This window comes from Rhizobium terrae (genome assembly GCF_003425685.1).
In the GTDB taxonomy this organism is placed as follows: Bacteria; Pseudomonadota; Alphaproteobacteria; order Rhizobiales; family Rhizobiaceae; genus Neorhizobium; species Neorhizobium terrae.
In genome coordinates this window covers 115,344-226,420 of the sequence record NZ_QJKM01000007.1, presented here as the reverse complement: position 1 = coordinate 226,420, position 111,077 = coordinate 115,344, and the positions used below count along the sequence as shown (strand labels likewise).

114 protein-coding genes, 1 tRNA gene and 1 other RNA gene (2 of these 116 cut by a window edge) are annotated in these 111,077 nt (G+C 63.5%); 69 read left to right on the top strand and 47 right to left on the bottom strand.

Annotation, left to right across the window (positions count from 1 at the left end; translation table 11 throughout):
- The 3 genes in view from DMO26_RS15040 to DMO26_RS15030 are tightly spaced (at most 41 nt apart) and all read left to right on the top strand, a layout consistent with a single transcriptional unit that may run on beyond the window.
- Positions 1 to 951 carry the 3' portion of an ABC transporter ATP-binding protein gene (locus DMO26_RS15040; protein WP_117192963.1) on the top strand. It extends 834 nt beyond the left edge of the window, so only the last 951 of its 1,785 coding nucleotides appear in the window; its start codon lies beyond the left edge, outside the window; the stop codon is at positions 949 to 951.
- Between the two features lie 17 nt (positions 952 to 968).
- Positions 969 to 1,787 (top strand): 4-hydroxy-tetrahydrodipicolinate reductase, encoded by an 819-nt coding sequence (dapB, locus tag DMO26_RS15035; RefSeq protein WP_117192962.1) that lies wholly within the window; start codon positions 969 to 971, stop codon positions 1,785 to 1,787.
- Positions 1,788 to 1,828: 41 nt separating this feature from the next.
- A complete protein-coding gene (locus DMO26_RS15030; RefSeq protein ID WP_117193109.1) occupies positions 1,829 to 2,464 on the top strand; it encodes a 2,3-bisphosphoglycerate-dependent phosphoglycerate mutase in 636 nt (211 codons plus the stop codon).
- 9 nt (positions 2,465 to 2,473) lie between these two features.
- Here DMO26_RS15030 and DMO26_RS35095 read toward each other — a convergent pair whose 3' ends face one another.
- Positions 2,474 to 3,031, bottom strand: coding sequence for a BrnA antitoxin family protein (locus DMO26_RS35095; RefSeq protein ID WP_264319362.1), 558 nt, complete (start codon positions 3,029 to 3,031; stop codon positions 2,474 to 2,476).
- 67 nt (positions 3,032 to 3,098) lie between these two features.
- Positions 3,099 to 3,839, bottom strand: a complete 741-nt coding sequence (gene phnF, locus DMO26_RS15020) for a phosphonate metabolism transcriptional regulator PhnF (protein ID WP_117192960.1) — start codon at positions 3,837 to 3,839, stop codon at positions 3,099 to 3,101.
- An 84-nt stretch (positions 3,840 to 3,923) separates the two neighbouring features.
- On the opposite strand from phnF, the gene phnG reads away from it, so the two are divergent.
- The 16 genes from phnG to DMO26_RS14940 all read left to right on the top strand — a co-directional run bounded on the left by phnG (position 3,924) and on the right by DMO26_RS14940 (position 16,863).
- Entirely contained in the window at positions 3,924 to 4,394 is a 471-nt protein-coding gene (phnG, locus tag DMO26_RS15015; RefSeq protein ID WP_117192959.1) for a phosphonate C-P lyase system protein PhnG, read from the top strand.
- Positions 4,394 to 5,020 (top strand): phosphonate C-P lyase system protein PhnH, encoded by a 627-nt coding sequence (gene phnH / locus DMO26_RS15010; RefSeq protein ID WP_117192958.1) that lies wholly within the window; start codon positions 4,394 to 4,396, stop codon positions 5,018 to 5,020. The genes phnG and phnH overlap by 1 nt, the downstream gene beginning before the upstream one ends.
- Before the next feature lie 55 nt (positions 5,021 to 5,075).
- A complete protein-coding gene (locus DMO26_RS15005; RefSeq protein WP_117192957.1) occupies positions 5,076 to 6,185 on the top strand; it encodes a carbon-phosphorus lyase complex subunit PhnI in 1,110 nt (369 codons plus the stop codon).
- Entirely contained in the window at positions 6,182 to 6,451 is a 270-nt protein-coding gene (locus tag DMO26_RS15000; protein ID WP_117192956.1) for a hypothetical protein, read from the top strand. Before DMO26_RS15005 ends, DMO26_RS15000 begins: the two co-directional genes overlap by 4 nt.
- 30 nt (positions 6,452 to 6,481) lie before the next feature.
- Complete coding sequence (locus DMO26_RS14995; RefSeq protein WP_117192955.1) at positions 6,482 to 7,363, top strand: alpha-D-ribose 1-methylphosphonate 5-phosphate C-P-lyase PhnJ; 882 nt, start codon at positions 6,482 to 6,484, stop codon at positions 7,361 to 7,363.
- Positions 7,360 to 8,136, top strand: coding sequence for a phosphonate C-P lyase system protein PhnK (gene phnK, locus DMO26_RS14990; protein ID WP_117192954.1), 777 nt, complete (start codon positions 7,360 to 7,362; stop codon positions 8,134 to 8,136). Before DMO26_RS14995 ends, phnK begins: the two co-directional genes overlap by 4 nt.
- 70 nt (positions 8,137 to 8,206) lie before the next feature.
- Positions 8,207 to 8,917: a phosphonate C-P lyase system protein PhnL gene (gene phnL, locus DMO26_RS14985; RefSeq protein ID WP_117192953.1), complete on the top strand. Its 711-nt coding sequence runs from the start codon at positions 8,207 to 8,209 to the stop codon at positions 8,915 to 8,917.
- On the top strand, positions 8,914 to 9,531 hold the full coding sequence (locus DMO26_RS14980; RefSeq protein ID WP_117192952.1) for a DapH/DapD/GlmU-related protein: 618 nt from the start codon (positions 8,914 to 8,916) through the stop codon (positions 9,529 to 9,531). Before phnL ends, DMO26_RS14980 begins: the two co-directional genes overlap by 4 nt.
- A 115-nt stretch (positions 9,532 to 9,646) precedes the next feature.
- Positions 9,647 to 10,492: a phosphonate ABC transporter ATP-binding protein gene (phnC, locus tag DMO26_RS14975; RefSeq protein ID WP_117192951.1), complete on the top strand. Its 846-nt coding sequence runs from the start codon at positions 9,647 to 9,649 to the stop codon at positions 10,490 to 10,492.
- A gap of 81 nt (positions 10,493 to 10,573) precedes the next feature.
- Positions 10,574 to 11,485 (top strand): phosphonate ABC transporter substrate-binding protein, encoded by a 912-nt coding sequence (gene phnD, locus DMO26_RS14970; protein ID WP_117192950.1) that lies wholly within the window; start codon positions 10,574 to 10,576, stop codon positions 11,483 to 11,485.
- A 68-nt stretch (positions 11,486 to 11,553) separates the two neighbouring features.
- A complete protein-coding gene (gene phnE, locus DMO26_RS14965; protein WP_117192949.1) occupies positions 11,554 to 12,534 on the top strand; it encodes a phosphonate ABC transporter, permease protein PhnE in 981 nt (326 codons plus the stop codon).
- The gene (phnE, locus tag DMO26_RS14960; protein ID WP_162894910.1) at positions 12,534 to 13,877 is read left to right on the top strand and encodes a phosphonate ABC transporter, permease protein PhnE; all 1,344 of its coding nucleotides are present in this window, start codon (positions 12,534 to 12,536) and stop codon (positions 13,875 to 13,877) included. The genes phnE (DMO26_RS14965) and phnE (DMO26_RS14960) overlap by 1 nt, the downstream gene beginning before the upstream one ends.
- Before the next feature lie 168 nt (positions 13,878 to 14,045).
- Positions 14,046 to 14,759: a DUF1045 domain-containing protein gene (locus tag DMO26_RS14955; RefSeq protein ID WP_117192947.1), complete on the top strand. Its 714-nt coding sequence runs from the start codon at positions 14,046 to 14,048 to the stop codon at positions 14,757 to 14,759.
- Positions 14,756 to 15,892 (top strand): alpha-D-ribose 1-methylphosphonate 5-triphosphate diphosphatase, encoded by a 1,137-nt coding sequence (locus tag DMO26_RS14950; protein WP_404947055.1) that lies wholly within the window; start codon positions 14,756 to 14,758, stop codon positions 15,890 to 15,892. Before DMO26_RS14955 ends, DMO26_RS14950 begins: the two co-directional genes overlap by 4 nt.
- 1 nt (position 15,893) lies before the next feature.
- Entirely contained in the window at positions 15,894 to 16,478 is a 585-nt protein-coding gene (phnN, locus tag DMO26_RS14945) for a phosphonate metabolism protein/1,5-bisphosphokinase (PRPP-forming) PhnN (protein ID WP_117192945.1), read from the top strand.
- 82 nt (positions 16,479 to 16,560) lie between these two features.
- The gene (locus DMO26_RS14940; protein ID WP_117192944.1) at positions 16,561 to 16,863 is read left to right on the top strand and encodes a hypothetical protein; all 303 of its coding nucleotides are present in this window, start codon (positions 16,561 to 16,563) and stop codon (positions 16,861 to 16,863) included.
- Positions 16,864 to 16,878: 15 nt separating this feature from the next.
- On the opposite strand, the gene polA is transcribed toward DMO26_RS14940, so the two are convergent.
- A complete protein-coding gene (polA, locus tag DMO26_RS14935) occupies positions 16,879 to 19,869 on the bottom strand; it encodes a DNA polymerase I (protein ID WP_117192943.1) in 2,991 nt (996 codons plus the stop codon).
- A 427-nt stretch (positions 19,870 to 20,296) separates the two neighbouring features.
- Between polA and DMO26_RS14930 the strand changes: the two genes are divergently transcribed.
- Positions 20,297 to 20,728, top strand: a complete 432-nt coding sequence (locus DMO26_RS14930) for a MarR family winged helix-turn-helix transcriptional regulator (protein WP_117193108.1) — start codon at positions 20,297 to 20,299, stop codon at positions 20,726 to 20,728.
- A 166-nt stretch (positions 20,729 to 20,894) separates the two neighbouring features.
- Positions 20,895 to 22,283, top strand: coding sequence for a M20/M25/M40 family metallo-hydrolase (locus tag DMO26_RS14925; RefSeq protein ID WP_117192942.1), 1,389 nt, complete (start codon positions 20,895 to 20,897; stop codon positions 22,281 to 22,283).
- 477 nt (positions 22,284 to 22,760) lie between these two features.
- Here DMO26_RS14925 and DMO26_RS14920 read toward each other — a convergent pair whose 3' ends face one another.
- Positions 22,761 to 22,970: a cold-shock protein gene (locus DMO26_RS14920; RefSeq protein WP_117192941.1), complete on the bottom strand. Its 210-nt coding sequence runs from the start codon at positions 22,968 to 22,970 to the stop codon at positions 22,761 to 22,763.
- Between the two features lie 470 nt (positions 22,971 to 23,440).
- Here DMO26_RS14920 and DMO26_RS14915 point away from each other — a divergent pair, with 470 nt between their 5' ends.
- A complete protein-coding gene (locus DMO26_RS14915; protein ID WP_117193107.1) occupies positions 23,441 to 23,920 on the top strand; it encodes a YbaK/EbsC family protein in 480 nt (159 codons plus the stop codon).
- A gap of 190 nt (positions 23,921 to 24,110) precedes the next feature.
- On the opposite strand, the gene DMO26_RS14910 is transcribed toward DMO26_RS14915, so the two are convergent.
- The 7 genes from DMO26_RS14910 to DMO26_RS33700 all read right to left on the bottom strand — a co-directional run bounded on the left by DMO26_RS14910 (position 24,111) and on the right by DMO26_RS33700 (position 26,731).
- Positions 24,111 to 24,482 (bottom strand): hypothetical protein, encoded by a 372-nt coding sequence (locus DMO26_RS14910; protein ID WP_117192940.1) that lies wholly within the window; start codon positions 24,480 to 24,482, stop codon positions 24,111 to 24,113.
- A 203-nt stretch (positions 24,483 to 24,685) separates the two neighbouring features.
- Complete coding sequence (locus tag DMO26_RS14905) at positions 24,686 to 24,898, bottom strand: hypothetical protein (RefSeq protein ID WP_117192939.1); 213 nt, start codon at positions 24,896 to 24,898, stop codon at positions 24,686 to 24,688.
- A 291-nt stretch (positions 24,899 to 25,189) separates the two neighbouring features.
- Complete coding sequence (locus DMO26_RS14900; protein ID WP_117192938.1) at positions 25,190 to 25,387, bottom strand: hypothetical protein; 198 nt, start codon at positions 25,385 to 25,387, stop codon at positions 25,190 to 25,192.
- Positions 25,388 to 25,545: 158 nt separating this feature from the next.
- Positions 25,546 to 25,785 (bottom strand): hypothetical protein, encoded by a 240-nt coding sequence (locus DMO26_RS14895; RefSeq protein ID WP_117192937.1) that lies wholly within the window; start codon positions 25,783 to 25,785, stop codon positions 25,546 to 25,548.
- Positions 25,786 to 25,910: 125 nt separating this feature from the next.
- A complete protein-coding gene (locus tag DMO26_RS14890) occupies positions 25,911 to 26,120 on the bottom strand; it encodes a hypothetical protein (protein ID WP_117192936.1) in 210 nt (69 codons plus the stop codon).
- 112 nt (positions 26,121 to 26,232) lie between these two features.
- Entirely contained in the window at positions 26,233 to 26,418 is a 186-nt protein-coding gene (locus tag DMO26_RS14885; RefSeq protein WP_117192935.1) for a hypothetical protein, read from the bottom strand.
- Between the two features lie 139 nt (positions 26,419 to 26,557).
- Positions 26,558 to 26,731, bottom strand: a complete 174-nt coding sequence (locus tag DMO26_RS33700; RefSeq protein WP_162894908.1) for a hypothetical protein — start codon at positions 26,729 to 26,731, stop codon at positions 26,558 to 26,560.
- A 198-nt stretch (positions 26,732 to 26,929) separates the two neighbouring features.
- On the opposite strand from DMO26_RS33700, the gene DMO26_RS14880 reads away from it, so the two are divergent.
- The 3 genes from DMO26_RS14880 (at position 26,930) to dnaJ (ending at position 32,753) form a co-directional block, all read left to right on the top strand.
- The gene (locus DMO26_RS14880) at positions 26,930 to 29,413 is read left to right on the top strand and encodes a transglycosylase domain-containing protein (protein WP_117192934.1); all 2,484 of its coding nucleotides are present in this window, start codon (positions 26,930 to 26,932) and stop codon (positions 29,411 to 29,413) included.
- A gap of 195 nt (positions 29,414 to 29,608) precedes the next feature.
- Positions 29,609 to 31,510 (top strand): molecular chaperone DnaK, encoded by a 1,902-nt coding sequence (dnaK, locus tag DMO26_RS14875; RefSeq protein ID WP_117192933.1) that lies wholly within the window; start codon positions 29,609 to 29,611, stop codon positions 31,508 to 31,510.
- Positions 31,511 to 31,607: 97 nt separating this feature from the next.
- Positions 31,608 to 32,753, top strand: a complete 1,146-nt coding sequence (gene dnaJ / locus DMO26_RS14870) for a molecular chaperone DnaJ (protein WP_117192932.1) — start codon at positions 31,608 to 31,610, stop codon at positions 32,751 to 32,753.
- Between the two features lie 182 nt (positions 32,754 to 32,935).
- On the opposite strand, the gene DMO26_RS14865 is transcribed toward dnaJ, so the two are convergent.
- From DMO26_RS14865 to DMO26_RS14845, 6 genes are all read right to left on the bottom strand, one after another.
- On the bottom strand, positions 32,936 to 33,931 hold the full coding sequence (locus DMO26_RS14865; RefSeq protein ID WP_117192931.1) for a carbon-nitrogen hydrolase family protein: 996 nt from the start codon (positions 33,929 to 33,931) through the stop codon (positions 32,936 to 32,938).
- Positions 33,932 to 34,134: 203 nt separating this feature from the next.
- Positions 34,135 to 34,716, bottom strand: a complete 582-nt coding sequence (locus DMO26_RS14860) for a LysE family translocator (RefSeq protein ID WP_117192930.1) — start codon at positions 34,714 to 34,716, stop codon at positions 34,135 to 34,137.
- A gap of 75 nt (positions 34,717 to 34,791) precedes the next feature.
- Positions 34,792 to 34,950, bottom strand: a complete 159-nt coding sequence (locus DMO26_RS33695) for a hypothetical protein (protein ID WP_162894906.1) — start codon at positions 34,948 to 34,950, stop codon at positions 34,792 to 34,794.
- A 103-nt stretch (positions 34,951 to 35,053) separates the two neighbouring features.
- Entirely contained in the window at positions 35,054 to 35,260 is a 207-nt protein-coding gene (locus DMO26_RS14855) for a SlyX family protein (protein ID WP_117193106.1), read from the bottom strand.
- Positions 35,261 to 35,264: 4 nt separating this feature from the next.
- Positions 35,265 to 35,819: a cupin domain-containing protein gene (locus DMO26_RS14850; RefSeq protein ID WP_117192929.1), complete on the bottom strand. Its 555-nt coding sequence runs from the start codon at positions 35,817 to 35,819 to the stop codon at positions 35,265 to 35,267.
- Positions 35,820 to 35,887: 68 nt separating this feature from the next.
- The gene (locus DMO26_RS14845) at positions 35,888 to 37,387 is read right to left on the bottom strand and encodes a globin-coupled sensor protein (RefSeq protein ID WP_117192928.1); all 1,500 of its coding nucleotides are present in this window, start codon (positions 37,385 to 37,387) and stop codon (positions 35,888 to 35,890) included.
- Between the two features lie 301 nt (positions 37,388 to 37,688).
- Between DMO26_RS14845 and recF the strand changes: the two genes are divergently transcribed.
- From recF to DMO26_RS14830, 3 genes are all read left to right on the top strand, one after another.
- Positions 37,689 to 38,813: a DNA replication/repair protein RecF gene (recF, locus tag DMO26_RS14840; RefSeq protein WP_117192927.1), complete on the top strand. Its 1,125-nt coding sequence runs from the start codon at positions 37,689 to 37,691 to the stop codon at positions 38,811 to 38,813.
- Positions 38,814 to 38,952: 139 nt separating this feature from the next.
- Positions 38,953 to 39,738, top strand: a complete 786-nt coding sequence (gene moeB / locus DMO26_RS14835; RefSeq protein ID WP_117192926.1) for a molybdopterin-synthase adenylyltransferase MoeB — start codon at positions 38,953 to 38,955, stop codon at positions 39,736 to 39,738.
- The gene (locus DMO26_RS14830) at positions 39,738 to 40,208 is read left to right on the top strand and encodes a GNAT family N-acetyltransferase (protein WP_117193105.1); all 471 of its coding nucleotides are present in this window, start codon (positions 39,738 to 39,740) and stop codon (positions 40,206 to 40,208) included. Before moeB ends, DMO26_RS14830 begins: the two co-directional genes overlap by 1 nt.
- A 2-nt stretch (positions 40,209 to 40,210) precedes the next feature.
- Here DMO26_RS14830 and DMO26_RS14825 read toward each other — a convergent pair whose 3' ends face one another.
- On the bottom strand, positions 40,211 to 41,215 hold the full coding sequence (locus tag DMO26_RS14825; protein WP_117192925.1) for a 2-hydroxyacid dehydrogenase: 1,005 nt from the start codon (positions 41,213 to 41,215) through the stop codon (positions 40,211 to 40,213).
- 153 nt (positions 41,216 to 41,368) lie between these two features.
- Between DMO26_RS14825 and DMO26_RS14820 the strand changes: the two genes are divergently transcribed.
- The gene (locus DMO26_RS14820; RefSeq protein ID WP_117192924.1) at positions 41,369 to 41,902 is read left to right on the top strand and encodes an SH3 domain-containing protein; all 534 of its coding nucleotides are present in this window, start codon (positions 41,369 to 41,371) and stop codon (positions 41,900 to 41,902) included.
- 160 nt (positions 41,903 to 42,062) lie between these two features.
- Here DMO26_RS14820 and DMO26_RS14815 read toward each other — a convergent pair whose 3' ends face one another.
- On the bottom strand, positions 42,063 to 43,055 hold the full coding sequence (locus tag DMO26_RS14815; protein WP_117192923.1) for an adenosine kinase: 993 nt from the start codon (positions 43,053 to 43,055) through the stop codon (positions 42,063 to 42,065).
- 365 nt (positions 43,056 to 43,420) lie between these two features.
- Here DMO26_RS14815 and DMO26_RS14810 point away from each other — a divergent pair, with 365 nt between their 5' ends.
- Positions 43,421 to 44,365, top strand: a complete 945-nt coding sequence (locus tag DMO26_RS14810; RefSeq protein ID WP_162894924.1) for an AEC family transporter — start codon at positions 43,421 to 43,423, stop codon at positions 44,363 to 44,365.
- Between the two features lie 84 nt (positions 44,366 to 44,449).
- Here the strand turns inward: DMO26_RS14810 and DMO26_RS14805 are convergent, their stop codons facing one another.
- Positions 44,450 to 45,028 carry a c-type cytochrome gene (locus DMO26_RS14805; RefSeq protein WP_117192921.1) on the bottom strand — a complete coding sequence of 193 codons (579 nt, stop codon included), beginning with the start codon at positions 45,026 to 45,028 and terminating at the stop codon, positions 44,450 to 44,452.
- A 152-nt stretch (positions 45,029 to 45,180) separates the two neighbouring features.
- Between DMO26_RS14805 and DMO26_RS14800 the strand changes: the two genes are divergently transcribed.
- Together DMO26_RS14800 and DMO26_RS14795 are read left to right on the top strand one after the other, a co-directional pair.
- Positions 45,181 to 45,942, top strand: a complete 762-nt coding sequence (locus tag DMO26_RS14800) for a 3-deoxy-manno-octulosonate cytidylyltransferase (protein WP_117192920.1) — start codon at positions 45,181 to 45,183, stop codon at positions 45,940 to 45,942.
- Between the two features lie 22 nt (positions 45,943 to 45,964).
- Positions 45,965 to 46,828 carry a prephenate dehydratase gene (locus tag DMO26_RS14795; RefSeq protein WP_117192919.1) on the top strand — a complete coding sequence of 288 codons (864 nt, stop codon included), beginning with the start codon at positions 45,965 to 45,967 and terminating at the stop codon, positions 46,826 to 46,828.
- A gap of 486 nt (positions 46,829 to 47,314) precedes the next feature.
- Here the strand turns inward: DMO26_RS14795 and DMO26_RS14790 are convergent, their stop codons facing one another.
- The 5 genes from DMO26_RS14790 to DMO26_RS14765 form a co-directional block, all read right to left on the bottom strand.
- Positions 47,315 to 47,845 carry an AAA family ATPase gene (locus DMO26_RS14790; RefSeq protein WP_117192918.1) on the bottom strand — a complete coding sequence of 177 codons (531 nt, stop codon included), beginning with the start codon at positions 47,843 to 47,845 and terminating at the stop codon, positions 47,315 to 47,317.
- A gap of 243 nt (positions 47,846 to 48,088) precedes the next feature.
- Positions 48,089 to 48,460 (bottom strand): VOC family protein, encoded by a 372-nt coding sequence (locus tag DMO26_RS14785; RefSeq protein WP_117192917.1) that lies wholly within the window; start codon positions 48,458 to 48,460, stop codon positions 48,089 to 48,091.
- Between the two features lie 69 nt (positions 48,461 to 48,529).
- Positions 48,530 to 49,225, bottom strand: a complete 696-nt coding sequence (locus DMO26_RS14780) for a helix-turn-helix transcriptional regulator (protein ID WP_117192916.1) — start codon at positions 49,223 to 49,225, stop codon at positions 48,530 to 48,532.
- 202 nt (positions 49,226 to 49,427) lie between these two features.
- Complete coding sequence (gene nudC / locus DMO26_RS14770) at positions 49,428 to 50,384, bottom strand: NAD(+) diphosphatase (RefSeq protein WP_117192914.1); 957 nt, start codon at positions 50,382 to 50,384, stop codon at positions 49,428 to 49,430.
- Positions 50,381 to 50,791: an HIT domain-containing protein gene (locus DMO26_RS14765; protein WP_117192913.1), complete on the bottom strand. Its 411-nt coding sequence runs from the start codon at positions 50,789 to 50,791 to the stop codon at positions 50,381 to 50,383. The genes nudC and DMO26_RS14765 overlap by 4 nt, the downstream gene beginning before the upstream one ends.
- A gap of 86 nt (positions 50,792 to 50,877) precedes the next feature.
- Between DMO26_RS14765 and ffs the strand changes: the two genes are divergently transcribed.
- The 3 genes from ffs (at position 50,878) to DMO26_RS14750 (ending at position 53,331) form a co-directional block, all read left to right on the top strand.
- An RNA gene (ffs, locus tag DMO26_RS14760) (signal recognition particle sRNA small type) lies at positions 50,878 to 50,974 on the top strand.
- A gap of 107 nt (positions 50,975 to 51,081) precedes the next feature.
- Positions 51,082 to 52,986 carry a DNA polymerase III subunit gamma/tau gene (locus DMO26_RS14755; RefSeq protein WP_117192912.1) on the top strand — a complete coding sequence of 635 codons (1,905 nt, stop codon included), beginning with the start codon at positions 51,082 to 51,084 and terminating at the stop codon, positions 52,984 to 52,986.
- A gap of 21 nt (positions 52,987 to 53,007) precedes the next feature.
- A complete protein-coding gene (locus DMO26_RS14750; RefSeq protein WP_117192911.1) occupies positions 53,008 to 53,331 on the top strand; it encodes a YbaB/EbfC family nucleoid-associated protein in 324 nt (107 codons plus the stop codon).
- Between the two features lie 3 nt (positions 53,332 to 53,334).
- Here DMO26_RS14750 and DMO26_RS14745 read toward each other — a convergent pair whose 3' ends face one another.
- Positions 53,335 to 54,225, bottom strand: coding sequence for an alpha/beta hydrolase family protein (locus DMO26_RS14745; RefSeq protein WP_117192910.1), 891 nt, complete (start codon positions 54,223 to 54,225; stop codon positions 53,335 to 53,337).
- 87 nt (positions 54,226 to 54,312) lie between these two features.
- Here DMO26_RS14745 and DMO26_RS14740 point away from each other — a divergent pair, with 87 nt between their 5' ends.
- Entirely contained in the window at positions 54,313 to 54,906 is a 594-nt protein-coding gene (locus tag DMO26_RS14740; RefSeq protein WP_117192909.1) for a TetR/AcrR family transcriptional regulator, read from the top strand.
- A gap of 45 nt (positions 54,907 to 54,951) precedes the next feature.
- Complete coding sequence (locus tag DMO26_RS14735; protein WP_117192908.1) at positions 54,952 to 55,563, top strand: LysE family translocator; 612 nt, start codon at positions 54,952 to 54,954, stop codon at positions 55,561 to 55,563.
- 95 nt (positions 55,564 to 55,658) lie between these two features.
- On the opposite strand, the gene DMO26_RS14730 is transcribed toward DMO26_RS14735, so the two are convergent.
- Positions 55,659 to 56,273: an MOSC domain-containing protein gene (locus tag DMO26_RS14730; protein WP_117192907.1), complete on the bottom strand. Its 615-nt coding sequence runs from the start codon at positions 56,271 to 56,273 to the stop codon at positions 55,659 to 55,661.
- Positions 56,274 to 56,327: 54 nt separating this feature from the next.
- On the opposite strand from DMO26_RS14730, the gene recR reads away from it, so the two are divergent.
- Together recR and DMO26_RS14720 are read left to right on the top strand one after the other, a co-directional pair.
- Positions 56,328 to 56,933, top strand: coding sequence for a recombination mediator RecR (gene recR, locus DMO26_RS14725; protein ID WP_117192906.1), 606 nt, complete (start codon positions 56,328 to 56,330; stop codon positions 56,931 to 56,933).
- A gap of 72 nt (positions 56,934 to 57,005) precedes the next feature.
- A complete protein-coding gene (locus DMO26_RS14720; RefSeq protein WP_117192905.1) occupies positions 57,006 to 58,268 on the top strand; it encodes a lytic murein transglycosylase in 1,263 nt (420 codons plus the stop codon).
- 7 nt (positions 58,269 to 58,275) lie between these two features.
- On the opposite strand, the gene DMO26_RS14715 is transcribed toward DMO26_RS14720, so the two are convergent.
- Together DMO26_RS14715 and DMO26_RS14710 are read right to left on the bottom strand one after the other, a co-directional pair.
- Entirely contained in the window at positions 58,276 to 58,731 is a 456-nt protein-coding gene (locus tag DMO26_RS14715; protein ID WP_117192904.1) for a GNAT family N-acetyltransferase, read from the bottom strand.
- A 15-nt stretch (positions 58,732 to 58,746) separates the two neighbouring features.
- Positions 58,747 to 60,378, bottom strand: a complete 1,632-nt coding sequence (locus DMO26_RS14710; RefSeq protein WP_117192903.1) for an MFS transporter — start codon at positions 60,376 to 60,378, stop codon at positions 58,747 to 58,749.
- Between the two features lie 311 nt (positions 60,379 to 60,689).
- Here DMO26_RS14710 and rimP point away from each other — a divergent pair, with 311 nt between their 5' ends.
- The 10 genes from rimP to DMO26_RS14660 all read left to right on the top strand — a co-directional run bounded on the left by rimP (position 60,690) and on the right by DMO26_RS14660 (position 72,102).
- Positions 60,690 to 61,283, top strand: coding sequence for a ribosome maturation factor RimP (rimP, locus tag DMO26_RS14705; RefSeq protein WP_117192902.1), 594 nt, complete (start codon positions 60,690 to 60,692; stop codon positions 61,281 to 61,283).
- A gap of 71 nt (positions 61,284 to 61,354) precedes the next feature.
- A complete protein-coding gene (gene nusA, locus DMO26_RS14700; RefSeq protein WP_117192901.1) occupies positions 61,355 to 62,965 on the top strand; it encodes a transcription termination factor NusA in 1,611 nt (536 codons plus the stop codon).
- Entirely contained in the window at positions 62,965 to 63,666 is a 702-nt protein-coding gene (locus tag DMO26_RS14695) for an RNA-binding protein (RefSeq protein ID WP_117193104.1), read from the top strand. Before nusA ends, DMO26_RS14695 begins: the two co-directional genes overlap by 1 nt.
- A 101-nt stretch (positions 63,667 to 63,767) precedes the next feature.
- Positions 63,768 to 66,524 carry a translation initiation factor IF-2 gene (gene infB / locus DMO26_RS14690; protein WP_117192900.1) on the top strand — a complete coding sequence of 919 codons (2,757 nt, stop codon included), beginning with the start codon at positions 63,768 to 63,770 and terminating at the stop codon, positions 66,522 to 66,524.
- A 38-nt stretch (positions 66,525 to 66,562) separates the two neighbouring features.
- Positions 66,563 to 67,204, top strand: coding sequence for a hypothetical protein (locus DMO26_RS14685; RefSeq protein ID WP_117192899.1), 642 nt, complete (start codon positions 66,563 to 66,565; stop codon positions 67,202 to 67,204).
- A gap of 130 nt (positions 67,205 to 67,334) precedes the next feature.
- Entirely contained in the window at positions 67,335 to 68,093 is a 759-nt protein-coding gene (gene kduD, locus DMO26_RS14680; RefSeq protein ID WP_117192898.1) for a 2-dehydro-3-deoxy-D-gluconate 5-dehydrogenase KduD, read from the top strand.
- A 286-nt stretch (positions 68,094 to 68,379) separates the two neighbouring features.
- Positions 68,380 to 69,501 carry a tonB-system energizer ExbB gene (gene exbB / locus DMO26_RS14675; RefSeq protein WP_117193103.1) on the top strand — a complete coding sequence of 374 codons (1,122 nt, stop codon included), beginning with the start codon at positions 68,380 to 68,382 and terminating at the stop codon, positions 69,499 to 69,501.
- Positions 69,502 to 69,507: 6 nt separating this feature from the next.
- On the top strand, positions 69,508 to 70,041 hold the full coding sequence (gene exbD / locus DMO26_RS14670; protein ID WP_117192897.1) for a TonB system transport protein ExbD: 534 nt from the start codon (positions 69,508 to 69,510) through the stop codon (positions 70,039 to 70,041).
- Complete coding sequence (locus DMO26_RS14665) at positions 70,038 to 71,066, top strand: cell envelope integrity protein TolA (RefSeq protein ID WP_117192896.1); 1,029 nt, start codon at positions 70,038 to 70,040, stop codon at positions 71,064 to 71,066. Before exbD ends, DMO26_RS14665 begins: the two co-directional genes overlap by 4 nt.
- A gap of 46 nt (positions 71,067 to 71,112) precedes the next feature.
- The gene (locus DMO26_RS14660; protein WP_117192895.1) at positions 71,113 to 72,102 is read left to right on the top strand and encodes an Ldh family oxidoreductase; all 990 of its coding nucleotides are present in this window, start codon (positions 71,113 to 71,115) and stop codon (positions 72,100 to 72,102) included.
- 62 nt (positions 72,103 to 72,164) lie between these two features.
- Here the strand turns inward: DMO26_RS14660 and DMO26_RS14655 are convergent, their stop codons facing one another.
- The gene (locus DMO26_RS14655; protein ID WP_162894902.1) at positions 72,165 to 72,524 is read right to left on the bottom strand and encodes a hypothetical protein; all 360 of its coding nucleotides are present in this window, start codon (positions 72,522 to 72,524) and stop codon (positions 72,165 to 72,167) included.
- Between the two features lie 184 nt (positions 72,525 to 72,708).
- On the opposite strand from DMO26_RS14655, the gene DMO26_RS14650 reads away from it, so the two are divergent.
- From DMO26_RS14650 to DMO26_RS14635, 4 genes are all read left to right on the top strand, one after another.
- Complete coding sequence (locus tag DMO26_RS14650) at positions 72,709 to 73,332, top strand: ribonuclease D (RefSeq protein ID WP_117193102.1); 624 nt, start codon at positions 72,709 to 72,711, stop codon at positions 73,330 to 73,332.
- 41 nt (positions 73,333 to 73,373) lie between these two features.
- A complete protein-coding gene (locus DMO26_RS14645) occupies positions 73,374 to 74,246 on the top strand; it encodes a DUF817 domain-containing protein (protein WP_117192893.1) in 873 nt (290 codons plus the stop codon).
- 85 nt (positions 74,247 to 74,331) lie between these two features.
- Positions 74,332 to 75,384 (top strand): hypothetical protein, encoded by a 1,053-nt coding sequence (locus tag DMO26_RS14640; protein ID WP_117192892.1) that lies wholly within the window; start codon positions 74,332 to 74,334, stop codon positions 75,382 to 75,384.
- 232 nt (positions 75,385 to 75,616) lie between these two features.
- Positions 75,617 to 77,263 (top strand): hypothetical protein, encoded by a 1,647-nt coding sequence (locus DMO26_RS14635; protein WP_117192891.1) that lies wholly within the window; start codon positions 75,617 to 75,619, stop codon positions 77,261 to 77,263.
- Positions 77,264 to 77,385: 122 nt separating this feature from the next.
- Here the strand turns inward: DMO26_RS14635 and rpsA are convergent, their stop codons facing one another.
- The 3 genes from rpsA to DMO26_RS14620 all read right to left on the bottom strand — a co-directional run bounded on the left by rpsA (position 77,386) and on the right by DMO26_RS14620 (position 80,574).
- A complete protein-coding gene (gene rpsA / locus DMO26_RS14630) occupies positions 77,386 to 79,092 on the bottom strand; it encodes a 30S ribosomal protein S1 (protein ID WP_117192890.1) in 1,707 nt (568 codons plus the stop codon).
- A gap of 175 nt (positions 79,093 to 79,267) precedes the next feature.
- The gene (gene cmk / locus DMO26_RS14625) at positions 79,268 to 79,897 is read right to left on the bottom strand and encodes a (d)CMP kinase (protein ID WP_117192889.1); all 630 of its coding nucleotides are present in this window, start codon (positions 79,895 to 79,897) and stop codon (positions 79,268 to 79,270) included.
- Positions 79,898 to 79,932: 35 nt separating this feature from the next.
- Positions 79,933 to 80,574 (bottom strand): FMN-binding negative transcriptional regulator, encoded by a 642-nt coding sequence (locus DMO26_RS14620; protein ID WP_117193101.1) that lies wholly within the window; start codon positions 80,572 to 80,574, stop codon positions 79,933 to 79,935.
- Between the two features lie 202 nt (positions 80,575 to 80,776).
- On the opposite strand from DMO26_RS14620, the gene DMO26_RS14615 reads away from it, so the two are divergent.
- On the top strand, positions 80,777 to 81,163 hold the full coding sequence (locus DMO26_RS14615) for a TIGR02300 family protein (RefSeq protein WP_117192888.1): 387 nt from the start codon (positions 80,777 to 80,779) through the stop codon (positions 81,161 to 81,163).
- Between the two features lie 161 nt (positions 81,164 to 81,324).
- A tRNA-Ala gene (locus DMO26_RS14610) sits at positions 81,325 to 81,400 on the top strand.
- 50 nt (positions 81,401 to 81,450) lie between these two features.
- Here the strand turns inward: DMO26_RS14610 and DMO26_RS14605 are convergent.
- From DMO26_RS14605 to DMO26_RS14590, 4 genes are all read right to left on the bottom strand, one after another.
- Complete coding sequence (locus tag DMO26_RS14605; RefSeq protein ID WP_117192887.1) at positions 81,451 to 81,711, bottom strand: hypothetical protein; 261 nt, start codon at positions 81,709 to 81,711, stop codon at positions 81,451 to 81,453.
- 91 nt (positions 81,712 to 81,802) lie between these two features.
- Entirely contained in the window at positions 81,803 to 82,699 is an 897-nt protein-coding gene (locus DMO26_RS14600) for a DMT family transporter (protein WP_117192886.1), read from the bottom strand.
- The gene (locus DMO26_RS14595; protein WP_117192885.1) at positions 82,696 to 85,086 is read right to left on the bottom strand and encodes a PIG-L family deacetylase; all 2,391 of its coding nucleotides are present in this window, start codon (positions 85,084 to 85,086) and stop codon (positions 82,696 to 82,698) included. The genes DMO26_RS14600 and DMO26_RS14595 overlap by 4 nt, the downstream gene beginning before the upstream one ends.
- 24 nt (positions 85,087 to 85,110) lie before the next feature.
- On the bottom strand, positions 85,111 to 86,349 hold the full coding sequence (locus DMO26_RS14590; RefSeq protein ID WP_117192884.1) for an ROK family protein: 1,239 nt from the start codon (positions 86,347 to 86,349) through the stop codon (positions 85,111 to 85,113).
- A gap of 271 nt (positions 86,350 to 86,620) precedes the next feature.
- On the opposite strand from DMO26_RS14590, the gene DMO26_RS14585 reads away from it, so the two are divergent.
- From DMO26_RS14585 to DMO26_RS14560, 6 genes are read left to right on the top strand one after another with little or no spacing between them, the layout of a single operon-like run.
- Entirely contained in the window at positions 86,621 to 87,886 is a 1,266-nt protein-coding gene (locus DMO26_RS14585) for an extracellular solute-binding protein (protein WP_117192883.1), read from the top strand.
- 44 nt (positions 87,887 to 87,930) lie between these two features.
- A complete protein-coding gene (locus DMO26_RS14580) occupies positions 87,931 to 88,866 on the top strand; it encodes a carbohydrate ABC transporter permease (protein ID WP_117192882.1) in 936 nt (311 codons plus the stop codon).
- Positions 88,863 to 89,714, top strand: coding sequence for a carbohydrate ABC transporter permease (locus DMO26_RS14575; protein WP_117192881.1), 852 nt, complete (start codon positions 88,863 to 88,865; stop codon positions 89,712 to 89,714). The genes DMO26_RS14580 and DMO26_RS14575 overlap by 4 nt, the downstream gene beginning before the upstream one ends.
- A 4-nt stretch (positions 89,715 to 89,718) precedes the next feature.
- Positions 89,719 to 91,233, top strand: a complete 1,515-nt coding sequence (gene argH / locus DMO26_RS14570) for an argininosuccinate lyase (protein ID WP_117192880.1) — start codon at positions 89,719 to 89,721, stop codon at positions 91,231 to 91,233.
- Complete coding sequence (locus DMO26_RS14565; protein ID WP_117192879.1) at positions 91,233 to 92,273, top strand: ABC transporter ATP-binding protein; 1,041 nt, start codon at positions 91,233 to 91,235, stop codon at positions 92,271 to 92,273. Before argH ends, DMO26_RS14565 begins: the two co-directional genes overlap by 1 nt.
- A complete protein-coding gene (locus DMO26_RS14560) occupies positions 92,270 to 93,169 on the top strand; it encodes a carbohydrate kinase family protein (RefSeq protein WP_117192878.1) in 900 nt (299 codons plus the stop codon). The genes DMO26_RS14565 and DMO26_RS14560 overlap by 4 nt, the downstream gene beginning before the upstream one ends.
- On the opposite strand, the gene DMO26_RS14555 is transcribed toward DMO26_RS14560, so the two are convergent.
- The 6 genes from DMO26_RS14555 to DMO26_RS14525 all read right to left on the bottom strand — a co-directional run bounded on the left by DMO26_RS14555 (position 93,170) and on the right by DMO26_RS14525 (position 99,642).
- Positions 93,170 to 94,171, bottom strand: a complete 1,002-nt coding sequence (locus tag DMO26_RS14555) for an ABC transporter ATP-binding protein (protein WP_117192877.1) — start codon at positions 94,169 to 94,171, stop codon at positions 93,170 to 93,172.
- An 11-nt stretch (positions 94,172 to 94,182) separates the two neighbouring features.
- Complete coding sequence (locus DMO26_RS14550) at positions 94,183 to 95,244, bottom strand: Gfo/Idh/MocA family protein (RefSeq protein ID WP_117192876.1); 1,062 nt, start codon at positions 95,242 to 95,244, stop codon at positions 94,183 to 94,185.
- Between the two features lie 184 nt (positions 95,245 to 95,428).
- Positions 95,429 to 96,268, bottom strand: a complete 840-nt coding sequence (locus DMO26_RS14545) for a carbohydrate ABC transporter permease (protein WP_117192875.1) — start codon at positions 96,266 to 96,268, stop codon at positions 95,429 to 95,431.
- An 11-nt stretch (positions 96,269 to 96,279) separates the two neighbouring features.
- Complete coding sequence (locus tag DMO26_RS14540) at positions 96,280 to 97,230, bottom strand: carbohydrate ABC transporter permease (RefSeq protein WP_117192874.1); 951 nt, start codon at positions 97,228 to 97,230, stop codon at positions 96,280 to 96,282.
- 202 nt (positions 97,231 to 97,432) lie between these two features.
- On the bottom strand, positions 97,433 to 98,701 hold the full coding sequence (locus tag DMO26_RS14530) for an ABC transporter substrate-binding protein (RefSeq protein WP_117192873.1): 1,269 nt from the start codon (positions 98,699 to 98,701) through the stop codon (positions 97,433 to 97,435).
- Positions 98,702 to 98,727: 26 nt separating this feature from the next.
- Complete coding sequence (locus tag DMO26_RS14525; RefSeq protein ID WP_117192872.1) at positions 98,728 to 99,642, bottom strand: N-acetylmuramic acid 6-phosphate etherase; 915 nt, start codon at positions 99,640 to 99,642, stop codon at positions 98,728 to 98,730.
- Positions 99,643 to 99,850: 208 nt separating this feature from the next.
- Here DMO26_RS14525 and DMO26_RS14520 point away from each other — a divergent pair, with 208 nt between their 5' ends.
- The 4 genes from DMO26_RS14520 to nagA are packed head-to-tail and all read left to right on the top strand — an operon-like array spanning position 99,851 to position 103,702.
- Positions 99,851 to 100,738 (top strand): N-acetylglucosamine kinase, encoded by an 888-nt coding sequence (locus DMO26_RS14520; RefSeq protein WP_117192871.1) that lies wholly within the window; start codon positions 99,851 to 99,853, stop codon positions 100,736 to 100,738.
- Positions 100,735 to 101,499, top strand: a complete 765-nt coding sequence (locus DMO26_RS14515; protein ID WP_117192870.1) for a GntR family transcriptional regulator — start codon at positions 100,735 to 100,737, stop codon at positions 101,497 to 101,499. Before DMO26_RS14520 ends, DMO26_RS14515 begins: the two co-directional genes overlap by 4 nt.
- A gap of 17 nt (positions 101,500 to 101,516) precedes the next feature.
- Complete coding sequence (locus DMO26_RS14510) at positions 101,517 to 102,548, top strand: SIS domain-containing protein (protein ID WP_162894900.1); 1,032 nt, start codon at positions 101,517 to 101,519, stop codon at positions 102,546 to 102,548.
- Entirely contained in the window at positions 102,545 to 103,702 is a 1,158-nt protein-coding gene (nagA, locus tag DMO26_RS14505; RefSeq protein WP_117192869.1) for an N-acetylglucosamine-6-phosphate deacetylase, read from the top strand. Before DMO26_RS14510 ends, nagA begins: the two co-directional genes overlap by 4 nt.
- A gap of 164 nt (positions 103,703 to 103,866) precedes the next feature.
- On the opposite strand, the gene DMO26_RS14500 is transcribed toward nagA, so the two are convergent.
- The 3 genes from DMO26_RS14500 to DMO26_RS14490 all read right to left on the bottom strand — a co-directional run bounded on the left by DMO26_RS14500 (position 103,867) and on the right by DMO26_RS14490 (position 106,540).
- A complete protein-coding gene (locus DMO26_RS14500; RefSeq protein ID WP_117192868.1) occupies positions 103,867 to 105,273 on the bottom strand; it encodes a sensor histidine kinase in 1,407 nt (468 codons plus the stop codon).
- Positions 105,270 to 105,947: a response regulator gene (locus DMO26_RS14495; protein ID WP_117192867.1), complete on the bottom strand. Its 678-nt coding sequence runs from the start codon at positions 105,945 to 105,947 to the stop codon at positions 105,270 to 105,272. Before DMO26_RS14495 ends, DMO26_RS14500 begins: the two co-directional genes overlap by 4 nt.
- An 83-nt stretch (positions 105,948 to 106,030) precedes the next feature.
- A complete protein-coding gene (locus DMO26_RS14490) occupies positions 106,031 to 106,540 on the bottom strand; it encodes a DUF1993 domain-containing protein (protein WP_117192866.1) in 510 nt (169 codons plus the stop codon).
- A gap of 181 nt (positions 106,541 to 106,721) precedes the next feature.
- On the opposite strand from DMO26_RS14490, the gene DMO26_RS14485 reads away from it, so the two are divergent.
- From DMO26_RS14485 to DMO26_RS14470, 4 genes are all read left to right on the top strand, one after another.
- A complete protein-coding gene (locus tag DMO26_RS14485; RefSeq protein ID WP_117192865.1) occupies positions 106,722 to 107,792 on the top strand; it encodes an ABC transporter substrate-binding protein in 1,071 nt (356 codons plus the stop codon).
- Positions 107,793 to 108,041: 249 nt separating this feature from the next.
- Positions 108,042 to 108,986 (top strand): Bug family tripartite tricarboxylate transporter substrate binding protein, encoded by a 945-nt coding sequence (locus tag DMO26_RS14480; protein ID WP_117192864.1) that lies wholly within the window; start codon positions 108,042 to 108,044, stop codon positions 108,984 to 108,986.
- Entirely contained in the window at positions 108,983 to 109,477 is a 495-nt protein-coding gene (locus DMO26_RS14475) for a tripartite tricarboxylate transporter TctB family protein (RefSeq protein ID WP_117192863.1), read from the top strand. Before DMO26_RS14480 ends, DMO26_RS14475 begins: the two co-directional genes overlap by 4 nt.
- Positions 109,478 to 109,501: 24 nt before the next feature.
- On the top strand, positions 109,502 to 111,019 hold the full coding sequence (locus DMO26_RS14470) for a tripartite tricarboxylate transporter permease (protein WP_117192862.1): 1,518 nt from the start codon (positions 109,502 to 109,504) through the stop codon (positions 111,017 to 111,019).
- Positions 111,020 to 111,068: 49 nt separating this feature from the next.
- On the opposite strand, the gene DMO26_RS14465 is transcribed toward DMO26_RS14470, so the two are convergent.
- On the bottom strand, positions 111,069 to 111,077 hold the 3' portion of the coding sequence (locus DMO26_RS14465) for a glutaminase (protein ID WP_117192861.1). 921 nt of this gene lie beyond the right edge of the window; the window shows 9 of its 930 coding nt (coding positions 922-930); the start codon falls outside the window, past its right edge — the gene reads right to left on this strand; its stop codon occupies positions 111,069 to 111,071.

The window sequence follows — 111,077 nt, the reverse complement described above, 5'->3', positions numbered from 1 at the left end:
GCCTTCCGCTCGATCTACAACGACGTACCGCCCGGCGCCTTCTTCTCCTTCGTGGCGGCGCTGCTGATGGCATACGATCCGGCCCGCCGGCTTGCGAAGCTGCAGGTGCAGATCGAACGCGCCGTCGTCAATGCCCGGATGATCTACGAGCTTCTCGACCTGCAGCCGGCCCAGCGCGAGAAACCGGATGCAAAGGACCTCGTCGTCACCGAAGCCCGCATCGAGTTCAGAGGTATCGCCTTCGCCTATGCCGGCGGCGCGCCCGTTCTCGCCGGTGTCGACATCGTCGCCGAGGGCGGTACGACGACCGCCCTGGTCGGCCCCTCGGGCGCCGGAAAATCGACGATCATCAATCTCATCCCGCGCTTCTACGATCCTTCCGAGGGCCGGATCCTCATCGACGGGCAGGATATCGCCGACGTCACCAAGGCTTCGCTCCGGCACAGCCTCGCCTATGTCTCGCAACAGCCCTATCTCTTCGAGGGCACGATCCGGGACAATATCCGCTACGGACGGCCGGACGCCACGGATGCGGAAGTGGAAGAAGCGGCAAGGCTCGCCTATGCGCATGATTTCATCCTAGCCCAGCCGCAGGGCTACGAGACGCCGGTCGGCGAAAACGGCGTGACGCTCTCCGGCGGCCAGCGCCAGCGCCTGTCGATCGCCCGCGCGCTGGTGCGCAACGCGCCGATCCTGCTCCTCGACGAAGCGACCTCGGCGCTCGACAACGAATCCGAAGCCGCCGTGCAGAAGGCGCTCGATACCGCCATGCGGGGCCGCACCGTGATCGTCATCGCCCACCGGCTTTCGACCGTCGTCAAGGCGGACAAGATCATCGTCATGCATGAGGGCCGCGTCGTGGAAGAAGGCACGCACGAGGCGCTTGCGCAGCGCAAGGACGGTCTTTACGCTCGCCTCAACAATCTGCAATCGCCCGAGACGAGTTTCTGAAGCCGAGGATGTCGCCCATGACCGCAAATGACATGAAACTCGTCGTGGTCGGCGCGGCAGGGCGAATGGGCCAGACGCTGATCCGGGTGATCCAGGAAATGCCGGGCGTCACGCTGCATGCGGCCATCGAGCGCGAGGGTTCCAATTTCGTCGGCAGGGATGCGGGCGAGCTCGCCGGCGCCGGCACGCTCGGCATACCGGTCACCGACGATCCCTTGAAGGCTTTTCTCGATGCCGAAGGCGTGCTGGATTTCACCGCCCCGGCGGCAAGCGTCACCTTTTCCGGTCTGGCCGCCCAGGCGCGCATCGTGCATGTAATCGGTACGACCGGCTGCTCGGTCGAGGACGAGGAAAAGTTTAAGGCCGCCGCCCGTCACGCGCGTGTCGTCAAATCCGGCAATATGAGCCTCGGCGTCAACCTGCTCGGCGTCCTGACCCGGCAGGCGGCGAAGGCATTGCCGGCGTCTGGCTGGGATATCGAGGTCGTTGAAATGCACCACAAGCACAAGGTGGATGCTCCGTCGGGCACGGCGCTGCTGCTCGGCGAGGCTGCCGCCCAGGGCCGCGGCATCGATCTCGCCAGCCAGTCGGTGCGCGTGCGCGACGGCCATACCGGCGCGAGGCCCGCAGGGACGATCGGCTTTGCCACGCTGCGTGGCGGTTCGGTCGTCGGCGATCATTCGGTTCTGTTTGCCGGGGAAGGCGAACTCGTGACGCTCTCCCACAGCGCCCGCGACCGGTCGATCTTCGCCCGCGGCGCGGTCGCCGCAGCGCTCTGGGCGCGCGACAAGAAGCCCGGTTTCTATTCCATGCTCGACGTGCTCGGGCTTTCCTAAAAATCTCCCTGCCTTCTTAGATCCCTGGAGGAATGCATTTCATGAGCGGAACCCTCGTCCTCGTTCGCCACGGCCAGAGCGAATGGAATCTCAAAAACCTGTTCACCGGCTGGCGCGACGTCGACCTCACGCCGCTCGGCATTCAGGAAGCCGAAACCGGCGGGCAGGCGTTGGCGGAAACCGGCATCAAGTTCGACATCGCCTTCACCTCGGACCTGAAGCGCGCCCAGAACACGCTGAAGATCGTGCTCGACAAGGTGGGTCAGCCGAACCTCGAAACGATCCGCGACGTGGCGCTCAACGAGCGCGACTACGGCGACCTTTCCGGCCTCAATAAAGACGATGCGCGCGCCAAGTGGGGCGAGGAACAGGTGCATATCTGGCGCCGTTCCTACGACGTGCCGCCGCCGGGCGGCGAGAGCCTGCGCGACACGGGCGCCCGCGTCTGGCCGTATTACATGACCGAAATCCTGCCGCGCGTGCTGCGCGGCCAGAAGGTGCTCGTCGCCGCCCACGGGAATTCGCTGCGCGCGCTCGTCATGGTGCTCGACCGCCTGAGCAAGGAGGAGATTCTCAAACTCAACCTCGCGACTGGCGTGCCGATGGTCTACACGCTCAAGGCGGATTCGACAGTCGCCTCCAAGGAAGTCCTCGGCGACATGTCCGGCGCGCATTGAGCGCGGGACTTATCTGGCTCGTTTCTGCGATTTCATCGACGCCAGCATTTCCTTGCGAAGAATGGCGTTCAGGCGAGCCTGATAACCTTTGCCTTGCGACTTCAGCCAATCCAGTACATCCGCATCGACGCGTGCGGTGATCTGCTGCTTGATGGGGCGATAGAATCGCCCTCGCCCGGCGTTTTCGAGCTGTTCATCCGTCAAAAACGGAATGTCGCTATAGTCGATTTGGTCATCCGGCAGTTCGGACAGGGCCGCAAGTTCCACCTTCTGCTTATCGGTCAGCGGCGGCAAACTATCCAGATCGACCTCGTAGCGAACAGTATCAGCGTTCTTTTTCATATCGCCGCCTTCCTTCGGATCCGCCTTTCGAGCGGAGATGATGCGGATTACTTCCACGAACTGACCATCTTCATCTTCGTCATAAACTGTATGAGCAACGACGAGGATGGTGAACTCATCGATTGCACCCAACGCCTGCCAACGCAGCTCTCCGTCTTCGATGCGATCTTGTTCGATACGGACGAATGGGTCGGCAAAGACACGCGCGGCGATCTCGAAGCTCACGCGATGCTTCCGGATGTTCAATTCCGCCTTTGTGCGGTCCCATCGAAGCGCATCAGGTTCCGACCGTTCAATTCTCGATCGTGAACTGCACCATGTCCGCCGGAAACCGGGTGACCGCGTATTGTACCGGCACGCCGTCCGGATCGGTATTCAATGCCTTGGTAACGAGGATGATCGCGCCGGGGGAGAGCTGCAGGTCGGCGAGGTCGGCGCCGTCGGCGTGGATGGCGGTGACCTCGGTCGAGACGCGCAGATAGTCGGCAAGCCCCACGGCCCGGAAGGCCAGGGTGATCGAACCGCTGTCCCGATAGGCTGTCTCTATCCCGGCAAATCGCTCCGCCGGAAACCAGGTGGTCGATCGGGAGACGGGCCGGCGGTCTGCCTTTCGCAATGTTTCCAGCCGGATGACCGGCGCGCCTTCGCCGATGCCCAGACGGGCGGCGAGATCCGCCGAGGCCGGCTCCTCGGCGGAATGAAGCAGCAACCCCTCCTTTTCACGCGCCTGATCGCCGATCCCCTCGCTGAACCGCGTCCGTTTGGTAATCGGAAAGTTCAGCCTTTCCTTGCGCTCGATCAGCGTGCCGCGCCCCTGCACGGAGCGGACGATTCCCTCCTGGGCCAGGGCCTGGAGGGCGCTTCTCACCGTATGGCGGTTGACGCCGAACTGTGCGGCAAGCGTGAATTCCGGAGGCACTTTTCCGGTCGCGTCATAGTCGCCGTTGGCGATCGAGGCACGGATACGATCGGCGATCTGCCGCCAGAGCGCCACGCCGTTTTGTCTCTGAACGTTTATCTGCCCCGTATCCATGTCACACGCTTGTTATATCCGGAAGTTAATAGTACATATGATTTGTATGGTTGTCTATATTAATAGACATTTTGGAGCTTGGCAATGGACCTGGCAAAACAAATCGAGCCGAATGCAGACACCGCGCGCCGCCGTGCCGCGGGCCTTCTCGCGCGTGCGACGAAGGACGAACTGCATGCCGCCTGGGAAAGGCTTCCGAGCAGACCGGAAGTGACGCCCGTGCGGGGGCCGGAAACGGGGCTCGTCATGGTACGCGGACGTATCGGCGGCGGCGGTGCGCCTTTCAATCTCGGCGAGGCGACGGTGACGCGCGCCACGGTGCTGCTCGGCAGCGGCACTGCGGGTCATGCCCATGCACTCGGCACGGCCAAGGAAAATGTCCGGCTCGCCGCCATTTTCGACGCGCTCTGGCAGGAGCCCGGCACGCGCGACTATGTGGAGGCCGCGCTGCTAGCACCCATCGAGGCGCGCATCGCGGTGGAGGACAGGCAAAAGGCGGAGGAAACGGCGGCCACCCGCGTCGATTTCTTCACCATGGTACGGGGGGATGACTGATGAATATAAAGACCGAGGCGCTTTCCGGTGGATTCGGTGAGCCGGTATTCGAATCCCAGAGCGTGTTCCGCATGCTCATGGACGGCATGGCGCGGCCGGGAACGATGCGGACCGTAGGACCGGATGTCGGCCAGCCCGAACCGCTTGGAGGAGCGGCTGGGGCGATCGCGCTGACGCTCTGCGACCACGAGACGCCCGTATGGCTCAGCCCAGGCCTTTCGAAATCCGCCGTCGGCGAATGGGTGAGATTCCATACCAGCGCGCCGATCACGCGGGAAAAGGCGGAGGCGCGGTTCGCCTTTGTCGAGGCCGGCGCGACATTGGCCTCTTTCGGCCTCTTTTCCTCCGGCACGCAGGAATATCCGGACCGTTCCACGACTTTGATCATCGAGGTCGCCGCCTTGGGCGAAGGCCAACCGCTGACACTCAGCGGCCCCGGCATTCAAAACGCCGCAACAGTGATGCTGAAAGGCTTGCCGGAGGTTTTTCCGCGCCTGTGGGCTGACAACCGCGCTCTCTTCCCCCGCGGCGTGGACGTCATCCTGACTGCCGGCAGGAACCTGCTGTGCCTGCCCCGCACCGTAAAGATCGCCATGTCGAGACCGGACACCCCCTCGGCCAGATGACCCAAACTCTCCCGCATCCCCTGGGGATGCGGTTTGACGGGCAGGAGAACGAACGATGTATGTAGCCGTCAAGGGTGGCGAGGCCGCCATCAACAACGCCCACAGGCTGCTGGCCGACCGGCGCCGGGGCGACAGGTCCCTCCCCTCGGTCACGATCGAGCAGATCGTCGCGCAGCTCGGTCTTGCGGTCGATCGGGTCATGGCGGAAGCCTCGCTCTACGACCGGTCGCTCGCCGCACTCGCCATACGGCAGTCGCGGGGAGATCTGATCGAAGCGATCTTCCTGCTGCGGGCCTACCGGACCACCCTGCCGCGCTTTGGAACATCGGTTCCGGTCGATACGGCGAACATGAAGATCGAGCGGCGCGTCTCAGCCACCTACAAGGACCTGCCAGGCGGGCAGCTGCTTGGCCCCACCTTCGATTACACCCATCGTCTTCTCGATCCTTCGCTGCTTACCGACGAGGCGGTCGAGGGCCCGGCCCGCAAGGACACGACCGGCGAACATGCCGTGCGCGTTTCCGACATCCTCGCCCACGAGGGTCTGATCGAGCCGGACGGCGAATTTGCCGAAGACCATCAGGCGGGCGACCTGACGCGCGAGCCGATGGAATTCCCGATGAGCCGGGACCTGCGCCTTCAGGCGCTCGCCCGCGGCGACGAGGGTTTCCTGCTGGCGCTCGGTTATTCCACCCAGCGCGGCTACGGCCGCAACCACCCCTTCGTCGGGGAAATCCGCATCGGCGAAGTCGAGGTGGAGCTGGAGGTCGCCGAACTCGGCTTTGCCGTATCGCTCGGCCGCATCCGCATCACCGAATGCCAGATGGTCAACCAGTTCAAGGGTTCGTCGAAGGCACCGCCGCAGTTCACCCGCGGTTACGGCCTCGTCTTCGGCCAGAGCGAACGCAAGGCGATGTCGATGTCGCTGGTCGACCGGGCGCTGCGTGCCGAAGAACTCGGCGAGGATATCATCGCGCCGGCGCAGGACGAGGAATTCGTGATCTCGCATTCCGACAATGTCCAGGCGACGGGCTTCGTCGAACACCTGAAACTGCCGCATTACGTCGATTTCCAGGCGGAACTCGCGTTGGTGCGCAAGATGCGATCCGACATCGAGGCCGCCCGCAAAGGCGACAGAGGCGAAATGCAGGAGGCGGCCGAATGAACGCCGCCGAGGCGCCTTACGGCGCCGGAGACGGCTCAGTCGCCGCCCCCTCCACCATCACCGCCGCCATCGCCGCCGCTGTCGCAACCATCGGCGGTGCCGCCGACATAACCGGCATCTCCGGAGCTGCCGCCCACTGCGGCCCGCTTCCGCGGCTTGAAAACATAAAAGGGAAGAATGACCCCGAAGGCGATGAAAGCCGCAAGGACGGCGACGCCGAGCAATCCGTTCGAAGTGATGGCGTCCATGACGGCCTCTGCTTCTAGTTGGTTCATGCAGTCACAGGATACTCCAAGATGACGGACCTCGCCACTTACAACTTCGCCTATCTCGACGAGCAGACGAAGCGGATGATCCGCCGCGCAATCCTCAAAGCGATCGCCATTCCCGGTTATCAGGTGCCTTTCGCCTCCCGCGAAATGCCGATGCCCTACGGCTGGGGCACCGGCGGCGTGCAGGTGACCGCGGCCATCATCGGCCCGGAAGACGTGCTGAAGGTGATCGACCAGGGCGCCGACGACACGACCAATGCGGTGTCGATCCGCGCCTTCTTCCAGAAGGTCGCGAACGTCGCCGTCACCACGCATACCAAGGATGCGACGATCATCCAGACCCGTCACCGCATCCCCGAGCAGAAGCTCGGCGCGGGCCAGGTCCTCGTCTACCAGGTGCCGATCCCGGAACCCTTGCGTTTCCTCGAGCCGCGCGAGACCGAGACCCGCAAGATGCATGCGCTGGAAGAATACGGCCTCATGCATGTGAAGCTCTACGAGGACATTGCCCGGCACGGCCGCATCTCCACCACTTACGCCTATCCGGTGAAGGTGGCGGGCCGCTACGTGATGGACCCCTCTCCGACGCCGAAGTTCGACAATCCGAAAATGCATATGTCGGAAGCCCTGCAGCTTTTCGGCGCAGGCCGAGAAAAGCGCATCTATGCCGTGCCTCCTTACACGGAGGTGGTGAGCCTCGACTTCGAGGACCATCCGTTTGAGATCCAGAAATTCGAACAGCCCTGCGCGCTTTGCGGCGCCCAGGGCGTGTATCTCGACGAAGTGGTGCTCGACGACAAAGGAGGCCGCATGTTCGTCTGCTCCGACACCGACCATTGCGAGGATCGACGCGAGCATGGGCATGCGGGCGAGATGCTTGCGCCGAACAAGGAGGCTGCGGAATGACCGATACTCCCCTCCTCAAGGTCAGCGGCGTCTCGAAATTCTACGGCAGCCGCATCGGCTGCAAGGACGTCTCCTTTGAACTCTGGCCGGGCGAAGTGCTGGCCATCGTCGGCGAATCCGGCTCCGGAAAGACGACGCTGCTCAATTGCCTATCCACCCGGCTGATGCCGACCACCGGCAGCATCGAGTACCGGATGCGGGACGGCAATTTCCGCGACCTCTATCACATGAGCGAGGCCGAGCGCCGCTTCCTGATGCGCACCGACTGGGGCTTCGTGCACCAGAATCCTGCCGACGGACTGCGCATGACGGTTTCGGCCGGCGCCAATGTCGGCGAGCGGCTGATGGCGATCGGCGACCGGCATTACGGGAATATCCGCGAGACGGCGAGCGACTGGCTCACCCGCGTCGAGATATCCACCGACCGCATCGACGACCAGCCGCGCGCCTTTTCCGGCGGCATGCGCCAGCGCCTGCAGATCGCCCGCAACCTGGTCACCGGCCCGCGCCTCGTCTTCATGGACGAGCCGACCGGCGGTCTCGACGTTTCCGTCCAGGCGCGCCTGCTCGACCTCGTCCGCGGCCTCGTCAACGATCTCGGCCTGTCGGCCATCGTCGTCACCCACGACCTTGCGGTCGCCCGCCTGCTGTCGCACCGGATGATGGTGATGAAGGACGGCCATGTGATCGAGCACGGCCTGACCGACCGGGTGCTCGACGACCCCCGTGAGCCCTATACCCAGCTTCTCGTGTCTTCCATTCTCCAGGTCTGAAGGGACTGCATGGTCCCGAAAAATGGTCTCCGGTTTTCGGACAGGACCATGCGAAAACAAGGATAAACCCATGGCCACTCCCCTCGTCGTTTCGGAAGTCTTCAAGAGCTTCACCATGCACTTACGCGACGGCATCAAGCTGCCGGTCGTCAACGACGTGAATTTTTCCGTCGCGAGCGGCGAATGCGTCGTGCTCGGCGGCCCGTCGGGCATCGGCAAGAGCTCGATCCTCAAAATGCTCTACGGCAACTACGCCGTCGATGCCGGGCAGATCCTCGTCGATCACAAGGACCGCATCGTCGATATCGCCCATGCGGACCCACGCACCATTCTCGATGTCCGCCGCCATACGCTCGGCTATGTCAGCCAGTTCCTGCGTACCGTGCCGCGTGTCGCCGCCCTCGACGTGGTCGCCGAACCGCTCGTCGCCCGCGGTACCGATTCCACCGAGGCGAAGGACAAGGCCGCCGAACTTCTTGCGAAGCTCAACCTGCCGCGCGAACTCTGGGGTCTGCCGCCAGCCACCTTCTCGGGCGGCGAGCAGCAGCGCATCAACATCGCCCGCGGCTTCATCACCAGCCACCGCATCCTGCTTCTCGACGAGCCGACCGCCTCGCTCGACGCCGTCAACCGGCGCGTGGTGGTGGAGATGATCGCCGAGAAGAAACGGGAGGGCGTTGCGCTTCTCGGCATCTTCCACGACGAGGAAGTGCGCGAGGCCGTCGCCGACCGCATCCTCGACGTCATGCAATTTTCTCCCCGAAAGGCCAAGGCAGCATGAGCAAGAAGCTCGGAATCGAACCGCTGATCCACGACACGGCCAGCGTCTCCAATACGACGCTCGGCCGCTACACGGAAATCGCCGAGCGTTGCCGCATCTCTGAAGCCGAGATCGGCGATTATTCCTACATCATGCAGGACGGTTCGATCTGGTGCGCGACGGTCGGCAAGTTCGTTAACATGGCCGCTTCCGTGCGCCTCAACGCCACCAATCATCCGACCTGGCGGGCGACGCTCCACCATTTCACCTATCGTGCCGCCAACTATTGGGACGATGCCGAAAACGAAGAGGAATTCTTCAAGTGGCGGCGCGACCATCGCGTCGTCATCGGCCATGACGTCTGGATCGGTCATGGGGCCACCGTGCTGCCCGGCGTTACCGTCGGCAACGGCGCCGTGATCGGCGCAGGTGCCGTCGTTTCGAAGGATGTGGCTCCCTATACGATCGTCGGCGGCGTGCCGGCCAAACTCATCCGCGAGCGTTTCACAAAAGAGGTCGGCGAGGCCATGGACAGGCTCGCCTGGTGGGACTGGGACCATGTCAGGCTCCGCACCGCTCTCGATGATTTCCGGGCACTTTCGGCCGAGGAGTTCCTGTCGCGCCATGCCACGTAACGCGTTCGTTACATGGTTGTCACGATTGTAATGAAACCGACACAAAACGGACATTCAGGCTTCATCAACCATCGCTAATCGAGACCCCGGAATGTGTCTGGACGGGCGAGAGAGCATGAAGTTCGAACTGAGGAATGTCACCCGTCGTTTCGGCGATCGTATCGCGGTCAATTCCGTGAACGTCGAAATTCCTCAAGGGCAGATGGTCGGGATCATCGGCCGCTCCGGCGCCGGCAAGTCCACTCTCCTGCGCATGATCAACCGCCTGCAGGAGCCGAGTTCCGGCTCCATCCATTTCGGCGGCGTGGAAGTGTCGTCTCTCAAAGGCGCGGCGCTGCGCAACTGGCAGCGCGACTGCGCCATGATCTTCCAGCAGTTCAACCTGGTTCCGCGCCTCGACGTGATGACCAATGTGCTGCTCGGCCGCCTGAATCATCGTTCGACGCTGATGAGCCTGCTGAAAATTTTTAATCGCGACGAGCGCGTGATGGCGATCGCTGCCCTCGAGCGCCTCGGCATCGAACAGACTGCGCTGCAGCCCGCCGGCACGCTGTCCGGCGGCCAGCAGCAGCGCGTCGCAATCGCCCGCGCGCTGATGCAGGCACCGAAGATGGTGCTGGCCGACGAGCCGATCGCCTCGCTCGATCCCCTCAACGCGAAGATCGTCATGGATGCGCTGCGCAACATCAACGAGCGTGAAGGGATCACCGTCATCACCAACCTCCATACGCTCGATACCGCGAGGGCCTATTGCGAACGAATCATCGGCATGGCGGCGGGCAGCGTCGTTTTCGACGGTCCTCCGCAGGATCTCAATGCTGCGGCCGTGCGCGAAATCTACGGCTCCGACAGGGACGGCGCCGGCATCGACGAGACGATGACCTCGACCAGCCTCGAATCGATACGCCGCGCCGAGCCCATCGCATCCGGCATGATGGCCGAAGCCGCCGTCATGCGCTGACCCGTTTCCGGCCGCGGGGGAAGCGGCCGGAGTAACCGACAGTCCACAGACTGACAAAACCTGTCACCAAAGGAGACTCCCATGTCTGCAATCCGCAAGATCCTGATGGCTTCGCTCGCCATCGCTGCTCTCGCCGGCAACGCTGCCGCCCAGGACGTCAAGGTTCTGCGCATCGGCCTCGACGGCGGTGAGAACGAAGCCGACCAGGTTCGCCGCACCTCGTGCGTCAAGGACGGCCTTGCCAAGGCAACCGGCGTTTCCGAAGTCCAGCTCTTCCCGTCGCCGAACTACAACGGCGTCATCCAGGGCCTGCTCGGCGGCACGATCGACCTCGCCGTCATGGGCGCCGCTTCCTACGCCGCGATCTACATCAAGGACCCGAAGGCCGTTACCCCGGTCCTGACCACCAAGCAGGCTGACGGCTCGACCGGCTACTACTCGATCATGGTTGCCCGCAAGGATTCGGGCATCAAGACGCTCGCCGACGCCAAAGGCAAGAAGCTCGGTTTCGCCGATCCTGACAGCACTTCGGGCTATCTCGTCCCAAACGTCGCCCTGCCGAAGGACATCGGCATGCCGGTCAAGCAGTATTTCTCGGAAACCGGCTTCGGCGGCGGCCATGAGAACCTCGTTCTCGGCGTTCTCGACAAGAAGTTCGACGTCGGCACCACCTTCGGCTCCGCCCAGGGCGACTGGGCTCAGGGCTACACCTCCGGCAACCTGCACCAGATGGTCACCAAGGGCCTGCTCGACATGGACGACATCGTCCAGGTCTGGAAGTCGCCGCTCATCCCGAACGGCCCGCTGATGGTTTCCCAGAAGCTGCCGGCTGACATGCAGAAGAAGGTTACCGCCTATTTCGCCGGTCTGCCGAAGGCTGACAAGGCCTGCTTCGACTCGTTCACCGGTGGCGGCTACGTTGACTGGTCGCCGGTCGACCAGAGCTTCTACCAGACGATCATCGACGCCCGTAAGGCTGTTATCGGCGGCTGATCTTCAGTCCGAACAATCCTGCGGCGGCATCATGATGATGCCGCCGTTTGCTCAACAAGGATGCCCGAATGGCGCACGTGGCCGGACCCTCCCAGCTCGGCGGGCTTGCTGAAAGCTCCCGCACGATCCTCGATCACTATCAGAGCCAGGTGCGGACCCGGCGGATCTACACCGTCGTCTCGATCGTCGTTTTCGTGATCGTGCTCGCGCTTTCCCTCGATTTCGCCAACGATGCCAATTCCGGCAAGTTCTTCGAGCGCCTTCCCTATTTCTTCGATTTCATCAAGAGTTTCGTACCGGACAGCCCGCTGGAAATCTTCCGCGCCATGTTCGACCTGCCGTCGCCCTATTCCGACGGCTCGATCAAATACGACTATACCAGCGACCGCATCTGGATCACCGACAGTTTCTACATTCCGAATTTCTTCTACCAGCTGCTGATCACCATCAACATCGCCATCCTCTCGACCATTCTCGGCGCGAGCGGCGCCTTCTTTCTCTGCTTCTTCGCCTCGACCAATCTCGTCGGCGCGGGCGTGACGCGCTGGGTCGTGCGGCGCATCATGGAAATCCTGCGCGCCTTCCCCGAGATCGTCGTCGCCGGCCTGCTTGCCGCCATCCTGTCGATCGGCCCGATCGCGGCGATCATCGCCGTCTCGGTCCACACGATCGGGGCGCTCGGAAAACTGTTCTTCGAAGTGGTCGAGAACGCCGATATGAAGCCGGACGAAGGCCTGCGCGCTTCCGGGGCCAACTGGCTGGAACGGGTACGCTTCGCAATCCTGCCCCAGGTCCTGCCGAACTTCGTTTCCTACACGCTGCTGAGGACCGAGATCAACGTACGAGCCTCCACCATCATCGGCGCGGTCGGCGGCGGCGGTATCGGCGAGGTCTTCAGCCTGTCGATCGGCCGCGACCATGCTGCAAAAACCTACGCGATCATCATCCTTCTGCTGGTCACCGTCGTCTGCGTCGACCAGTTCTCCGCCTGGCTGCGCCGCCGGCTGATCGGAAAACAGTCCTTCGAATTCGGCCGGGGAGCAGCCTGATGTCGGTCCTCACTGTCAACGCCGCCGAGCGCGAGCGCCTGCTTTCCACCTATCCGGACGTCTTCCATCGCTCGTTCATGCAGCGCTGGGGCCTGTTGATCGTCGCAGTCTGCGTCGTCGTCTACATCGCCTTCTGCTTTTCCTTCTTCAAGATCATCCCAACCTTCGCCAACGGCAACTGGGACCGTGCCGCCGTCTATGTCCAGGACTGGTATTCCTGGCGCGCCCAGCCGCGCCTGCGCTTCCAGAACGGCAAGGTCGTGCCGCAATGGACAAGCCGCGGCCAGTATCCGCAGGGCGCCGAGATCGACTGGCTGAAGCCAACGGCCAAGGGCGGCTATACCGTCCTCTTCGGCGGCGACAACCGCCTCGAAGTCACGCCGACCCAGGTCGATGTCTATCTCGACGGCAAGTATTATCCGGTCGCGATCAGCGCCGACAATGCCCTTCTTCCCGCCGGCGCACCGGCGCGCATGGAGCAGGACGGCAACAAGGTGAACGTCTATTTCGGTTTTGCCGGACAGGCGGAAATCCGTCCGACGCAGGTCTATATCCAGCGCCGTTTCCTCGGCTGGGCGAACTTCTTCTTCGATACACAGTCGCCCTTCTGGGGCAGGAGCATTACCGAGGTCGCGGGCCTGATGGTTGCCGGCGAGCGGATCGACCCGTCCCAGTCCAACGCTTCGCTGGCGCTCGACAACTTCCTCAACAACGCCAGCTGGCAGCATGGCGACATTCTCTCCAAGCTGATGCAGACGCTGGTCATGGCTTTCGTCGGCACCCTGCTTGCGACGCTGATCGCCTTCCCGCTCGCCTTCATCGCCGCCCGCAACATCACCCAGAGCAAGGCGGCGAACTGGGGCATGAAGCGGCTCTTCGACTTCCTGCGGTCGATCGACATGTTGATCTGGGCGCTGTTCTTCACCCGCGCCTTCGGCCCGGGGCCGATCCCGGGCATCGCTGCGATCTTCTTCACAGACACCGGCGCACTCGGCAAGGTCTATGCGGAAGCACTGGAAAACGTCGACGACAAGCAGCGCGAGGGCGTGAAATCGGTCGGCGCAGCGCCGGTGATCGTGCAGCGTTACGGCGTTGTGCCCCAGGTCCTGCCTATCTTCATCTCGCAGTCCCTCTACTTCTGGGAATCGAACACGCGCTCGGCCACCGTCATCGGCGCCGTCGGCGCGGGCGGCATCGGCCTCAAACTGCTCGAATCCATGAAGACCAACGCCGATTGGGACAAGGTCGCCTATATGGTGCTGCTGATCCTGCTCGTGGTCTTCGTTTTCGACAACGTCTCGAACGCGCTACGCTCCCGCGTCATGGGCAAGAAGGGTCGCTAGCCGGCTACTGAAAGCAGCCCGCGGGTTTCGGAATAACCGTCAAGGCCGGTCAAATAACCGGGTTTTCATCATCATTCTGTCATGGAAATCTTTTAGCCGAAGGTCCTGTTTCGGGGCGCGGCAGCAGGCTAATCTGCCGCCGGCCTCTTCTGATTCCGGAATCCCGCCTTGCGCTACGCTCTTTATTTTTCGCCCGCAGAACACCATCCGCTGACGAAAGCGGCCGCGCATTGGCTCGGCCGCGACGCCTTTTCGGGCAAGATCTTTCCGACGCCTGACGTGGACGGTCTTTCGATGGAGCAGGTTCACGACCTGACCGCCGATCCGCGCCGTTACGCCTTCCATGCAACCCTGAAGGCACCGTTCGAACTTGCGCCCGGCAGGACCGAGGCGGAACTGGTCGCGGCTGTCGAGCGCTTTGCGGACGAGACGCCTGTTTTCGATATCCCGAACGTCATCGTCGGCCAGCTCGGCCGCTTCTTCGCAATCGTGCCGGACAGGGTCTATCCCGATCTGCAGCAATTCGCAGCCCGTATCGTCGAAGATTTCGAGCCCTTCCGCGCGCCGCTTTCCGAAGCCGATATCGCCCGGCGCAAGCCGGAGACGCTGAGTGCGCCCCATCGCGCCAATCTCGAGCGCTGGGGCTATCCCTACGTCATGGACGAGTTCCGTTTCCACATGACGCTCACCGGCCAGGTGCCGCCGGAACAGGCACCTTTCATGCGCGCCGAACTCGACCACCGTTTCGCCGCCTTTACCGGCATTCCGCTTACCATCGACGGGCTGGCACTGTTCATCGAACCCGAACGCGGCGCACCCTTCACCGCCCATAGCCGCCACGCATTCGCGCCGGCAGCCGCAAACAGAAAGACCGCATCATGACCGAACTCGTCTTCACCAACGCCCGCATCGTGCTGGAGGACAGCGTGATGCACGGCTCCGTCCAGATCCGTGACGGCAAGATCGCCGACATTTCCGAGGGCAGCGTCTACACCGGCGAGGATTTCGAAGGGGATTACCTGGTTCCGGGTCTGGTCGAACTGCACACCGACCACCTGGAGCAGCACTATTCGCCGCGTCCCGGCGTACGCTGGAACACCACGGCGGCGATCCAGGCTCATGACGCCCAGGTGGCAAGCTCCGGCATTACCACGGTGTTCGATTGCCTGCGGATGGGCGCCGACGAGGACGGCGGTTTCGAGAACGGCGAAATGCGCGCCATGGCCGACGCCATCGAGGCTGCGGCCCGCCAGGGCCGCCTGCGCTCCGAGCATTTCCTGCACCTGCGCTGCGAAGTCTCGGCCGACAACTGTCTGGAGCATTTCGCCGATTTCGAAAACGATCCGCATGTGCGGCTGGTTTCGTTGATGGACCATGCACCCGGTCAGCGGCAGTTCCAGACCATGGATCAGTACACGCTCTACTACAAAACGAAGCGCGGCCTGAGCGACCAGGCCTTCGCGGCCTTTGTCGCCAGGCGCCAGGGTGAATCCGCCCGCAATTCGCCCCCAAACCGCGCCGCGATCTCCACGGTCTGTGCCGAACGGGGCATCACGGTGGCGAGCCATGACGACGCGACGCTCGCGCATGTGGACGAAGCGATCGGGAACGGCGTGCGGCTGGCGGAATTCCCGACCAGTTTCGACGCTGCCAAGGCCTCTCACGAGGCCGGCATGAGCGTTCTGATGGGCGCACCGAACATCGTGCGCGGCAAATCCCATTCCGGCAACATCGCCGCCCGCGATCTCGCCGCTCGCGGCGTGCTCGACGTGCTTTCCTCGGATTATGTTCCGCTCAGCCTGCTGCACGCGCCCTTCGTGCTCGCCGACGATGTCGACGGCATTTCGCTGCCGAGAGCGCTTGCCATGGTCACCTCGACGCCAGCCCGCACCGTCGGTCTCGACGACCGCGGCCGGGTCGCCGTCGGGCTGCGTGCCGATCTCGTTCGCGTCCATCGCGTCGAGGGTGTACCGGTCGCCCGCGCGGTCTGGCGTGAAGGCCGGCGGGTGGCCTGATATGGATACCGCTCCGGCAGAGGGACACCAGGGCTGCATGGTGGCCGTCGTCGGCCCAAGCGGCGCCGGCAAGGATACGCTGATGGCCCATGCCGCCCGCTTTTTCGAGGGCCGCGAGGATGTCGTCTTCGTGCGCCGGGTGATCACGCGCGATGCCGCAGCCGGCGGCGAAGACCATGACGGCGTTTCCGAGGCGGAGTTCGAGGCGCTCGAAAAGGCCGGCCGTTTCGCGGTCTCCTGGGGGGCGCACGGGCTGCGTTACGGCATTCCGGACGAAACCCGGGACGCCGTCGCGGACGGCAGGCTGGTGATCGCCAACGGCTCCCGCTCGGCGCTTAACCGGTTCAGGGCGGCCTTTCCTTCGCTGGTCGTCATCAACGTGACCGCCAGCCTCGACGTTCTCGCCGCACGCCTCGAAGCGCGCGGACGGGAGTCACGGGAAGAAATTCTCCGCCGGCTGCAACGTAGTTCGCTCAGCATCGAAGACGGCTACAAGGTTGTGACGATCGACAACAGCGGCTCGATAGAAGAAGCCGGCAAAGCCATGGTCGATGCGCTTTCCGGCTGCCTGTCCGCCAGGCCCTGATCAGTCGAAATCTATCGCGTTACGCTTTAAAGTTACAATGCGGGCTCTATTTGCCTTTTCTTATATTGGAAAAGGACAGGTCATGAACCAGACCAACCGACGCGACGGAGAACGGATCGAGGCCGCGGCAACCGATATCGAGGCACGCGTCGTCGTGCTCGAGATCGTGTCCATGACAGCGCTGGCGCTCGCGATGGACATGTCAGAGAATGCCGATGTGGAAGATGCCAAGGGCATAGCGACGCTGATCCTGGAAACGGTCCGCCACCGATGCGACGAAATGGGCATGGAGGAGGAAGCACGGCTTTCCGCCTGCAGCTACGCAGACGAGCTTCTCTCGACCGCGCTTCTTTCGCTTTATCCGAACTCGTCAGTCGCGCATTGACGCTCGGGCCGATGCTCAGTGTGCCTCGTCCCAGTTGCTGGCGGCGCGGGCATCCACTTTGAGCGGCACCTTCATGGAAATGGCCGGCATGGCCGCATCTTCCATGGTCGAGATGACCACCGGCAGCATCCGCTCGATTTCCTCGTCCTCGACCTCGAAAATCAATTCGTCGTGGACCTGCAGCAGCATGCGGGCCTTCTCGCTCAATCCGGCCTTTTCAAGCGCCGGCTCCATCTTCACCATGGCGCGGCGGATGATATCGGCGGCCGACCCCTGGATCGGCGCGTTGATCGAGGCGCGTTCGTTGAAGGCGCGCACGGATGGGTTGGACGACCTAATTTCCGGATAATGCGCCCGGCGGCCGAAAATCGTCTCGACGTAACCGTTCTCGCGCGCAAAATTCTTGGTGCTTTCCATATAGTCGCGGATGCCCGGGAACCGCTCGAAATATTTCTTGATGTAATCGCTCGCCTCCGACCGCTCGATCGACAGCTGGTTGGCAAGGCCGAAGGCCGAGATACCGTAGATGATGCCGAAATTGATCGCCTTGGCGCGGCGGCGCACCTCGCTCGGCATGCCTTCCACCGGCACGCCGAACATTTCGGACGCCGTCATCGCATGGATGTCGATGCCATCCGCAAAAGCCTGGCGGAGCTGTGGGATGTCGGCCACATGGGCGAGCACGCGCAGTTCGATCTGGCTGTAATCGGCGGATACCAGCTTGTGGCCGGGTATGGAAATGAAAGCGGTGCGGATCTTGCGGCCTTCCGCGGTGCGAATCGGAATGTTCTGCAGGTTCGGCTCGGACGACGACAGACGCCCGGTCGTCGTCGAGGCGAGCGCATAGGACGTGTGGACCCGCTTCGTCTCGGGATGGACATAACCCGGCAGCGCGTCCGTGTAGGTGGATTTCAGCTTGGTCAGCTGGCGCCAGTCGACGATCTTGCGCGGCAGGGGATGGCCGGCGGCGGCAAGGTCTTCCAGCACGCTGGCCGAGGTCGACCACTGGCCGGTCTTGGTCTTGGCGCCGCCGGGCAGCCCCATCCTGCCGAACAGGATATCGCCGAGCTGTTTCGGCGAGCCGATGGTGAATTTTTCGCCGGCAAGCTCGTAGATCTCGTCCTCGAAGGCGGCTGCCTTCTGGGCGAGTTCGCCGGAAAGCCGCGACAGGATCTGCCGGTCGATGGTGATGCCGCGCTCCTCCATGCGCGCCAGAACCTCGACCATGGGTCGCTCCAGCCGCTCGTAAATGCGCGTCAGGCCAATTGCCGCAAGCTGCGGCTTCAGGACCATCCAGAGGCGCAGCGTCACGTCGGCATCCTCCGCCGCATAGGCCGTCGCTTTGTCGATATCGACATAATCGAAGGTGACGCCCGCCTTGCCGCTGCCGGCGACGTCCTTGAAAGCGATCGGCTTGTGGTTCAGCCAGCGCTCGGAAAGCGAATCCATGCCATGCGCGCCCTTGCCGGCTTCCAGCACGTAGGACATCAGCATCGTATCGTCATAACCCTCGACCCTGATGCCGTGGCGCTTCATGATCAGGTAGTCGTATTTCAGGTTCTGGGCGATCTTCAGAACCGAGGGATCCTCAAGCAGCGGCTTCAGGCGGGCGAGCGCCTCGCGGGTCGGGATCTGGTTCTCCGCAAGCCCGCCGCCGAGCAGGTCGCCGACACCAGTCTTGTGGATCAGCGGCACATAGGCAGCGCGCACGGAAAGACCCGAAGGGTTTTCGGTATTGTCGGCCAGCGCCAGCGAAAAACCCACAAGTTCGGCCTGCATCGGGTCGAGCGAGGTGGTCTCGGTATCGAAGGCGACGAGGCCGGTCTCCTGCGCGGATCTGATCCAGTCGTCCAGCACCTCGATGTCGCGAATCGTCACATAACAACTCGGATCGAGCTTTGCGCCGGCGAAGGCCTCGATACGAGATCGGGCGAAATCCGCAGGCGTAGCCTCTCCTGTACCCTTGGCGACCGGCGCCTTGGCGGGGCTGGCGGGCGCCTTGGCCGCGCGCTCGCCCGTATCGACCGGGGCGGCCACGCCAGCGTCGAGGTCCGGGCCGCGAGCGGCTTCACCCCACTCGACCTGCACCACGGCGGGCTCGATCGTCTCGGCATCGCAATCGCAGGCGGATGCGACGCGGCGGGTCAGCGTGCCGAATTCCATCGCCTTCAGGAAAGCCACCAACTTCGGGCCGTCCTGCGGCTCCAGCACCAGGGCATCCAGATCCAGGTCGAGCGGTACGTCCGTCCTCAGCGACACCAGCCGGCGCGACAGCCGTGCCAGATCGGCATTGGCGACGATATTTTCGCGGCGCTTCACCTGCTTGATTTCGCCGGCGCGGGCAAGCAGCGTGTCGAGATCACCGAACTCCTCCAGAAGCTGGGCGGCCGTCTTCGGCCCGATGCCCGGTATCCCGGGGACGTTGTCGACCGAATCGCCGACCATGGCCTGCAGGTCGATCATCTTTTCCGGCGGCACGCCCCATTTCTCGATGACGTCCGGGATGCCGATCTGCTTGTCCTTCATGCTGTCGTACATGTGGACGTTCGGCGTCACGAGCTGCATCAGGTCCTTGTCGGACGAGACGATAGTGACATCCGCACCGGCCGCCTCAGCCTGCCGGGCGTAGGTGGCGATGATATCGTCCGCTTCGAAACCTTCCGTCTCGATGCAGGGCAGGTTGAAGGCGCGCGTCGCCTGGCGGATCAGCCCGAACTGCGGAACGAGTTCCTCCGGCGGGGCGGAGCGGTTCGCCTTGTAGGCGTCGTAAAGGTCCTTGCGGAAGGTCTTTGCCGAATAATCGAAGATGACCGCGAAATGGCTGGGCGTGACGCCGACGGACGTATCGCGGGCATCGGTCAGGAGCTTCCACAACATGTTGCAGAAACCCGAGACCGCGCCGACCGGCAGACCGTCGGATTTGCGGGTGAGCGGCGGCAGCGCATGGAAGGCACGGAAGATGAAGCCGGAGCCGTCGACAAGGAAGAGATGATCGCCTTTTTTCATGGGCCAAAGGAATAGCGTGGGGCATTTGATCCGTCCACGAAAACTTCGCTGCGGCCGCGTTTCCGGCAGTCTCCGGCATCTCACCGGAACGTTACTGATTTGTAATAGACGCCTTCCTTGAAAAGCCGCATTCGCCTTCATATCTCACCCTTACCGGCGACTGATCACGCCGCAGTCTGGCAGCCGGCCTGTCCCCCGCCGCACCAGACCGGACAAAGGCCTATCCCCCTCTCCGGGCCTTTGTCCCTCCATCAGAACCGCCACGGCTGTCCCCTCCCGGCCGTGGCGGTTTTTTATTGTCCCGGCTGCGGAAAGACTTGTCATTTCACGCGGATTCGCACAGGCTTGGCGAAAGCATGGCGTGCGATATATCTTGGCGGGCAGCGCTCGCGAAAGGGCTCGTGCAGGGAGGATGGAGACCGAAGCCATGGCATTCGACCGCTCGCATTCGGCCACCTATCTCGCAGGCCAGCTGGCCAAGGGTTTTGCGCGCTCCCTGCAAAAGCGGGCCACCCTGCTCGGTTTCTCGCCCGGCCAATTTCCGGTGCTGCTGGAGCTTTGGCAGGAGGACGGGCTGACCCAGAAACAGCTTCTCGACAAGCTGGAAGTGGAGCAGGCGACGCTCGCCAACACGCTGTCGCGCATGGAGCGTGACGGGCTTATCCAGCGGACGCCCCATCCGAGCGACCGGCGCGCCCAGATCATCACGCTGACGGCGCTCGGGCGCGAACTCGAGGGTCGTGCCGTGGAAGCGGCGGCGGAGGCCGACGCGGCGCTTTTCTCAGGGTTCCGCCGGTTCGAACGCGAGCTGATGATCGAATATATGCGGATGATCGTCGACAACGCGCGCAAGTTGTAGGCCGCGGCGGCACCGCTTTCTGCCCCGATCGATTTCAAGTGTTCAACGCCGCCCAGGCTTGCTAACAAGGTGACGGGCGCCATCTGGCATCCCGTTTACGGATGGGAAGCCAGCTCTTTCCTCCCAAAGCCAGGTACCGTCGCTCGTCTCAGTTCAGGATGTTTCCATGACCGATCTTTCCTCCGTCCTTTCCCGCGCCGATCAGAATCTCGATGCCAGCGTCGAGCGCCTCTTCGAACTGGTGCGGATCAAGTCCATCTCGACCGATCCAGCCTTCAAGGCCTATTGCCGCGAGGCGGCGGAATGGCTGGCGACCGATCTCAAGGCGCTCGGCTTCGAGGCTTCGGTACGCGATACCACGGGCCATCCCATGGTCGTCGGGCATCATCCGGGGCCAAGCCCGGACGCTCCGCATGTTCTTTTCTACGGCCATTACGACGTGCAGCCGGTCGATCCGATCGAACTCTGGGAAGACGGTCCCTTCGACCCGAGGATCAAGGATCTCGGTAACGGCCGCAAGATCATCACCGGCCGCGGCTCTTCCGACGACAAGGGCCAGCTTCTGACCTTCGTCGAAGCCTGCCGCGCCTATAAGGATGTGCATGGCAAGTTGCCGGTGCGCGTCACGGTGCTGTTCGAAGGCGAGGAAGAGTCCGGCTCGCCGTCGCTGAAACCCTTCCTCGAAGCCAATGCGGCCGAACTCAAGGCGGATTGCGCGCTCGTCTGCGATACCGGCATGTGGGATGCGGATACGCCGGCCATCACCGCCTCCTTGCGCGGGTTGGTCGGAGAGGAGATCATCGTCACTGCCGCGAACCGCGACCTGCATTCCGGGATGTACGGGGGTGCCGCCGCCAACCCGATCCAGATCCTCTCGAAGGTTCTCGCCGGCCTGCACGACGAGACGGGCCGGGTGACGGTCGAAGGCTTCTACGATGGTGTCGAGGAGACGCCGGCGAACATCAAGGCGGCTTGGGAAAGCCTCACCGCCGGCCGCAACGATTTTCTGGGAGAAGTGGGGCTTTCCGAACTAGCCGGCGAAAGGGACCGGTCGCTGCTCGAACTCCTCTGGGCGCGGCCCACCTGCGAGATCAACGGCATCAGCGGCGGTTATGCCGGCCAGGGCTTCAAGACCGTCATCGCCTCCAAGGCCTCTGCGAAAGTATCCTTCCGCCTCGTCGGCAACCAGGACCCGGAAAAGATTCGCGAGAATTTCCGCGCCTATGTGACGTCGAAGATCCCGGCCGACTGCTCCGTCGAGTTCCTTCAGCACGGCGGCTCGCCGGCGATCCAGCTTGCCTATGATTCTCCCGTTCTCACCAAAGCGAAGGACGCGCTTTCGGACGAATGGCCGAAGCCGGCCCTCGTCATCGGCATCGGCGGCTCCATTCCGATCGTCGGCGACTTCCAGAACATGCTCGGCATGGAATCCTTGCTGGTCGGTTTCGGGCTCAGCGACGACCGGGTGCATTCGCCGAACGAGAAATACGACCTGAAGTCTTTCCACAAAGGCATCCGCTCCTGGGCGCGCATCATGGCGGCCCTCGCCGGATAATCGTCCGGACGACAACGTCTAAAATGCAAAAGCCCTGCCGCAAAACGGCAGGGCTTCGACTTTCCGGGCACAAAAACAAAAAGGCCGGGCAAGCCCGACCTTTCCACTCCCATTCACTGGTGCCAGTACATCCGTGGTCACTCGAAATGGGACAAGCATTTCCGACGCGGCCGCTTTCGATCTCCCTGAGACCCACGCGGCTCTAGCGGTCATCGTCTCTCCGAAAGGTAAACATTCCGTAAATACGGATATGAAACCCGTCTCGAAACGGCACGGTCGCCCGTATTTGCCGTTACACGCAGTCCCGCCGGGCATTCACCCCGGTCCTGCGGTGCGCCGGAAATGCTGATGAACGAAAGATGGGAACGCCGATCAGGATTTGCAAGGGCGTGATTTCGCCGAAACCCACATCAGATCCCGGAAAAGAAAAAGGCCGGTCGAGCCGGCCTTCCCATCTCGCGGACTGATCTCAGCAGATCATGCGCCCTGAAGGCGGTCTGCGGAAACCTTGCCCGAGCGCTTGTCGGTGACGAGTTCGTAGGAGATCTTCTGACCATCCTTCAGCTGGCCGAGGCCAGCGCGCTCAACGGCGGAGATGTGAACGAAAACGTCCTGTGCGCCGTCATCCGGCTGAATAAAGCCATAGCCCTTGGTTGCATTGAACCACTTTACAGTACCGGTCGCCATAACGATGCCTTTCCTTGCAAATAGACCGACGTGTTCCTCACGACAATCGCTCGGAACGGTGAGTTTCGTATTTGAAGAAAGATCGTCGCAAACACCGGTGGCGGGTCGTGCTGGCTATCAAACAAATATCGATGGCAAACCATCTAGGGGCTTGGGGCGAAAAGGTCAAGATCGTGAAAAACGGGTGCGGCGACCCGTCTCGGAATCACTTGCGATTTCAAAGCTGTAAAAGCAGAAAGCCCGGCGCGGGAGGAGGTGCGCCGGGCTTCTGAAACTGACCAACAACCGGGAGGAGGAGGTGTTGTCGGTCCCATCGAGAGCGCTTGGGAGGAGGAGTGCGCCCTGCGATGAGTTGAATATACAGGGCCAAAGCTTAAAAAACAGCCAAGATATCGCAGTGCAGCATTGCATTTTTCGCATAGCTTTACTGTATGCTTGCGGCTGGCCCTTTCCTGATCCATGTTCCTGCCATGAGCCTCGAATCCGTCCGCGCCTTCTTCGCCACCCACGCTCCAGATATCGATATCATCGTGACCGAACAAAGCTCGGCCACCGTGCCGCTTGCTGCGGCCGCCCACGGGGTCGAGCCCGATCAGATCGCCAAGACCATCTGCCTCAAGGCCGGCGATGAAACCATGCTGGTGGTGATGTCGGGCCTGAGCCGCCTGGACAATCGGAAGTTCCGGGACCGCTTCGGCCCGAAGCCGCGCATGCTGGGCGGCGACGATGTCGTGGCGATCACCGGCCATCCTGTCGGCGGTGTCTGCCCCTTCGGCCTTGCGGCGCCGCTGCCGGTCTATTGCGATGTCTCCCTGAAGCGATTCGCGGAGGTGGTGCCGGCAGCCGGCGCCACGAATGCCGCCGTCCGCATCAGCCCCGACCGGATCGCCGACCTGACCGGCGCGGCCTGGATCGATGTCGGTCAGGATCCGGCTTCGGCCGCCGGGTAGCGCACCGACCCCTGAAACAAGACGGGGAGAATGAAGGAGCGGTCCCGCTCCTTGCCCTCCGGATGAGCGCCAGCGAATCGCCGCTAAAGCAGCGCGTCGCGATCTTTCAGATTCGCTTGCCGCGCTTTAGATCCTTGTTTTTTCGCATGGCGTTGTCGTAAAACCGCTGCACACTTTTGCGCGACATGCTTTAGAAGCGATCGCTCAGATAACGGCGGTACCAGGCCTGCTTGCTTTCGGCGGAGGCCGTTGCCACGACATAACCGATCGCAAAGCCGATCGCACCGATCAGCGTAAAGAGCGTGGTCGTTGCGGCAGGGTGTTCGCGGATCGTGCCGGCGACCGACGAAGCTTCGCTCTGGACATAGCTGACGGCGGTGCCCGCACGCTCGGCGACCTTGTCGTAGGCCATGCCCGTCTTTTCCGCCAGGAGTTCGCGGAGGCTGGCGATCTCGGAGCGAAGCGTGGCGATTTCACCGCTGACATTCTGGTTCGGCTCCTGATCGAACGATGGAGCGTCGGGCTTGAGCGGCGTCTTCAGGTCTCGGATGGGTTCTGCCATGTCGGCCTCCTTGCGTTGATCGAGAGATCGGTCAACTGCCGAAGGCCTGATAGGTTCCTGGCAAGGTGACAAAGCTCTCGATCCTTCCGGCAGGCGAACGGAGGCGGGCCGGAGAGATCGAAGGTGGTGAAGGGATTTGAGCAATCCGCCCGCTGCTCTCCCGCCGCCGAAGCCGCGGGCTCGGCGCGGGACGAGGGCTCGGCCTAGCGGCTGCTGGCAAGGGCTGCGGCGATCGCCGCCAGCCTCTCCTCGTCGTCCTTTCCCTTCTGCAGGGAGTTCACGAGAATCAGGGCCAGCGCTTCCGCGTCGGGGCTCGCCTTGTCGATACGATGTTCGGCGCAGGCACGATCGAATACCTGCTGCAGCAAGGTGAGCTGCTCGGGGTGGACAGGATTGCGGACCAATTGTGCAGGCATATAACCCTCCCGATCATATCGCGCCCGATCGGCAGACTATCCCTTGCTCTCGCAACCAGAGCCGGGAATGACCAGCGGCTGTTTATTGCGGCAGTCTTGCGCCGACCTTGCCTGCGCTCGAGCTTCTTCAGGGTCTGTCGACCACAGGTGCCTCAGTGTGAGGCTTCCTTAATAAATTAGCAACAACAACTTAGGAGGGGTACAATATAGGGGTGGACCCGTAGGGATTTCTACCTAAGGGCGGTCCGCCCGACCTCACCGACGGGGCTACGGGTCCGGAGATCGATATGATCAGGCCATACCGGCCGGATCGCCGATCGGCAGCAGCGCGGGATCAAGAGTGGGGTCCTGGGGATTCTTGCTGTCTCCCCGGTCCTGAACCGGCGTCAACGGCGGCTTTTCCTGGGTGCGGTCCGGAATGCCGCCTTCCGGCTGGGGACCGCGTGGCGTTTCGGAGCCGGGGTTTTGTATCGGATCGCGATTGGGCATGGTTTTCTCCTCATGGTTCAAGGAGTCGAACGGTCGCGGCCTTTCCCGGTTCCATTTCCGGATCGTTCTTGATGGCATGCCGCTTCTTCGGGAAATGGACGGGCCGGAAATAGGCGGGACACCGCAGGTCAACCGCGATGATCGCGCGGCAACCTGCATCAACGATACCAGCGGCGGCGTGCGGCCGCGGAGACACCGAGCATATATCCCGCCGCAAGCCCGAGAAGTCCGACGGCCGCAATTGCAGAACCGGTGGCCGCCGGATGATCGACGGCATGGGCCGCGACCATGCCCGCTTCGTCCTTTGCCCGGTGAACTGCCGTTTTCGCTTTGGTCGCAACTCCGGTTTGCGCTGTCACGTCCCCGGTAAAGCCGGCATTGAGAGGTTTTCTGGCCATGGTCGTCTCCTTTTTCGGAGAAGAAAACCCGGAGCCCGACACGAGGTTCCGCACGGTCTATGAGCCGTCCGAGGAAAGCGCCGGAACGAAACCCGCGCCGGCGCGGGTCCGGCGCGGGTAAACGATCATTCGGTGACGGCGGTCTGCCCTTCGGCCTGCTGACGCTTCGGGATCATCGCATCCTCACTGCGTTTCTCCGTTGCCGGAGCTGCAATGCTGGCGGTGGTGATTTCCTTGTCCACCTTGGCTGAAGCCGTCACATGGCCCGCGCAATCCGCAAGGGCTGCGGAAGACGAGAAGCCGAGGACGGCGGCGAGTACGAGAAATGTCTTCATGTCATTCTCCTTCGCTACGGTTGCGGGCGCAAGGTAACCCGCAGCGCGATGAACCCGAAATCACGAATTCGCGTTTCGGCGTCACGAAGCCGCCGGCCGCCTGCACAATCCCCTACATCAGTTTCGAAAGGGTCTCGCGGTTCACGAAAATATCCGTCTTACCCGCCTCATAGGCAGGATGACTGAACTCAAACCGCTCCCTTTCAGGCATTTCAAGGGCTTGCTTGATGCTGACCAGCCCAACGGGCACGCGTTGGTCACCGTTACGCACAACTACTGCCTCGACAATCTTGTGCATGTCCTCCCCTCCTCCAAGGTGGAATCCGCGATAACGCAGAACATTATCCCTCTGTTCCACGCAAATCGGATTTTTTTAAGGTAAGGAAATCAACATGCTGCGCTTTGTCAAGCGACGCCTTATATAACAATCCGTCAGTTCAGTGCAGATCCAGGGGCAGCTGGATGCCCTTGGGTATGTTCGGGCGACGCTGGTTGGCAATCTGGATCTTCTGAAAGATCTCGCGTCGCCGCTCGGCTTCCGCCTCGCGGACAGCCCTGGATGCGGCCACGGCAGCCATGGCGCGTTCAATCACCTGCTCGGTCCTGGTCATCGGCACCTCCGTTTGTTCCCTATTTGTTCTCATATGTAGGAACGAGAGTCAAGCCTTTCCAGAGGCAAGACAGCCGAACCTGTTTTTACGCCTCCTTAAATCGCCGCATTTAGAGTCCAGCGAATGCCCGGGCGATGAGATATTCGAGTAACAGCCTGTTTCGGGCAGGCGAAGCACACGGGGGTATGCCGGCTCATCATGGCATCCAGAGGCAAATCAGACAGGCGCGTCGAACCCTCCTTCGAAGGCTCGCGGGCGAACAACGATTTCCGTCTCGATGCGGATGAACGGATCGCGGGCAACGGACGGCCGTCCAGGCGCGTTCCGAAATATGAGGAGGACGAACGCCCGGAACGGACGGAACGCGCCGAGCGCGCCCGCCCCTCCCGCAGCAGGCAATCGTCGCGACGCCGCGAGCGCAGCGGCGGCTTCTTCGCGCCGCTGCGCAAACTCGTCTATTGGTGTTTCGTTCTCGGCATCTGGGCCGGCATCGGCGTCGGCGGTCTCGTCCTCTATTACGGCGCCAAGATGCCCGCCGCCAGCTCCTGGGCGATCCCCGACCGCCCCCCGAACATGAAGATCACCGCGATCGACGGCTCCGTCGTCGCCAATCGTGGCTCGACGGGCGGCGAGGCGCTGGCGCTTGAGGAAATGTCGCCCTACCTGCCGCAGGCGGTCATCGCCATCGAGGACCGCCGTTTCTATTCGCATTTCGGCGTCGATCCGCTCGGCCTAGCGCGCGCCTTCCTCAACAACCTGACCGGCCAGCCGATCCAGGGCGGCTCGACGATTACGCAGCAGCTCGCCAAGAACCTCTTCCTCTCGCCCGACCGCACGTTCGAGCGCAAGATCCAGGAAGTGCTGCTGTCCTTCTGGCTGGAACACAAGTTCACCAAGGACCAGATCCTTGCCATGTATCTGAACCGGGTGTTCTTCGGTTCGAATGCCTATGGCGTGGAGGCCGCCTCGCGGCGCTATTTCAACAAGTCCGCCCGCGACGTGAACCTCGGCGAGGCGGCAACGCTGGCAGGCCTGCTCAAGGCTCCGTCGCGCCTCTCGCCGGCCCGCGATCCGGCCGCCGCCGAGGCCCGCGCCCAGGTGGTGCTCGGCACCATGCGGGAAGAGGGCTATATCACCGACAGCGACCTGAAGACCGCCATGTCGCAGCCGCCGACCAAGGCGAAGAGCTACTGGACCGGCGCCCAGCACTATGCCGCCGACATGGTGGTCGATGAGGTGAAGGGCCTGATCGGCGAACCTAAGGTCGACGTGGTCGTCGAAACGACCATCGACCTGAAACTCGAGAGTGCTGCCGAAAAGGCGCTGAACGACGTGCTGAAGAAGGAAGGCGGCAAACTCAACGCCTCGCAGGCCGCCCTCGTCTCCGTCGATGCGACGGGCGCCATCCGTGCGGTCGTCGGCGGAAGGGATTATGCGGAAAGCCAGTTCAACCGCGCCTCCAAGGCGAAGCGGCAGCCGGGCTCGGCCTTCAAGCCCTTCGTCTACGCCGCGGCCCTTGAGGCCGGCGACCGGCCAGATACCGTCGTGAACGACGCACCCGTCAAGATCGGGAATTGGTCGCCGGAGAATTTCGACGAAAAATACCGTGGGCCGGTGACGATCGCCTCGGCCTTTGCGCAGTCGCTGAACACGATCGCCGCGCAGCTCGTCATGCAGGTCGGGCCGGACAAGGTGGTGAGCCTTGCCCACCGGCTCGGCGTCGATTCCGAAATCCAGCAGAACGCCTCGATCGCGCTCGGCACGTCGGAAGTGTCGCTGGTCGAGCTCACCTCGGCTTACGCCGCCTTCATGAACGGCGGCTACAAGGCAACCCCGCATATCGTCAAGCGCATCACCGATACGGACGGCAAGGTTCTCTACGAGGCGGATTATTCCAACCCGCCGCGCGTCTTGAGCGAACCCGTCGCCGCGACGATGAACGGCATGATGAACCGCGTCATCAACGAAGGCACCGGCAAGGCCGCCAAAGTCGATGGCTGGCAGGCGGCGGGCAAGTCCGGCACGACCCAATCTTTCCGCGACGCGCTGTTCGTCGGTTATACCAGCATCATGACGACCGGCATCTGGTTCGGCAACGACGACGGCGCTTATATGAAGAAGGTGACCGGCGGCGGGCTTCCGGCCAAAGCCTGGAGGGAATACATGACCGCCGCCATGAAAGGCTATACGCCGACGCCGCTGTTCGGCACCGGCCGCGGCCTCGATCTGCCGCCGCCCGCGGCCGTCGAACCGGATTCCCGCCCGACGACGATCGGCGATATCATTTCCGGCATCCTGCCGGGTGGCGGCCGCCGCGCCCAGGAACCCGCCTCGACGGAATATCCGCCGGCGCCCCGTCCGCCGGTGCAGAACATCCCTCCGGCACGGGATTCGGCCTCGATCGAGCCGGTCCCCTCCCGCAATCGCCCTGTTCCGGGGGAACCCGTCTACAATGCTCCGCCGCCGCCCGATTACCGGCGCACCTCCGGCAATGTCGTACCGCCGGCCGATATCGGCGCTCCCAGGGATTACCGCCAGTATCGCGGACCCTATGATTCCCCCGTTCCGCTGCCTCCGGGCGAGGTCGGACGAGGCCCCATTCCCCCCGGCGACGTGGGCCTTGCCACCTCCGCGCGGGAGCCGCGCCAGACCACGCTTTTCGACATCCTCATGGGCCAGTAAAGCATTTCCTTGAGAGGAAACAGCAAACTCTTATTTTTGCTGAGATACAGGCGATTTCTCGCCTTGCAGTCGGAAAATCCCGTCCTTATATACGCCGCATAGCGCAGCCGATGCTGCGAAACCATCCCAGTCGAGGAACTGTCAAGGGAATGCCTCAGAGGGGTTCCGATAGTTCGCTTAAAGGAGAGAGAAGAAATGGCTAAAGTAATTGGCATCGACCTCGGAACCACCAACTCCTGCGTCGCCATCATGGACGGCAAGGACGCAAAGGTGATCGAGAACGCCGAAGGCGCGCGCACCACGCCTTCCATGGTTGCATTTTCCGATGACGGCGAGCGCCTCGTCGGGCAGCCGGCCAAGCGTCAGGCGGTCACCAACCCCACCAACACCCTCTTTGCCGTCAAGCGCCTGATCGGCCGCCGCTACGAAGATCCGACCGTCGAGAAGGACAAGGGCCTGGTTCCGTTCGAGATCGCCAAGGGCGACAACGGCGACGCCTGGGTCAAGGCCCAGGGCAAGGCCTATTCCCCGTCGCAGATCTCCGCGATGGTCCTTCAGAAGATGAAGGAAACGGCTGAATCCTATCTCGGTGAAAAGGTCGAAAAGGCCGTCATCACCGTTCCGGCCTACTTCAACGACGCCCAGCGCCAAGCCACCAAGGATGCCGGCCGCATCGCCGGTCTCGACGTCCTGCGCATCATCAACGAGCCGACCGCTGCCGCTCTCGCCTATGGCCTCGACAAGAAGGAAGGCAAGACGATTGCCGTCTACGACCTTGGCGGCGGCACCTTCGATATCTCCGTTCTCGAAATCGGCGACGGCGTCTTCGAGGTGAAGTCCACCAACGGCGACACCTTCCTCGGCGGCGAAGACTTCGACATGCGTCTCGTCGAATATCTGGCAGCCGAGTTCAAGAAGGACAACGGCATCGACCTGAAGAACGACAAGCTTGCCCTGCAGCGCCTCAAGGAAGCTGCCGAAAAGGCCAAGATCGAGCTGTCGTCCTCGCAGCAGACCGAAATCAACCTGCCGTTCATCACCGCCGACGCCTCCGGCCCGAAGCACCTGACGCTGAAGCTGACCCGCGCCAAGTTCGAAAGCCTGGTCGACGACCTGGTGAGCCGCACTGTCGCTCCGTGCAAGGCGGCCCTCAAGGATGCCGGCGTCACCGCCGCCGAAATCGACGAAGTGGTTCTCGTCGGCGGCATGAGCCGCATGCCGAAGGTCCAGGAAGTCGTCAAGCAGCTGTTCGGCAAGGAACCGCACAAGGGCGTCAACCCGGATGAAGTGGTCGCCATGGGCGCCGCCATCCAGGCCGGCGTTCTGCAGGGTGACGTCAAGGACGTCCTGCTGCTCGACGTGACCCCGCTGTCGCTCGGAATTGAAACGCTTGGAGGCGTCTTCACCCGCCTGATCGACCGCAACACGACGATCCCAACCAAGAAGTCCCAGGTCTTCTCGACCGCCGAGGACAACCAGCAGGCCGTGACGATCCGCGTGTCGCAGGGCGAGCGCGAAATGGCAGCCGACAACAAGCTGCTCGGCCAGTTCGACCTCGTCGGCCTGCCGCCGGCACCGCGCGGCATGCCGCAGATCGAAGTGACCTTCGACATCGACGCCAACGGCATCGTTCAGGTTTCGGCGAAGGACAAGGGCACCGGCAAGGAACAGCAGATCCGCATCCAGGCCTCCGGCGGTCTTTCCGACGCCGAGATCGAGAAGATGGTCAAGGACGCCGAGGCCAATGCCGAAGCCGACAAGAAGCGCCGTGCGGGCGTCGAAGCCAAGAACCAGGCCGAAAGCCTCGTTCATTCGACCGAGAAGTCGCTGAAGGAATATGGCGACAAGGTTTCCGAGACCGACCGCAAGGCGATCGAGGATGCGATCGCTTCGCTGAAGACCGCCGTCGAGGCTCAAGAGCCGGATGCCGACGATATCCAGGCGAAGACGCAGACCCTGATGGAAGTTTCCATGAAGCTTGGTCAGGCCATCTATGAGGCGCAGCAGGCCGAAGGCGCTTCCGCCGAGGGCGGCAAGGACGACGACGTCGTCGATGCCGACTACGAGGAAGTCAAGGACGACAAGAAGTCCGCCTGATAGCCGGTTGCCTGATGGCAAGTCCTAACCCATAGTTGACTTCTAGTATCCGGCTGCCTTCGTGCAGCCGGAATCCTTTCCGGAGCCGGTTACCTCCATGGCAAAAGCAGACTTTTACGAAACGCTGGGTGTCGGCAAGACGGCTGACGAGAAGGAGCTCAAAAGCGCCTTCCGGAAGCTCGCGATGAAGTATCATCCCGACAAGAACCCGGGCGATGCGGAAGCCGAAAAGAAGTTCAAGGAGATCAACGAGGCTTACGAGACCTTGAAGGATCCCCAGAAGCGCGCAGCCTACGACCGCTTCGGTCATGCCGCCTTCGAACAGGGCGGAATGGGCGGCGGCGGTTTCGGGGGCGGCGCGGGAGGCTTCTCCGGCGGGGCCGGCGGCTTCTCCGATATCTTCGAAGACATTTTCGGCGAAATGATGGGTGGGGGGCGAGCCCGCCGCTCGTCCGGCGGCCGGGAACGCGGTGCCGACCTTCGCTACAATATGGAAATCTCGCTGGAAGAAGCCTTTTCCGGTAAAACGGCGCAGATCAGGGTTCCAACCTCGATCACCTGCGACGTCTGTTCCGGCTCCGGCGCCAAGCCCGGCACCCAGCCGAAGACCTGCGGCACCTGCCAGGGTTCCGGGCGCGTGCGCGCTTCCCAGGGCTTCTTCTCGGTCGAACGCACCTGCCCGACCTGCCACGGCCGCGGCCAGACGATCACCGATCCCTGCACCAAGTGCCACGGCCAAGGCCGCGTCACCGAAGAACGTTCGCTGTCGGTCAACATCCCGGCCGGCATCGAGGACGGCACCCGCATCCGCCTGCAGGGCGAAGGCGAGGCCGGCACGCGCGGGGGACCTGCGGGAGATCTCTATATCTTCCTGTCGGTAAAGCCGCACCAGTTCTTCCAGCGCGACGGGGCCGATCTTTACTGCACCGTGCCGATCTCCATGACGACGGCGGCACTGGGCGGCACGTTCGACGTGGCGACGCTCGACGGAACGAAATCCCGCGTGACCGTGCCGGAAGGCACCCAGCCGGGCAAGCAGTTCCGCCTGAAGAGCAAGGGCATGCCGGTGCTCAGATCGTCTCAGACGGGCGATCTCTATATCCAGATCCAGATCGAGACGCCGCAGAAGCTCACCAAGCGCCAGCGCGAGCTGCTGCAGGAATTCGAGCAGCTTTCCTCGAAGGAAAACAATCCCGAATCGACCGGCTTCTTCGCCCGGATGAAGGAATTCTTCGAGAACTGAGGCTTTGGCGCTGACTTTCAGCGGAGAGGTTGGTGCTCTCCGCCGTCATGCTCGGCCTGTCCCGAGCATCTGCAAACAGTTGATATTATTGACGTACAGCAGATCCTCGGGACAAGCCCGAGGATGACGTCGAATGACTTGAAGCCGCCGCAAGACATCATTGCGGCGGCTTTATTCTGTCCTCAGAACATATTCCGAGCGCCACTGCGCGGGTCGTCCTTCGCCATGTTCGGCTCGTAGATACCGGCACGTGCCTTTCGTCGCCATGGACGGGCGAGGTCGCCCGGATTGTTGTCGATATCGGCGACAGTTATGGACGGCAAGGCGCCCACCGGGCACTGCGCCGCCCATTGGCCGGAAGGCGCTGCTATTCCCGACGGGGCCGCCATGCCGTAGGCAAGAACGGAGAAGCCAACCCAATATCTGTTGCTCGCCGCATGTCCGAGGGCCTCGGCGGCGAAGGCCGGATCACTGGCCGGCACGCCACCCGTCGTCGAAAAGAGGACGCAATGGACGTCAAGCCTTTCGTATTCGTCGAAGATTTCCGGAAAATGCACTTCCATGCCCAGCGCCAGTCCGAAGCGAAGCCCATCGACCTCGAAAGTGACCGGTATCGCACCCGGCGTGTACATGAACGAGATTTTGGTGTTCGACAGCAGGCGCTCGTCGTAGCGCGTCGCCAATTCTCCCCGGTCGGAGATGACATAAAGGCTGTTATGCGGCCGATGCGGCCAGGTGAGCTGATGCACGGATCCGACGACTACCCAGAGCTCGAGTTCGCGGGCCAGCGCCCGCGTGGCATCCAGTTCTTCGCGCAGCACTGCCCATTCGAACCGGCTCCAGTCGGACGGCCCGATCGGGTCGGGGCCGACCGTGGACATGATGCGCTTGCTGGGGGAGCAGGTGGCTCCCTCGGGGAAATGAATCAATCTCGCACCCGCCTTCCGCGCCTCCCGCATCAGTCGGCGCATCTCTTCTCCGCCGGCGCGAAGCTCTGCCGTGTTGCGAGGGTCGACGCGGGGGCTGCTTTGCGCCACCGCCAGACGCACCGACCTTATCTGCGGCACCGGATCGATGAGGTCACTCCCGCGGATATGGCTGAGGGCGGCGGTATAGGATTCGCCCGTCTTTGCGGCACGGGCACGGACGCGGCGTTTGAAGTTTCCATTCCGGGTCATCTTGAACCTCTCGCGTTCCGGACGGAGTTCCCCAGCAACCACATCCGAAACGGTCGGATCAAGACAGCGACCCGAGACGGAAAGTCCCTTTGCCTCCGTTAAAAGACCATGCTGGGGGAAGGTCCCGGGAGGTTCGGCGTGGGCCACGCGAAAGGTAGGATGCCCATGGCCATCCGATTCGTCAACTCGCCAAACCGGCGGTTTCAGGCCAGCGACTGGATCGAGGAACCGGCGAGGACCATCGAGAAAAGGAGGAGGCAGGCGGCGGCGGTGCGGTGGATGACGACCGGCTTCACCTCCAACCTGCTTGTCTGCCGCATCAGCGCGCCGAACAGGATCCAGCCGTTGGCGGCAAGCAGAACCAGGACTGCGAACAGGCCGAGCCAGGGTAGAACGGCAAGCGGCGCGCCGTGCGGCATGATGACGAGCGCGATGATCAGCGCCTTCGGGTTGAGGATCGTCGTCACAAAGATCTGGCGCAGGGAAACCTCGGCCGCTCCTCCATCCTTCCGCTCCGAGGTCCAGAGCCGGTAGCCGAGATAAAGAAGCCAGACTCCCGCCAGAAGCTTCGCCCAGAGCGCCGCCTGCGGATAAGCTTCGAAGAAGGGACTTGCCAGCGTCGCGACAGGTACGACCACGACGAGATATCCGCCCAGCTCTCCGCCGATCAGCGGCAACGCCCTCGGCCATCCGCGGGAATAACCGCCGAGCGCCATCAGGGTATTGGTCGGTCCCGGCGTGCCGAGCAGCAGGAGAATGGCGAGGGTGAATTCGAGATGGGTCACGAGGCTTCGGTCCGGAAGGCGGGATTGGATCGTTCCTCTCCTAGCTGACTTTTCTCCAATCCGGATTGACGTCGGTCAAGCCGTTTCGTCGGCTGCTTCATCAATGGCCCGGAAGAAGCGATCCTCATGGCGGCGGAAGAAATCCTGCGCGAAGGCGGCCGGAGCGTTTTCCATCGAGGCCGTCTCGGCCGTCCCCTGTTTCCTGCCGGTGCCGCTCGCCCCGAATTTCGTCATCCGGCTTCTTGCGAGCGATCCTGCTGATCGTCTCCGCGTCGGAATATATCGCCCTCAAACGCTTCCGCCGGGCCGCAGCCTGATCCCGTTAATCCTGATCCCGTCAGTAATGCGGCGGCCTGGTGATGGCCGGCGCCTCCAGCGAGGCTTCTTCCAGGGAAAGAAACCGCTCTGTCAGCCGGTCGAGCTTGGCGCGCGTCTGCTCCATCACCTTCCACTGCTCGGCGAGCTGGTCGGAAAGCTCCTCGATCACCTTGGCCTGATGGGCGGCAAGTTCTTCGAGCCTGACCAGCCTTTCCTCGTCGCTCACCTTGTCATTCACCTGCGGTTTCCTTCGCCGCTTTTTCCGCTTTCCAGGCCCGCACCGCGTCCGGCATCCCGTCATGGTCCCCAAGCCGGCGCAGGGGCGCATCGTCCCACCAGTCCGCACGGACCGCCTTCATGGCGAGGTTCTTGGGATAGAAGATCCGGTTTTCGTCCTTGTTTGCCTCGCCGATCACCAGCAGGCGCACTTCCGCATCCGTATTGTTGATGAAGGTATGCGCGATCCCCGTGCCGGCCGGAAACCCGACCGAATCGCCCGGTTTCAGCGGATGGACCTCGCCATCAAGCCAGACGTCCGGATTGCCTTCGATCACGTAGACGAATTCCTCCTCCAGTTCCTCCGCATGCGGAAAAGAGGTGCGGCGGCCGGGCGGCAGGCGATGATGATGAATGCCGAGCCGCGTGAGGCCGAATTGCCGGGCGAGCGCCGCGCCGAAGCCCATCAGCTCGTCATCGCCGCGATAATGTTTCTCCTGGGGCTTTTCCACCTCGGTCCAGTGGCGGATATGGGAAGGGCGGTCCCCCACGCTTTTCGGGTCGGTCATGTCGCGTCTCCTCTTGAAGCTGCGACATTAACCGACCGGAACCGCGCGGTCCATGTTGCGACAGAAGATCAGGCCCTGAGGCGTGTCCGCTCGACACGGGCCTCGCGTGCCCCCTTGGTCTTGAAATGGGCCATCAGCGAAGCCAGCCGGCCGCTGATGCCGACGAGGTTCTCGGTCGAGGCGTTCGTCTCTTCCATCAGCGCGGCATTCTGCTGGGTGATCTGGTCCATGCTGCGGATCGCCGAATTGATCTCGCCGATGCCGGAGGCCTGTTCCTGCGCCGATTGAGCGATCGAGCTGATATGCTCGTCGATCGATTTCACCCGTGCGCCGATACCGACCAGCGCCTCGCCGGTCTTGTTGACCAGATCGACGCCGCGATGCACGTCGGCGGAAGACTGGTCGATCAGTTCCTTGATCTCCTTGGCGGCTGCGGCGGAGCGCTGGGCGAGCTCGCGCACCTCCTGGGCGACGACCGCAAAACCCTTGCCCTGCTCGCCGGCGCGCGCGGCCTCGACGCCCGCATTCAGCGCCAGAAGGTTGGTCTGGAAGGCGATCTCGTCGATCGCGCCGATGATCTGGGTCATCTTCTGCGAGGACTGCTCGATCTCGCCCATCGCGGCAACCGCCTGTTCGACGACCTTGCCGGAGCGGACGGTCTCGGCGGCCGATTCACGGACGATCGCCTGCACTTCGCGGGTACGCTGCGCGGACTGCGAAGAGATGGTGGTGATCTCTTCGAGCGCGGCAGCCGTCTGTTCGAGAGCCGAAGCCTGCTGCTCGGTGCGCTTCGCCATATTGCCGGCGGCCGAGGAAATACCGCCGGCTTCGGCGCGCACCTGTTCGACCGACGTGCTGATCTCGAGCATGGCCGCGTCGAGTTCGGCCAAGGAGGAATTGTAGTTCCGCTGCAGCCCTGCGAAGTTCGGGGCGAGCTGCTGCCGGAGCTCGGAGGTCAGGTCGCCTTCCGCCAGGTTCTTCAGCGCCTCGTTAAGGGCTCCGAGAGCCGCCTCCTGGGCCTCCTGCGCCGCTTGCTGCTCCGTCTCGATCTGCTGGCGCTCGTCGCTCAGCACCTGCAGATAGACGGAGATGGCATAGTCCATGTCCAACAGCGCAGCCTTGATGATCGCGGACAGATGTTCGGAAAGCGGTTTCGCCTTCTTCTCGTGCAGAAAACCCTTCAGCTCCTGCTGAACGATGGCGCGGACAATGCCGTCCAGGATCAATGCATAGCCGCCAATATACCAACGCGGTTCGAGGCCGAGGCGGGCATGGGTGCGGCCGATGGCGGAAACATTTTCCACATATTCGCTCCCGTACTTGCCGGATGCGATCCCATCCCAATGCGTCGCCTGACGGTTCTTGGCCTTGGCGATGTGGTCGTCGCTGGAGAAAAACCCGGCCGTCTGCGGATTGGCCTTGACCTTGCGGTAGAAGGCATCGAGCGAGCCGCCCACCGCCTCCTTGATGACCGGCCGGACTTCGGCCAGATGGCGGCGCTGTTCTTCGCCCAGCCCCACGAAATCGAGACGTTCGTTAAGGCCGGCGTTCGGGTTCTGGTCTTTCATTGAGGTCTCCAGGATTTCACTGCCCACGCGACCATCGGACGTAGATGCGTATGCGTGCAGATCCTGCCTAAAGTGTAAGCTTTAACGTGTTGTTAGCTATATCCCCTAGGTTTTGAGTAATCATAAATTGGAGTTGCCTCTTTTAGGATTTGAAAACGCTCCGGGCAGACAGGTCGAAGGCACGCAGCCGCTCCTCGGATCAGCCCTTCGGCATGAGCCTGCAACCCGCCGCATGAACGCAGAGCTTGCCTTCAGGGCGGGAAATCCTTAGCTCCAGTCTCAAGACGAGCAAGATTCCCCCATGGCCCAGAAAACCTTCCTCTCCCGGCTGAAGCTTACCGACTTCCGCAACTATGTGGAAGCAGCGCTTTCGCTCGACGGTCGGCATGTTGTGTTGACGGGCGAGAACGGGGCAGGCAAGACCAATCTGCTCGAAGCCGTCTCCTTCCTGTCGCCGGGACGCGGGTTGCGCCGCGCAGTGCTCTCCGACGTCACCCGTGTCGGCGCCTCCGGCGGCTTCACCATCTTTGCCGATCTCGACGGCATGGAAGGTGAGGTTGCCGTCGGCACCGGCATCGAACCCGGCGATGGCGAGACCGTGTCCCGCAGGCTCAGGCTCAACGGAACGCCGGCCAAATCGACCGAGGAGCTCTCCGACCATCTGAGCGTGCTCTGGCTGACGCCCGCCATGGACGGGCTGTTTACGGGTCCCTCTGCCGACCGCCGCCGTTTTCTCGACCGGCTGGTCCTGTCGCTCGACCATGCCCATGGCCGCCGGGCGAGCGATTTCGAGCGGGCCATGCGCAGCCGCAACCGGCTGTTGTCGGAAGGGCGGTTCGATCCCGCCTGGCTTTCGGCGATCGAGGCGCAGATGGCGGGTCTCGGCATCGCCATGGCCGCCGCCCGGCACGAGATGCTGGGGCTTCTGCGCACCCTTTCGGCCGGCTCCGGCGAAACGCCCTTCCCGACGCCGGTGCTGGCGCTCGAAGGGTTCATGGAGGGGGCGATGGATCGTCCGGCAGCCGATCTCGAAGACGAATACCTGGAAATGCTGCGGGTCGGCCGCGGCCGCGACGCTGCGGCGGGCCGCACGCTTGACGGGCCGCATCGTTCCGACCTTCTGGTCCGCCACCGCGAAAAGGACATGGAGGCCGAGCGCTGCTCGACCGGCGAGCAAAAGGCGCTGCTGATCGGCCTCGTGCTCGCCCATGCGCGGCTGACGGCCGACATGACCGGTTACGCGCCGATCCTGCTGCTCGACGAGATCGCCGCCCATCTCGACGAGGGCCGCCGCGCCGCGCTTTTCGATCTGGTGCACGGCCTCGGCGGCCAGTCCTTCATGACCGGTACGGACCGGCACATGTTTTCGGCGCTCGCAGAAAGGGCGCAGTTTTTTACGGTTTCGCAGGGTGGGATTACCGTTTGAGTCCCGTGCGTTGGCTGAATATCGCCGCTCTTCGCCATCCTCGGCACAAGACCGACGAAAGAGAGGTGGCGGGCTTCCCGAAGCCGCCAGCGACTGAATCCGTCTTACCCGCTCCGATCGCTGGTGCTATGCTTACCCGATGGAAAACCAGACCCCGGAAAAACTGACCCAGGACGAAATCGAGCGTTATCGCCGCCATATCCTGCTGCCGGAAATCGGCGGTGCGGGCCAGCAGAAGATGAAAAATGCCCGCGTGCTGGTGATCGGCGCCGGCGGGCTCGGCGCGCCGATCCTCGAATATCTCGCCGCCGCCGGCATCGGCACGCTCGGCATCATCGATGACGACATCGTTTCGCTTTCCAACCTGCAAAGGCAGGTTATCCACGATACCGGAACGATCGGCGAACTGAAGACCCGGAGCGCGCGGGAGGCGATCGCACGGCTTAATCCGCATGTGCGGGTGATGGATTTCGAGGAGCGCTTTTCGCTGGAATGGGCCTCGCGGCACCTTCGCCGTTTCGACCTGCTGATCGACGGGTCCGACAATTTCGATACGCGTTATGCCGCCGCCGACGCGGCGGAAATCGCCGGGGTTCCGCTCGTCACCGGCGCCGTCGGCCGTTTCGATGGCTCGGTGACGGTGCTGAAACCCTACGAGGCCGGAGCGGACGGCGTCCTCAACCCGGCCTATCGCGATCTCTTTCCGGAAAAGCCCCCGGAAGGCCTGATCCCCGCCTGCGCCGAGACCGGTGTCGTCGGTGCGCTGACGGGCGTCATCGGCACGCTGATGGCCATGGAGGCGATCAAGCTCGTCACCGGCATAGGCGAACCCCTGGTGGGCCGGCTGATGCTCTACGATTCGCTCTCGGCCCATTTCGACACGATCAAATACAAGCGCCGCGCGGCTAAGGCCGCCGCCGAATGATCGACATCATCCGGATCGACGAACGCTTTGGCCGCTGGGACGAGTTACTGGCGCTCATTCTTTCCTCCTTCGCTTATATGGATGGCGTCATCGAGCCGCCTTCCTCAGCCCATCGGTTGACGCTCGCCTCGCTGGCGCAGAAGGCTCGTGACGAAATCGCCTTCGCGGCTGTCGAAGACGGCGGGCTGGTCGGCTGCGTCTTCTGCAAGCCAGAGACCGACTTCCTGTATCTCGGCAAGCTCGCCATCGCGCCGGCACATCAGGGCAGGGGCGTCGGCCGGCGGCTGCTGGCAATCGCCGAGGAGATCGCCAGGGATCGGGAACTGTCGGCGCTCAGGCTCGAAACCCGCATCGAACTCGCCGGCAATCATGCCACCTTCGCCCGTTGGGGTTTCGAGAAAACGGCGGAAAACTCCCATGCGGGTTTCACCCGCGTGACCTCGATCGAGATGCAGAAGCGGCTCGCGTAAACTCAGTTCCGGCCCGGCAGGACCCGGTTGGGCGGTCGGTGGCCGTCGAAGAAGGTGCGGATGTTGATGATCACCTTGTCGCCCATGTCGATGCGGCCCTCGATCGTCGCCGAGCCCATGTGGGGCAGCAGCACGACCTTGCCTTCCCTGGCGAGCTTGACGAGCTTCGGATTGACCACCGGCTCGTTCTGGTAGACGTCGAGGCCGGCGCCGGCGATCTTGTTGTCGCGCAGGAGCTGGATCATCGCCGCCTCGTCGATGATGTCGCCGCGGGCGGTGTTGACGATGATCGACGTCGGCTGCATCAGCGCCAGACGGCGGGCCGAGAGCAGATGGAAGGTCGCCGGCGTCGAGGGGCAGTTGACCGAGACGATGTCGACGCGGGCGAGCATCTGGTCGAGGCTGTCCCAATAGGTCGCCTCCAGTTCCTCTTCCGTCGCCGGGCTGACCGGCTTGCGGTTGTGATAATGGATCGACAACCCGAAGGCCTTGGCGCGGCGGGCGACGGCGGTGCCGATCCGCCCCATGCCGACGATGCCGATCCGCTTGCCCCAGATGCGGCGGCCGAGCATCCATGTCGGGCTCCAGCCGCTCCACTCGCCCGGTTTGTCGGTCAGGATGCGCGAACCTTCGGCGAGCCGCCGGTTGACGGCGAGGATCAGCGCCACGGTCATGTCGGCCGTGTCCTCGGTCAGCACGTTCGGCGTGTTGGTGACGGTGATGCCCTTTCTTGCAGCGGCCTCGATGTCGATATGATCGAAACCGTTGGAAAAGCTCGCGATCAGCTTCAGCTGCGGCCCGGCTGCCTCGATCAGCGTTTCGTCGATGCGGTCGGTGACCGTCGGCACCAGTACGTCGGCCGTCTTCATCGCCGCCGCCAGCTCGTCCCGCGAACGCGGCGTGTCGTCGATGTTGAGTTCGGCCTCGAAAAGCTCGCGCATGCGGGTTTCCACCGCGTCCGGCAGTTTGCGGGTGATATAGACCCTGGGTTTTTTCTTTGCTGTCATGAGCTTCGCTATCTGACGCCTTTTAGGAGGTCCTTAACCAAGTCGCGCGATATTCGGTTCATCCAGGGCGTTTTCTACCAGACCCGTCGGCGAAGACAAACAAAACCTCGCGAGGTTTCGGAAGGCCCGGAATTCGTCAGCCGGAACCAGACCATGCATCGCCTCATTCTTCGCTCCTTCATCGTCCTCAGCTTCTGCCTGGTCGCCTGCCTGTCGACGCAGGCTTACGCCCAGGGCGCCAAAGGCGCCAGCGGCCTGCCGTTGCCGCGCTTCGTCAGCCTCAAGTCGAGGAAGGTGAACATCCGCATCGGTCCGAGCACCGATTATCCGGTTTCCTGGATGTACATGAAATCCGGCACGCCGATGGAGATCATCCAGGAATACGAGAACTGGCGGCGGGTGCGCGATGCCGAGGGCACCGAGGGCTGGGTGAACCAGGCGCTGCTTTCCGGCGATCGCACCGCGGTCGCCGCGCCCTGGATGCGCGGCAAGGGCAAGGACATCTACGTCAACATGCGGCGCGACCCGCAAAGCACGGCGGCCGTCATCGCCAAGCTGGAGCCTGGCGTCGTGCTGCAGATCGGCGAATGCAACGGCGACTGGTGCCGCGCCGAAGCGCACGGCACCGAGGGCTGGGTGGCACAGGCAGAAATCTGGGGCGCCTATCCGGGTGAAGCCTTCAAATAAGGCGGTCGGGCGAACGGGCCGGCCGGCCGGCCGCCGTCATCAGCCCGGGCATGTCCGGGCATCTGCAGCGATCCGTTTCCATGAGACGGCTCAGGTCCCCGGCACAAGGCGGAGGACGGCGAAGAGCAGGGGCGAGGTCTGCCAGAAGACGCTGGCGGCCTCAGAGGAGGCCTTCCTTCCTGGCGGCTTCCGTCAACGACGCCATCGGGCGCGGGCCGATCTGCTGGATGGTGATCGCAGCGGCGAGGCAACCGAGCTTGCCGCAGTCCTCCAGCGAACGGCCCTGCGTGTAACCGAAGAGGAAGCCGGAGGCGAAGAGATCGCCGGCGCCGGTCGTGTCGACCAGTTCCCTGATCGGGTAGGCGGCGATCTTCACGCGTTCGTCGCCGCGCACGATGATGGCGCCTTCCTCGCTGAGCGTCACGGCGGCGAGCTTGCAATCCTCGGAGATCTTCTTCAGCGCCAGATCGAAATCCTCGGTCTCGTAGAGCGACAGCGCCTCCTGCCTGTTGGCGAAGACGATATCGACCGTGCCGGAGCGCATCAAGTCCAGGAACTCCGCGCGGTAACGGCCGACGCAGAAGGGATCGGACAGCGTCATGGAGACTTCGCGGCCATTCGCGTGGGCGATGCGGGCCGATTCGCGGATCGCTTCCTTGGCGCGCGGCGGATCCCAGAGGTAACCTTCGAAATAGGTGACCTTGGCTTCGGCGACAACGTCTTCCTCGACATGTTCCGGACCGAGATCGACGCAGGCGCCGAGATAGGTGTTCATCGAACGCTCGCCATCCGGCGTCACGAAGATCATCGAGCGGGCGGTCGGCGGATGGGTGCCTTCCGGCTTCGTCTGGTAGTGGACGCCCTGGGCGCGAATATCGTGCTGGAAGATCGTACCGAGCTGGTCTTCCGCAACCTTGCCGAAATAGGCGGCCTTGCCGCCGAAACCGGCAATGCCGGCCGCCGTGTTGCCGGCCGAGCCGCCGGAGGCTTCGACGGCCGGACCCATCTTCGAATAGAGAAGTTCGGCACGCTCGGCATCGATCAGGTTCATCGCGCCCTTGGTAATCGCATTCTCGGTCAGGAAGCTGTCGTCGCAGCGGGCGAGAATATCCACGATGGCATTGCCGATGGTCAGCACGTCGAATTTGGGCATCCGGTCTTGATCCTCTTCTCAAGGGTTTGATCGGTGAACCGGTATTCGGGTTTGGAAATGATTGGAAGCGAAATCAGACCTGGGCGCCCGCCGGACCAAGACTTTTGCCGCTCGTCACCGTAATGTCACGATCCAGGGTTATACGCATATCGATCCGGTTGTATCGCCGACCACGGATGAACTGGCGGCGGATCACCGGATGTCCTGGACGAGACCAGGTGGGAAAGCGGGGATGTTGCCCCGCTTTTTTGTTGTCTTGCGGCAGGGCATCCCGACACCGAACGGTCTATCCTGCGGGAAACGCATTTGTATGATCGTTCGGCATGCGCTAGACGCATGAAATCCTTCCCATCGAAAGCATGCCCTTGTCTTCCGTCTTCGCAAACGTGCTGCCCGTCTTCATCCTGATCCTCATCGGCTGGGTGGCGGCAAGGACCGGGATATTGAAGCAGGAGACAGGCGACGCGCTCGGCGAATTCGTCTTCAAGATCGCAGTACCCATGCTGATCTTCCGCACACTCGCGGATGCGCATTTCGAGGGGGCTTCGCCGTTCCGGCTCTGGGTGGCCTATTTCCTCGGGGTGGCGATCACCTGGGCGGTCGGGCATGTCGTGGCGGTCTACGGTTTCCGGCGGGATGCGAAGGTCGGCGTCATCGCCGGCATGTCCGCCTCCTTCGCCAACAACGTCTTCATCGGCCTGCCGCTGGTCGCCCATGTCGTCGGCAAGGAGGGGCTGGTGGCGATCTCGATCCTGCTCGCCATCCACCTGCCGCTGATGATGGTGGCCGGCACGATCCTGATGGAAGGGGCCGTCGCCAAGGTCGAAGGCGGCGAGAGGCGCGGCATTGCGGCCGTCATGAAGCAGGTCGGCTCCAACCTCGCCCGCAATCCGCTGGTCTCGGCGCTTTTCGTCGGCCTCATCTTCAATCTGCTCGGGCTGCACCTGCCGGGACCGATCGCCATCGTCGTCGAGCAGTTCGCGGCGGCGGCGAGCCCTGTCGCGCTGCTGTCGATCGGCATGGCGCTGACGAAATATCCGATCCGCGGCGATATCGGCCTTTCCGGCGCTTCGGCCGCGCTGAAACTGCTGCTGCTGCCGGCGCTCGTCTTCCTGATGAGCCATCTCTTCGGACTTCCCGGCGGCTGGACGGCGGCGCTGGTGCTGACCTCCTCGGTGCCCACCGGGATCAATGCCTGGCTGATCGCCCAGCGCTTCCGCTCCGGCCACAGCCTGGCAGCGTCGGTGATCAGCATCACCACCGCCTTTGGCGTTCTCACCGTCGGCCTCTGGGCCTGGCTCCTGAGCTGAGCGGCCCCGAAAACCTGCTCCGAAAACAGAAATGCCCGGTCGGGCCGGGCATTTCTGTTTGTCTCGACTATCCGATGCGGCCGGTCAGTTGGTGGCCGGAGCAGGAGCGGCAGCGGGATCCGGAAGCGCGACCGGGCTGTCGGCCTGTTCGCGGATATAGGCGATCAGGTTGGCGCGTTCCGTGTCGTTCTTCAGACCGGCAAAGCCCATGGCCGTTCCCTTCACGAAAGCCTTCGGCGCGGTCAGGAAGTGATTGAGGTTGTCGAAGGTCCACTTCTCCTGGCCGCCCTTGGAGAATTCCTTCATGCCGGCCGAATAGGCAAAGCCTTCATGCGAAGCGACCGGGCGGTCGACGAGGCTCCAGAGATCCGGGCCGACCTTGTTCGGCCCTCCCTTCTCGATCGAATGACAGCTCTGACACTTCTTGAAAACGGTCTCGCCGGCCTTCGCATCGGCCTTGGCGAGCAGCTGGGCGATCGGCACGGCGGCAGCGGCGGGTGCGGCGGCCTCGCCGGCGGCCGGCTCTTCGGCTGCAACAATGGCGAAGCCAGGCTTTTCCGGGACTTCAGAGTGGAAAATGCCTTCCGAGGCAATGGACACCGACATCATGACGAAAACCGTGGCAAGCAGGGCGCCTGCCGCCGTGTTGACATAGGGGTTCATCCGCAACTGCTCCTTCGCAACCGCCTGTCAAAAGGCGGGCCATCTTGAAATTGCGCGGAACCTATGTCTTTTGCATGTTTGTTGCAACACGATTATCGCCCCGCGCGTGAGACTTTTTGACACTGTTTACGCGGGAATAGAAGGGTCTTCCCATGAAGAATTCGGCTTTTGACCGGACGCTGGTGCTGATCCCGGCGCGGATGGCATCGACGCGGCTGCCGGGAAAACCCCTGGCTGATATTGCCGGCCTGCCGATGATCGTCCAGGTAGCAAAACGGGCTCAGGAGGCGGAGGTCGGACGAATCATCGTGGCGGTCGACCATCAGGACATCCATGACGCCGTTTCCGCCGCGGGCTTTGAGGCAGTGATGACCCGGCAGGACCACCAATCCGGCTCCGACCGCATCTTCGAAGCGGTGCAGAAGGCCGATCCGGATGCGCGGATGGACTATGTCATCAACGTGCAGGGCGACCTGCCGACCATCGAACCGGAGGCGGTGCGCGCCTCGCTGCGTCCCCTGCAGGAAAACCCCTCGACCGATATCGGCACGCTGACCGTCGAGATCACCGACGAGCACGAAAAGGCCAATCCGAACGTCGTCAAGGTCGTCGGCTCGCCCATTTCCGCCACGCGGCTGAAGGCGCTTTATTTCACCCGCACGACGGCGCCCTACGGCAACGGGCCGCTCTACCACCACATCGGCCTCTACGCCTATCGCCGCGCCGCGCTCGAAAAATTCGTGTCGATGGGGCCTTCGATGCTCGAAAAGCGCGAATCGCTCGAACAGCTGCGGGCGCTCGAAGCCGGCATGCGGATCGACGTCGAGATCGTTGACTCGGTGCCGCTCGGTGTCGATACTCCGGCCGACCTCGAAAAGGCCCGCGCCATCCTTTCCTCCCGCGTTTCCTCGTAACGGACATTCCCGGACCTCAGCCATGAACGCACCCACCAATCGCATCGCCTTCCAGGGCGACTTCGGCGCCAATTCCGACATGGCCTGCCGCGACATGTTTCCGGACATGGAGCCGCTGCCCTGCCCGACATTCGAGGATGCGTTCCAGGCCCTCGAAAACGGCGACGCGGATCTCGCGATGATCCCGATCGAAAACACGATCGCCGGCCGCGTCGCCGATATCCATCACCTTCTGCCGGAATCGCGGCTGCATATCATCGGCGAATATTTCATGCCGATCCGCTTCCAGCTGATGGTGCTGCCGGGCGTGAAGCGCGAGGACATCCGCACCGTGCACAGCCATATCCATGCGCTCGGCCAGTGCCGCAAGATCATCCGCTCGAACGGCTGGAAGGCGGTCGTCGCCGGCGACACGGCCGGTTCCGCCAAGATGGTGTCGGAAAAGGGCGACCGCACGATGGCCGCGCTTGCGCCGCGGCTTGCGGCCGATCTCTACGGCCTCGAAATCCTGGCGGAAAACGTCGAGGATCGGGACGACAACGTCACCCGTTTCGTCGTGCTCTCCCGCGACGAAAAATGGGTGCAGCGGAACAATCCCGACGACGTGATCGTCACCACCTTCGTCTTCAACGTCCGCAACATTCCGGCCGCGCTCTACAAGGCGATGGGCGGCTTTGCCACCAACGGCATCAACATGACCAAGCTCGAAAGCTACCAGCTCGGCGGCAAGTTCGTGGCCACCCAGTTCTATGCGGATATCGAAGGCCATCCGGACGACGGCCCGGTGCGCCGGGCGCTCGAAGAGCTGCGGTTCTTTTCCGAGAAGGTGCGGATCCTCGGCACGTACAAGGGCCACCCGATGCGCGGGGCGCTGCAGAAGAACTGACGTGCGCAACAGGACATATTACCCCCTTGGTGCTGCGGGCGGTTTTCCGTTTCGGCCGGGACACGTCGTGTGCCTCGAATGAAATTTTAACAGTGACACGCGACGTGCCCCGTTCGGTGTGTTTATCCGCGCAACTCCGGTCCCTCTGCGGCGGTATGGAATTTAACTCCGTGGAGATGAGCACGGATGCCATACCGGGTTGTGTGCGACACACGCACGCCCCGCCTTGAGGCGGGAGGGAGACCATTTTCTGCGCAGCCTCCGGCAGCCCGTTTGCATAAGGACAGTCCGCCGGATCACCGGTCCCGCCTCGCCGGTTATGCGGACCGGTGTAGCCGAAGCGGGACGGGGAGATGATGGCACGGCTTCGGAGGGCGGGGATGAAAAAGAGAACAAGTCATTGAAAAGGTGGACGGCCGAGCTCAGATCATGCCCCTCACCCCAACCCATTCGGGGTTGAGCCACTCGTCTGGGGCAAGCCGGCTTTCAGTCGGTCTTTCCGCATTTCGACAGAATAGCGTCGACAACGGCGGCGAGCGGCGCAGTGGCATCGATGGTCGTCGCGTTCCCGGGAATGTCTTCCTTCGTCGCATGCAGCCGCACAACCAGCTCCTGTTCGTCGGGTTTTCCGCCAAACTCGTCATCAGGCCTGCCGGCAAGCCGCCTTTTCAGGGTTTCCAAATCGACGTCGAGCTCGAAGACCTCGTCGAAAAGATCAATGAAGCGATGGAAATTCCTGGAACCGCCGCAGAAGAAGGAGATCGGGTGGCTTCGATCGGCCATCAGGGCTTTGACTTTGTCGACGTCCCAAAGATGGTGCCTGTGCCTGAAAGCCGCATCCGGAATGTGCTCGCCACGCGCAGAGCCGTCCAGAGGTTCACCTGTCTGCGGGTCGCCTTCATAAGCCAGTTCTCGGTCGCCATGGACAACGTGATAACCGCGCTGCTGCAGTTCCGTGGCGACCGAGGTCTTGCCGGTCCCGGAAACGCCTTCGATCAGATAGTTCCTGACGCCCATTTCGCTCTCGTTCGATGAACCCGCACGCTCTCCGGCGACGGCCAAGCACCCTGCCACGCGATGTTGCAGGGCGGATACCCTGTACAATTCGAGGGTGACAAGCATATTTCGGGTGTTCCGCCGGCATCGACGGCAGATCGCGAAGTTGCCGATGGCAGCGCGGCGCGGTCCTTCTCCCAGTTTCAACGGGGAGAAGGGTCCGAAGGACGCAGGCGGATGAGGCGCGCGCGCCGGTTCGCAAGCCTAAGCTGCGCTCATCGCATAGACCCGCAGCCGATGTCCGTCCGGGTCGGCGACGGCGAACGTATAGCCGAAATCCATCTCTACCGGCGTCTGCAGCACGGTGAGGCCGCGGGCGGTCCAGTCGGTATAGGTCTTGTCCACGCCGGCGGCATGATCAAGCTTGAAGCAGATCTCCGAGGCGCCGGAACCCGCCGTTACCGAAGGCTCGGCCGTGTGGCGCGACCAGAGACCGAACTTCATGCCGGTCTTCAGCACGAAAAGCGCGAAAGTCGGCGATCTTTCGACTGGCTCGACGCCAAAGATGGACTGGTAGAAATCGGCGCTTTTGAGCGGGTTGTCGACGAAGAGAATGGTAAAATCGGGATGGACCATGTCAGTGCTCCTTTGGTTGGGACTGACCGGAGATTATCGCGGTCTACTGTCAGATAATGGCAGCAGCGATCATGGCTGGGGCGGAATTCCTTCCTTTTCCCGCCATTCCTTGAGCAGCACCGGCCGGCGGCGCGGATAGCGTTTTTCGGTCGAAACGGCGGAAGAAATGCGATCGGTGCGGAAATGGCGGAAATCCTGCCGCAGCTCGCACCAGGCGATCATCACCCTGACGCTGTCGAAGAAGCCGAGCGCGAAGGGCCAGACGCGGCGGTGGGTCAAAGCGCCCCTCTCATCCTCGTAAGCGAGTTCGAGGACGTGTTCGGCCCGGATCGCCTTGCGGATCAGGGCCAAATCGGCATTGCCTTCATTCCGGCGCGGAGTGCCGACAAGCAGGGTCGAATTGTCCAGATCCTCCCTGAGGTCGGGCGGCAGGACGGCGGCGATCTTGGCAAGGGCGTCGACGGCGCCGGCGGCAAGCCGGGAATCGGCCGTTCTCGCCACCCAGCGGGAACCGAGCACCAGCGCCTCGATCTCTTCTTGCGAAAACATCATCGGCGGCAGCATGAAGCCCGGCCGCAGGATATAACCGACCCCCGCCTCGCCTTCGATGAAGGCGCCCTGGGCCTGAAGGCTGGCGATATCGCGGTAGAGCGTGCGCAGGCTGACGCCGGTTTCGGCGGCGAGCTTTGCGCCGCTGACCGGCTGGCGATAACGCCGGAGCGTCTGGAGAAGGGTCAGAAGGCGTTCCGAGCGGGGGATGGTCATGGTGGGGAAATGGTGGAACCCCTCTCCTCGTCATCCCTGTGCTTGTCACAGGGATCCAGCCGACGCGCGTCTGCGCGGCGAAAGGAGCTTTTCAGCCCAAGGACTTGGGCTGGCTGGATTCCTGTGACAAGCACAGGAATGACGGAAGAGGTTATTCGTCCACCGTCCACCAGAACTCTCACTCGTATATCCGGCGCATGCATCACTTCCACTCGATCCAGTCCCTCAGCAGCCGATGCGCTATCGCGCCTCTCACCGGCGCGAAATAGGGGCTGTCCGGACCGGCATCCAGCATGGCGGCCGCCTCCGCGCGGGTGAACCAGCGGACGTCCTGCATTTCCTGCGGGTCGATCCTGATCTCGGTCGATTTCGCCTCGGCATAACAGCCGATCATCAGCGAATGCGGCATCGGCCACGGCTGCGAGGCATGGTAACGGACGCGGCCGGTCTCGATGCCGGCTTCCTCGAAGGTTTCGCGGCGCACGGCATTCTCGATCGTTTCCCCCGGCTCGACGAAACCGGCCAGGCAGGAATACATGCCCTCCTGGAAATGATGGCTGCGGCCGAGCAGGCAGCAGTCGCGCTCGGTATCGATGGTCAGCATGATGACGACCGGATCGGTGCGCGGGAACATCATGTGCTGGCACTGCGTGCAGACCCGCTTGTAGCCGCCGATCTTCGTTTCGGTGGGGGAGCCGCACTTGCCGCAGAATCTGTTGGCGGCATTCCAGTTCAAAAGCGCCACGGCCTGGGCCACCTCGCCCTGCAGCTCGCCTTCGATGAGCGAATCGCGGAAGAGGGCGCGCGGTTCGGTCGGCTTGTAATGGGCCGACAGGTTTTCGGACGGGATCAGCACGGGCACGGCGATGCGCGGCTCGCCGTTTTCGCGGTAACCGAGCAGCACGGCATTGTCGAAATCCGGCTTCAGCTCGGCCAGTTCATAGGCCGAAAAGAGCGGATCGAGGATCTGGCCGTCATGCTTGAGGATCAGCCGGCTGCCGGTGAAGGCGAGGATATGGGTGCCCTCGACGGCCAGCGCCTTCTCGACGCAGTCGTCCTTTCGGTATTCGGCCTGGCGGTCGAGCTTATTGCCGGAAAAGGCGGTGAGTTCGCTCGGTTCGAGATGAGGCACATAGATGTCGAATAGGTTCGCGGTCATGAAAGGGCTTCAACCAGTCTGTTGAGGAAAATCTTCTTCTGATCGGCATCCGCATAGGGCACCGCCTGGCCGAAACCCCAGACGGGACCGGGCCAGTTCGCATCTCCCTCGAAGCGGGCGATGACATGCACATGCAGCTGGCGGACGATATTGCCGATCGCGGCGATGTTGATCTTGGTCGCGCCGGTCGCCTGTTTCAGCGCGGCGCCGACCGACGTGACTTCGGCAAGGAGACGGGCCTGGTCGGCGGGCGACAGGTCGAAGATTTCCATCATGCCGGCGCGCTCAGGCACCATGACCAGCCAGGGCCAGCGGCTGTCGTTCTGGATTCGGAGCTGGCACAGATCCAGCTTTTTCACGAGAGAGGAATCCCGGTCGATCCGCCCGTCCAGTTCGAATTCGCTCAAGCGCTCCTCCCGTCTTTCTTATTTCGATAGCAGTTTTTTACAGGGTTGGCTTGCATTTGGAAGCGTTATTGACGATATGTGCGGCGGGAGGTTGGTGGTGGACGAGCCACTCGCCAACCGGGTCAGGTCCGGAAGGAAGCAGCCCTAACGAGCCCGGCACGGGTCGCCGTGCCAGCCTCCCACCTTCTCATCTTGGTCAAGATCCGGTCCGGTCAAGATCAGGTCCTGTCTGGATCTTTTGGCAGCCGGAATGGCCCGTACAGGCTGAACAGGCCTATAGTCAGGACCTTATGAGCGACAGCGGGCCGACATCTTCCAATCCTTCTTCCCCGGCCCCGGGCGGCAGCGGCTACCGGGTGCTCGCCCGAAAGTACCGTCCCAAGGACTTTTCCGACCTGATGGTCGGCCAGGAGCCGATGGTCCGCACGCTGACCAACGCGTTCGAGACCGGCCGCATCGCCCAGGCCTATATGCTGACCGGCGTTCGAGGCGTCGGCAAGACGACGACCGCCCGCATTCTCGCCCGCGCGCTGAACTACAAGACGCCCGACATCGACAAACCGACGATCGATCTGCGCATTCCCGGCGAACACTGCCAGGCGATCATGGAAGGCCGGCATGTCGATGTCATCGAGATGGACGCCGCGTCGCATACCGGCATCGACGATATCCGCGAGATCATCGAGCAGGTGCGCTATCGCCCGGTTTCGGCGCGCTACAAGGTCTATATCATCGACGAAGTGCACATGCTCTCGACGCAGGCCTTCAACGGCCTCCTGAAGACGCTGGAAGAGCCGCCGGAACATGTGAAGTTCATCTTCGCGACGACCGAAATCCGCAAGGTTCCGATCACCGTGCTTTCCCGCTGCCAGCGGTTCGACCTGCGCCGGATCAGCGCGGCCGATCTGGTCGGGCTGTTCACCAGCATTCTCGAAAAAGAGGGTATTCCGGCCGAGGCCGAAGCGCTCTCGATGATCGCGCGCGCCGCCGAGGGCTCCGCCCGTGACGGCCTTTCGCTGCTCGACCAGGCGATCGCGCATGGCGGCGGCAGCGTCGTCGCCGAGACCGTGCGCGGCATGCTGGGACTGGCCGACCGGGCGCGGATCGTCGATCTCTTCGACCATGTCGTGCGCGGTGACGTGACTTCGGCGCTTTCGGAATTTGCCGCGCAATACGAGGCGGGCGCCAATCCCGTCGTGGTGCTGACGGATCTCGCGGATTTCACCCATCTCGTCACGCGTTTCAAATATATCCCCGATGCGGCGAACGACCCTTCGCTGAGCGAAGTGGAGCGGGTGCGCGGTCGGGAATTTTCCGAAAACGTCGCCGTGAGCACGCTGTCGCGCATCTGGCAGATGCTGCTCAAGGGCATTCCGGAAGCGGAGAATTCCTCGCGGCCCGCAGGTGCTGCGGAAATGGTGCTGATCCGGCTGACGCATGCCGCGCATCTGCCCTCGCCGGAAGATGCGGCGCGGCGGCTGGCGGAATTTTCCGGCGGCGACGGCCAGCGGGCGCCCGTTGCGAACGGCAATGGCGCCAATGGCGGCGGTCGGCCGGTTTCCGCGCCGCAACCGCCGGTGAATGCGCGCGGCACGGAAATCTCCGGCCAGCCGATCCCCTCGGGCGGACCGACGGCGATGCTGCAGGCCGTGCCCAACACCGCACCCCGCGAGATGCCGGTCGGCCGCGCGGAAGAGCAGCCCGCCGAGAAGCCGGCGCCCAAGGTGCCGGTCAATTCGCTCGACGATATCGTCGAGCTCTGCACCAGAAACCGCGATCCTAAGCTGAAGGCGCTGGTGCGCAATTTCGTACGGCTGGTGAAGCTGGAGCCCGGGCGGCTGGAGATGCGGCTGACGGACGGCGGGCCGAACACGCTTCCGGGCGAGATCGGCGTCAAGCTCAAGGAATGGACCGGCATCCACTGGGTCGTCTCGATCAGCAAGGAAGAGGGCGAGCCGACGCTGGTCGAGGCGGACAACAACGCCCGCGAGGCGCGTCTCACCGATGCGCGGGCCGATCCGGACGTGGCGGCAATCCTTGCCCAGTTCCCGGGCGCCAGGATCACCGACGTGCGCATCCGCGCCGCGGAACAGGAAAACGACGCGGAGGAACTGCCGCCACCGGCGACCGCGGAAAGCGCCGAGGGCGACATCCTGCCAGGGGATGACATTCCGGCCGACGACATCGAACTATAAGAAGAGAAGAGGAATTTCGACATGCGCGACATCATGGGCATGATGGGCAAGGTCAAGGAAATGCAGGCCAAGATGGAAAAGATGCAGGCGGATATCGCCAATCTTGAAGTCGAAGGCACGTCCGGCGGCGGCCTGGTCACGGTGCGCATGAACGGCAAGGGCGAGATGCTCGGCCTCAGGATCGATCCTTCGCTCTTCAAGGAAGACGAGGTGGAAATCCTCGAAGACCTGATCATCGCCGCCCACAAGGCCGCCAAGGAGCGCGCCGAGGCGATCGCCGCCGAAAAGACCAAGGAACTCACCGCCGGCCTGCCGATCCCGCCCGGCTTCAAGATGCCGTTCTGAGGTTTACGCGAAACATCTCCCAGGCCAGGGATTGATGCCGTCCCGCAGCCACAACAGCGTGTCCAGCCAGAAGCCCGATGCATGGCGATCGTGGAAGAGGTCGAAATGCCCGACCTTTTCCACGGCGAGATCGGCCGGTTCGAGCATGACCTTGATGGCCTCGGCACCGCTATAATAATCGAGCGACCGCGTCATCGCCGGCTTGGTGGCGAAGGGATCGTCCGAGACGCTGACGGCGAGGATGGGCGCGGTGACGGCTGCGAAACGGGCAAGCGTCTTCTGCCGGTCGGAGGGCTTCAGCCGGAGTTCGAAACGCCTCTTGCCGAAACTCCAGCTATGGACGACGCCGGGCGGCAGGTCCTCCAGCCAGCCCAGCCGCCGGCCCGGAAAATACCCCCAGAGCGTGGTGATGCCCGGCATGGCGACATGCCAGCGGAAGACGAGTTCCAGCTTCTGCGCCGCATGGTAATCCCGCCAGTAGGCATATTGGGCGCCGACCGTCAGCATGCGGTGGATTTTCGCGCCGCTTTCGGCATAACCGGGCAGGAAGCCGCCGATGCTGTGGCCGACCATGAGCACCGGCAGCATCCCTCCCTCGTCGATTGCATGGCGGAGAGCCGCATCGACATCCAGCTCGCCCCACTGCCGCCAGCCGTATTTTTGGCCTGAGAGTTTTGCCGGCCGCGAAAGGCCGATGCCGCGATAGTCGTAGGTCAGGACGTGGAAGCCGTGCGCGGCGAGGAAGGCGGCGTAGCGGTGGTAATACCGCGCCAGGACGCCGGTGGCGCCGTTGATCACCACCGAGCCATGCACGAAAGCCGTCGTCGCCGGCCACCAGTGACCCGTTAGGCTCACCCCATCGGCTGCGACGATTTCCGTTGCGACCGGCTGCATTTCCCATTCCCTCCAGGACGCCTCATGCTCCGAGAATGGCTGGAGTTTCCGCTTGTGTACACTCACTGGTCGGTATACCTTTGTTAGATGGACAACATTTCGACCCGCGAGCGGATCGTCTCGGCCGCCAACAAGCTGTTCTACCGGGAGGGGATCCGCGCCGTCAGCGTCGATGCGGTCGCGGAGGAAGCGGGCATTACCAAGCGTTCGCTCTACTACCACTTCAAGAGCAAGGACGATCTGGTCGCCGCCTATCTCGACTATCGCGACCTGCCCAACCTGAAAGCCTTCAGGCGCTGGTTTGCGGACGCGGCCGGCCGGCTGGAGGACAGGATCGGCGCGATCTTCGACAATCTCGCCGAGGCCGCCCAACATCCGAAATGGAAGGGCTGCGGGTTCCTGCGCACCTCGGCCGAGCTTGCCAACATGCCGGGACATCCGGCGATCGTCGTCGGGGCGGCGCACAAGAAGAAGATCGAAGACTGGCTCGCCTCGTGCATTTCGGCAGAGGGCATGGAAAACGCGGAAGCGCTGGCCAGGCAGATCCGGCTGCTGCTCGACGGATCGTTCGCGGTCGCCATGCTGCACCGGGATCCGTCCTATTTCCGGACCGCCGGGGAAGCGGCGCGGGTGCTGGTGCGGGCCGGCCGCACCACGCCGGCAACGGAAATCCTTGCCTGACCCCTTGCAAGGCTACTATTCTATCACCGGAAAAGGGAGGGTCCGATGACGCTGACATCGCTGCTCGTGTTTATTGGCGCATTGTTCGTGGCCGCCGGCACGCCGGGGCCGAGCATCGCGGCGCTCGTGGCGCGCGTCATTTCGAAGGGCACGCGCGGCGTCTTCCCCTTCCTGTTCGGCATGTGGATCGGCGATGCGGTGTGGCTGACGGTGGCGGTGGCGGGCCTTTCGGCGATCGCCGAGACCTTCAATCACGTCTTTATCGCCATCAAATGGCTCGGCGTCGCCTATCTTCTCTATCTCGCCTGGAAGATGTGGACTTCTTCGCCCGATCAGTCGGAGGCGGAACTGCCCGAGGCGCGGTCGAGCCTGAAACTGTTCCTCGCCGCGATCTCGGTGGCGCTCGGCAACCCGAAGATCATGATGTTCTACATCGCGCTCCTGCCTTCGATCATCGACATCCATGCGGTGACGATCGTCGGCTGGCTGGAACTGGTCGCCTGCCAGTTCTTCGTGCTGATGACGGTGAATGTTTCCTGGATGCTGCTCGCCGGGAAAGCGCGAGGTTTCCTGAAAAGCCGCCGTGCCGTGCAGATGGCAAACCGCGTTTCGGCCGGCGCCATGGCGAGCGCGGCGGCTGCGATCGCTACGCGGTAGGTTGGAATTGTCGGGGCATGAATTGCTGTGGGTGAAATTGTTCTCCCGTCATTCCTGTGCTTGTCACAGGATGACGGAGAGGAAGCCGGGAGTTCTCACGCTCCCTCGAACGTCGGCCTCCACCGGCTGCCGATGGGTGCGGCCAGGAAGCGGGCCTTTTCGGCAGCCGACAGGTCCTTGCCCACCGCGGCCAGCATGTCCGCGATCATCACACGGTCGCCTGCATAAGTCTCATGCCGAACCGGATCACCCGGCCCGATCATACCCGGCTCTATGACACGACAATAAATCCCCGGTCGTCCGGCCTTCGTATAGGCCTTGAGAAATTTCGGATCGCCCATCCTTACCGCCAGCGTGTTGCAGGGCGAGCGGGCGCAGCTGGCTTCCAGCACGACATCACCTATATGAAAACGGTCGCCGGCGCCGACGTCGCGATTGTCGAGGCCTTCGATGATCAGGTTTTCGCCGAACGTGCCCGGTGTCAGCGGGTGACCGAGTTCCGCCGCCCACCAGTCCAGCGTCAGCGAGCCTTCGAGAAGGACCGCCTGATCCTCGCCGCCGTGGTGCCTGGTGTTGCAAACCGCATCGCCGACGAGACCAAGGTGGTCGAGCATCACGGCGGAATTGACCGGCGCCTTATAGATGCCGGTCTTGAAGCTCTTGCCCGGCAGCTTTTCGGGACGGCCGAGACAGATCGCGACAAGTTTCATCGGACAGGTCCTTCCGTGATTCCGTTCGTCAAACATATGGGCTAAAGGGAGAATATGGCAAAGCGAGTCACCGGCCCCGAAATCGAAAAACTCATTCAGCTTCTGGCAAAGGTACCGGGCCTCGGGCCGCGCTCGGCCCGCCGGGCGGCGCTGCACCTCATCAAGAAGAAGGAGCAACTGCTCGGGCCGCTCTCCCACGCGATGGGCGAGGCGTATGACAAAGTGAAGGTCTGTTCGCGCTGCGGCAACGTGGACACGACCGATCCCTGCACCGTCTGCACCGATATCCGCCGCGACCAATCCGTGCTGATCGTGGTGGAAGACGTCTCCGATCTCTGGGCGCTGGAACGCGCCGGCGCGATGAACGCCGCCTATCATGTGCTCGGCGGCACGCTCTCGCCGCTCGACGGCATCGGCCCCGACGACCTCAACATCCGCGGGCTGATCGACCGGGTGAACGAGGGGACGGTCCGCGAGATCATCATCGCGGTGAATGCGACCGTCGAGGGACAGACGACAGCGCACTATATAACCGACCAGCTTTCGGGGATCGCCGTGAAGATCACGCGGCTGGCGCACGGGGTGCCGGTGGGCGGCGAGCTCGACTATCTCGACGAGGGCACGCTGACGGCGGCGCTGCGGGCGCGGACGGCGATATAGTTTCGAGGAGGCTGAAGCATGTTGAGACATGTCTCCTCCGGTTTGTCTGGTGGAATATCGAGGAGGATGACGATGAGCACGTTCGGGGGTGCCTTCAGGCGAGTCGCCGCATTGGTTTTCGCCATATTCACGGCCCTCCTTCCCCTCCCCGCGCTCGCCCAGAACAGGCCCGAAGTGGAAAAACAATTCCAGCAATGGATCGCCGGCGATCTGGGACCCGAGGCCGGGAAAGCCGGGATTTCCGAGAAGACGCTGACTGCGGCGTTCAAGGGCGTGACGTTGAACTGGAGCCTGCCAGATCTGGTGCCGCCGGGGACAAGCCCGCCGAAGGAACAGGACCAGACCCAGGCGGAATTTTCCTCGCCGGGCGCCTATTTCAACGAAAAGCGGCTGCAGACGCTCGCCGCGACCGGCCGCGGACTGGCCGCGACCCATGCCGCCACATTGAAGCGGATCGAGGCCGCCTATGGCGTTCCGGGCGAGATCATCGTTGCGATCTGGGGGCGCGAATCGGGCTTCGGAAGGGCAAAACTGCCCTATTCCGCCGTGCAGGTGCTCGCCACCAAAGCCTTCATGTCGACGCGCAGGCAAATGTTCCGCGAGGAACTGATCGCGGCGCTGAAGATGATCGAACGCGGCGACGTGGACGCGGCGGCGATGAAAGGCTCCTGGGCCGGCGCGCTCGGCCAGCCGCAGTTCATGCCCTCGAGCTATCTGAAATACGCCGTCGACTTCGACAAGGACGGCCATCCGGACATCTGGAACTCGGTGCCGGATGCGCTCGCCTCGATCGCCCACTACCTCCAGAAGGAAGGCTGGCAGCGCGGTCGCGACTGGGGGTTCGAAGTCAGCATTCCGACTTATATCACCTGCGCGCAGGAAGGGCCCGACAGGGCGCAGCCGGTTTCCGCCTGGGCGTCGAAAGGCATCGGCCGCATTTCCGGCAAGCCGTTTCCGAGCGGCGACCTGAAGGCCGACGGGATGATGCTGGTGCCGGCCGGGCGGCACGGACCGGAATTCATCGTCACGCCGAATTTCTACGTGCTCAAGGAATACAACAACTCGGATCTCTACGCTCTGTTCATCGGCAATCTCGCCGACCGGATCGCCTCCGGCGCCGGGCCGTTCCGAGCACCATGGGGCGATATCGGCAAGATGCTGCGCTCCGACGTGCTCGCCATGCAGAAGGCGCTCGTCGCCAAGGGCTACGATGTCGGCAATGTCGACGGGCTGCCGGGCTACAAAACACGCCGGGCGCTGGGCGACTGGCAGGCGAAGAACGGACTTTCGCCGACCTGCTTTCCGGACCCTTCGCTGAAAGGAAAGATCCGCTGACGGGGCCTCAGAGGCTCCGCTTCAGACCCTCGTGGTCGGCGGTGAAGCCGAGTTTCTCGTAAAAACGGATGGCGTCCGGCCGGGTCTTGTCGGAGGTGAGCCGCACGAGGCGGCAGCCACGTTCGACGGCCCGTTCCACCGCCCATTCGATGAAGCGCGATCCGAGCCCGCCGCCGCGATGGACTTCGGCGATCCGCACGCTTTCGATCTGGGCGCGCCACATGCCCGTGCGCGACAGGCCGGGAATGAAGGAGAGCTGCAGGCAGCCGGCAATTCCGCCTTCCCCATCCACGGCGACCGCAAGCAGCTGGTTGGCATCGGCCTCGATCGCCGCGAACGCCTGTTCGTAACGCGGATGGACCGGATCGGAGACGGTTTCGCGCGACCGGCCGAGCATGTCGTCCGCCAGAAGGCGGACGATGGCGGGAAGATCGGCGTGGCGGGCTTTCCGGAACGAGGTCATCGGCTCAGTACCGGCTCAGTGATGCAGATCGGGCGGCGATTTGTGGAAAACGTCGTCGGCCGGCGGTATCGTCTGGCGTTCGATCATCCGGTGGACGCGCGGCCCCTCCTCGCCGCGATGCAGGGCGCGGATCGCATCCCAGGCCTCGGCATCCGCCTGGGTGCGGCGCTGGTTGTGTCGCACGTAATCGGCCCAGGTGGCGGTGTGATAGGTTTCCGTCCAGATCTCGGGATGTTCGAGATCGCGCATCAGCGCCCATTGGCGGGCGCCGTCGCGGATGCGGATGCGGCGGCGGCGCGACATCAGCGTCAGGAATTCCGGCACGTCCTCGTCGGCGATGATATAGTCCACCAGCGAGACGATCGGGCCGCTGCGCGGCTGGAGATCGAGTTTCAGGAGCGGTTCGTTGAACCGGTTGAGCGGATCGAGGTTGATATCGGCGAACTGCGGCAGCGGAAGCCGCAGGCCGATCAGGGCGCCGAACATCATCGCCAAGCTCGACAGCGTGAGGGCGATCGAGACGCCGAAAGCATCCGACAGGACGCCCCAGAGCCAGCTGCCGCCGGCAATGCCGCCGAACGTGGCGGTCTGATAGAAGGAAAGCGCCCGGCCGACCACCCAGCGCGGGGTGGACAGCTGCACGGTGGTGTTGAACAGCGAAAGGGCCAGCACCCAGCAGGCGCCGGGAACAAGGAGCACGAGCGCCGTCAGCGCCGTGCTGGAGCTCGCGCCGATGACCGCCGCACTTGCCGCGAAGCCGAGGAAGGACAGGCGGACGATCGATTCGCTCGACAGTTTTTCGCGCAGCCGCGAATTGGCCATGGCCCCGCCGATGGCGCCGACCCCGAAGGCCCCCAGCATGACGCCGTAGGTGAGCGGGCCGCCGGAGACGAGATCGCGCGCAACGATCGGCAGAAGGGCGAGGATGGCGCTGGCGGAAAGGCCGAAGACGAGCCCGCGGAAGAGCACGTTGGTGATGTTCGGCGACATCGCGACATAACCGAGGCCGGCGGAGATCGCCCTCAGCAGGGTTTCGCGCGGCAGGGGGTTTTCGCGCACTTCCGGTTTCCAGCGCGACAGCGCGAAGATCAGCGCCAGATAGCTGCAGGCATTGACGGCGAAGGCAGCAGCGGCGCCCGCGGCGGCGACGATCGCGCCGCCGACCGCCGGGCCGACGCTGCGGGTGATGTTGAAACCGACGCTGTTGATGGTGACAGCCGCCGGCAGGACCTCGCGCGGGACCATGTCGCCGACCGATGCCTGCCAGGCGGGATTGTTGAGCGCCACGCCGCAGCCGAGCAGGAAGGTGAAGGCCAGGAGCAGCCAGGGCGTCAGGAGATCGAGATAGGCGAAGACCGTCAGCGTTATCGACACGACCAGCATGAAAGCCTGGGCCGTGAGCATCAGGCTGCGCCGGTTGACGTTGTCGGCGAGCGCGCCCGAAATCAGCGAAAAGAGCATGATGGGCGCGGCTGTCGACGCCTGGACGAGGGCTACCATGTCTTCCGAATCGGAAATCGACGTCATCATCCAGGCGGCGCCGACGGCCTGGATGAGGCCGCCGAAATTCGAGGCAAGGCTGGCGATCCATATCGTCCTGAACGTCCGGTGCCGGAAGGGAGCCAGGGTCGATATGCGGTCAGGCACTTTGCGTCCTCGTTATTCGTGCGTCGCTGCGAACGGTTATAGGCTTTTGAAGAGGGAATTCCAGCGGATTGGACGCATCCGGTGACCGACCGCGCCCGGATCTTCGGGTCACGTCGGGCGATCCGGACGCAGGCCCGGCGCCCGCGCGAACACGAACCCTTGCAATGCAGGCCCCGAAAGCGTATATGCAGGCCATATTCTTGATCGTCCGATGAAGAGTGGGCCCTCCCGGACCCGCTCTTTTTTGTTAGGCGATCTCTCTATCCCTGGTCCGGCGTGCCGGATTTTGGGCAATGATTGCCGGAGAGCTCATGCACCAGACCGAAAACGAGCCTCGCCTCATCGTCGAGACCGGGCTTGACCTCAGGATCGCCGAAATCATCGAGCCGGTGCTTACCGCCATGGATTACCGGCTGGTGCGGGTGAGAATGCTCAACCAGAACGGCGCGACGCTGCAGATCATGGCCGAACGCAACGACGGCACGATGGACGTCGAAGGCTGTGAAGCCGTATCGACGGCCATTTCGCCGGTTCTCGATGTGGAAGATCCGATCGATAAGGCGTATCATCTGGAAGTGTCCTCGCCGGGCATCGACCGCCCGATGGTCCGCAAGTCGGATTTCACCCGCTGGACGAGCCATCTGGTCAAATGCGAGACGTCGATCATGATCGACAACCGCAAGCGGTTCCGCGGCAGGATCACGGAAGCAAACGAAGACGGTTTCACGCTCGAGCGCGACCAGGTCGCCTATGGCGAGGAACCCAGGGTCACGATCCCGTTCTCGGCTCTGGCCGAGGCAAAGCTCATTCTGACGGACGACCTGATCCGCGACGCGCTTCGAGCCGACAAGCTCGCCAAGCAGCAGGCTGCGAACCAGAACGACGAACAAGAAGACGACGAATAACCGAACAACCGAACCGGCCTTTGTCCCAGGGAGAGGGCCGACAAGATTTCGATCTACGGAGACCAACGACAATGGCAGTGAGCGCAAACCGGCTTGAACTTCTGCAGATCGCAGATGCTGTGGCCCGCGAAAAGGTCATCGACCGCGAGATCGTGCTGGCTGCGATGGCCGACGCCATCCAGAAGGCCGCCCGCTCCCGTTACGGTTCGGAAACCAATATCCGCGCCGACATCAATTCCAAGACCGGCGAAATCCGCCTCCAGCGCCTGCTGGAAGTCGTCGAGGCCGCCGAGGACTACGGCACGCAGATCCCGCTGACGCTTGCCCGCGACCGCAACCCGGACGCCAAGATCGGCGACTTCATCGCCGATCCGCTGCCGCCGATGGATTTCGGCCGCATCGCCGCCCAGTCGGCCAAGCAGGTGATCGTGCAGAAGGTGCGCGAGGCCGAGCGCGACCGCCAGTTCGACGAATTCAAGGACCGCGTCGGCGAGATCGTCAACGGCACGGTCAAGCGCGTCGAATACGGCAACGTCATCGTCGACCTCGGCCGCGGCGAAGGCATCATCCGCCGCGACGAAATGATCCCGCGCGAGAACATGCGCTATGGCGATCGCGTCCGCGCCTATGTCTACGACGTGCGCCGCGAGCAGCGCGGCCCGCAGATCTTCCTGTCGCGCACCCATCCGCAGTTCATGGTGAAGCTGTTCACCATGGAAGTGCCGGAAATCTACGACGGCATCATCCAGATCAAGTCGGTCGCCCGCGATCCGGGTTCGCGCGCCAAGATCGCCGTCATCTCGAACGACTCGTCGATCGATCCGGTCGGCGCCTGCGTCGGCATGCGCGGTTCCCGCGTCCAGGCCGTCGTCGGCGAGCTGCAGGGCGAAAAGATCGACATCATTCCGTGGTCCCAGGATCCGGCGTCGTTCATCGTCAATGCGCTGCAGCCGGCCGAAGTCGCCAAGGTGGTCCTCGACGAGGATGCCGAGCGCATCGAAGTGGTGGTCCCCGACGAGCAGCTGTCGCTCGCCATCGGCCGCCGCGGCCAGAACGTCCGCCTCGCCTCGCAGCTCACCGGCTGGGACATCGACATCATGACCGAGGCCGAAGAATCGGAGCGCCGCCAGAAGGAATTCAACGAGCGCACCAACCTCTTCATGGAAGCCCTCGATGTCGACGAGATGGTCGGCCAGGTTCTGGCCTCCGAAGGCTTCGCGGCCGTCGAGGAACTGGCTTACGTCGATCTCGACGAAATCTCCTCGATCGACGGTTTCGACGAGGACACGGCCAACGAGATCCAGACGCGCGCCAAGGAATATCTCGAGCGGATCGAAGCCGAGATGGACGCCAAGCGCAAGGAACTGGGCGTCCAGGACGAGCTTCGCCAGATCAACGGCCTGACCGGCCAGATGCTGGTGGCGCTCGGCCAGGACGGCATCAAGACGATCGAGGACTTCGCGGGCTGCGCCGCCGACGATCTGGTCGGCTGGAGCGAGCGCAAGGACGGCGAGACGAAGAAGTTCGAAGGCCTGTTCTCGAAGATGGACGTCTCCCGCGTCGAGGCCGAGAACATGATCGTCCAGGCCCGCCTTCTGGCAGGCTGGATCACCGAGGAAGACCTCGCCCAGGAAGAGGTCGAGCCGAAAGCCGAGGAGGCGGATACCGCAGAGCAGGAATGATGCCGCTCGTCAACGAGCCGGTCATCGGTGATGACGGACATGACGACGACGGGTGGGACGACAGCATCGTGAACGACCGTACCTGCATCGTCACCCGCGAGGCCGCATCTCCGGAAACGCTGATCCGCTTCGTCGCCTCGCCCGACGGCAAGGTGGTGCCCGACCTGAAGCGCCAGCTTCCCGGCCGCGGCTGCTGGATCAAACCCGAACGGGCGCTTGTCGACCGGGCGGTTCAGAAAAAGCTTTTCGCCCGGGCGTTGAAGACCGAGGCGAAGGCGGATGCCGATCTCGGCGCGCTCGTCGACCGGCTGATCGCAGCCGATCTCGCCGGCATGATGAACCTCGCCCGCAAGGCCGGACAGTTCGTCACCGGGGCGATGAAAGTGGATGCCGCGGTGCGCTCGGGTGCCGCACTCGCCGTCTTTCATGCGGCGGATGCGGCGGCCGACGGCGTCAGGAAAATCGACCAGGCCCGCAAGGCCTGGACGCTCGGAACGGATGCAAGGGAAGACATTCCGTCCTTTTCGCTCTTCACCGGAGCCGAAATGGACGAAGTGATGGGCCAGAATGCTTTTATCCATGCTTGCGCGCTTGCAGGGCAGGCGGGTGAGGGTGTAGTGAAGCGCGCAAACATGCTCGAAAGGTACCGCCATGGCGGTCAATCCGGAGCACGGAGCGGCGCTGGCCGGCCAGAACAATGATGCGGTCACCGGCGACAGCCGGCCGCCGTACCGGATTAATGCATATTATTGACGGGAGCTGATGGTCGCCATCCGTTCCCGTCCGAAGGAACAGGAACGGAATGACCGATAACAAAGACGACAAGACACTGGGCGTGAAGAAGACCCTTACCCTGAAGCCCTCAGGCGTAACCCAGGGTACTGTGCGCCAGGACATGGGGCGCGGCCGCACCAAGGCAGTCGTCGTCGAGACCGTGAAGCGGCGCCCGACGCGGCCCATGGACGAAAAGCCGGCGTTCGCGCCTGCCGCGGCACCGGTGCAGCGGCCGGTCGAGGCTGCCGCACAGCCGGCGCCCCAGCGCCCGCAGCCGTCCAGCCCGCCGCCGCGCATTCACCAGCCCGCGCCGCAGGGCCAGCGGCCCCAGCAGAACCAGGGCCATCGCCCTGCTCCCTCGCAGCAGCCGCAGCGTCCGCAGCAGCGGCCTACGGGCACCGTGCTGCACGACCTCTCCGCCGGCGAGATGGAAGCCCGCCGCCGCGCGCTGATGGAAGCCCAGGCGCGCGACGCCGAGGACGCCAAGCGCCGTGCCGAGGAAGACGCCCGCCGCAAGGTGGAGGAAGAGCGCCGCAGGGTAGAGGAAGCGGCGGAAGCCGCCCGGCTGGCCGCCGAAGCGGAGGCCAGGGCCAAGGCCGCGCCGGCCGTCGAAGAACAGCCGGCTCCGGTCGCAGCTCCCGCTCCCGCCGCCGAAAAGCCTGCCGAACGTGCCGCAGCTCCGGCTGCGCGTCCGGCGGAAGCCCGCCCGCAGGCTCCGCGTCCCGGCACGCCACCGGCTCCCGGCACTCCGCCCGTTACCGGCCGCGGCCGCAGGGGCGGCGAAGACGATGACGACGATCGCGGTCCGCCGCGCGGCGCGCCCGCACGTGGCCGCGTGGCAACCCCCGCTCCGGCCAAGGTTCCGGCCCGTCCGAAGGAAGACGACCGCCGCCGCGGCAAGCTGACGGTGACCACCGCCGACGTGGATGAAGAAGGCGCACCCGCACGCGGCCGCTCCCTCGCTTCCATGCGTCGCCGGCAGGAGAAATTCCGCCGCAGCCAGATGCAGGAACCGCGCGAGAAGGTCATGCGCGAGGTCATCCTGCCGGAGACGATCACCATTCAGGAACTGTCGCAGCGCATGTCCGAACGCGCCGTCGACGTCATCAAGTACCTGATGAAGGAAGGCCAGATGATGAAGCCGGGCGACGTCATCGACGCCGACCTTGCCGAACTCATCGCCGGCGAATTCGGCCATACCGTCAAGCGCGTTTCGGAATCCGACGTCGAAGAAGGCATCTTCAACAAGGCCGACGACGCAGGCGAGATGCTGCCGCGCCCGCCGGTCGTGACGATCATGGGTCACGTCGACCACGGCAAGACCTCGCTGCTCGACGCCATCCGCCATGCCAACGTGGCCTCCGGCGAAGCCGGCGGCATCACCCAGCATATCGGCGCCTATCAGGTGGAACAGAACGGCCAGAAGATCACCTTCATCGACACGCCCGGCCACGCCGCCTTCACGGCCATGCGTGCCCGCGGTGCGCAGGCGACGGACATCGCGGTCCTCGTGGTCGCGGCCGACGACAGCGTGATGCCGCAGACGATCGAGTCCATCAATCACGCCAAGGCGGCCAACGTGCCGATCATCGTGGCGATCAACAAGATCGACAAGCATGAGGCAAACCCGGCCAGGGTGCGCCAGCAGCTTCTGCAGCACGAAGTGTTCGTGGAATCGATGGGCGGTGAAGTGCTCGACGTCGAGGTTTCGGCGAAGAACAAGGTGAACCTCGACAAGCTGCTCGAAGCGATCCTGCTGCAGGCCGAAATCCTCGACCTCAAGGCCGATCCGAGCCGGACCGCCGAAGGCACTGTCATCGAAGCGCAGCTCGACCGCGGCCGCGGTGCGGTGGCGACCGTCCTCGTCCAGAAGGGCACGCTGAAGCCCGGCCAGATCATCGTGGCCGGCGACCAGTGGGGCCGCGTGCGCGCGCTCGTCACCGACAAGGGCGAGCACGTCAAGGAAGCGGGTCCGGCCATGCCGGTCGAGGTCCTCGGCCTCTCGGGCACGCCCGCCGCCGGCGACCGGTTTGCCGTCGTCGAAAACGAGGCCCGCGCCCGCGAGATCTCCGAGTACCGCCAGCGGCTTGCCCGCGACAAGGCGGCTGCCCGCCAGTCCGGCCAGCGCGGCTCGCTCGAACAGATGATGAGCCAGCTGCAGAACACCGGCATGAAGGAGTTCCCGCTGGTCATCAAGGGCGACGTGCAGGGTTCGATCGAGGCGATCGCCGGTGCGCTCGAAAAGCTCGGCACCGACGAAGTCCGGGCCCGCATCGTGCATTCGGGCGCCGGCGCCATCACCGAGTCGGACATCTCGCTCGCTGAGGCTTCCGATGCGGCGATCATCGGCTTCAACGTCCGCGCCAATGCGCAGGCGAAGACCGCCGCCGACCGCTCCGGCATCGAGATCCGCTACTACAACATCATCTACGACCTCGTGGATGACGTGAAGGCGGCGATGTCGGGCCTGCTCTCGCCGGAACGCCGCGAAACCTTCCTCGGCAATGCCGAAATCCTGGAGGTGTTCAACATCACCAAGGTCGGCAAGGTCGCCGGTTGCCGCGTCACGGACGGCAAGGTCGAGCGTGGGGCGGGTGTTCGCCTCATCCGCGACAACGTCGTCATCCACGAAGGCAAGCTCAAGACCCTCAAGCGCTTCAAGGACGAAGTCACCGAAGTGCCGATGGGCCAGGAATGCGGCATGGCCTTCGAGAACTACGAAGACATCCGCGCCGGCGACATCATCGAATGCTTCCGCGTGGAGCATATCACACGCACGCTGTGACGCCCGGCGCACAGCCAACAGAATTTCGGGAGCCGTCCGTGACCTTCACGGGCGGCTCCTGGCATTTCGAGTATTCGATTTCTCGTGAGGAACTGGCCGCCGGGACCGAGCTTCTGGCCCGGTACGGGGAAAGCAAACGGCGGGCCTGGCCCCGGCTCGTCAAGGCGCTCCTGACGTCGAGCCTTCTTTTCGTGCCGTTTCTCGTCCTCATCGCGATGACCTATATCGATGACTTTCTCCGGTGGCTCTCGGAGGAGTGGCAAGCGAGCCTGGTCGGCGGCGTCATGCCTTCCCTTCCCGCCATCGCCGGGCTCGTCTTTCTGATCCTGCTGATGATGAAACCGCGCAGTACGGCGCTTTCGCCGCCGACCATCCGGCACGAGGAGCGCGACGTCTATCATGTCAGCGCCGTGACCGATGCCACGGCACTTCGCTCGCAGGCCGACGGCATGGCCGTGGAACTCGATGCGAGAGGTCTTGAGAAAATCGTCGAACTCGAGGGCTGGCTCCTGCTTCTCCACACCGACGGACCGGTCCTGTTGCCGCGGCGCATCTTTCCCGACGACGAGACCGCAAACCAATTCATAGTCTTTGTCCGCCGCTTGATCCGCCGCTCATGGCGCATCCGCTGGCGTGTCATGCGCCCGGAGGGACGCGCAAAGGGTGCTTCGGATCTTTGAATCCGTCTTCCCGCCGGTGCCGGCCACTGGCGCGGTCTGAAGATGGCAAAAATTTTCAGCTTCTACCGGAGAGCGTGCGGCGCTAAGCATCTACGCCTTATCCGCATTTTCAATTTCCGAGGAGGACAACATGGCTGCTTCATTCGACCTGACGGGCAAGACGGCGATCGTCACCGGTGCCAATACGGGGCTCGGGCAGGCCATCGCCGTGGCGCTGGCGGGCGCGGGCGCGGATGTGGCGCTCGTCGGCCGCTCCTCGATGGCCGACACGGAAGCGGCGGTCAGCGCCGCCGGCGGACGCGCCAAAACGATCCAGGCCGACCTTTCGACGATCGAGCCGGTAAACCGCGTCATCGAGGAAACGCTCGCGTTCACGGGCCGCGCCGACATCCTCGTCAACAATGCCGGCATCATCCGCCGCGCCGACGCGATTAATTTCACCGAGGCGGACTGGGACGCGGTGATGGACGTGAACCTCAAAACCGTCTTCTTCCTCTCGCAGGCGTTTGCGAAAAACCTGATCTCGGAGAGCAAGGGCGGCAAGATCATCAACATCGCCTCGCTCCTCTCCTTCCAGGGCGGCATCCGCATTCCCTCCTACACGGCCTCGAAGAGCGGCCTTGCCGGCCTGACGCGCCTGCTCGCCTGCGAATGGGCGGGCAAGGGCATCAACGTGAACGCGATCGCACCTGGCTATTTCTCCACCAACAATACCGAGGCGCTGCGCAACGACCCGGACCGCAACAGCGCGATCCTGGGCCGCATTCCGGCCGGGCATTGGGGGCAACCGGAGGAACTTGGGGGCGCCGCCGTGTTTCTCGCGGCGCCGGCCTCCGACTACGTGCACGGCATTGTGCTGCCGGTGGACGGCGGCTGGCTGGCGCGGTAACCGCCGTTCCGCCCGATTTTCAGGCAGGGGCAGCCCGATCCATGCGCAGGCGGGATAGCGGTTCCCGCCTGCGCATCAATTTGATCGGCTCTCAAGATTTATTAGTTGCCATTTCTACTCATGTTTATTATCCGGTAGCTGCAACATCGCGAACCCGGCGGCCACGGCCGGCGGCGTTCCCCATGTCCCGTTTCCGTCATCGTCGATCGGTGCCCTGCGCCATCCGCCATGACGAACACAGTCCGGAGTACCGCCAATGCCTGCTGCCCTGAAGCCCGCTTTTTCGATGCGCCAGCCGATCGGGAGCCGGTTTCCTGTTGCTCTCGCGGTTCTGGCGATGACGGCTTCCGTGGCGGTGGCACAGGCTCCCGCGCCGAATGCCCCGTCCCAGGCGCCGGCTTCGCCGCAAGCTTTGCAACCGGCACAGCCGGTCGCTCCGCAGGCCACCCAGCCGGCCCTGGCGCCGGCAACGCCACCCGCGACGCAGGCCGCGCCTCCCACCCCGCAGCCGGCCGGCCCGGCCGTTCCGCAGCCGGACGCCACCGCGCAGCAGCCCTCCGCACCGGCCGCGACACCGGGCAACACCGCGGCTCAGCCGATGCCGGTCGATCCCGCCACGCCGCTCGCGGCGGGCCAGCCGACCCACATGCTTACGCAGTTCCTCAACCCGGAAAAGCGCGCCGACCTGCCGCACGACCTTTCGCCCTGGGGCATGTTCATGGCTGCCGACTGGGTGGTCAAGGCCGTGATGATCGGGCTTGCCTTTGCCTCGCTGGTGACCTGGACCGTGTGGCTCGCCAAGACGCTGGAACTTGCGGGCGCACGCGCACGCGCCGGCCGGACGCTGAAGGTGATCCGCTCTTCCCGCACGCTTTCCGAAGCCTTCCGTGCCGCCGGCGGCCGCGGCGGACCGGCAGCATCGATGCTGCGCGCCGCAGCCCAGGAAGTGCAGCTTTCGGAAGCCGCGCTGGACCATGCAGGCGGCCACGGCGTCAAGGAACGTGTCGCTTCGGCTCTTTCGCGGATCGAGGCCTATGCCGGCCGGCGCATGTCGCGCGGTACCGGCGTTCTGGCGACGATCGGCTCGACGGCACCATTCGTCGGCCTTTTCGGCACCGTCTGGGGCATCATGAACTCATTCATCGGCATTTCCGAAACCCAGACGACCAATCTTGCCGTCGTGGCGCCCGGCATCGCCGAAGCGCTGCTGGCGACCGCGATCGGCCTCGTAGCGGCCATTCCGGCCGTCGTCATCTATAACGTCTTCGCCCGTTCGGTGACCGGCTACCGGCAGCTGCTTGCGGACGCCGCCGCCGGTGTCGAACGGCTGGTCAGCCGCGACCTCGACTTCCGCAAGGTGCCGCCGGACGCCCGCAAGACGCCGATGTCGCTGGTGGCCGGAGGCTGATCGACCATGGCCGGCGGCATCCGCGAAAACCACGGCGACGAGCTTGCCGAAAACCACGAAATCAACGTGACGCCGTTCATCGACGTCATGCTGGTGCTGCTGATCATCTTCATGGTGGCCGCCCCGCTTTCGACCGTCGACGTCAATGTCGATCTGCCGGCCTCGACCGCAAAGCCCGCGGAACGGCCGGACGAGCCGCTCTATCTGACGGTGAAGGACGACCTCAGCCTCAATATCGGCAATGACGCAGTGGCCCGCGAAGAGCTTGCCGCAAGGCTCGACCGGGTGACCGAAGGCAAGAAGGATACCCGCGTCTTCCTGCGCGCCGACAAGACCGTCGATTACGGCCAGTTCATGGACGTGATGAACCTGCTGCGCGATGCGGGCTATCTCAAGATCGCGCTGGTAGGTCTCGAAACCCTGCCGATGCCGCAGGCTCCGGCCGCTCCCGCCGGCCAGGTCCAGAATAGTCAGGTTCAGAACGGCCAGGCGCCGGTCGCCGCGCCGCAGGCCGTACCCGCCGCGGGGAACGGTCCATGAGCCTCGTCGTCTCGCAGACAGGTCCGGGCGGACGCGTCGGCGAGCTGGCGCTCTGGAGCGCCGCCGGCCTCGTCATGCTGACGGTGCATTTCGGCGCCGCCTATTACCTGATGCAGAAGACGCCCGAGATGCCGGCCGACAATTCGCCGCCAGCGGCGATCATGATCGAGCTTGCCGCCGAGCCGGAAGCCACCAATACCGAGGAAGAACAGATCTCTCCTGACATGCAGGATCAGGAGCAGGTGATGAGCGAAGAGACCAAGCCGGTCGAAGAACCGCAGCCGGAGCCGGTCGAACAGCCGCAGCCCGAACCCGAGCCGATGCCGGAACCGGTTGCCGAACCTCTTCCGGAGCCCGTCGAACCGCCGCCGCAGGAAGTCGCCGAGCCGGTAGAACCCGCGCCCATGTCGGAGCCCGTTCAGGAGGCACCGCCGGAGCCGCAGGTCACCGAAACCATTCCCGAACCGCCGCCGGAACCGATCGAGGAGCCGGAGCCCGTCGAACAGCAGCAGACAGCCATGCTGGAGAATGTCGAGGTGCCGCTGCCGGCCATCCGCCCCCTGCCGCCGCCGGTCGCCGAAAAGCCGCCGGAAGAAAAGAAGCCAGAGCCCAAGAAGGAGCCGGTCAAGAAGACCCAAAAGCCCAAGCCGAAGCAGCAGCAACAGCAGGCCCAACGGGACATGGCGGAGGCGAAGATCGAGGCCAAGCAATCGGACCGCACGGCAGCCAGCCAAAATTCCACGGGCTTCTTCTCGCCGTCGGTTTCGCCACAGCAGTGGATGACGCGCGTACGAACGAAGATCGCCCGGTATGCCCGCAAATGCCCGGGAAACGAGACCGGAATCGTGACGGTCCGTTTCAGCTTTGACGGCGGTGGCAACATCGGCAGCGTCTCGGTGGCCGGCTCGTCGGGAAATTCAGCCATCGACGAATATGTTGTATCCGCCGTCCGGCGTGCGTCTCCGATCCCGGCGCCACCGGCCGGTGCTGGAAGTTCACTCAGCCAGCCGGTAAAGTGCGAATAGCTGCCTGATTTGCAGCCCTCGCCTTTAACTAATCCGGATCTCCAGCATGCATCTGACCCTCCAAGACGCCGAAACGCTCGTGACGGGCGTTTTCGAAGCCAATGGCGTTATTCCTGAAACCGCCCGTTCCGTCGCCCGCGCGCTCGTCCATGCGGAAGCCGCCGGACAATACGGGCATGGGCTCCGGCGGGTTCCCGCCTATGTCGGCCAGGCGCGCAGCGGCAAGGTGGACGGCAAGGCCAAGGCTTTCGCTTCGCGGCCGCGGCCGGCGGTGCTGACGATCGATGCGGCACTCGGTTACGCCTATCCCGCCTTCGATATCGCCGTGGAGATGCTGCCGGAGATTGCCCGCGAGCAGGGCATCGCGCTCGGGCTCATCCACCGTTCGCACCATGCAGGCGTCATGGCGCTCACCGTCGAGCGGTTTGCCGAACAGGGGCTGGCGGCGCTGATGTTCGCCAATGCGCCCGCTTCCATGGCCGCCTGGGGCGGCCGGAAGCGGCTGTTCGGCACCAATCCGATCGCGTTTGCAACGCCCGTTGCCGGTGAGGAGCCGCTGGTCATCGATCTGGCGCTTTCCACCGTTGCCGCCGGCAAGATCATGGCGGCGCGGCAAAAAGGCGAAGGCATTCCGGAGGGCTGGGCCTTCGATGCCGAAGGCAGGCCGACCACCGACCCGCACGAGGCGGCGAAAGGCCTGATGGCGCCCTCCGGCGGCGCCAAGGGCGCCGCGCTGGCGCTGATGGTGGAGATTTTGGCAGCCGGCCTGACGGGTTCGAACTTTTCTTACGAGGCAAGCTCATTCATGGAGGACAAGGGGCCGCCACCTTCCGTCGGCCAGACGCTGATCGTCATAGACCCAGGCGCGGGGACAGTCTCGGCCACGGAGCGAATCGCCGAACTGGCCCATCAAATGGCTTCCGAAGACGGTGTGCGCCTGCCCGGCCGGCGCGGCCAGAACGCCCGGCGGGCGGCGATCGAAAACGGCCTCGATATCGAAGACGAGGTGATGGCAGCGATCAAAGCGCTGGCGTAAATCGAGCCGGAAGTCCTGGGTCCCGCCCGGCACGTATGATGCCGTTGTTTCCAGGCATGCCGTCACGCGGCACGGATCATGCCGGCGAAGGAAACCACCAGGCCATCGACAGAAAGCGCGAGCATATCAGACGGTTGCGTATTCTGCCCGGCGCAGGCACAGCAGGCTAACGAACCCCGTTTCGGATCCGCCCAGCTGCCGAATTCCACTTTGCCGCAGACTTCGATCTCCTGGCTTGGCTGCACCCTGAAGACGTGGCGGAGCCCAAAAACGCAAAAAGCCTGGCGCGGGAGGAGGGTGCGCCAGGCTTTAAACTTGATCGACAACTGGGAGGAGGAGGATGTTGTCGATCCGTACCCAACGACGCTGGGAGGAGGAGTGCGTCGTTCGATGAGCGAGATATAGGCTAATCGTTTAAGCACGCCAATCCCCCCTGCTGCAATGCAGCAATGCGCTATACGCAAAGCTGAGCAAATGCCCAAGGGAAAATGCGCCGCCCAAAGGCAGAGAATTCCGGATCTCCGGCACCGGCATCCGAAGATCGCCCATATGCTTGAAGAAAAACGTGGTCTATAGCGGTTCCCGACACAGGGCATGGAGACGGTCATGGCAGAGATCAGGTATCACGAGGGCGACATTTCGGCGGCGGACGCGGTCCGTTACACCGGGGCGATCGCGATCGACACGGAAACGCTGGGGCTCGTGCCGCGCCGCGACCGGCTCTGCGTCGTGCAGCTTTCGCCGGGCGACGGTTCCGCCGACGTGATCCGCATCGCGGCCGGGCAGAAAGAGGCGCCGAACCTCGTCACCCTGCTCGCCGATCCGTCCAAACAGAAGATCTTCCATTTCGGCCGATTCGACATCGCCGTGCTGTTCCATACGTTCGGCGTGACGACCACGCCGGTCTTCTGCACCAAGATCGCCTCGCGGCTGGCCCGCACCTATACGGACCGGCACGGGCTCAAGGACAATCTCAAGGAGCTGCTCGACATCGACGTCTCGAAGGCGCAGCAGCAGTCCGACTGGGCGGCCGCGGTGCTTTCCCCGGCGCAGCTCGAATATGCCGCTTCCGACGTGCTGCACCTGCATGCGCTGCGCGACAAGCTCAACGAGCGTCTGACGCGCGACAACCGTGCCGAACTCGCCAAGGCCTGTTTCGAATTCCTGCCCACCCGCGCCAAGCTCGACCTGCTCGGCTGGGAAGAGGCCGACATTTTCGCACATAGCTGATAAGGGCGGCTGACGGACGAGCGGGCAATCGGCGGGGACAGATGGAACAGCGCAATCCGCATCATCCGCCGAGCCATGAGACCGGCCCTTATCTGGAGCCGCTCAGGCTTGCCATTCGCAGGGCGCTGGCGCCGCTTCCCTGGTGGCTTTCGGAATTCATCCTGTTCGGCCTCAAGCAGGCCTGGTCCTGCCTCTTTGCGGCAATCATGCTGGGGCTGATCCTCATCACGAAATTCGCCTGGCAGGCGGACTGGCCGCTTTATCGCTACGATTTCCTGTTCGTCGCGGCGCTCGCCATCCAGATGCTTTTCCTGCGCTTCAGGATGGAGAGCTGGGAGGAGGCGCGGGTCATCCTCGTCTATCACGTCACCGGCACGATCATGGAGGTCTTCAAGGTCCATATGGGCTCCTGGGCCTATCCGGAACCTTCCGTCATCCAGATCGCCGGCGTGCCGCTGTTCTCGGGCTTCATGTATGCCTCGGTCGGCTCCTTCATGGCCCGCACGATCCGCGTCTTCGACATGCGTTTCACCCACTATCCGCCGCTCTGGCAGACCAGCCTGCTGGCGGCGGCGATCTACGTCAATTTCTTCAGCCACCATTATCTGCCGGATATCCGCTACATCCTCTTCGCCGCGACGGTGATCGTCTTCCGGCGCGTCAGCATCCATTTCACTACGGATGAAACGACGCTCAACATGCCGCTCGTCGCGGCGGCATTCCTGTCGTCCATCTTCCTCTGGATCGCCGAAAACATCGGTACGCTGACAGGCACCTGGATCTATCCGAGCCAGACCACCTGGCACATGGTCTCCTTCGGCAAGCTCGGCTCCTGGTATCTGCTGCTCTACGTGAGCTTCGTGCTGGTGACGCTGGTGGTGAAGCCGCAGCCGCCGGAAGACCGCTTGGGATAAGTTCCAACGGGGCATTAACATCCCGTTAACCCTCCGCGCCTATTTTCTCCTGCGGTGAACACCTCAACGAGACCGGATCCGGCCCATGTTGCTTCCCACCCAGCAGACCTACGGGCTTGCCGCAACGAACGCGATGCAGTCGATGCTCGACAGCATCGAGGAGCAGCGCAAGCGGGAAGAGGAAAAGCGCACGGGCAAGGAGAAGGACCCGATCGCCGAAGCGCGCATCAGCGCCAGCGAAGAGGCCAAGCGCGCCAAGGACAAGATCGCCTCCGCCCTTTTCGACGCAAGCCGGGTCGATCCGGACCAGCTCAAGATCGATCTCATGGAGCGCCTGGCCGACAAGCTCGGCATCGACGTCGATAAAGCCCGCTCGTCCTACCGCCTCGGCAGGGCGCTCGAAGACGCGCTCAAGGAAATGCGTCCCGATCAGGCCTCGCAGCTTGCCAAGGATCTCGGCCTCGACGATCTCGGCATCTCGATGCAGACGCTGCTCAGCGCCATCAAGAACCCCTACGGCGACGACGGCCAGCGGCTGGCCGACGCGCTGATCAAGCAGGCCAACGGCGGCAAGCTCGATACCGAGGTGGAGCGCGTCGTGCAGCGTCTCGAAGACGTCGCCGACCCCAAGACGCTCGAGGAGCTGAAACTCGGCCCGCAGGGCTACGACCCGACCCGGGTGGAGGATGCGCAGACCCGCGCGGAACGCCAGGAAGACATCGTGGCGGCCGAAGCGGGCAAGAAGCTCGAAGACGTCCAGAAGGTTCAGGACGTCATCGAAGAGAAGAACGACAAGGCCGCCGAAAAGCCGAACGGCGATGGTTCCCAGCCGACGGCGGGATCGGACGAGACCACAACCCTGCTCGCCGTCTTTGCGGCAGCGGCCGAACAGATCACCAATTCCGATACGGGGGACACGGCGGAAAGCTCCGCCTCCGGCGAAGCCTCCACTGCCGACGGGAGCTCTTCCGCCACGGAAGCCGCGCTGAAGGACGAAGCGCCGACAAGCGAAGCCGCAGCGAATGCGGCTATCGAAGAGATCAGCGACAATGCCCTGGAAACCAGCGCCGACATCCTGCCCATTCGTGTCGACGACATCGGCATCTACGAGTTACTGAAGAAGAAGTTGGCTGCGTGACCTTGTAGTTCGAATTTCCCCTCATCCGTGTCGTTCTGGGTCACTTTCGCCAATTCGTTGGCGAAATCGCTCGCTCGTTAGCGAAGCGTTAACCTTTTTGCCGCAGAGTAGACTGCATCTATCGGCATCGGGTACGCCATGAGGCGTTACGGTCGCAGCGCCGTTTCGTTGCGAAAACACAACAATCGCTTAGCCGAGCTGTCCTATCGTCGCAATCAGGTTGGAGCGGACGATGCTGCCCCCGGTTCGTGCCACGTTAAGCTCATTCGTAGACTATCAGGCCCAGCCGCAGGCGCCCTTGCTGCGCCAGCGGATCGATGTCACCGCCAATGCCGCCAGCACCGAGACGATCGCCTCGGCGCCGTTGTCCGGCGGCCGGCTGGATATCCTGTCGCTGTCGGCGCAATTGCAGCTCGCCCAGGGATTTTCGATCTTTGCCGAAACCATCGGCAAGCTGATCAAGCTTCCCCGCCGGGAAGGGGAAGCGCTGCTCGAATATGCGCGCCGGCTTCTCGAAGCCGTCAAGGTGATGAACCCGGCCGAGCGTCAGGCGCTGGAACGCGCCCTCAACCAGCTGGTCAAGGGCATGTCCCTGCGGCTGCTGACCGAAGTCCTCAACAATCCGTCCGGGCCGAATGCGGCGCGCCTGGCGATGCGGCTGGAAACCGCGCAGCTTCTCGACCGGGACCTCGCCGCCAAGGCGGTCGTCAGCTCCTACCGCCAGAACGCCGGCGCCGAGCAGGCCCTCAACCTTCCGCCCCGCGCCGCCAATGCCACGCCTGCCGCGCCCGCCCCGGGCAATGCGGGCAGGACAGCGGCCGCGGCGGCAGGACAGCCGGCCCCGCAGGCGAAGGAACCCGTTCCAGCCGATGATACGGAGCATGGCAACCCACCGGCGACAGCCGCCGGCGAGGCCGATACGCCACCGTCGGCATCCGAGACGGAGGTTACGGAACCCGCCTTCTCGGCCGTTTCCCAAAACACCGAGCTTGAAGCGGCCGATGCCGGCGAAACCGGGCAGGAAGCCGTGCCCCCTGCGACCCCCGCCGGCCCGGACGCCCCTCAAGGGGAGACACCGGAGCTCGACGCCGCCATGTCGGACGAAGCGCCGGAAAATGCGGCCGCCACGGGAGATTTCGAGGCGGCCGAGCATGACATCCGCAGCCCGCTCAACAGCGACCGGCGCATGGCCGTTCCGGTCTTCTACGACGGACCCGCGCTTGCGCGCCTCTCGCAAAGAGAGGTCGAGCCGAGCCGTTCGGCAACCGCCCAGAAGATGGCCGTTCCGGCCCTGACCGAATGGCTGGCGGATGTCTTCGCGGAGGGCGGCGACGAGCTTCTGACGCCGCTGCCGGCTGCGGCGCGAACCCTGCCGGAACAGCAGGCGCTGGAAGAACTGATGGACCACGCGCCCCTGACAAAGCCGGGGCCAGACAATGAACAGATGCGTGAGGCTGCCCGTCAGGCCGGCCAGCATGCCATTTCCGAGCCGGAAGACCAGTCCGCGCCGAGCCGCACCGGGAACATTTCGCCGAACCCGGCGGGGCAGGCTGGCTCAGCCGCCAGCTCCACGGAACTTGCCGAACAGCTGGCGCTGCCCCTGCCCTTGCCGCCGGTGCTTCGCGAGGGCGTGCCGTTTCCCTATGTCGCCTATCCGCCCGAGGAGCGTGAGCGGGATCCGGAGGAGCGGAAGACCCGCGCCATATCGGCGACCGACGAGGATGGCGAGCAGCAGCATTCGGCGGGCGAGCAGAGCTTCGGCGAGGAGGCATCCGGCGAAGATCGCAAAGGCGAACCGGAGGATGAGGCCTCCGACGAGGACAAGCAGGAGGCCGACCGGGCCAACGATCTCTACTGGCGGATGGCCGGCTGGACCTGATTCCCAGATCGTCCCGTCGCGCCGGGGTTCACCCCGAAGGCCAAACCGCGACGGATGCGGCGGGCATGAAAAAACCGCCGGACTTGCGCCCGGCGGTTTTCGATTTACTCGGCTAACGAGGATTACTCGTTGTTACCGCGGTTCTTCAGGGCCGCGCCGAGGATGTCGCCGAGCGAAGCGCCCGAGTCGGACGAACCGAACTGAGCGACGGCTTCCTTCTCTTCGGCGATCTCGAGAGCCTTGATCGACAGCATGACCTTGCGGTCCTTCTTCGACCAGTTGACGACGCGGGCGTCGAAAACCTGGCCCACCGAGAAACGCTCCGGACGCTGATCTTCGCGATCGCGTGCCAGATCGTTGCGGCGGATGAAGGAGGTGATGTCTTCGTGGTTGACGAGCTTCACTTCGACGCCACCGTCGTTGACGGCGATGACTTCGCACGAAACGACAGCGTTCTTGCGCAGTTCGCCGGAAGCGGCAGCTTCGCCCACCGAATCACGGCCGAGCTGCTTGATGCCGAGCGAGATGCGCTCCTTGTCGACGTCCACATCGAGAACGACAGCCTTGACGACGTCGCCCTTGTTGTATTCCTCGATGACCTGTTCGCCCGGACGGTTCCAGTCGAGGTCGGAGAGGTGAACCATGCCGTCGACATCGCCTTCGAGGCCGATGAACAGGCCGAATTCGGTCTTGTTCTTGACTTCGCCTTCGACTTCAGTGCCGGCCGGATGCGAGTAGGCGAATGCCTGCCACGGGTTTTCCAGCGTCTGCTTGAGGCCGAGCGAAATACGGCGCTTGGACGGATCGACTTCGAGAACGACAACGTCGACTTCCTGGCTCGTGGACAGGATCTTGCCGGGATGGACGTTCTTCTTGGTCCAGGACATTTCGGAAATGTGGATCAGGCCTTCGATGCCCGGCTCCAGTTCGACGAACGCACCGTAGTCGGTGATGTTCGTGACGGTGCCGGAAATCTTCTTGCCGACCGGATACTTGGCCGAGATGCCATCCCACGGATCGGACTCGAGCTGCTTCATGCCGAGCGAGATGCGGTGGGTTTCCTGGTTGATGCGGATGATCTGAACCTTGACCTGCTGGCCGATGTTCAGGATTTCCGACGGATGGTTGACGCGGCGCCATGCCATGTCGGTGACGTGCAGCAGACCGTCGATGCCGCCGAGGTCGACGAACGCACCGTAATCGGTGATGTTCTTGACGACGCCGTCAACAACCTGGCCCTCTTCGAGGTTCTGAACGATTTCAGAACGCTGCTCGGCGCGGCTTTCTTCGAGAACCGTGCGGCGCGAAACGACGATGTTGCCGCGGCGCTTGTCCATCTTGAGGATTTCGAAGGGCTGCGGGTTGTGCATGAGCGGGGTGACGTCGCGGATCGGACGGATGTCAACCTGCGAACGCGGCAGGAAGGCGACGGCGCCGTCGAGATCGACGGTGAAGCCACCCTTGACCTGGTTGAAGATGACGCCTTCGACGCGCTCGCCGGCTTCGAACTTGGCTTCGAGCTTGACCCAGCTTTCTTCGCGGCGTGCCTTCTCGCGGGAGAGCACTGCTTCGCCAAGCGCGTTTTCGATGCGCTCGACATAAACCTCGACTTCGTCGCCGACCTTCAGCGAACCGTCCTTGCCCTTGGCGCCGAATTCCTTCAGCGCGATGCGGCCTTCGACCTTGAGGCCGACGTCAACGACGGCCATGTCCTTTTCGATCGCGGTGACGCGACCCTTGGTGACATAACCTTCGGCCAGATCGTTGGAAGCGAAGGATTCTTCGAGGAGGGCTGCGAAGTCCTCCCGCGTGGGGTTAGATACTGCCATGAAATCTCCTAGAGTGCCTTGTTCTCAAGGCACATATGCGCCGGGGGTTCGCGTTGTTCATGCCTGGGCATCATGTCCGCCTCTCTCTGTTTCAAGAGGCAAATCCGGCGCGGGGACCGATCTCCAGACTTCGGCTTTTATCAGGGACACAGCCGGCCAAAGCCGGCGCGCATCGTCATTTCTTCTTCAGGGCGGCGTCGATGATGACCTTGGCCGCCTGAAACGCGGCCTCTATACTCATTTCCGAGGTATCTAGCAAGTGCGCATCCTCGGCGGGCTTCAGCGGGCTGTCGGCGCGGCCCATGTCGCGTTCGTCGCGTTTTCTCACGTCGGCGAAGATTTCCGCGTAGTCGGCGGACTGGCCCTTGCCGAGGATTTCCTCATATCGGCGGTTGGCACGCACGTCGGCAGAGGCCGTCACATAAAGCTTCACGGGCGCTTCCGGGCAGACGACCGTGCCGATATCGCGGCCGTCCAGGACCGTACCGGGCTCCCGGAGCGAAAAGGCGCGCTGGGCCTCGACGAGCGCGCGGCGCACGGCCGGCATCACGGCGATCTTCGAAGCCGCCTCGCCGATCGCGTGGCTCGACAATATATCGCGGTCGAGGCCGGCAAGTTCAACCTCGCGAGCCATCTTTTCGGCGACCGCCTCGTCATCGAGCGGCAGGCCGGCATCGAGCAGCGCCTTGGCCGTGGCGCGATAGGTCAGGCCGGTATCGAGGTGATGGAAGCCGTAGGCATCGGCGATCTGCCGGGACAGCGTGCCTTTTCCCGCAGCGGCGGGTCCATCGATGGCGATGATCATTCCTGGCGTCAATTATTCCCACTCGTCTCTTGGCTTCAGGCGTTCCGCATGGCGCCGTATTGGCGAACCAGTTCCGCCATATCGCCCTGCCCGGGAATTTCATCAAGCCCCGCCGCAACGCCTTCACGATCACCGACCGGCCGGTTCTGGCTGACCTTCCACTTGCCCTCGATCCCGGCGATCTCGATCTCGATGCCGACGATGCCCTTCAGCTGGGCGCGGATGAAATCCTCCGGGGCGTCGCCGACGGACCAGGGGATCGCGCGCGAGCCTTCGTGCTGGCCGGTGATGGCGTTGACCTGGGCGAGCAGCCAGTCGGCGTCCTCGACGATACGGGCCGCGCCTCTCGCCTGGACGATCGCGTAGTTCCAGGTCGGCACGACCTTGCCGGTTTCGCGCTTGGTCTGGTACCAGGATGGGGTGACGTAGGAATCGGCGCCCTGGAAGACGGCGAGGACGGGAGCACCATCGCGAATATCCTTCCACTGGCCGTTGGCGCGGGCGAGGTGCAGGCGCAGCGTTCCCTTTTCCGACGCTTGGGCGTCCAGATGAAAGGGCACGGGATTGGCGAGGAGGCCGGACGCGCCGGCGGTGACCAGCAGGCCCAGCGGATGGGCGCGGATCAGCGCATGCTGGGTCGCGAGATCCTCTTCCCTGAAATGCGGCGGCTGGTACATCGGACGGCTCCTTCGATCGCAGGGCGTGTCCTTATCACAAACCTTGTCGGCGATCACCTGCGACGCATTGATGGGTTCCATGAAAGTTTGCCTTTGACATCAAGGACGCCAAGCCTTATGGGGACCGGCTTAGATTTTTCACCAAATAAGGCCGTTTTAGGCGGCATGCCGATCTATTCGGCCATTCCATGAGGCTCTGACTGTGGCAAAAGCGGAACTCGGCACCAAGCGCACCGACCCCGATACCGGCAAGAAATTCTACGACCTGAACCGCGATCCGGTCGTTTCTCCCTACACCGGCAAGTCCTGGCCGCTGTCCTTCTTCGAAGAAAACAGCGCGGCCGTGAAGATGGAACAGGCCGAGGAAGAGGACGTCCAGGAAGTCGATACCGAAAACCAGGAAGTCGAGCTCGTCTCGCTGGAAGACGGCGACGACGCAGCCGGCGGCGACGACCTGCCCGATATGGGCGACGACGACGTCGATCTCGGCGATGACGACGACGATACCTTCCTCGAAGCCGACGAAGACGATGACGACGACGACGTTTCCGGCATCATCGGTGTCGGTGGAGACGACGACGAAGTCTGATCGTCTCGCGATCAAGACCCGGCAATTCAATAAAAATTGCCGGGGTTCGAAAATTTCGGCTTGCACTCTCCAAAAACCGGAAGTAATAAGCCGCCACTCCGCGAGGCGCAGCGTCCTCCCCGGAGTTCCCAGGACCGGAAAGAATGCCGGACCACCCTGATGGGGCTATAGCTCAGCTGGGAGAGCGCTTGCATGGCATGCAAGAGGTCAGCGGTTCGATCCCGCTTAGCTCCACCAAACCTATCCAGGAAATGAAGTTCGGTGTGGGTTGATCGCCAGTGGCGTATTCAGCGGGCGAGCAGCGGCGCGTGCGAATGGCGCGTCAAAGTGTGCCGGATGCGCTTGCGCGGGGCAATCGGCGCCGGTGTCCTCACCGGCTCGTGGCGGCAGGCCTTGCGGTCGAGTTCGACGGTGGCGCAGGCAAGGTTGTTGAGCGCGATCTCTTCGAGGTACTGCTGCCGGTGTGCGACGGCCATCTGGCGCGTGACGACCGCGAACACGCCTGCGAGAACCGTGACGACCGCGACAATGACTGAAAGAGCGACCATGAGCGCCTCCTTGTGCGTCAATAACGCCCAGAATGGCGAAAAGTTCGGCGATGCGCTTTGATCCGGATCACATTCGTTCAAAAGACCTTGCTCAGCCGATGCTTCCGCGGCGCTCCAGCCATGCCGCTCCCTGGAGGGCGGCAAGAATGACGATGACGCCGACCACCACCCGGCTTTCCGGCACTTCGCCGAAGAAGACGTAACCGGTGATCGTCACCATGACGATCGAGAGGTAACCGACGGGTGCGAGCACGCTGGCATCGGCGATGCGGTAGGCGCGCAGGAAGCAGTACTGGCCGAGTTGGGCCAGGAAACCGATGCCGAGCAGCGGAATCCAGTCGAAGGGCAGGACCCGCTGCCAAGTGAAGGCGGCGGGCACGGCGGTGATCACGGCGAGGCCGACCGTGTAGAAGACCATCATCACGGTGGTGTTCTCGTCCCTCAGCGCCCGCGTCTGGATGATCGCTAGCGAACCGAAAACGACCGAGACCAGGACGACCAGAACGGCCATGTCGAAACCCGACGTGCCGGGCGCCATGACGATCAGCACGCCGACGAAGGCAAGGCCGGCGCCCAGCCAACGGATGCGGCTCACCGTCTCGCCGAGCATCGCGACCGCCATGGCCATGGTGATCAGCGGCCGGGAAAAACCGACCGCATTGACCATGGCGAGCGGCAGCATGGTGATGGCGAGGAAATTGCTGGTGAGCGCGATCGCGTTGCAGGAGATACGAAAGACGTTGCGCCATGGGTGCCTGATCCGCGTCATCTCCGCCCGGTGGCGCCAGATGAGCGGCAGGATGAAGAGAAGCCCGATCATGGCGCGGATGAAGACGAGCTGGAAGGCGGGATAGGTCGCCCCTTGTGCCTTGACGAGCGCCGTCATGCCGCCGGAGACCAGCGTCATGTCGAGAAGCAGCCAGCCGATGCCGAGGCGGGCATCGGAAGCCCGCCCGCTTTCCGTTTCCGGCGCCTGTTCCGCCGTCACGCCGGCTGCACGAGGTTGGCCATCAGCCGGAAGGCGCCGGGGACCAGCTTGTCGAGCTGATGGTGCAGCACCAGGCTGGCATGGGTGTGGCGGCCCTTGCCGATGGCACCGGAAATCAGCGCTCCCTTGAGCGGCTGCTCGTTCGGATCGTGCATCGCGAGGAGCGGCTCGTAAGCGTCGTCCCAGCGGGAGACGAAATAAAGGCCGCGTTCCTTGTCCCATCCCCGCCAATCCCCGGGGCCGATGAGGTTTGGACCGTTCAGCAGCACATGATCCGGCACGAGCACGGTGACTTCCGAACGCGGATCCGTAACGCGCCAGCGCAGCGAGGGCGCGCCGATCTCGATGCGGCGGACGGGCGTCTCCATCGGGTCCCAGCCGTCGCTCGGGCGGTGGTAGAGGGTGACGAGATGGCCGCCCTCCTCCACGAACCGGTGCAGGCGTTCGGTCGCGGCGGCGAGATCCTTGCGGATTCCGAAGGCGAAGATGCCGACGACGATGGTGGTGAAGCGCGAGAGGTCGCCGGAAAGCGCCTGTGCATCGAGTTCGGTGACATCGAGACCCATGCGGGCGAGCCAGAGGCCGACGCGGTCCGCTCCACCGCCGACATACCCGACGCGCGCGCCTTCCGGCAGCTTCAGGTCGAGCGACAAGATCTTCAGGGCGGCAGGCGCGCGAAAACTGGTGCGGCCGATGTGACGATAAGCGACCGGCGTGATCTGGTAGGCCGGGCGGCCGTCGATCTGCGGTTCACTTTCGATCAGGCCCGGCTTGGCGGCATCGGTGGCGGAGGCGATCCAGCCGCCATCCGTCTTTTTCATGGTCCAGCCGGCAGGTGCCTTGAAGGAGACTGGTGCCTTTCCACCGAGGATATCGGCCTTGATGACCCAATCGGTCTGTTTCGATCCGAGCGGAACGAGCAGCGCATCGGGCAGCAGGGTCAGCGACTGGGCCGGCGAGACGGAAAAGGGTTCCGCAAGATCATAGGCGCCGGAGACGGTGCGGCCGCCGATTTCTGCCGAGACTTTGACATGCGCATGGCCGTTGCCGCCGAGTGCGGACCAGGCCGGCAGATAGAGAGCCGTCAGCGGCGTGTCCGATGGCGCAGTCAGTGTGAAGACCCGCTCAGGGCCAAGCGACTGGACGGAAGACGAGACACCTTCGGGCAGGATCGGGACGACATCGACCTTGCGGCCGAAAGCACCCTCGCCGAGTTCGACCATCAGGGTCGCGGCACCGCCCGGCGAAATGACGGAAGGATCGGCATGGGCGCTTTCCAGGATCGCCGCCGCATCGAGGATCGCCGCATCGATTTCCACCTGTTTGCGGGTGACGCGGTGGCCATGCAGGGCCACGAACTCTTCCGGCGCGGAAGAAGAGGCGATATCGAGCCAGCCCGCAGCTTCGGTGAGCGCCTTGACGATCGCTTCACGATCCGGAAAGGCGGCGATCGCCACGGCAATAGCGCTGTCTGCAGAACGCAGGGCTTCCGCCACATTATCGGGCAGGCCCGGAAAACCGGCAAGCACGGCGAGCGAGGCCGGCAGATTTTCGAGGATGGATCGTTCCGCCTTCGAACCTTCGGCGGACAGTTTCAGGTGCAGGGGCCACGCCCTCTGCGGCTGTTTCGGCCAATGACCCATGCCCTGCGAGGCGTGGTAATAACGCGACCATTCGCCGATGCGGCCATATTCGGCGCCGGTTGCCGGCTCGCGTCCCTCGGCCCGGACGGTGACGGTCGCGTCCGGCGGCGGGACCTCGTCATCATAGGTATCGCCGCCGCCCGACCAGGCCGGAAGATAATATTTGGCGACGTTCCAGGGTTGCAGGCCTTCGGTCTCGTAACCGGGATCGGCGGCGAGCGTAATTGCGGTTTCGGCGGCGCGGGTCATGGCGCGATGGTGGCCGTGCTGGCCGGGGACGTCGAGGAAGGTCGGAATGACGATATCCGGCCGTTCCATGCGATAGGCGCGCACCAGGCGCTCGACAATGCGGGCCTCGCCCCAGCGGGTGAAGGTCGCGTCGCCATCCTTGGAGAAACCGAAATCATGCACCGGGTCGGCCGGACCGTGGCCGAGCCAGGAGACGTCGCTGTCGATGACGCGGGCGGCCTCTTCCAGTTCCCGTGAGCGCAGCACGCCGAGCGGGCCGAGCCGTTCAGGCCCGAGCGCGTTCTGGCCGCCCTCGCCGCGGGTCGAGCAGGCGATGATCACCCGCATGCCGAGGCCCAGGCGAAACCAGGCGAGCATTTCGTTGCGCTCGTCGTCGGGATGGGCACCGGTATTCATCATCGTGACCGTCGATTTCAGCCGCGTCAGCTTGCGGTGCAGGCGGATGAGCGCGGGATCGGCCATCTGCCGTTCGATGCGTTCGCGGGCGGTCAGCATGAAAATTCTCCTCAATATGTCATGTCATGCGGGAATATTGGCAGGAATATCGGAAAGCCCCGGCAGAGAGGTTTCGAGCTTGGGAGTGACCATGTCGAACAGCGGAAGTGCCGCGGCACCGAGCGCCGCCGTCAGCTGGCCGGTCTTGCCGCGCAGCACGCGGGGCAGATCGCGCTGCCTGCGGCTTGCAACCGAGGTCGGGAGAGTGCCCATGCGGGCGATGATGTCGTCGATGATCGCATCCGGGAGAGCGCCGCCCAATATCACCGTCTGCGGATCGAGGATGTTTTCGAGCATCGCCACCATCGGCCCGAGATAGGTCGCGGCCTCGTCGATCCACGCCTCGACGACCGGATGGCCCGCGGCATGCAGCGCTTCCAGATCGGCGAATTCACTCTCGTCGATGCTGGCGCATTCGAGCTTTTCCTTCAGCGCATAGACCGACGCGTAGCCTTCGAGGCAGCCGAGCTGGCCGCAGGAGGGGCAGGGCCTGCCCTTCGGCACCACGGTGACATGGCCGATCTCGCCGGCATTGCCGAAGGCACCGCGATAGGGCGCGCCGTCCTGGATGATGCCGAGGCCGATGCCGACGCCGAAATAGATCATGCAGAAATTGGAGATGGTGAGGCCCGCGCCGAACAGCCGCTCGCCGACGGCCGCGGCGGTGGCATCGTTTTCGACCAGGACGGTGTGGCCGCATGCCTCGCTCAGCGCCTGCGCCGCGTCGATCCCGGCCCAGCCGGGCAGCGTGGTGGGGCCGACCGAAGTCATGCCGTCGATCTCGAACGGGCCGGGCATGACGACGCCGGTTCCGAACAGCCTGGAGCCCACCGACTTCTCGACGGTCGAAAGTTCGGCGGCAAAGGCCGCCAGGATATGTTCCGGCGTCCTGTCCTTGAGCGCCGTGATCCTTTTTGCCCTCGGCCGGCCTGCGAGGTCGAGCGCGACGGTCACCATATGATCGGCGGCGATTTCCACGCCGATCGTCGCGCCACCTTCCGGATTGACCGCGAACTGGATCGGCGGCTGCCCACGGCCGGAGCGCAGCCGGCCCATTTCCATGAGAAGACCTTCGCCCGCCAGCTCATCGACGATGTTTGCGACGGCCTGCGGCGTGAGATGGGTGAGCTTGGCGATATGGGCGCGACCGAGCGAACCGTTACGGCGCACGACATCCAATACAACACGGCGGTTGTGATCACGGCTTCGCTCGGGGTTCTTCCCGATGGCCACCGGGTGCGTGCCGACCGTCTGTAGCGTCATGTCGCAGAAATTCCGTTGCCGGCAAATTCATAACGCCGGAAAACCCATCCGGGCAATAGAATAATTCAAGTAAATTATCTTATTGACAAACGGCACCAGTCAGGAAAGCCTAGGAGAAGGGCTGGGCCAAGGCTGCAGCGCTTCAGGCGGAGGGCACGGGAAAACGTTTCTCCGCAAAAACAAAAAACGCATCTGACCGCTTGAAGCGGCTGAATGCAGGGAACAATCGGACCCTTCGACCGGCAGACCTCATAAGGGGCCGGCAGGGCAAATGGAGGCTTACATGCGCAAGGCAGCTTTGTTCGCCGGTCTTCTCGCCGGATTCAGCACGTTTGCAGTCAATGCCGCACAGGCGGTGGAAATCGAATACTGGCAGTATGTCTTCGACACGCGCGTGAAGGCGATGGACCAGCTGATCGCGGAATTCCAGAAGGCCAACCCCGGCATCACCGTCAAGCAGGTCACCTTCCCCTATGCCGACTACCAGACCCGCGTGATTGCCGCCAACATGGCCGGTAACGCGCCCGACGTGATGCAGCTCTTCTATGGCTGGCTCGACAAGTTCGTGGCCGGCGGCCTCCTGCAGCCGCTGCCGAAGGACGCTTTCCCGCATGACAAGATCGAGAAGGATTTCTTCCCGATCGTCACCGCGATGAAGCGCGACGGCGAATATTACGGCCTGCCGACCGCCGTGCGCTCGCTGGCGCTCTTCTACAACAAGAAGCTCTTCACCGAGGCCGGGCTCGACCCCAACAACCCGCCGAAGACGCTCGACGAATATGTCGCCGCCGGACAGAAAATCGCCAAGCTCGACGGTGCGGGCAATATCGTCGTCGCCGGCTCGACGGTCGACATGGGCGGGCAGGACCACCAGTGGTGGCGCGAGGTGCTGATCCGCCAGTTCGGCGGAACGCCCTATACCGACAACGACACGAAGGTCGCCTACAACAGCGAAGCGGGCCTGAAGGCGCTGAACTTCTATACCAGTCTGCAGCTTGAAAAGAAGATCGGCAAGGCCGGTTTCATGGACGAAGGCCAGGCGGCTTTCCGCGGCGGCAAGGCAGGCATGACGATCGACGGCACCTTCCGCCTCGGCTCGTTCAAGACGATCAAGGATTTCGAATGGGGCGTGACCGAACTGCCGGCGAACGCCCAGGGTGTACGCTCCAACTATGCGAGCTATTTCGCCAACGGCATCAGTGCCAAGACGAAGGGCGAGGAGTTGGAAGCTTCCAAGAAGTTCCTGGCCTATATCACCTCGCCTGCCGCCATGGACATCTGGCTGAAGACGGTCGGCGAACTGCCGGCGCTGCGTTCTGCGGCGCTCACGGAGGCCAACCTCAAGGATCCGATCTATGCGCCGTTCCTGAAGGGTCTGGAGTACGCCCACACGACGCTCTTCAAGGATGAGCTCGGCCAGCGCCAGAACGCGATCGACATGGTCAACCGCGTGCTGCTCGAAGGCCAGTCGACCAAGGATTCGCTCGCCCAGGCCGCCGAAGCCGAGCAGGAAATGATCGACGCGGCCAAGCCTTGATCCCTTGGGCCGTAATTCCTTGATCCAGCCGAGTGGAGCTGTCCATGGCAGCGATTGAACAACGGGAGGCGGCATCCGGCCGCCCCATCTCGGGCAGCGGCCTCTCCATGCGGACGAAGCGGCTCCTGTGGGTATGGAGCTTCCTGGCGGTCCCGATCCTGTTCTACACGATCATCCGCTTCTACCCGACCTTCCAGGCCTTCTACCTGTCGCTCACCAACTGGGACCTAGTGCGGCCGCCGAAGCTCGTATGGTTCGCCAACTACATCAAGCTCTACAAGGACCCGCAGTTCTGGAAGGTGTTCAGGAACACCTTCCTTTATCTGATCGTCGGCACGCCGATCAGCCTCGTGCTGGCGTTTGCGATCGCCTATTTCCTGGATCGCGTGCGCTTCATGCATAATTTCATCCGGGCGCTCTATTTCCTGCCGTTCCTGACCACTGCGGCCGCGATGGCCTGGGTCTGGCGCTGGTTCTACCAGCCGCCGCCGATCGGCATCATCAACGACGTGCTGGCCCTGATCGGCATTCCACAGCAGCCGTTCATCCGCTCCACGAACCAGGCGCTTTACTCGATCATGGTGACGGCGATCTGGGCGGGCCTCGGCTTCCAGATCATCATCTTCATGGCCGGCCTGCGCGCCATTCCGAACACGTTCTACGAAGCGGCGCGCATCGACGGGCTCGGCGAATGGGCGATCCTCAGGAAGATCACCCTGCCGCTCCTCAAACCCACCACCGTCTTCCTCGTGGTCTTCTCGTCGATCGGTTTCCTCCGCATCTTCGACCAGGTCTACAACATGACCACCAATGATCCGGGCGGTCCGCTCGGCTCGACCAAGCCGCTGGTGCTGATGATCTACCAGACTGCCTTCAACTCCTATGCCATGGGTTATGCGGCGGCGCAGACGGTGGTGCTGTTCACCATCCTTTTGATCGTCTCGCTGCTGCAACTCTTCATCCTGAGGGAAAAGAAATGAGCGACACGGCCCTTTCCCCTCCGCTCTACAAGGCCAATATCCGCCCCGGCCGGATCATCGCCTGGACGCTGCTCTTCATCGGCGGCCTGATGATGATCTCGCCGCTCGCCTTCATGTTCTCGACCTCGTTCAAGACGCCGGACCAGGTCTACGACCTGCGCCTCATTCCGGCGGCGCCGACACTTGCGAACTACATTGCCGTCCTGGCGGACGGGCGCTTCATGCGCTGGTTCTTCAACTCGATGCTGGTCGCGACGATCGTCACCGTCTCCAACTGCTTCTTCGACAGTCTGGTCGGTTACACGCTTGCCAAGTTCGAGTTCCGCGGCCGCTATTTCATCTTCCTGGCGATCCTCTCGACGCTGATGATCCCGACCGAGATGCTGGTCATCCCGTGGTATCTCATGTCGAGCCAGCTCGGCTGGCTGGACAGCTACTGGGGAATCATGTTCCCCGGCATGATGACGGCCTTCGGCACCTTCCTGATGAAGCAGTTCTTCGAAACCGTGCCGAACGACTTCATCGAGGCGGCGCGCGTCGACGGCCTCAACGAATTCCAGATCTGGTGGAAAGTGGCGCTGCCGCTGGTGACGCCGGCGCTTTCGGCGCTCGCCATCTTTACCTTCCTCGGCAACTGGACGGCGTTCTTCTGGCCGCTGATCGTCACCACCAGCAAGGAACTCTATACGCTGCCCGTCGGGCTTTCGAGCTTCGCCGTGGAACAGCAGATCCAGTGGGAAATGATCATGACGGGGGCGGCGATCGCCACCATTCCCACGCTCATCGTCTTCATCGTCCTGCAGCGCTACATCGTCCGCGGTGTGATGCTGGCGGGCCTAAAGGGATAATGCCATGGCGGACATCAACCCGCGCCTTTCCGACACCAGCAAGTTCCCCGATCCGATCTACAAGGAAACCGTGCTGCGCCCGCTCTTCGACGGCGCGAAGAACCACCACGTCGACGGCTTTCGCAAGATCGATCGCGCGCATCTGGTAATGCTGGTCGAGACGGGCATTCTCGACAAGGAACTGGCCGGCAAGATCGCTGGCGCGCTGGAGGCGATCGACAGGGAAATCGATCCCTCGACGCTCGTCTATACCGGCGAGGTAGAGGATTTCTTCTTCCTGATCGAGAAGGAGCTGAAGGCTCGTATCGGCGTCGATATCGCCGGCCGCCTGCACACCGCCCGCTCCCGCAACGACATCGACCACACGCTCTTCAAACTCGGCCTGAAGGAGAAGATCGACACGCTGATGGAGAAGGCGCGAAAGCTGCTCGCCGCGATGATCGATGCGGCCGAGCGCAACAAGGCGACGCTGATCGTCGCCTATACGCACGGCCAGCCGGCCCAGCCCACCACCTTCGGGCACTATCTCTCGGCCGCGATCGAAATCCTGATCCGCGACATGGAGCGGTTTGCGGAAGCGCGCAGGATCGTCGATCTGTCCCCGATGGGTGCCGCCGCGATCACCACGTCCGGATTCCCGATCGACCGGGCTCGCGTCGCCCATCTGCTCGGCTTCTCGGCGCCGCTCAGGAATTCCTACAGCTGCATCGCCTCGGTCGATTACACGACCTCGACCTATTCGGCAATCGAGCTGATGTTCCTGCATCTCGGCCGCCTCATCCAGGATTTCCAGTTCTGGACGAGTTTCGAAGTGGGTCAGATCTACGTGCCGAACGCGCTGGTGCAGATCTCCTCGATCATGCCGCAGAAGCGCAATCCGGTGCCGATCGAACACCTGCGCCACCTCGCGAGCCAGACGATGGGCCGGGCACGCACCGTGCTCGACGTGATGCACAACACGCCGTTTACCGACATGAACGACAGCGAGGGCGAAACGCAGGGCATGGGCTACGAAGCCTTCGCCTCCGCCTCCCGGGTGCTCGATCTGCTGACCGCCCTTGTGGGCCAGATCAGCATCGATCCGGAGCGGGTGGATCAGAACATACGCCGCTCGTGCATCACCATTACGGAACTTGCCGACTCGCTGGTCAGGATCGAGGGCCTTTCCTTCCGCGAGGCGCACGAGATCGCCGCCGCGACGGCAAAGAGCGTCGTCGCCGCCAAGGGCAGCCTTACCGATGACGGTTACGAGCCTTTCCTGAAGGCGTTTGAGCATCTGACGGGCCGCAAGCCCTCGGTCGATCTCGACAAGTTCAAGGAGATCGTCTCGCCGGAACATTTCGTTTCCGTGCGCGCCCGCTTCGGCGGACCGGCGCCGGAGCCGATGAACGCGGCGCTCTCAAGCTATCGCGAGACGCTTGCCGCCTTTGATGCTGCCGCCAAGACGGCCGCCGACAAGGAAGCGGCCGCTGCAGCAGAACTCGAGGAAAAATTCACCGCCCTGACGGGAGCCCGCTGATGGCGACGATCGAACTGGAAAAACTCGTGAAGCGCTACGGCAAGGTGGAGGTCGTCAAGGGCATCGACCTCTCCATCGCCGATGGCGAATTCGTCGTCTTCGTCGGGCCTTCCGGCTGCGGCAAGTCGACGACGCTTCGAATGATCGCCGGCCTCGAGGAGATCTCCGGCGGCACGTTGAAGATCGGCCCTGAAGTCGTGAACGAGCGCGAGCCGAAGCAGCGCAACATCGCTATGGTGTTCCAGAACTATGCGATCTATCCGCATATGACGGTGCGCCAGAATATCGGTTTCGGCCTCTATACCTCCAAGCTCGACAAGGCCGAGAAGGACAAGCGGATCGAGGAAGCCGGCAGGATACTCGGACTCGAAGCCCTGCTCGACCGCCGGCCGGCGGCGCTTTCCGGCGGCCAGCGCCAGCGCGTCGCGATCGGCCGCGCCATGGTGCGTGATCCTTCCGCCTTCCTGTTCGACGAGCCGCTGTCCAACCTCGACGCCCAGCTTCGCGCCCAGATGCGCATCGAGATCAAGCGGCTGCACCAGCGGCTGAAGACAACCACCGTCTATGTGACCCACGACCAGATCGAAGCCATGACCATGGCCGACCGGATCGTCGTCATGAAGGACGGCAATATCCTGCAGGTCGGCACGCCGTCGGAACTCTACGAGAGCCCGGTCGACGTGTTCACCGCCCGCTTCATCGGCAGCCCCTCGATGAACCTCGTGCGCGGCAAGCGCAACGGCACAGGCGTGGAAATGGCGGCGGGCGGCGATGTCCTGATCGGAGTCCGGCCGCATGACCTGATTGCCCATTCCGTCATCACCGACGGTGGCGGCTTCAGCATCACGGGAACGGTTACCGCCGTCGAGCCGCTCGGCCCGGAAACGCTGGTACACCTTGACATCGCCGACAATTCCGTGATTGCCACCGCGCGGGAAAAATTCGTGCCGGCGATCGGCAGCCAGCTCACCTGCCAGGCGGCGCCCGGTGATCTCTATCTTTTCGACGCCAGCACAGAGACATTTCTGGGCCGTTCATGATGACACAAACAGCGACGAGATCCGCGGTGCTCAGCATCGGGCGGGTCTATTGCGACCTGATTTTCACCGGGCTCGGGCATCTGCCCGTGCTGGGGCGGGAAATCTATGCCGACGGCATGGAGATCGCAGCCGGCGGCGGCGCCTTCATCGCCGCGGCGCATCTGGCGTATGCCAAGCGCAAGGTGGCGCTTGTGGCACGGCTCGGGACGGATTCTCTATCCAGGGGCATCGAGCAGCAGATCCGCAAGAGCAGTGTCGATCTTCGCTTCGTCGAACATGCGGAAGATGCCGGTCCGCAGGTGACGGTGGCGGCGGTCGTCGGGCAAGATCGCGCATTCCTGACGCGCCGCGCCGGACCCGCCCTGCCGGCAACGCTGGAAGAGGCGTTCGATTGGGAAGAGGCGCGACACCTCCACATCGCCGAATATGCGACGCTGCATGAAATTCCCGATCTTGTTTCCCGCGCCAAGCAAAAGGGCCTCACCGTTTCGCTCGATCCGAGCTGGGATCCGACGCTGATCTATGACCGGGGCCTGCTACGCGCCTGCGCCGGCGTCGATCTTTTCCTACCCAACCTGGAAGAGGCGGAAGCCATCACCGGTTCCGCCGATCCGCAGGTGGCGATCCGCAAACTTTCACTCGCATTCCCCACCGTCGCATTGAAGGGTGGCGCGGAGGGCGCCTGGCTGATGTCCAGGGGCCGGCTGATCCATGCGCCGGCCGAAACGGTGCCGGTGATCGACACGACGGGCGCCGGCGACGCCTTCAATGCCGGTTTCATCGACACCTGGCTGAGCGGGGCAGCCGAAGAGGCCAGCCTCAAGGCCGGCATCCGGTTCGGCAGCCTGGCAGTACAGGCTGCCGGTGGGGCGAAGCTGCTGACAGCCGGCGAATAATCAGCCAATCGCCCGATCGTTCGCATCAAACCGATGCAGCCGCGCCCGGTCGGGAACGGCAAACACGACGTCATCCGGCGCATAGGCATGTTCGCCGAACAGGCGGACCGTGAGCAGGCCGGTCGCTTCCGTTTCCAGATAGACGATCGTGTCGGCGCCCAAATGCTCCACGTGAATCACCTTGCCCTTCCAATCGCCGCTATCGCGGGAGAGCGAGATGTGTTCGGGGCGGATGCCGAGGGTTTTGGCTGATGTATCGCCGAGCTTTTCGGCAGGCATGAAATTCATCTGCGGCGAGCCGATGAAACCGGCGACGAAGATGTTGGCGGGCTTGTTGTAAAGCTCCATCGGCGAACCGACCTGCTCGATCGCGCCGGCATTGAGCACAACGATCTTGTCGGCAAGCGTCATAGCCTCGACCTGATCGTGGGTGACGTAGATCATCGTCGCCTTCAGCCGCCGGTGCAGGCCGGCGATTTCGAGGCGGGTCTGGACCCGCAGCGCCGCGTCGAGGTTCGAAAGCGGTTCGTCGAACAAGAAGAGTTTCGGCTCGCGCACGATGGCGCGGCCGATTGCGACGCGCTGGCGCTGGCCGCCGGACAGTTCCGCCGGGCGGCGGGCGAGATAGGGATCGAGCGACAGCATGCCGGAGGCCTTCGAGACGCGCGCGTCGATCTCGGCCTTTTCGGTGCCGGCCTGCTTGAGGCCGAGGCCCATGTTGTCCTTCACCGTCAGGTGCGGATAAAGCGCGTAGGACTGGAAGACCATGGCGATGCCGCGTTTTGCCGGCGGTACGCTCGCGACTTCCTGACCGTCGATCCTGATCGAGCCGGAGGTGACGTCCTCGAGGCCGGCAATCGTGCGCAACAAAGTAGACTTGCCGCAGCCGGACGGGCCGACGAAGATGACGAATTCGCCATCCTTCACATCCAGATCGATGCCCTTCAGCACTTCATGGGTGCCGAAGGCCTTGCGGATGGATTTCAGTTGAAGGGAACCCAAGGGCGTATCCTCTAGAGTCTTACGGGCATGCCGCTGCGCACGCTTTCGTCCGCCGCGAGGCAGATGCGCAGCGACTGGACGGCGTCATTCATGTGCCGGGTGAGATCGATGTTTTCGCGGATAGCCTTCAGGACATAGGCCTGTTCGAGATCGCAGAGTTTCTGATGATCCGGCTCACCGGTCATGGCGAGATCCTCGTCGCGCCGGACAAACTGGCCGTCAGCGCCGGTTTCGGCCGAATGGACGCGGATCACCGAGGTCTTGGTATGCGTGTCGAGATCGTCGGACTTCGCCTTGGCGTCCACGAGGATCGACACGGAGCCTCTGGGCGACATGACATCCTTCACGAAAAAGGCCATTTCCGACATCATCGGCCCCCAGCCCGCCTCGTACCAGCCGACCGAGCCATCCTCGAACAGGACCTGCATGTGGCCGTAATTGTACATGTCCGGCGCCACCTCGTCCGTCATCCTTAGGCCCATGCCGCGCACTTCGACGGCCCTGGCATCGGTGATCTGGCACCAGACATCGACATAATGCACGCCGCAATCGACAATCGGCGAGGTCGTCTGCATCAATGCCTTGTGGACGTCCCACTTGGGCCCGGAGGACTGCTGGTTAAGGTTCATGCGGAAGACGTAAGGCGGACCCATTTTCCGCGCTTCCTGGATCAGCCGCATCCAGGAGGGGTGATGGCGGAGGATGTAACCGATCACCAGCTTGCGGCCGTGCTTCTTCGCCGCCGCGACGACACGTTCGGCATCGGCGACGGTGGTCGCCAACGGTTTTTCCACGAAGACGTCGCAGCCGGCTTCGAAGGCCATGACCGAATAGTCGGCATGCGTATCGGAATAGGTATTGATCGAGCAGAGGTCCGGCCTGGTCTGCCTCAATGCGTCTTCGAAATCGGTGAAGAGCGGATAGGCGTCCAATTCGGGTGGTAGGTCGCGTCTGGAGCGATTGACGAGGCCGACGATCTCGAAGCCCGATTCGTTATGATAGGCGAGAGCGTGGCTCCTGCCCATATTGCCGAGGCCGGCGACGAGGACGCGGATGGGATTTGCGGCGGTCATGTGTTTATTCCTTGAATGACGTACCGCGTGGCCCCCTCACCCGGCCTCCACTTCGTTCGGCCACCCTCTCCCCGCTGGGTAAAGGGGGAACGGCGACGCTGCGGCATATTCCCTTCTCCCCTCGGGGAGAAGGTGCCGGAAGGGCGGATGAGGGGGTGGCGTTGCACGACGAACATTGCACCCATCACTTCACCGCCCCCGACGTAATCCCGCGAATGAGCTGCCGCGAGAAAATCACATACAGAACCATCACCGGCAGGATGGCGAGCGAGAGCGCCGCCAGCACGGCGTTCCAGTTGGTGACGTACTGGCCGATGAACATCTGGGCGCCCAGCGTCACCGTCTTGGTGGCCTCGCCGGGAGCGAGAATCAGCGGGAACCAGAGGTCGTTCCAGATCGGGATCATGGTGAAGACCGCGACCGTCGCCATGGCGGGCCTGACGAGAGGAAGAACGAGGCGGAAGAAGATCGCATATTCCGACAGCCCGTCGATGCGGCCGGCATTCTTCAGGTCGTCGGAAACCGTGCGCATGAATTCCGACAGGATGAAGATCGCCAGCGGCAGGCCTTGCGCCGTATAAACCAATATCAGCGAAGTCAGCGTGTTGACGAGACCGGCGGCCACCATGCCCTGCAGGATCGCCACCGTGCCCAATCGGATCGGAATCATGATGCCGAGCGCGAGATAAAGCCCCATCAGCGTGTTGCCGCGGAAGCGGTATTCGGAGAGCGCGAAGGCGGCCATGGCGCCGGTGAGCAGGACGAGCGCGATCGAGACGACGGTGACGATCAGGCTGTTCTGGAAATAACCGAGAAAATCCCCTTGGTTCAGCACAGTCTCGTAACCGATCAGGCTGAAGGTGGAGGGCGTCGGGAAGGACATCGGTTCGCGAAAGATCGCGTTGCGGTTCTTCAGCGAGTTCACCAGCGTCAGGAAGACCGGGAAGAGCGCCACCAGCGTGTAGGCGATCAACGCCAGATGGATGAGCGCGGCACGCAAGGGTGCGGAGCGGGCTTTCGACATGATTCGCTCCTTCAGAACTGGTATCGACGCATGCGCCGCTGGATGACGAAGAGATACAGCGAGACGCCGGCGAGGATGATCAGGAACATCACGGCAGCGATCGTGGCGCCCATGGAGCGGTCGCCCATCTGGTTCTGGAAACCGAAGAAGGTGCGGTATAGCAACGTGCCGAGGATATCCGTTGCGCCGTTCGGGCCGGCAAGCGCCCCCTGCACCGTATAGATCAGGTCGAAGGCGTTGAAATTGCCGACGAAGGTCAGCACCGAAACGATGCCGATCGAAGGCAGGATGAGCGGCAGCTTGATCTTCCAGAACTGGCTCCAGCCGGTGATACCGTCGCATTCGGCCGCTTCCAGCACCTCTTCGGGAATGTTGAGCAACGCCGCATAGATCAGCATCATCGGGATGCCGACATATTGCCAGACGGAGATCAGCGAGACGGTGACGAGCGCCGTTTCCGGCTTGCCGAGCCAGGGGGCGAAGGCCCATTTCAGCCCGACCCAATCCATCATGTTGGGCGCGATGCCCCAGATCGGCGACAGGATAAGCTTCCAGATGAAACCGACGATGACGAAGGACAGAAGCGTCGGCACGAAGATTGCCGAGCGATAGAAGGCGGCAAAACGCAGGTTCGGCACCGAGAGCATGGCGGCGATGGCAATGCCGACCGGGTTCTGCACCAGCATGTGGATGATGAAGAAGATGACGTTGTTCTTCAATGCATTCCAGAAGTCGGTGGAGAGTCGTGGATCGGAAAACAGCCTGGCGAAATTGTCGAAGCCGACAAAGGCAAGCCGGCCCTCGATCATATTGAAGAGCGAGAGGCGGAGCGTCTCGATCAGGGGCAGGATCATCACCGCCGTATAGACCAGGAAGGCCGGTGCCAGGAAAACGGCGATATGCCAGCGGGTCGGACGTTTCACCGGAACCGGTTCGATATCGGCAATTTCGGTATCGCTCATAGGTTTGGGTTCCGGTTGTTTGCTCTTCAAATGACTCTGCGGCAATTGCCCCTCATCCGGCTGCCGCCACCTTCTCCCCGCGCGCGGGGAGAAGGGATATGCCGCGCCGTCTCCGTCCCTCTCCAGGGCTGCGTGGCCCACGTCCCCTCGCCCGTTTACGGGGAGAGGGTTAGGGTGAGGGGCAGTCCTGGACGACGGACGCTTACTTCGCGGGCTTGTACCAGCTGTCGAGACCCTTCTGGGTCTCGGCAGCGGCCTGTTCCGGGGTTTGCGTGCCGTTGATGACATTGGCCGAGACGCGCCACATTTCGAGGTCGAGGTTCGGCTTGCCACGGCCGACGATCGCAGCACTCGGGCGGATGGTCGGTTTGCAGTTCTGGCGCCAGGAGACGAATTCCTGGGCAAGCGCATCATTCATCTTCACGGCCGTCGAGTTGAGGCTGAAGAAGCCCGGCAGGGCATTGGCATAAAGCTCTGCGAATTCCGGCGAAGCGACCCAGGCGAGAAATTTCTTGGCGGCTTCCGGATTCTTGCCCTTGGCGTTCATGCCGAGGCCGATGTCGTTATGGTCGGAAATATAGCACGTGTCGCCTGCCTTCTTCACCGGCGGCGGGAAGGCGCCCATTTCGAAATCCGCCTGCGCCTTGAACGGTGCGATTTCCCACGAACCGGCCGGATAGATCGCCGCACGGCCGAGCGTGAACAGGTTCTGGCTGTCCGGATAGGTCTGGGCTTCGAAGCCGTCGCCGAGATAGGGCTTCCACTTGGCGAGCGTCTTGTAGGGCTCGACCCAGGCAGCATCGGTCAACTTCTGGGAGCCGGCGATCAGCGCCTTGCGGCCTTCCTCGCCCTTCCAGTAGTTCGGGCCGATATTGTAATAGCCCATGGTCGCGGCTTCCCACTGGTCTTTGGTGCCCATGGCCATCGGGATATAGGTGCCGCCCTTCTTGAACTTTTCCAGCACCGCGAAGAACTCGTCCTCGGTCTTCGGCACCTGCACGCCGGCTTCCTGGAAAGCCTTCTTGTTGTAGATGAAGCCATGGATGACCGACGCCATCGGCACGCAGAACGTCGTCTTGCCGTCGTCGGTGGTCCAGGCGGACTTCGCCGTGTCGGAGAAGTTCGACATGCCGGAGAGGTCGGTCAGCGCGGCAAGCTGGCCTTTCTGGAACATGGCGAGCGACAGGTCGAACGGACGGCAGGTGATGAGATCGCCCGCGGTGCCAGCTTCGAGCTTGGCGTTGACGGCCGAGTTGTATTCGGTCGGGGCCATCGGCGCGAAGGTCACCTTGATGCCGGGGTTCTTGGCTTCGAAGGCCGGAATGATCTTCTGCTGCCAGATCGGCAGGTCGTCGTTGCGCCAGCTCTCGATCGTCAGATTGGCGGTCTGCGCGGCCGCTTCCGTGGCGACAAGGCCCGCCGGCGCAAGCACCGTCGTGGCGAAAAGCATGCCTTTCAATATGCGGGTCATGACGTTCTCCCTCTTCTTCTGCGCCTTCAGGCGCGCTTCATGGAACTCTTGGCTGCCTGCAGCTCGCCGATTGCGCCGCGCAGGACATCGCCGGAGCGCGCCAGCAGGGCGCGCGCCGCATCCGCGTCGGCCGCACCCGCCGCAAGCAGGACGGCGACCTTTACCGAACCGTCCGCGGTGCCGAACCAGGCGCGCGCCTCGTCGAAACCGATGCCGGCGATCTCGGCCACCATGCGGGCGGCGCGGGCGCGCAGCTTTTCGTTGTCGGCGCGCAGGTCGACCATATGGCCGTCATGGACATGGCCGAGTTTGATCGCCGCGAGCGTCGAAAGCATGTTGAAGGCAATCTTCTGGGCCGTCGCGGCACCCATGCGGGTGGAACCGGCAACGACTTCCGGCGGGGTTTCGAGGAGGATCGCCGCATCGGCGCCCTCGAACAATTTCGCGCCGGCATTGTTGGCGATCGCCACGAGCCTTGCACCGCGCCGTTTCGCCACCTCCGCGATCGCCACGGTATAAGGCGTCGAGCCGCTGGCGGAGACACAGATGACGCAATCGGCCGCATCGACGATGCCGGCGTCCCGTTTGCCGAGCGACGCATCGTCTTCCGGGCCGCCGGGCAGATCGGCAACCTTCGAAAGGGAACCCGCGAACAGAATGGCTATCCGTTCGGGCGCGATGCCGTAGGTGCCCGGCAATTCCATCGCATCGGCTGCGGCGACGAGACCCGCGCTGCCAGCGCCGGCATAGACCAGCCGGCCGCCGGACCTGAGCGTCGCCGCGACGAGATCGGCGGCCCTGGCAATGGCCGGCACGGCGTGGTCGACAGCCTTTGCCGCATCCTGCTGCCCTGACGCGAGAAGAGCAAGGATCTCCACGGGCGCGAGCCGATCCAGCCCTTTCGCCTTCCCATGTCGCGCTTCGGTGGCACTGCTGCTCATCCGCTGTTCTCCCTTATCCAAAAATGATGCCAAAAAAATACCAATTGTCCAGAAGGAAAATTAACTTTTATGAACGGATCGATAATTTTCGCAAATTTAACGGAAATAAATCTATATTATTCAATGATATAAAGTCCACCGTCTTAAATTTTCGAAATCCAGCTTGGTTATTGGTACCTTTTTGGTATTATCGGTTCTGGAGGTCTCGATGACGGGTTATTTTATTGGAATAGACGGCGGCGGAACGAGCTGCCGGGCGGCATTGGCTGACGGAAACGGCACCATACTCGGCCGCGGCAGGAGCGGCGCCTCGAATATCCTCACCGATCCCGACAACGCGCTGAGACATATTGCGGAGGCTGCCCGCCTCGCCTTCGAGGAAGCGGGAATCGAGCCCGACCTTACCGCCGCCGCCGCCGTCCTGGGGCTTGCCGGAAACAATGTCGGCGACGCGGTGAGCTACGTGAAGGCGCGGCTGCCGTTCAGGCAGTCGGACATCGTCTCCGACGGCGTGATCGCGCTGCAGGGCGCGATCGGCGACGAGGACGGCGCGATCGGCATCGTCGGCACCGGCACGGTCTATATCGCCCGGCACGAAGGCGAGCTTCATTCGGTCGCCGGCTGGGGTTTCCAGGTCAGCGATCTGGGCTCGGGCGCGCGGCTCGGACATCTGGCGCTGCAGGAAAGCCTGCTCGCCTACGACAACATCCATCCGATGACCGGGCTTTCAAGGGCGATCCTCGCTGAATTCGGCGGCAATCCGGAGGCGATCGTCGATTTCGCGCGGCTTGCCAAACCCGGGGATTTCGGGCGGCATACTCCAAAAGTGTTCGAGTTCGCACAACAGGGCGACGAAGCGGCGATCCGCATCCTCAGGATCGGAGCGGCCGGGATCGACGAGGCGCTCGACGCGGTCAACGGCATCACCAAGGGCAAAGGCAGGCTCTGTCTGCTCGGGGGACTGGCGCCGCTTTACCCGGGTTATCTCGCCGAGCGGCATCGCGCACGACTTTCCGAGCCGCTGGCGGATGCACTGACCGGCGCCGTCGCGCTGGCCGTCAAAGCCCATGGCGGAGAGGTGAAAATCGGCGCATGAACCAGACGCTTGCCGCCATCCTGCCGCTCGAGGGCCTGCAATCCGCCGGCAGCGGACCGCTTTATGTCAAGTTGCGCCAGAGCCTCGAAGACGCGATCCGGTCCGGCAAGCTGGAGCATGGCGATGCCCTGCCGGCCGAACGCGATCTCGCCGACTATGCCAATGTCAGTCGCGTGACCGTCCGCAAGGCGGTGGACGACCTCGTCCGGGACGGGCTGCTGACCCGCAAGCACGGCTCCGGCACATTCGTCGTGAAACCGATGTCGCGGGTCGAGCAGCCGCTGACGAAGCTTACCTCGTTTACCGAGGACATGGCCCGACGCGGGCTGGTGACGCGATCGGAATGGCTGGAGCGCGGGCTGTTCCATCCCTCGCCGGAGGAGATGATGATGCTGGGACTTGCGCCCGGCGCGCGCGTGGCGCGGCTCGGGCGCCTGCGTCTCGGCAACGATCTGCCGCTGGCGATCGAGCATGCCAGCATTTCGGCCGAATTCCTGCCCGATCCGGCAGCCGTCACCGGCTCCCTTTATGCGGAACTCGAAAAAAAGAATGCCCGGCCGGTGCGCGCCATACAGCGGATATCCGCCTGCAATATGAAGAGCCCGGATGCCGGCCTCTTGGCCGTGCCGGTCGGTTCTGCCGGGCTTTCGATCGAGCGCGTCTCCTACCTGGCATCCGGCCGCGTGGTGGAAGTGACCCGCTCGCTCTATCGCGGCGACGCCTATGATTTCGTGGCCGAGCTCTCGCTCGGCGAAAACTGACCTTCGAGGATGAAGAAATGCTGACCAACATGACGAACATGCGCAAGGAGATCGACGAGATACCGGAAGCGGCGGCACGGCTGCTCGACGGTTCCGCCGCGCAGCTCGCCGCCGCCGGCCGCGCCCTGCGCGAGAAGGACCCGGCGTTCCTGATCACCATTGCACGCGGCTCCTCCGATCATGCGGCGACCTTCATCAAATATGCTGTGGAACTGACGGCCGGCCGGCCGGTCGCGTCGCTCGGTCCGTCGCTCGCCTCGATCTATGGTGCGACGCTGAAGCTCGACGGCGGTGCCGCAATCGCGATTTCCCAATCCGGCAAGAGCCCCGATATCGTCGCCATGGCGGATGCCGCGACCAAATCCGGCGCGCTGACGATCGCGCTCACCAATACGCTGCCTTCACCGATCGCCTCGGCCTCCGCATATGCGATCGATATCAACGCAGGTCCGGAACTCGCCGTCGCGGCCACGAAATCCTTCGTCAACTCGATCGTCGCCGGCCTTGCCCTGCTTTCCGAATGGGTCGATGACGACGGCCTGAAGGCGGCCGTGCGCGGCCTGCCGGAGCATTTCGAAAAGGCGGTCAAGCTCGACTGGAGCGAGCTTGCCAACGAACTGGGCGATGCGGAATCGCTCTACATGCTCGGCCGCGGGCCGGCTCTTTCGATCGCCAGCGAAGCGGCGCTGAAATTCAAGGAAACCTCCAACATGCATGCCGAGGCTTACTCCGCCGCGGAAGTCTTGCACGGCCCGGTCGCGCTGGTCGAAAAGCGGTTTCCGGTGGTGACCTTCGCGGCGCGCGACGCCGGCGAGGCCTCGGCCGTGGAGATCGCCGACGATCTTGCGGCCAAGGGCGCACTCGCCTTTGCCACGTCCGACAACGTCAAGGAGGCCCGCAGGCTTCCCTTCGTGGCGACCGGCCATCCGATCACCGATGCGCTGACGCTGATCCTGCCCTTCTATGGTTTCGTCGAAGCCTGGTCGCGCTCCAAGGGTTTCAATCCCGACGCGCCCGTCGCACTCAAGAAGGTGACCGAAACGCTATGAGCAGGAAGGCTATCACCGGCGCCCGGATCTTCGACGGCACCTTTTGGCACCAGGAATCGGCGCTGATCCTCGCCGACGGCAGGATCGAAGCCCTGCGGCCCGCGGCCAGCCTACCCTCCGGCATCGAAACCATCGATGCCGGCGGCGGCATGATCGTACCCGGTTTCATCGACCTGCAGGTGAATGGCGGCGGCGGCGTGCTGCTCAACGAGGAGCCGACCGTCGAGGGATTGAGGCAGATCTGCGCCGCCCATGCCAAGTTCGGTACGACGGCGCTGCTGCCGACGCTGATCACCGATACCTATGAGATCACCTCGAAGACCGTCGAGACCGGCAAACGGGCGAAGGCCGAAGGCGTTCCCGGTTTTCTGGGGCTGCATCTCGAAGGCCCGCATCTCTCGATCGCCCGCAAGGGCGCGCACGACCCGCAGCTGATCCGGCCGATGCAGGAGAAGGACATCGAGCTGATGCTCTCCTGCAAGGGCGTCTTCGGCGCGATGATGATCACGATCGCACCCGAAAACGTGACGGCGGACCAGGTGACGCGCCTTTCGCAAGCGGGCTTCATGGTCAGCCTCGGCCATACCGACACGGCTTACGAAACCGCGAAGGATTATGCCGAAGCGGGCACCCGCACCGTGACGCATCTCTTCAACGCCATGAGCCCGCTTGGCCACCGCCAGCCGGGCGTCGTCGGAGCCGCACTCGACATCGGCTCGCTTTACGTGGGGATCATTTCCGACGGCATCCATGTACATCCGGCGGCGATGGGCGTGGCTCTGCGCGCCAAGAAGGGTCCGGGAAAGATCTTCATCGTCACCGACGCCATGTCGACCATCGGCACGGACATGAAGAGCTTTACGCTGAATGGCCGCGAGATCCTGCGTCAGGACGGGCGCCTGACGCTCGCCGACGGCACGCTTGCAGGCGCCGACATCGACATGATCTCGTCTGTGCGGTTCGCACATCGGGCACTCGGCCTGCCCGTCGAGGAATCGTTGCGGATGGCATCCACCTATCCGGCCGAAGCGGCCTGGCTCGACGGGCGGAAGGGTGCGTTGAAGGCGGGGTTCGATGCGGATTTCGTGCTGCTGAGCGATGATCTCGGCATGAAGAGCACCTGGATCGGCGGCATGAAGGTGCATCAGGAATAGGGGCATCGCGGCGGCCGTTCTCCCCTCTTGCGGGCGAGATGTCATCGGAGATGACAGAGGGCAGTGGTGCAGGGAATTCGACGGGCTATGGAATATGGGGACCACCTCCCTCTGCCTGCCGGCATCTCCCCCGCAAGGGAAGAACGACTGCGACACCCTCGTGTTTAGCCAGCTACCGGAAATCTGATCTCGACCTTCAAACCGCGGCCCCCGCGACCATCCCCGAGCGTCATCTCCGCTCCATGCAGACGGGCGATCTCCTCGACGATCGGCAGGCCCAGGCCAGTGCCGGATTTGTCGGTCCGGTCGCCGCGCTCGAAGCGTTTCAGCACCGATGCGCGTTTTTCCAGCGGGATGCCCGGCCCGTCGTCCTCGACCTCCAGAACCGCACGCGCGCCCTCCTGTCCGACACGAACGGTGACCTCCGCGCCGCTGCCGGCATAAAGCAGGGCGTTGCCGATCAGGTTCTTCAGGAGTTCGCCGACCAGCAAGGGCTCGACCTCCACGAAGACCTCGTTCTCCCCCTCGAAACCGAGGTCGATGCCGGCATCGGCAGCCAGCGGTATGTGGTCGGCAGTCGCCTGCTGGGCCAGCGCCGTCAGGTCGATCCGCCGCATCGAGGCGGAGCGCGCGGCTGCGTCGATCTTCGCCATCAGCAGGAGCTGGGCGAGGATTCGTTCGGCATCCGCGACCGCCTCGTCCGCCTTGCGGGCCGCATCCTTCACCTCATCCAGCCCGGTCGCGCGGTCGGCAAGCGTCAGCTGCGTCCGGATGATGGCAAGCGGCGTGCGGAGCTGATGGCTGGCATTGCCGGTGAAATGCCTTAGCGCCTCCAGGGCGTTTTCAAGCCGCACCATGAAGGAATTCACCGTGTCGACAAGGCCCTGGACCTCGTTCGGCACGCGCTCGCTGATCGGGTGGAGGTCGTCCGGGCTGCGTTCGGCGATCGCTTCGCTGAAGCGATAGAGCGGCCGGAGCGACAAGGTGACGGCGACCCAGACGATGACGGCGGCGCCGACGATCATGAACAGCAGGCGCAACGCCGAACGGATCAGGATGGTTCGCGTCAGCTGCTGGCGGGCGATCGTGGTTTCCGCCACCGTGACCGTGAACGGCACCGAATTGATGCCTGTCGAAGCGGACCGGGCGAGCGCCGCAACGCGGATCGGCTCACCCCGGAAGGTGGAATTCTCGAAGGCGGCGGCCTGGCCTTCCCGGCGCGGAATGGAGGGGAGGTTCTGATAGCCGGTAATGAATTTTCCCGGCGGCCCGTCGACGCGGTAGAAGACGCGATCCTGCGCGGCGGACGTCAGCATTTCCAGCGCCACATACGGGATATCGACTTCGAGCGAGCCGTCTTCGGCGACGATCACCCGTTCGGCGATCGCAAGAGCCGAACCGGCAAGCACCCGGTCCGAAACCTCGTTTGCGGTATCCACCGCCTCGCCCCAGGTATCGATCATGGCAACGGTGCCGATGACGGCCGTCGAGGCGAGCAGCCATGCGAGCAGCCGGCGGCGCAGCGAATAGGAGACGGACGGCGTCACGACCGGTACCAGGGACGAGGTCATGGCGCGGGCGCGACGGTTTCGAGATAATAACCGATGCCGCGCGCGGTCCTGACCGTCAGTCCATGCGCGCCGAGGCGGCGGCGAAGCCGGCTCACATATTGCTCGATGGCGTTGGCGGAGAGATCGTCATCGAAGCCGGTCAGAGAACCGACGATCGCCTCTTTCGAAACCACCTTGCCGGCGCGCAGGAAGAGCAGTTCGAGGAGCGCCACCTCGCGGGCCGGGATATCGAGCGGCACGCCCTGACTGGAAAAGGTCCGCGAGGTCAGGTCGAAGGTGACGCCGCCGTAATTGACGATCGAGCTTCTGAGGCCCGCCTGACGGCGCAGCAGCACGCGGATACGGGCCTCGAATTCGGAAATGTCGAAGGGCTTGATCATGTAGTCGTCGGCGCCGAGATCGAGCCCCTTCACCCGTTCCTCGGGCGTACCGCGGGCCGTCAGGATCATCACCGCCGCCTTGTTGGCCCGCGCCCGCATGGCGCGCAGCACGTCGAGCCCGTCCATTTCCGGCAGGTTCAGGTCGAGGATGACGAGGTCGTAGGTCTCGGCCGCGACGACCGCCTCGGCGGAGGCGCCGTCCATGACAGCATCGACGGCGTAGCCGCTACCGCGCAGGATGGTCGTCAGCCCCTCGGCCAGCGCCTGATTGTCCTCGACCAGAAGAATACGCACGAAATCTCCCCGCTTCCGCAGATGATTATAAACGCGGGAGCGGGGATGTCACGGATGTGGTGATGTCGTGGTTACTTCGACGGTTATTGCGAACGGCCAATGTAATCCATCTTGCCGATCGGAACGCCCTTGTGACGCAGGATCGCGTAGGCCGTGGTGACGTGGAAATAGAAGTTCGGCAGCGCGAAACCGAGGACGTAGTTGCGGCCGGTGAACTTCGTCTCGCCGCTGCGGGTCTTGATGATCACTTCGGCCTCTTCGCGGTCGGCCATGCTGGCCGGATCGACGCCCTGCAGGAAGGCCACGGTCTTTTCGATGCGGGCATGCAGGTCGGCGAAGGTGACCTCCTCGTCGGCCATCGGGATGTTTTCGATCTGGCCGACGCGAACCGGCACGAATTTCGCCGTGTCGCTGGCACGCTGGACCTGGGAAGTCAGCGGATACATGTCGTGGACCAGCCGGGTTTCCAGCAGTTCCTTGTGGGCGATGCCCTTCTCGTCGGCGAAAGCTTCGCCCTTCTTCAGGATTTCCGTGAGGTTGCCGAAAGCGCGGATGAAGACCGGCACCGTGATATCGTAAAGGGTGAGCGACATGGGCGAGACCTTTGTTGACGGACGGGAACGCCGGACTTCCGGCGCGGAAAGACCGCCCACAGGTAGTGAACCGATATCGGAAAGCAAGCCTCTAAAATCGGCATTTCGAACCCTGTGGCGGCAAGGTGACGCCCTTGCCTCCCGACTTGTCGCGACTGCCGCTCTGGGGCATGGTGGAACCATGAAAAGGCTGCTTTTCTCATTCCTCTGTTTTGCCCTTCCGCCTAGCCTCGCCACAGCGGATACGACGCTGTTTCGGGCGCTTTCCGGGCGCGACGACGCCCCGATGCTGACCGTCTATTCCTCACTCGACGAACCGCTCGCCAAGCCGATGATCGCCGGCTTCCAGACCGCCAACCCGGACGTGGCGGTACGTTACGAAGATATGCTCACAGGGGAGATTTACGACCGGATCGTCAGGGAAACCGATGCCGGCAACAAGACGGCAGACTTCGCCTTTTCCTCGGCCATGGACCTGCAGGTGAAACTTGCCAACGACGGTTACGCCCAGCGCAGCGACCTGTCGATGAGCGGACAATGGCCAGGCTGGGCAAACTGGCGCAATACCGCCTATGCGCTGACCTTCGAGCCGGCGGTGTTCGTCTATCACAAGCCGAGCTTCAAGGATTCCCCGCCGCCTTCGACCCGGGCAGAACTGGTCGAATTCCTGCAGAAGCGGGGCGATGCGGTCTACGGTCGGATCGGCACCTACGACATCGAACGCTCGGGCGTCGGCTTCCTGTTCATGGCGCGCGACCAGGAGCAGTTCGGCGATATCTGGTCGGTGATCCGGGCGATGGGTGCCGCGGGCGTGAAGCTCTACTCGACCAGCCAGGGCATCCTGGAACGCGTGGCAGACGGACGATTCCTGCTCGGCTACAATATTCTCGGTTCCTACGCCGCCGACTGGGCTTCGCGTCATCCGGATGTGGGCATCGTGCTGCCGAAGGACTATACGGTTGTCATGTCGCGCATCGGCCTGGTGCCGCAGGCCGCAGCCGCGCCGGATCTCGGCAAGCGCTACCTCGAATTCTTCATGTCGAAGGAAGGCCAGACCATCATGGCCCGCGAGCTGCAGATCCCGGCGGTCAGCCCGGAAGTCGCCGGCAGCAACACCGCGACGACGCTGCGCGAGATGCTTGGCGGGCAGCTGAAGCCGGTTCCCGTCAGCCTCGGCCTGATGGTCTATCTCGACCAGGTGAAGCGGGCGAGGCTGATTTCCCGCTGGAACGAAGTGCTGCGGCTTCAATAGGGGCGCGAGCGTTGCGCAATTCAGGCATTTTCATGGCATCCGACCCTTGCCAAATCCATTGAGCGCGAGAGATGTCAGGTAAATGTCAGCTTCTTATGCTGGCTTAGGCGCATTCGGCCCCCGTTTGGAGGCGGGGACCCGAGAGGATGGGAGGGTTCGGAGCAGGCGGTTCTCGCCGGGCTCGTCTTTCCTGTCGCACAGCCAAAGAAACTTTCGCGTCGGATCCAGACGCCAACGGAGGACATACCCTTGAAACACTTCTTCCTCGCTTCCATTCTTGCGGGTGCAATCGCTCTTCCGGCCGCTGCGGCCGACTATTCCATCATGGCGCCCGCTGCGCCCGGCGGCGGCTGGGACCAGACCGCCCGCACGATGCAGACCGCCCTGCAGACGGAGAAGATCTCCAACAAGGTGCAGGTGATGAACGTTCCCGGCGCCGGCGGCACGATCGGCATCGCCCAGTTCGCCAGCCAGCAGAAGGGCAATCCGAACCAGCTGCTGGTCGGCGGTTACGTCATGGTCGGCGCGATCCTGACGAACAAGTCCCCGGTGACCCTCAAGGACGTCACCCCGATCGCCCGCCTCACCGGCGAATACGAAGTCATCGTCGTTCCTGCGTCTTCCGACATCAAGTCGGTAGCCGACCTGACCGCCAAGCTGAAGGCAAATCCGGGTTCGGTCTCCTGGGGCGGCGGCTCGGCCGGCGGTACGGACCATATCACGGCCGGCCTGATCGCCAAGGCTGCCGGCGTCGATCCGACCAAGGTCAACTACATCGCATTCTCCGGCGGCGGTGAAGCGCTCGCCGCCATCCTCGGCGGCCAGGTCACAGCCGGCATCTCGTCCTACGGCGAATTCGAAGGCCAGATCAAGGCCGGCGCGCTGCGCCTGCTCGCCATCTCGTCCGACAAGAAGATCGAAGGCATCAACGCTCCGACGCTGAAGGAATCCGGCCTCGATGTCGTGATCCAGAACTGGCGTATGGTCGCCGCAGCGCCGGGCCTCTCCGACGATCAGAAGAAGGCGATCGCCGCGGACATCGAGAAGCTTGCCAAGTCCAAGACCTGGCAGGACAGCCTGAAGACCAAGGGCTGGATCGACACCTATCTCTCCGGTCCGGCATTCGAAGCGCAGCTCGCCAAGGACATAGCCGCGACCGAAAGCATCCTGAAGGACATCGGTCTGGTCAAATGAGCCTCGACAACAACAAAACGACCGCCGAACAGCGCCGCCCGGATTGGGCGGCGCTTGTTATTGCCGCCGTGCTCGTCGTCATGGCGGGCGTCATCTTCTTCGACGTCTCGCGGCTGCGCGACATGGGCGGCTACAGCCAGGTCGGTCCGGCCACGGTTCCGGACTGGATCGCCTTCTGTCTCGTCGGCCTTGCCATCTGGACCGTGTTCGCCGCCTTCCGCCGCGATTTTCCGAAGCGGGAGAAGCAGGAAATCGGCCCGGTCGCCTGGGTGGTCGCGGGCCTGATCGCGCAGATGGTCCTCATCCGCCTGCTCGGCTTCTCGATCGCCACCGGCGTGCTTTTCGGCCTCGCGGCAGCCGGTTTCGGCGCCCGCAGGATCTGGATCAGCATCCCGGCCGGCATCGTCATCTGTCTTGCCATCTACTGGTTGTTCGCCGTCGTGCTGCAGCTTTCGCTGCCCGCAGGCCCGCTCGAGCACCTGATCCAGTGACCGGACCTTTCGAAGAGTAAGATCATGAGCACATTCGAATTCCTTCTTCAGGGTCTGGCGTCGGCGATGTTGCCGATGAACCTCATCTATGCGCTGATCGGCGTGACGCTCGGCACCATGGTCGGCGTGCTGCCCGGCATCGGTCCAGCCACGACGGTGGCGCTGCTTCTGCCCGTCACCTACCAACTCGACGCGACCGGCTCACTGATCATGTTCGCCGGCATCTACTACGGCGGCATGTATGGCGGTTCGACGACCTCGATTCTCCTCAACACGCCGGGCGAAAGCTCGTCGATCGTGACCGCGCTCGAGGGCAACAAGATGGCCCGCGCCGGCCGCGGCGGCCCGGCGCTCGCGACGGCGGCGATCGGTTCGTTCGTCGCCGGCCTGATCGCGACGCTGGCGCTTGCCTTCGTCGCTCCCTACATCGTCAAGCTGGCGCTGGTCTTCGGGCCGCGCGAATATTTCGCGCTGATGGTGCTCGCCTTCATCACCGTCTCGTCCGCCTTCGGCAACTCGGCGCTGCGCGGCCTCACCTCTCTCTTCATCGGCCTGTCGCTATCGCTCGTCGGCATCGACCAGCTGACCGGCCAGAACCGGCTTTCCTTCGGCGTTCCGGACCTGCTCGACGGCATCGAGGTGACGACCATGGCGGTCGCCATGTTTGCGATCGGCGAAACGCTGTTCATCGCCGCGCAGGGCGAACAGGCGCCGGACAAGGTCGAGGCGATCCGCGGTTCCGTCTGGATGACGGCCAGCGACTGGGCGCGCTCCTGGAAGGCCTGGCTGCGCGGCACGGTGATCGGTTTCCCGATCGGCGCTATGCCCGCCGGCGGAGCGGAAATCGGCACCTTCCTGTCCTACGCGACGGAAAAGCGGCTCACCAAGCATCCGGAAGAGTTCGGCAACGGCGCGATCGAAGGCGTGGCCGGACCGGAAGCGGCGAACAACGCATCGGCCGCCGGCACGCTGGTACCGCTGCTGACCCTCGGCCTGCCGACGTCGGCGACCGCGGCGATCATGCTCGCCGGCTTCCAGCAATACGGCCTGCAGCCCGGGCCGTTGCTGTTTGCGACCAATCCACAGCTCGTCTGGGGCCTGATCGCCTCGCTTTTGATCGCCAACCTGATGCTGCTGGTGCTCAACCTGCCACTCGTCGGCCTCTGGGTGAAGCTGCTCACCATTCCGAAGCCGTGGCTCTATGCGGGCATCCTGGTGTTTGCCACCCTCGGCACGATCGGCGCCAACCCGTCGGTCTTCGAACTCGGCATGCTGCTGGTCTTCGGCCTCGTCGCCTATGTCATGCGCGTCTTCGACTACCCGATCGCGCCGGTCATCGTCGGCCTGATCCTCGGGCCGTTGGCGGAACAGCAGCTTCGCCGCGCGCTCGCCATCAGCCAGGGCGACGTCACGACGCTCGTCCAGTCGCCGATCGCTGCCGTGCTTCTGGCGCTCGCCGCAATCGCCCTCATCCTGCCGCTCATCCTGCGCTTCCGCGGACGCGGCAACGTGCTCTCGCAAATGGCAGCCAGCGAGGATTGATCAGAACGCTGCCGTCAAACTCAGAGGCCCGGCTCCCCGTCGGGCTTTTTTATTGCCC

Bases quoted from the DNA above. Each gene is read 5' to 3' on its own strand.
- dapB (WP_117192962.1), top strand. From the start codon at position 969: ATGACCGCAAATGACATGAAACTCGTCGTGGTCGGCGCGGCAGGGCGA.
- DMO26_RS15030 (WP_117193109.1), top strand. From the start codon at position 1,829: ATGAGCGGAACCCTCGTCCTCGTTCGCCACGGCCAGAGCGAATGGAAT.
- phnF (WP_117192960.1), bottom strand. From the start codon at position 3,839: ATGGATACGGGGCAGATAAACGTTCAGAGACAAAACGGCGTGGCGCTC.
- phnG (WP_117192959.1), top strand. From the start codon at position 3,924: ATGGACCTGGCAAAACAAATCGAGCCGAATGCAGACACCGCGCGCCGC.
- phnH (WP_117192958.1), top strand. From the start codon at position 4,394: ATGAATATAAAGACCGAGGCGCTTTCCGGTGGATTCGGTGAGCCGGTA.
- DMO26_RS15005 (WP_117192957.1), top strand. From the start codon at position 5,076: ATGTATGTAGCCGTCAAGGGTGGCGAGGCCGCCATCAACAACGCCCAC.
- DMO26_RS15000 (WP_117192956.1), top strand. From the start codon at position 6,182: ATGAACGCCGCCGAGGCGCCTTACGGCGCCGGAGACGGCTCAGTCGCC.
- DMO26_RS14995 (WP_117192955.1), top strand. From the start codon at position 6,482: ATGACGGACCTCGCCACTTACAACTTCGCCTATCTCGACGAGCAGACG.
- phnK (WP_117192954.1), top strand. From the start codon at position 7,360: ATGACCGATACTCCCCTCCTCAAGGTCAGCGGCGTCTCGAAATTCTAC.
- phnL (WP_117192953.1), top strand. From the start codon at position 8,207: ATGGCCACTCCCCTCGTCGTTTCGGAAGTCTTCAAGAGCTTCACCATG.
- DMO26_RS14980 (WP_117192952.1), top strand. From the start codon at position 8,914: ATGAGCAAGAAGCTCGGAATCGAACCGCTGATCCACGACACGGCCAGC.
- phnC (WP_117192951.1), top strand. From the start codon at position 9,647: ATGAAGTTCGAACTGAGGAATGTCACCCGTCGTTTCGGCGATCGTATC.
- phnD (WP_117192950.1), top strand. From the start codon at position 10,574: ATGTCTGCAATCCGCAAGATCCTGATGGCTTCGCTCGCCATCGCTGCT.
- phnE (WP_117192949.1), top strand. From the start codon at position 11,554: ATGGCGCACGTGGCCGGACCCTCCCAGCTCGGCGGGCTTGCTGAAAGC.
- phnE (WP_162894910.1), top strand. From the start codon at position 12,534: ATGTCGGTCCTCACTGTCAACGCCGCCGAGCGCGAGCGCCTGCTTTCC.
- DMO26_RS14950 (WP_404947055.1), top strand. From the start codon at position 14,756: ATGACCGAACTCGTCTTCACCAACGCCCGCATCGTGCTGGAGGACAGC.
- phnN (WP_117192945.1), top strand. From the start codon at position 15,894: ATGGATACCGCTCCGGCAGAGGGACACCAGGGCTGCATGGTGGCCGTC.
- DMO26_RS14940 (WP_117192944.1), top strand. From the start codon at position 16,561: ATGAACCAGACCAACCGACGCGACGGAGAACGGATCGAGGCCGCGGCA.
- polA (WP_117192943.1), bottom strand. From the start codon at position 19,869: ATGAAAAAAGGCGATCATCTCTTCCTTGTCGACGGCTCCGGCTTCATC.
- DMO26_RS14930 (WP_117193108.1), top strand. From the start codon at position 20,297: ATGGCATTCGACCGCTCGCATTCGGCCACCTATCTCGCAGGCCAGCTG.
- DMO26_RS14925 (WP_117192942.1), top strand. From the start codon at position 20,895: ATGACCGATCTTTCCTCCGTCCTTTCCCGCGCCGATCAGAATCTCGAT.
- DMO26_RS14920 (WP_117192941.1), bottom strand. From the start codon at position 22,970: ATGGCGACCGGTACTGTAAAGTGGTTCAATGCAACCAAGGGCTATGGC.
- DMO26_RS14915 (WP_117193107.1), top strand. From the start codon at position 23,441: ATGAGCCTCGAATCCGTCCGCGCCTTCTTCGCCACCCACGCTCCAGAT.
- DMO26_RS14910 (WP_117192940.1), bottom strand. From the start codon at position 24,482: ATGGCAGAACCCATCCGAGACCTGAAGACGCCGCTCAAGCCCGACGCT.
- DMO26_RS14905 (WP_117192939.1), bottom strand. From the start codon at position 24,898: ATGCCTGCACAATTGGTCCGCAATCCTGTCCACCCCGAGCAGCTCACC.
- DMO26_RS14900 (WP_117192938.1), bottom strand. From the start codon at position 25,387: ATGCCCAATCGCGATCCGATACAAAACCCCGGCTCCGAAACGCCACGC.
- DMO26_RS14895 (WP_117192937.1), bottom strand. From the start codon at position 25,785: ATGGCCAGAAAACCTCTCAATGCCGGCTTTACCGGGGACGTGACAGCG.
- DMO26_RS14890 (WP_117192936.1), bottom strand. From the start codon at position 26,120: ATGAAGACATTTCTCGTACTCGCCGCCGTCCTCGGCTTCTCGTCTTCC.
- DMO26_RS14885 (WP_117192935.1), bottom strand. From the start codon at position 26,418: ATGCACAAGATTGTCGAGGCAGTAGTTGTGCGTAACGGTGACCAACGC.
- DMO26_RS33700 (WP_162894908.1), bottom strand. From the start codon at position 26,731: ATGACCAGGACCGAGCAGGTGATTGAACGCGCCATGGCTGCCGTGGCC.
- DMO26_RS14880 (WP_117192934.1), top strand. From the start codon at position 26,930: ATGGCATCCAGAGGCAAATCAGACAGGCGCGTCGAACCCTCCTTCGAA.
- dnaK (WP_117192933.1), top strand. From the start codon at position 29,609: ATGGCTAAAGTAATTGGCATCGACCTCGGAACCACCAACTCCTGCGTC.
- dnaJ (WP_117192932.1), top strand. From the start codon at position 31,608: ATGGCAAAAGCAGACTTTTACGAAACGCTGGGTGTCGGCAAGACGGCT.
- DMO26_RS14865 (WP_117192931.1), bottom strand. From the start codon at position 33,931: ATGACCCGGAATGGAAACTTCAAACGCCGCGTCCGTGCCCGTGCCGCA.
- DMO26_RS33695 (WP_162894906.1), bottom strand. From the start codon at position 34,950: ATGACGAAATTCGGGGCGAGCGGCACCGGCAGGAAACAGGGGACGGCC.
- DMO26_RS14850 (WP_117192929.1), bottom strand. From the start codon at position 35,819: ATGACCGACCCGAAAAGCGTGGGGGACCGCCCTTCCCATATCCGCCAC.
- DMO26_RS14845 (WP_117192928.1), bottom strand. From the start codon at position 37,387: ATGAAAGACCAGAACCCGAACGCCGGCCTTAACGAACGTCTCGATTTC.
- recF (WP_117192927.1), top strand. From the start codon at position 37,689: ATGGCCCAGAAAACCTTCCTCTCCCGGCTGAAGCTTACCGACTTCCGC.
- moeB (WP_117192926.1), top strand. From the start codon at position 38,953: ATGGAAAACCAGACCCCGGAAAAACTGACCCAGGACGAAATCGAGCGT.
- DMO26_RS14825 (WP_117192925.1), bottom strand. From the start codon at position 41,215: ATGACAGCAAAGAAAAAACCCAGGGTCTATATCACCCGCAAACTGCCG.
- DMO26_RS14820 (WP_117192924.1), top strand. From the start codon at position 41,369: ATGCATCGCCTCATTCTTCGCTCCTTCATCGTCCTCAGCTTCTGCCTG.
- DMO26_RS14815 (WP_117192923.1), bottom strand. From the start codon at position 43,055: ATGCCCAAATTCGACGTGCTGACCATCGGCAATGCCATCGTGGATATT.
- DMO26_RS14805 (WP_117192921.1), bottom strand. From the start codon at position 45,028: ATGAACCCCTATGTCAACACGGCGGCAGGCGCCCTGCTTGCCACGGTT.
- DMO26_RS14800 (WP_117192920.1), top strand. From the start codon at position 45,181: ATGAAGAATTCGGCTTTTGACCGGACGCTGGTGCTGATCCCGGCGCGG.
- DMO26_RS14795 (WP_117192919.1), top strand. From the start codon at position 45,965: ATGAACGCACCCACCAATCGCATCGCCTTCCAGGGCGACTTCGGCGCC.
- DMO26_RS14790 (WP_117192918.1), bottom strand. From the start codon at position 47,845: ATGGGCGTCAGGAACTATCTGATCGAAGGCGTTTCCGGGACCGGCAAG.
- DMO26_RS14785 (WP_117192917.1), bottom strand. From the start codon at position 48,460: ATGGTCCATCCCGATTTTACCATTCTCTTCGTCGACAACCCGCTCAAA.
- DMO26_RS14780 (WP_117192916.1), bottom strand. From the start codon at position 49,225: ATGACCATCCCCCGCTCGGAACGCCTTCTGACCCTTCTCCAGACGCTC.
- nudC (WP_117192914.1), bottom strand. From the start codon at position 50,384: ATGACCGCGAACCTATTCGACATCTATGTGCCTCATCTCGAACCGAGC.
- DMO26_RS14755 (WP_117192912.1), top strand. From the start codon at position 51,082: ATGAGCGACAGCGGGCCGACATCTTCCAATCCTTCTTCCCCGGCCCCG.
- DMO26_RS14750 (WP_117192911.1), top strand. From the start codon at position 53,008: ATGCGCGACATCATGGGCATGATGGGCAAGGTCAAGGAAATGCAGGCC.
- DMO26_RS14745 (WP_117192910.1), bottom strand. From the start codon at position 54,225: ATGCAGCCGGTCGCAACGGAAATCGTCGCAGCCGATGGGGTGAGCCTA.
- DMO26_RS14740 (WP_117192909.1), top strand. From the start codon at position 54,313: ATGGACAACATTTCGACCCGCGAGCGGATCGTCTCGGCCGCCAACAAG.
- DMO26_RS14735 (WP_117192908.1), top strand. From the start codon at position 54,952: ATGACGCTGACATCGCTGCTCGTGTTTATTGGCGCATTGTTCGTGGCC.
- DMO26_RS14730 (WP_117192907.1), bottom strand. From the start codon at position 56,273: ATGAAACTTGTCGCGATCTGTCTCGGCCGTCCCGAAAAGCTGCCGGGC.
- recR (WP_117192906.1), top strand. From the start codon at position 56,328: ATGGCAAAGCGAGTCACCGGCCCCGAAATCGAAAAACTCATTCAGCTT.
- DMO26_RS14720 (WP_117192905.1), top strand. From the start codon at position 57,006: ATGAGCACGTTCGGGGGTGCCTTCAGGCGAGTCGCCGCATTGGTTTTC.
- DMO26_RS14715 (WP_117192904.1), bottom strand. From the start codon at position 58,731: ATGACCTCGTTCCGGAAAGCCCGCCACGCCGATCTTCCCGCCATCGTC.
- rimP (WP_117192902.1), top strand. From the start codon at position 60,690: ATGCACCAGACCGAAAACGAGCCTCGCCTCATCGTCGAGACCGGGCTT.
- nusA (WP_117192901.1), top strand. From the start codon at position 61,355: ATGGCAGTGAGCGCAAACCGGCTTGAACTTCTGCAGATCGCAGATGCT.
- DMO26_RS14695 (WP_117193104.1), top strand. From the start codon at position 62,965: ATGCCGCTCGTCAACGAGCCGGTCATCGGTGATGACGGACATGACGAC.
- infB (WP_117192900.1), top strand. From the start codon at position 63,768: ATGACCGATAACAAAGACGACAAGACACTGGGCGTGAAGAAGACCCTT.
- kduD (WP_117192898.1), top strand. From the start codon at position 67,335: ATGGCTGCTTCATTCGACCTGACGGGCAAGACGGCGATCGTCACCGGT.
- exbB (WP_117193103.1), top strand. From the start codon at position 68,380: ATGCGCCAGCCGATCGGGAGCCGGTTTCCTGTTGCTCTCGCGGTTCTG.
- exbD (WP_117192897.1), top strand. From the start codon at position 69,508: ATGGCCGGCGGCATCCGCGAAAACCACGGCGACGAGCTTGCCGAAAAC.
- DMO26_RS14665 (WP_117192896.1), top strand. From the start codon at position 70,038: ATGAGCCTCGTCGTCTCGCAGACAGGTCCGGGCGGACGCGTCGGCGAG.
- DMO26_RS14660 (WP_117192895.1), top strand. From the start codon at position 71,113: ATGCATCTGACCCTCCAAGACGCCGAAACGCTCGTGACGGGCGTTTTC.
- DMO26_RS14650 (WP_117193102.1), top strand. From the start codon at position 72,709: ATGGCAGAGATCAGGTATCACGAGGGCGACATTTCGGCGGCGGACGCG.
- DMO26_RS14645 (WP_117192893.1), top strand. From the start codon at position 73,374: ATGGAACAGCGCAATCCGCATCATCCGCCGAGCCATGAGACCGGCCCT.
- DMO26_RS14640 (WP_117192892.1), top strand. From the start codon at position 74,332: ATGTTGCTTCCCACCCAGCAGACCTACGGGCTTGCCGCAACGAACGCG.
- DMO26_RS14635 (WP_117192891.1), top strand. From the start codon at position 75,617: ATGCTGCCCCCGGTTCGTGCCACGTTAAGCTCATTCGTAGACTATCAG.
- rpsA (WP_117192890.1), bottom strand. From the start codon at position 79,092: ATGGCAGTATCTAACCCCACGCGGGAGGACTTCGCAGCCCTCCTCGAA.
- cmk (WP_117192889.1), bottom strand. From the start codon at position 79,897: ATGATCATCGCCATCGATGGACCCGCCGCTGCGGGAAAAGGCACGCTG.
- DMO26_RS14620 (WP_117193101.1), bottom strand. From the start codon at position 80,574: ATGTACCAGCCGCCGCATTTCAGGGAAGAGGATCTCGCGACCCAGCAT.
- DMO26_RS14605 (WP_117192887.1), bottom strand. From the start codon at position 81,711: ATGGTCGCTCTTTCAGTCATTGTCGCGGTCGTCACGGTTCTCGCAGGC.
- DMO26_RS14595 (WP_117192885.1), bottom strand. From the start codon at position 85,086: ATGCTGACCGCCCGCGAACGCATCGAACGGCAGATGGCCGATCCCGCG.
- DMO26_RS14590 (WP_117192884.1), bottom strand. From the start codon at position 86,349: ATGACGCTACAGACGGTCGGCACGCACCCGGTGGCCATCGGGAAGAAC.
- DMO26_RS14585 (WP_117192883.1), top strand. From the start codon at position 86,621: ATGGAGGCTTACATGCGCAAGGCAGCTTTGTTCGCCGGTCTTCTCGCC.
- DMO26_RS14580 (WP_117192882.1), top strand. From the start codon at position 87,931: ATGGCAGCGATTGAACAACGGGAGGCGGCATCCGGCCGCCCCATCTCG.
- DMO26_RS14575 (WP_117192881.1), top strand. From the start codon at position 88,863: ATGAGCGACACGGCCCTTTCCCCTCCGCTCTACAAGGCCAATATCCGC.
- argH (WP_117192880.1), top strand. From the start codon at position 89,719: ATGGCGGACATCAACCCGCGCCTTTCCGACACCAGCAAGTTCCCCGAT.
- DMO26_RS14565 (WP_117192879.1), top strand. From the start codon at position 91,233: ATGGCGACGATCGAACTGGAAAAACTCGTGAAGCGCTACGGCAAGGTG.
- DMO26_RS14560 (WP_117192878.1), top strand. From the start codon at position 92,270: ATGATGACACAAACAGCGACGAGATCCGCGGTGCTCAGCATCGGGCGG.
- DMO26_RS14550 (WP_117192876.1), bottom strand. From the start codon at position 95,244: ATGACCGCCGCAAATCCCATCCGCGTCCTCGTCGCCGGCCTCGGCAAT.
- DMO26_RS14545 (WP_117192875.1), bottom strand. From the start codon at position 96,268: ATGTCGAAAGCCCGCTCCGCACCCTTGCGTGCCGCGCTCATCCATCTG.
- DMO26_RS14540 (WP_117192874.1), bottom strand. From the start codon at position 97,230: ATGAGCGATACCGAAATTGCCGATATCGAACCGGTTCCGGTGAAACGT.
- DMO26_RS14530 (WP_117192873.1), bottom strand. From the start codon at position 98,701: ATGACCCGCATATTGAAAGGCATGCTTTTCGCCACGACGGTGCTTGCG.
- DMO26_RS14525 (WP_117192872.1), bottom strand. From the start codon at position 99,642: ATGAGCAGCAGTGCCACCGAAGCGCGACATGGGAAGGCGAAAGGGCTG.
- DMO26_RS14520 (WP_117192871.1), top strand. From the start codon at position 99,851: ATGACGGGTTATTTTATTGGAATAGACGGCGGCGGAACGAGCTGCCGG.
- DMO26_RS14515 (WP_117192870.1), top strand. From the start codon at position 100,735: ATGAACCAGACGCTTGCCGCCATCCTGCCGCTCGAGGGCCTGCAATCC.
- DMO26_RS14510 (WP_162894900.1), top strand. From the start codon at position 101,517: ATGCTGACCAACATGACGAACATGCGCAAGGAGATCGACGAGATACCG.
- nagA (WP_117192869.1), top strand. From the start codon at position 102,545: ATGAGCAGGAAGGCTATCACCGGCGCCCGGATCTTCGACGGCACCTTT.
- DMO26_RS14500 (WP_117192868.1), bottom strand. From the start codon at position 105,273: ATGACCTCGTCCCTGGTACCGGTCGTGACGCCGTCCGTCTCCTATTCG.
- DMO26_RS14490 (WP_117192866.1), bottom strand. From the start codon at position 106,540: ATGTCGCTCACCCTTTACGATATCACGGTGCCGGTCTTCATCCGCGCT.
- DMO26_RS14485 (WP_117192865.1), top strand. From the start codon at position 106,722: ATGAAAAGGCTGCTTTTCTCATTCCTCTGTTTTGCCCTTCCGCCTAGC.
- DMO26_RS14475 (WP_117192863.1), top strand. From the start codon at position 108,983: ATGAGCCTCGACAACAACAAAACGACCGCCGAACAGCGCCGCCCGGAT.
- DMO26_RS14470 (WP_117192862.1), top strand. From the start codon at position 109,502: ATGAGCACATTCGAATTCCTTCTTCAGGGTCTGGCGTCGGCGATGTTG.